Here is a 115,343-nt window from a genome sequence, read left to right on the forward strand (position 1 = left end):
TCAGCAAGTGCGACACCGAAATACTCTAGGAAGAAGCCATCACGTAGCGTCGATTCCACACAAACGTTGGTGGCAATCCCGACAAAGACCAGATTACGAATACCACGCACACGTAACATGCTGTCCAGCGCGGTATTAAAGAAACCGCTATAACGTGGCTTTTCGATCACCAGGTCTTGTGGCAGTGGCTTTAACTCATCAATCAGCTCAAAATCCCAACCGCCTTTAGCCAGCAATTTCCCCTGTAATTCAGGACGTTTACGCATGGTTTTTAAGGCATTGGATTTATGGAAATTCGGAGAATCCGTACCGCCCGCTTCCTTATATTCCGCATCCCAGCCATTTTTGAAATAAATCACCTGAATACCAGCTGCATGTGCAGCATCAACAGCCTTTTTAATATTTTCCACTACTGGCTTGGTCTTTGAGACATCAAAGCCCGCCAGATCCAGATAGCCGCCTTGCGAGGTATAAGCATTCTGCATATCAATCACAATCAAGGCTGTTTGCTCTGGTGCAAGACAGATCGCTTCAGGTTCAGCTTTAAGGGTTTTTCCTGTGCCGAGTTTTTCAGTAAAATCGGCTGTTACGACTGATTTACTCATGCGCTTTTCTCCAGAACTGATGCTGCATCTTCAATGACAATATGGTCACGGCATTTCATTAATGGCTGGATTTTCTGACCGAAATCTTCAACCCCTTGAATAAAATCATCAAAAGTCAGTAGCACACCTTCGGTACCCTTGATCTCGCCAATTTCATCCAACATTCGTGCCACATTTTCATAAGAACCCACCAGCGTACCCATATTGATATTCACTGGAGATACACTCGAAGCCATTTGACGGATATTGGTATCTGTACCAGAAGTCGTATCTTTACCGCCTTGATTCATCAGCCAGTTAATCGCTTCCATATCAGCACCATCGTTATAGTGCTGCCATTTTGCTTGCGCTTCTTCATCGGTTTCAGCAGCAATCACCATAAACAGCACATAAGTCTGTACATCACGGCCAGTCACATCTGTTTTTTCTTTTAGGCGGTCATTAATTTCTGCATAAGCTGTTGGAGTATTCAGGCCTTTACCAAATACGAAGTTGTAGTCGGCATATTGTGCAGAAAACTCTAAACCTGCATCAGACTGACCTGCACAGATAATTTTCATATCCGCTTGTGGACGTGGGCTCACACGGCAGTCTTCCATCTGGAAATGTTCGCCTTTAAAGTCTGATTTACCAGTCGCCCAAAGTTCACGAAGAATCTGTACATACTCAGACAGATATTCATAGCGTTTGCCAAAATAGTCATTACCTGGCCACATGCCCATTTGGGTATATTCAGGTGGCTGCCAGCCGGTCACGACATTCAGACCAAAACGGCCATTTGAAATCGAATCAATGGTTGATGCCATCCGCGCGACAATTGCAGGTGGCATTACCAGAGTTGCGGCAGTTGCGAAAATTTTAATTTTGCTGGTGACAGCTGCAAGACCTGCCATCAATGTAAACGTTTCCAGGTTATGTTCCCAAAATTCAGTCTTGCCACCAAAGCCACGCAGCTTGATCATGGAAAGTGCGAAATCGAAACCATAGTGCTCAGCGCGCTGTACGATTTGTTTGTTTAACTCAAAAGTCGGCATGTACTGCGGTGCATTTTCAGAGAGTAACCAGCCATTATTTCCGATTGGACAGAAGACACCTATTTTCATTTTACACCTCATTATTTTTAACACTTATTCAAAATTCTGATTCCACTTCGGGAATTTTATTTACAAGATAAACATTGCAAAGCGTGTGCCAACTATATTTAATTTATAATTATTAATTACTTAATATTTTATTTTTTGAATTTTTAGTAAAATATTCATTTTTACCTATGAGTCAATTTTGCACATACTGTTTCATTCAAGTGCACTCGTAGCAATTTGTGCATTTGCAGTTCATGCATCAATTCGAAGTAAAAACCATACTAACGCTACAAAATGATTGATTAGAAAAAATAAAAAACCAGACACGAGGTCTGGCTTTTTAAAAAACTGCAGACTAAGGGGAAATCAGGAAGGAAAGGATCAGTTGATTCACCTGATCTGTCTCGGTCACGGTGGAAGCATGTGCACCTGTATCAAGCAAACTGAGATGACTATGCGGCAAGCATTGTTGTAATTGCTGTGACCGTTGATAAGGCACCAGAAAATCATCCTGATTGGCAATCAGATGTATAGGAACATCTTTTAATGCTTGCTGATGCTCTTCGTTTAGTTTAAAAGCCTGCACGGCTTGTAGGCGTGCCAGAACATTTTGGATCGGTGGAAAGTCTAATAACTGCTTATTTTCTGCTTCGGTTAACTGATCAATATGGGTTGAGATCCAGTACGGCGGATAAAGAAATAAAGCCTGTGCTTTCACATAAGCCTCTGCCCCGCTATTCACCAATAAGGAAGTTCGTGCCTCGAAACATTTCTGAGTATGAGCATCCAGCTCTCCCCAAGCATTTAACATGGTTAGACTGAGCAGCTTAAACTTTCTTTCAGCTTGATAGGTCGCCAGTTGCATGCCGATATGTCCGCCCAATGCATGCCCGATAAAATGAAACTCTCGAATGCCATCATTGATCAATAAATCCAGAATCTGGCAGGCCATATGGTCGATCGAATAAGGCATGGGCAAGAGTTCAGAATCTGAATGACAGCCTTCCTGATCATAAGTGACTACATGAAAATGCTGCTGTAAAACTCTAATTTGAGGATTCCAGAAACTGGCATGCCCGCCCAGTCCGGGTGAAAGCACCACATAAGGTGCATCTGCCTGTGCTGCAAGATGAATAGATAAAGACATATCACTCTCATATTTTAACTATGAGTTGAATGCAGCAAGATATATGCCTGAATAGAAGTATTTTTGAACAATTAATAAAATTATAGCCAGTAGACATTAAAGCTATAATAAAATTCCTGTACCTCAAAACGCACGTTATAACCGAGCTCAGTCAGCTCTGCCGAAAGACCCCGAATTTCTTCCAAGGGTAAATGTTTGGGAAATACCGTTAGCACAGCGGTATTGCCTAGTCGGGCATTGTCTTCAATCAGTTGAGCCAAACGTGGCTTGTACATTTCAATATTTAAATTAGCCACGTTCGATAAAATTTTGGCCTGATCTGCAGTCATAAAACTCATTTTTCTTTACTCTTTTTGATTTTTATTCAATGAAGTTAAATGATTTAATTCACATAAAATATTTTCGTTTTGTATCTAATTAAATAAATCGTGCATAAAAAATCCCTCACATGGAGGGATTTTTCTTAGAAAAAATTACTGACCTGGTAAAGGAATATATTGTGAAGAACTGCTTTGCGTTTTACGTTCACTAATCACCACATCCAGTGTCATGGTTTTTCCAGCGCGTTCTACTTCAATCTGAACGGTACTGTTTGGTGCCTGTAAAGCGACAAAATTAATCAGATGTGAGGCAGAAGTAATCACTTCATTATTCACTTTGATAATTTTATCACCACGCTGGATGCCAGCTTTTGCTGCTGGTCCATTTTCCAGCACTTCAGCGACCACTACACCTGATTCTTTAGGTTGCAGTACATCATTACGTTCTGTCGGCAACAAACTAATACCCAGCCAGCCACGAACGACACGGCCATCTTTCAGGATCGCATTCATTACCTGTTGACAGATTTTAGCCGGAATCGCAAAACCAATCCCCAGTGAGCCACCTGTTTGCGAGAAGATTGCTGTATTGACCCCGATCAGGTTTCCGGCAACATCAATCAAGGCACCACCCGAGTTGCCCGGGTTAATTGCAGCATCTGTCTGAATAAAGTCTTCATAGGTATTGATGCCCAGATCAGAACGGCCTGTCGCAGAAATAATCCCCTGAGTCACGGTTTGACCGACACCGAACGGGTTACCAATTGCCAGAACGACATCACCGACTTCATTGCCACTGAGTTTGAATGGCAAAACTGGTAATTGTTCAAGTTCGATCTTGATTACAGCCAAATCCGTATCCGGGTCTGTACCCACGACCTTGGCTTCAGCACGACGTCCATCATGCAAGGCCACTACAATCTGGTCTGCCTGTGCAATCACGTGGTTATTGGTCAGGATATAACCATCAGGACGTACAATCACACCTGAACCTAAACTGTTTTCATTTGGACTTTGACCAAACTGGTCTGGTAACTGATCACCGAAAAATTCACGGAATACAGGATCTGTCAGTAAAGGATGCGCCTGCTGTTTTACTTTTTGTGTGGTAAAGATATTCACCACCGCAGGTGCTGCGACTTTCACTGCGGCACTATAGGAGACAACGCCTCCAGAACGCGAAGTATCAATCAACGGTTCTACTTTTTCAGCAGGCATTTTTACGCCATCCGGCGCAATCGGTGATTTAGGTTTCTGCAGCTGCTGCCACCCCAAAAAACCGATAATGACTAAAATCAGTAACACCCAAGGTAACCATGTAAAGGTGCGGCGCACTTTGCTATCCTCTAAAATATTTTAATTCGTTGATGACTAAGTAATTTGTATCCTATTGTAATGCCAAATACATAACTAAACACAAAAAAATCCACAGAGATTTGTGCTGCTTTAGTTACAATTGGACATATGAATAAGAATTGGCAAGTTCATCAACTGACAGGAATTTTATGGCGAATTTAAACGATATTATCCGCTGGTGCGATCAGACTTTGGCATCTTCCGAATTTAAGGACTATGCACCGAATGGCTTACAGATCGAAGGCCGCGCTGAAGTCAATAAAATTTTATGTGCCGTTACTGCCTCACAAACCGCGATCGAAGCTGCGATTAAACAGGGTGCTGATTTGTTACTGGTTCACCATGGTTATTTCTGGAAAGGCGAAGCCTACCCGATTACTGGGATGCGTGGTAAAAGAATTAAAAGCCTGATCCAAAATGATATTTCCCTTGTCGGTTATCATCTGCCTTTAGACAGCCATCCAACTCTGGGAAATAATGCTGCGATTGCAGACCTGCTGGAACTGGAAAACCTAGAACTGCTTGATCCGAGTGAGCGCCGTCCAATTGGGAATATTGGTTATTTAAAGCAGGCCATGACGCCAGAAGGATTCAAGGCCTATGTATCAGAAAGACTTGGCTATGATGCGCTGCATTTACCTGCTGAAAAAAGCCTGATTCAAAAAGTCGGTTTCTGTACTGGTGGTGCACAGGATTATATTCATAAAGCGGCGGCACAAGACTGTGATGCTTATATTTCTGGCGAAGTCAGTGAGCGTACTTTTTATGATGCTCAGGAACTGGATGTGCATTATTATGCCTGCGGCCACCACGCCACTGAAAAATATGGTGTACAACGTCTGGCTAAAGCTATTTCAGAACAATTTAATATTGAGTATAGTTATTTCGAATTAAACAATCCGATTTAATTACGATTGGCAAGTAGTTGAGTGGCTTTATCTTTAAATTTTCAGGCTTTATTCTGTATTGTTATTTATACACAGTGCCCATTTTTGCCTAAGAATCTATTACAATAACGCCACTTATTGTCAAAACCCAGCAAAATGCAAGGAATTGAAAACATGACAACCATTACTTTACCACCATTACCATACGACTACGACGCTCTTGCTCCACACATCAGCAAAGAAACTTTAGAATACCACCACGACAAACACCACAATACTTATGTGGTTAACCTGAACAACCTGATCGCTGGTACTGAGCTTGAAGGCAAAACTCTAGAAGAAATCATCAAAGCAACTGCTGGTGACTCATCTAAAGCAGGTGTATTTAACAACGCTGCGCAAGTATGGAACCACACATTCTACTGGAACTGCTTGACTAAAAACGGTGGCGGTAAAGCAACTGGCGCTTTGGCTGCAAAAATTGACGAAGCTTTTGGTTCTTACGAAAAATTCGCTGAAGAGTTCGCAACTGCTGCTGCAACTCAGTTCGGTTCAGGTTGGGCTTGGTTAGTTGCTGACGAAGTAAACGGTAACCTGTCTATCCTTAAAACTTCAAATGCCGACACTCCAATGGCGCACGGTAAAATTGCTGTGTTGACAATCGATGTTTGGGAACACGCTTACTACATCGACTACCGTAACGCTCGTCCTAAATACATCTCTACTTTCCTAGAAAGCTTGGTGAACTGGGATTACGCAAACGCGAAATATGCAGGTCAACCTGCTGGTGTTGAGAAATAATTTTTTATTTCCAGCTTTAAAAATCACCCTTTATGGGTGATTTTTTTATTTTTAGGCGTGAGGTGCATATTAAAAAAGCAAATGATTCATTTCTTTACAGGAATTGATTGACGGTCTTTGTTTTCCTGCCTAAAATGCGCATCAGATTCTCCAATAGCTCAGTCGGTAGAGCGACGGACTGTTAATCCGCAGGTCCCTGGTTCGAGCCCAGGTTGGAGAGCCAATCTATTCTCCCATAGCTCAGTCGGTAGAGCGACGGACTGTTAATCCGCAGGTCCCTGGTTCGAGCCCAGGTGGGAGAGCCAAGATTCTGAAAAACCCACTCATTGCGAAGTGGGTTTTTTTATGTCTGCATTTTGGATTAAATATCTATATGAGTCCTGTTTCCAGTTTTAGCGACTTGCAACCATGGCAGAGAATAATCACGAAACCCCTTTACCTTTAATCTGGGTTTACATAAACATAACATTTTGAACTACAATCATTTTTGATTATTTTTAAAACACTTGATTCAGTTTTTTTAGCTTTTTTATAAAAGTGCCTTGACCCCTTTTTAAATCTCTCTATAATCGCTTTCAGATTCTCCAATAGCTCAGTCGGTAGAGCGACGGACTGTTAATCCGCAGGTCCCTGGTTCGAGCCCAGGTTGGAGAGCCAATCTATTCTCCCATAGCTCAGTCGGTAGAGCGACGGACTGTTAATCCGCAGGTCCCTGGTTCGAGCCCAGGTGGGAGAGCCAAGATTCTGAAAAAACCCACTCATTATGAAGTGGGTTTTTTTATTCTTTTTTCTTTTATGATCCGTGTTTGATTTGAGTCAGTTTATATTCTTTGTGATTGGCTGTCTGGCAAGCTTTGCCTTAATTTGCCTGCTCTTCCCTCATCTGTTTACCCGCCAGAAGAAATTCTATCCCAAGCGTGTCATTACAGCTTTCGAAAGCAAGATGTTTACTCGCCTGAAAGATGCTTTTCCACACCATCACATTCTGGCACAGGTCGCATTTAGTGCTTTGATTACGCATGATAATATGAAAATGCGCAGTAAGTTTAACCGCAAAGTGACCGATTTTGTGGTGATGGACCGGGAATATAATGTGGTGGCGATTATAGAATTGGATGATCCAACCCATATTGGAAAGGAACAGGAAGATGCGGAACGCGATGCGATGCTGATTGCTGCCGGCTATACGGTCGTACGCTACACTGAAATCCCAACGATCCGGCAGCTACAAAGAGATTTAAGATAAATAGTTTAATGAGAGGAATTTGTTTCAGCTTCGGAAGCAGCTTGAGTTGCTTGAGCCTCCTGCTCTGCCTTTGATTTTTCAGCTGCTTCGCGTGCTTCAATCCGGGCAATCATATCCGCCTGTTGCTGTTTATATTTTTCCTGATTTTTTGCATCACTATTAACAGCCAAAAATGCCATCGTCACTAAAAAAATCGGAACACATAAAGCCAGGGTTCCAAAGATAAGCAGTTTTTTGATACTGCGGGGTTTTGTCTGTTCCGACATAACAAGCCTACACTGATAATCTATAATCTTAAGCCACTATAACAAACTTAAATGATTGCTCAAGGCCTAGCATCACAAGGAATAAAAAGGAGCCGAAGCTCCTTTTAGGATTAAGGATTGACAGAAATACCTGAAGGCATATAGGTATTAATAAAGGTCAGCAGCTGGGTTCTGCTTTCTACAATAGCCTCGGTATGTGAAGCATTCTCTACCTCTACAAAATTCACTGTGGTTCCCATATCTTTCAAGCCCTGTTGTAAAGTATTTGTTACTGGATACGGAACAGCCATATCTGCAGTACCTTGAATGATCATCACAGGAACATTAATTTTTTCAGTTGCAGGCTGATTATTCTGAAGGAACTTTTCAACCGACGAATTATTCTGGAAGTTTTCTACTAATCCCGGATAGTCCACGACTGTTTTTTCCGGATTATTCACCAGATAATCATCAATATCTTGCATATATTCAGTAATCAATGGCCCTAAACAAAGTCCATTTTCTCCAGTCGTGCCTTCCGCCTTTTCAGCTACAATCCCTGCACGGCTTGAAAATATATTGCGATAGTTAAAGCCTGGTTCATAAGCTTTAATCCCTACAGCCACATAAGCCGCATATGCCAGTAATTCTGCATAGACCGCTTTCGCAGCATTACCTTGTCCAGCCTCAACCAAAGCACTAAGCGCTTGCGGTGCTACTTCACTGATAATATAACCCAGACTTGAGGCCGGAGCTGCTGCCACTGCTGCCTTATAATTTGGATCTTCATCGGCAAACTGGGCTGTGGCAAGTGATGCGTGTCCTCCCTGGGATTGTCCCACTGAGACCCAAGCACCATTAAATCGATTTCCTTGTTGTTCTTTAAAGGCTCTTACTGCATAGATAGCCGATTGTGCCACACTTTTTAAATTTAAATAAGGATGAATTCCCCGAGTACCTAATCCTTCATAATCGGGGGCAACAATCACATATCCCTGTGCAAGTAAACTGCTGGCCAGTCCTCTAAAATTATTATTCAGCTGGTTATTACTTGGTGCACAAGAATCACCACTACCCACCGTGCCATGTTCCCAAACCACCACTCTCCATCCATCTTGAGGTTGAGGTGTATTTGGATAAAACACCATGGCTGTCGCTTCAGCCCGTTCACCATTTACGTTTGGCATGTTATAGCGTATGACTTGAATATCTGACGCTTCAGGCAAGGTATCCTCATCATAAGATTGTTGACTTAAAAATACCCTTTCCTGTGGTCGGAACGAATCATTATCATCGTCATTACACGCAGTCATGAACAATGACATGGAACATACCAGTGCCAGACAGGTTTTTTTGAAACCGTTTTTCACTACATTATTCATATTCTAATCCCTTATTGTTGTTTATGATTTTCATGAAGAATCTTGAATTAAGCATAAAAAAAGCACCCTTATAGGATGCTTTTGTTATGAATCGACAAGGTGCAGTTACAGAAGCGCGGCAAAGATTCCAAGGAAAATCATCAGTCCCACCCAACGGTTATGACGGAAGGCCCAGAAACAGCGTTGCGGGTCTTTATCTCGAGTTTTTGACCATTGATAAATAAAATCAATTGCGACGGCTAGAAGCCCCATCAGGCCAAATGGAACAAGCAAATCTTCAATCCATAATGCCGTGCCAATCAAGACCAGACTTAGAGCCTGTAAGGTACTAATGATCTGAATATCATGCTGACCAAATAAAATGGCTGTGGATTTTACCCCAATCTTCAAATCATACTCACGATCGGTAATCGCATATTGCGTGTCATAGGCTACAGTCCAGGCCAGATTGCCAAAATAGAGAAGCCAGCAGGTTAAGTCAGGTGTCTGCCCGACTGCGGTATAAGCCATCGGAATTGACCATGAAAATGCAGCTCCCAGAAATACTTGCGGCAAATGGGTATAACGCTTCATAAAAGGATAAATAAAGGCTAAAAATAGCGCCCCAAATGACCAATAGAACGTTTCAATGGGCAGAAAGAAAAGCAAGAAGGCACTGGCCATTACCAGCACCGAAAACACCGCTACCGCTTCTTTGGCACTAATCACCCCGGTAGCTAAAGGCCGGTCTTTGGTACGTTCAACATGTGCATCTACTTTACGGTCAGCAAAGTCATTAATGGCACAACCTGCCGCACGCATAAAGATCACACCAAGAATCATCAGCACCAGGATACTTAGATCAGGAATTCCTTTTCCGGCGACCCACAAGGCCCACATGGTCGGCCAAAATACCAGTTCTGTGCCAATCGGCTTATCAAAACGACAAAGATAATAATAGGCGCTGAGACGTTCACGCCAGGTAATTGCTTGTGCAGTTGCCATATCAAATTAAGCCTGTTGATTTTGTATAAAGTGTTCAAATGCTGGTAAAAATGTTTCTTGTACGATAAATTTACACCCACGCCAAGTATAGCAGCTCTGCCGCGTCCAGCCTTCTTCCAGATAAACTACACGACGTTCACAATGCGGATTGGTACGCTGAAATAACAGCCAGCCAATGGGTTTTGTACCGATATGCTGAAAGATTCGGGCACGCTTTTGTAAACTCAAAACTGGGAAAATACTTTTGGCTTTGACCCAAGGTTGCTCTTCACAGCCATATAAATTACTTTCCCGCACCCAAGAGGTATGTTGGTAAGGCATTTTCATCCAGTTCGCATCTACAAGGCTTAAACGCTGAAAATGTTCCTGTACTGGCTCCACCCGAAACTTTCCACCTGCCAGATCTGTTAACTGCTGGGTAAGCGATCCTGAAGCATAGAGCCATTTCCGAAGCGCGGCAGGCATCTGCTGTCCCTGCTTGTTTTTAACTGTCGAATTCAAACTCTTTTCCACTTTTTAATCAGGCATTATCTGTCTTGGCAATGACAGTATATTTTCCATTGGGTAATTTTTTTAAAATTAATCCATCGCTGCTGAGGTAAAAACTGGCGGGATAGTCATAATCCAAGGCTAATTCAGGGTTTTTCAGCGCAACAAATTCAGCCTGCTTATAGCCTTCAGGTGTACGCCCTACTTCGATGTAAGTCACTTCAGAAAAATTCAGCTTAAAGCCTTTGCTTTGATCTTGAGGATCAATCCAGGGAAAGAAACCGGTATGCTTTTTACGTGCTGCCATAAAATCTGATCTTTATTTAATATCTACATCATACAAAAAAACCCGCACGAAGGCGGGTCTTTTTTTACAGTGAAATTCTTATCAGAATTACAGGCTGTAGTACATGTCGAATTCAACTGGGTGAGTAGTCGTATTCAGACGACGTACTTCTTCAGTTTTCAGCTCGATATAAGCATTCAACATCTCTTCTGTGAACACGCCACCTTTTAACAGGTAGTCATGATCTTCTTTAAGAGCATCAAGTGCCATATCAAGGCTGTGCGCCACTGTAGGGATTTTAGCTTCTTCTTCAGGAGGAAGATCGTACAAGTTCTTGTCAGCAGCTTCGCCTGGATGAATCTTGTTTTGGATACCATCAAGACCAGCCATTAATAATGCCGCGAAACCGAGGTACGGGTTCATCATTGGATCTGGGAAACGTGCTTCGATACGTTTGCCTTTCGGGCTAGATACGTAAGGAATACGGATAGACGCTGAACGGTTACGCGCAGAGTAAGCCAGCATAATCGGCGCTTCAAAATGCGGAACCAGACGCTTGTAAGAGTTTGTAGAAGGGTTGGTTAATGCATTTAATGAACGCGCATGCTTGATGATACCGCCGATGAAATACAGTGCGGTTTCAGATAGGCCTGCATATTCATCACCAGCAAACAGGTTCTTGCCGTCTTTAGAGATCGACATGTGAACATGCATACCCGAACCGTTGTCACCTACCATTGGCTTAGGCATGAAGGTTGCAGTTTTCGCATATTGATGTGCCACATTCCAAACTGCGTATTTGAACTGTTGTACTTCATCTGCTTTACGAACCATGGTATTAAAGCTTACACCGATTTCAAGCTGACAAGATGCAACTTCGTGGTGATGTACTTCTACACGGCCAGGACCCATGATTTCTTCAATTTTTGCACACATGTCTGCACGCATATCATGTGAAGAGTCAACTGGAGGAACCGGGAAGTAACCGCCTTTAACACGTGGACGGTGACCTGAGTTACCAGCTTCATAGTCTTTACCTGTAGACCAGGCAGCTTCTTCAGCGATTAATGTATGGCGCGCGCCAGACATATCCACTTCCCATTTTACTTCGTCAAACACGAAGAATTCTGGTTCTGGACCGAAGAATGCAGTATCACCAATACCTGTAGATTTCAGGTATTCTTCTGCACGGCGAGCAATCGAACGTGGGTCACGTTCATAACCTTGACCAGTTGATGGTTCGATAACGTCACAAGTCACAACAACAGTTGGCTCTGCAAAGAACGGGTCGATGAAACCTGTTTCTGCATCTGGACGTAAGATCATGTCCGATGCTTCGATGCCTTTCCAACCTGCGATTGAAGAACCGTCAAACATTTTGCCGTCTTCAAACGTATCTTCATCAATACTGTCTGCTGGATAAGTAACGTGCTGTTCTTTACCCTTGGTATCAGTAAAGCGAAAATCGACCCATTTCGCGCCACTTTCTTGTATGAGTTGAAGGACCTTGTTCGCCATGCTCATTTTGCTCCGATGTTTTTTGTTGCACTCGCAAAGTGCGTGTTAGAAGTTGGTATCTATTAAGCAATTAGCGTACCAACTTTTAAAAGTATATCTAAAATCTTGAAATCTTTATAAGAAAACATAGGAAGATAAAAATACCTTGTCGCTATTATACTGTGACTTAAACTAAATGCACTATATTCAAGCATTCTTCCTGAGATTTGTTGCAGGTATTTTTTTAGCGCACCTAAATAGTGCGACGTTTTCATATTAGGTAAGAATAGGAGCACTTTTCAGTGAGGATTTGCGTTTTTATGCTAATTTAGTTTAAAAAATATTCAATTTCGTTTAATTCTGGTTAATTTTTATCAGTTACAAAGTGGTATCTGGAGGTTTGTGTATTTAAAAAGATCACTATTTTGAGTCACTTTTATTCAAATTGTCGATCTTATTGTTTGATTTATCCCATGCATTATTATTCAAATGATGTTTTTTTCAGCATAATGATTTTAATCATTTAAAACCTATTTATTTTTAATTTAAAAAAATAATAACTGCAATATTTATTTAAACTTACTTTTCGTCAGTCAATTACTTATACGCACATTTAAAATATTTAAAAGGCTGTGAGCTACTCACCCGGCTGAAAATTGAAAAATTATTGCGCCCGATGTGGCTATTTTTTGCTATGATGAGGCGTGCTTTATTTTCACACAATGAAATCAACGATTTAGTCGTGTATTCCCTAGACTTGCAATAAGTCCCGATAAAGCTCAATCTGGATCACTTTAGCACAGTTAAGTGCGATAATTTCAATAGGTTAAGCTCATGCTTCTAATGATCGACAACTATGACTCCTTTACTTATAACATCGTCCAGTATTTTGGCGAACTGAATCAAGAAGTAAAAGTAGTCCGCAATGATGCCGTGACATTGGAGGATATTGAGCGATGGCAACCCAAGTATCTGGTGATTGGTCCTGGTCCATGTTCGCCAAGTGAAGCTGGAATTTCGATTCCTGCCATTCAGCATTTTGGCGGCAAGATTCCCCTGCTCGGTGTTTGTCTGGGGCATCAAAGTATTGGTCAGGCTTTTGGCGGCGATATTATTCGTGCCAAACGCGTCATGCATGGTCGCTTGTCTGATATGTATCACAGCAATGAAGGCATTTTCAGCAATCTGCCAAATCCTTTCTCTGCGACGCGTTACCACTCGCTGGTGATTGATCAGGCCACTTTACCAGAATGCCTGGAAGTGACCTGCTGGACCAATGAAGAAGATGGTTCTATGGAAGAAATCATGGGGATTAAACATAAGACACTACCTATTGAAGGTGTGCAGTTCCATCCGGAATCAATCCTGAGCCAGCATGGTCATCAGATCTTTAAAAACTTTCTTGAAATTAACGCATAATGGGCAAAACGCAAGTCATGAATATTCAACAAGCTTTAAGCAATATTACTAAAAACATTCACCTGACTCAGGAACAAATGGAAGACGTGATGCGTACCATCATGTCTGGCGAAGCAACCGATGCCCAGATCGGTGCTCTGCTCATGGGTCTACGCCTCAAAGGCGAAAGTATTGACGAGATTACTGCTGCAGCACGTGTCATGCGTGAACTAGCAACCAAAATCGATGTCAGTGATGTCCCTCATCTGGTGGATATCGTCGGTACAGGCGGTGATGGACAAAACCTGTTTAACGTATCTACCGCTTCAGCCTTTGTAATTGCAGCAGCTGGTGCAACCATTGCCAAACATGGTAACCGTGGTGTTTCTACCAAATCAGGTTCTTCAGACTTACTGGAACAGGCAGGTATTAATCTTGATTTGAATATGCAGCAAACCGAACGCTGTATCCGTGATATTGGTGTGGGCTTCCTGTTCGCGCCAAACCATCACAAAGCCATGAAATATGCGATTGGTCCACGTAAAGAACTGGGTATTCGTAGTATTTTCAACCTGCTCGGCCCGCTTACGAATCCGGCCGGTGTAAAACGTTTAGTCATCGGGGTATTTTCCAATGAACTTTGCCGCCCGATTGCAGAAGTCATGAAACAGCTCGGTGCTGAACATGTGATGGTCGTACATTCACGTGATGGCTTAGATGAAATTAGTCTGGCTTCCTCTACCTATGTGGCTGAGCTGAAAAACGGTGAAATCACTGAATGGGAAATCATTCCTGAACAGGTCGATATTGAATCGCAAACCTTAACTGGTTTAATTATTGAAAGCTCAGCAGAAAGTCTGGCTTTGATTAAAGATGCCTTAGGCAAGAAGAAATCTGAGATCGGTCATAAGGCTGCCAATATGATTGCTCTAAATGCTGGTGCTGGAATTTATGTATCAGGCCTGACTTCAAGCTATAAACAAGGTGTGGCACTGGCACACGATATTATTTATGGTGGTCAGGCACTGGAAAAAATGAGCGTGCTGTCAGAATTCACCAAAACCATCAAACAATACGAAGCTTAATACGGTCAGGAATTTGAATCATGGTTGATATTGCAAATACAATTTTGGGTAAAATTGTTGATCGTAAGAAAGAAGAGTTCGCTCTTCGTCTTAAGCAGAAAAGCTATAAGGATATAGAAGAGTTAGCTCAAGGCGCGACACCTGTACGTGGTTTTGCTCAATCTTTAATGTCTAAACGCCCGGGTGTAATCGCTGAAATTAAAAAGGCTTCTCCGTCCAAAGGCGTGATTCGTGATAACTTCAATCCTGCAGAAATTGCGGCGCAATATCAGGATGCCGGCGCTGCCTGTTTATCTGTACTGACAGATGTGGATTTTTTCCAGGGTGCTGATGAAAATATTCAGATCGCCCGTTCGCACTGTGACTTGCCTGCGCTGCGTAAAGACTTCCTGATCGATCCTTATGGTGTGATTGAAGCACGTGCCTTAAATGCGGACTGTATTTTGCTGATCGTGGCCTGTCTGTCTGATCAGCAGTTAGAGGAAATGTCTAAAACCGCATTTGAGCATAATCTGGATGTACTGGTTGAAGTGCATGATGAAGAAGAATTAGGGCGTGCTTTAAAACTTTCTGATCGTTGTCTACTGGGTGTAAACAACCGTAATTTAAAAACTTTTGATGTCGACCTGAATACATCACTACGTCTGAAAAAATTACTGGATCCTTCACGCCTGCTGGTCACTGAAAGCGGTATTGCGACCCCTGCTGATGTTGCGATGATGCAGGAACATGATATTCATGCTTTCCTGGTCGGTGAAAGTTTCATGAAACAGCCACGCCCAGATCACGCTTTCCGTGATTTATTCGGTGAGCCTGAATCGGTTTAAAATATTAAGTATAAAAAAGCTCCATCTCAGCATGGGGCTTTTTTATTTCTAATAACGAAATTTAATACTGAGTTGAATGATCAAAATAAGAGATTAATTTTTCAAATTCTGGCAGTTCAGAATAGCACTCATCCGCCTTGATTTCATCTGCCCAATCTACTTTAGAGTTCAGACAAAAACTCAGTCTTTGCTGAATTTTGGGTGCTTGATCCAAAAGTCCCAAAGGAATCCAGGTCAATACAGTTGTACCTACCTGATTTGGTACAGGCGAGCCACAGTGTTGACAAAAATGAGAACGAAATCCGGTCTCTTTTTGATAACAGGAAATTGAAGCGTGTCCTGAGGTCCATTCAAAATATTGCTGATGAACTAAAGTTGCTGCATTCGCGGCCGTACCACTCTGTTTACGACATAAACTGCAGTGACAATGATACATGGTCTGAATATTCGTATTTACTTTGAACTGGACATTGCCACACAAACAACTGCCTGAATAACTCATTTTTAATTTTCCAGGTTTGATTGATTTATATTTAAAGAGAGATGTTCCATCGAGGCAACTGTTAAAATGATAAAAGGAGAAAATTCATGAATTATTTTCTATTTAAATTTCAACCAGCTCTTCAATAATAGAAAACCATCCAGAAATTAAAGCTAGGTTTGGGATATGTTGTATTTAGTGCAATTCATTTCTCCTTTCAGTGATTTAAGACTATAATTTACCAAATTCAGTATCTCCCCCGTTTCCAGATTATGAGCAAACACGATTCTTCGCTTTCTAAAGATCAGTATAATTTACTCAAAAATCTTAAAAAGCAAATTAGTCATCCTCAGCCTAAGGCCGAACCTGTTGCCCCTGTCGTGAAAACAGCGGAGCAGGAACAGGAGGAAGACCTCGATCTATTTCGCAAGCAGATGCAAGGCGTACAAAAAATTGATGCCGGCAATATTGCGAAAATTGAAAAATCTCCCAAGAAAAAAGTTGATGCACAAACCTTGGCCAAGCGTGCTGCTGCCGAAGGTCCCATGCATACCGATGAAACCGTTCTATCTGATACTCAAGCCATGCTCAATCCGGTTGGCAGTCAGGCTAGCTTAAGCTACCGCATTGCGACCTTGCAGCATAAGGTTTTTGAAGATTTAAAAGCAGGAAATCTGCGCTGGTTTGAAGCTGTCGACCTGCATGGTTGTACGGTCGAAGAAGCACGTCAGGCTGTGCTTCAGATTATCCAGATCGCCAAAGATGAAAACCAGAACGTGATCAAGATCGTACATGGCAAAGGGCCAGAAGCAATCTTAAAAACCTATGTCAACGGCTGGCTACGTCAGCACCGTGATGTTCTGGCCTTTGTCAGTGCGCCTGAAAAACAGGGTGGCACTGGTGCAGTTTTAGTTTTGCTAAAACGTGCAGAAAAAAATCCAAAGTTTAAACAGTAAGCGGATTTACCCTCAAAACAAGGCATTGTAAAAGATTTCTGCTACAATGCCGTCCTTGTTCATTCTCAGTTTAAGTGAATACGTCATATGACTATGCAGCAATCTTACGCAAACATTCTTACTGCCGTTGGTGAAGATCTCAATCGCCCTGGTCTCAAAGATACGCCCGTGCGTGCTGCGAAAGCGTTTTCGTATTTAACCTCAGGTTATAGCCAGACTCTGGAAGAAGTGACCAATAGTGCGGTTTTCCCATCAGATAACCGTGAAATGGTTTTAGTGAAAAATATCGAATTTTATTCCCTGTGCGAACACCATTTATTGCCATTTTATGGCCGTGTACATATTGCCTATTTACCTGAAGGCAAAGTATTGGGGCTGTCTAAATTTGCACGTATTACTGAAATGTTTGCCCGTCGTTTGCAGATTCAGGAAAATCTGACCCAGCAAATCGCAGAAGCAGTTGCTGAAGTCACCAATGCACGTGGTGTGGCTGTGATGATTGATTCAGCACATATGTGTATGATGATGCGTGGTGTTGGTAAACAGGAATCAACGACGCGTACGGTGTCATTTATCGGTGACTTTAAAACCGATAAAGAAGTCCGCCGTGAGTTTTTAGGTGCTGTACCTGAAAGTTATTAATATAGATTCATAAATGAAAGCCTCAATTGATATTGGGGCTTTTTTACACGATGAGGTTATGAAAATGTCATCTATTTGGATTGCGGGTCAAGGTTTAGGCCAGGCTGAAGAAAGTATCGATTATCCACGTCCAGACCGGCTGGTTAAAGGCAATCCTAAACGCCTGACCCAGAGTGCCTATCAACATCCCAATATGGATTGCGGAACCTGGCAATGTGAAGTGGGTGCCTGGAATATTGTATTCGCTGAAAATAAACAGGAATTCTTTCAGGTAATCGAAGGGATCGTCCGTTTACATGATGCTCAGGGACAATCCTTTGTTGAAATCAAGGCAGGTGAAGCCGGCATTATTCCACCCGGTTTTATTGGCACTTTTGAAGTGGTTGAAGCCGTTAAAAAATATTATGTCGTGGTAGAAAGTTAAAAGATAAGTACGAATTCAATATCTTCATCAGTTAAGGAATTTTGCAATCAATTCCTTAACTTTTCTACTTATTCATTCAATTTCTTAAAATTTTATCCCTACATTCTTTTCAAAAAGTTGTCTTAATTAACCTGCTCCCCTTCTTCCAAATAAACAAATTGATGCTGCATAATTAATTTTCTAACTACATTTCCTGCCATGTTTAAATACAGACCTTTTGTTTGGAAGGCTGCATGATCCAAGTGTATAAATTCTGGAAACAGCCATGAGTAGAAAGCAGCCTGATCCGCCTAAACGCCCTTCACGTATTCATTCAAATAGTTTTGACTATAGTCTAGATTTTAAGAAAATTGATTTCCGTAAACGTCCGGACTTATACCGGATCGGACGCGGTGAGCAAGGCGTGCTTTTAGTGGAACCTTATAAGTCAGAAATTTTGCCCCACTGGCGTTTTGCAGATGCGGAAAAAGCCCGAGCCAGTAGTTAAAAAATTTATGCCCTGTTTCTGGAATATTTAAAACAGGAAGATTTTGTCGGGGCCGATATGGCACGCAAGTTTTTACAAATGGGTTATACCCGCGCCCGGCGTTATGCCAATCATAAAGGTGGCAAAAAATACGATGGGCCAGTTCCAGATGATAAAAAGGGTTTAAGTGGTGCGCATGGGCGTGAAGAATTGCCGCGCAGTTCTGAAGATCCGGTTAAAGCTGCTGCAGCGAAAATATTTAAACAAAAATGGGATGAAGCCAAAGTCCATCCCGAATATGTGCGGCAAAAACAGCAATTTCAGGCTGCAATTCAGCAGCAAGCTTTAAATTAAACAGATGCTTTTTGTGCACCCTGAATTTGAGAAGGTTGCGCCAGATAGACCCGGTTACGCCCTGTATTTTTAGCCATATATAGTGCAGCATCTGCGGCATCCAGGAATCTTTGGTAATCTGGATGACCATCAAATAACGCACAGCCAATACTAACCGTGAGTCTGAATTGCTGCCCTTGAGCCGTATTGATCAAGCCATGCTCTACATATTTACGGATATTTTCAGCAATGTTCAGTGCACGTCTTTCATCGGAATCGACCAGCAGCAGCAGGAATTCTTCCCCACCGACACAGAATGCATAGTCACTACCCTGAATGTATTTCTGTAGAGCATCAGCAATAAATTTTAAGGCTAGATCACCAGCTGCATGACCATATTTATCATTAATGGCTTTGAAGAAATCGGCATCAATCGCTAGCAAGGATAATGGTGTCTGGTTATCACGAGAAAAGTTAATTTCACGTGAAATAATGGTATTTAAATAACGGCGATTCAATAACTGGGTTAACGAGTCATTTCCAGATTCGATGTAATCTGCAACCTGAAATAATTGATCGACCAAGTGCTGTATTTCACGGTTTAAGTCACGAATACTTTGAATCAGATTCAGCATCTGATCTTTTTCAGTACATTCCAGCACTGCCTGATTCAGCGTATCGATCTGATAAATTCGCTCGATAATTAAATCGACCTGATCAGAACCGGTAAAGGCATAAGACGCCTTATGAATAAACCATAAGCCAAATTCTGACTTGGACAGCATTTGATGTCTAATGCCTGTAGTGCCAGAAAAGACCTTGAACATCAGCTCATTTTCCCAATCCAGCAATGAACTGCGCTGTTTATCTTTTTGTACCGCAACATCCTGCATTGCAGAAAATACCCGGTAACTGTGCTTCATTTCCTGATTCTGGACTGATTTTGCCTCATAGGAACGACACATAATTTCTGTGGCAAATCCCATGATTTGCACAATATAACTACAGGTAGTGAGCATGTTTGGCTGCGGATTCAAACTCAGCAATTCAAACATTTTGCGCTGAATTTCCCGTACACCGCGCATAATCAGCCAGGATGGAATCCCGACCCGTGCATGCACATGTCCAACGATATTCTGTTTTTGCACGGCTTCTGCATAACGCTTATTCAGCGCTACACTAAAACTTTCTGAAAGCCACTGATGTAAAGTATCGCGTAAACGCTGCTGAATCAGCTCATCAGTAAAATATTGAGATGCTTCTTCTTCCAAGAGCATATTTTTATAGAATTCTTCTACCAGTACCAAAGAGTGGTCTTGAATAAACTGAAATGCGTGTAGCAAATCATCCGATGAATAATTTTGACAGATCTGCTCCCACTGCTCCGCCAGCATAGCCATACACTCATTATTCATATAACTTTTCCCGATACTTTGCGATTCGCAGTGATATTATGTGACAAATACAACAATATTCAGGCATTTTAACCCAATTACTGAATACAATCTTTGATAATATCGGTAGAAGTCTCCGAACATGAATTTATTTGAAACATTCAAATACAAGTCATTTGATCTATAAACTTCATTTACTCAATATTCGAGGTTATGTTAGCCAAATTAAAAATAATGGACTAAACCCAAACTCCATTTTTCCCAGTCTTTCGAGTCCTGTTGCTGATATTCCCAGCCCGCCCGAATGGCATTTTGTGTATTCCATGCATATTGCAACTGGCTTTTCAATTTCAGTTGCCACTGATGGGAGTCTTCCCAATACGGTAATTCCACCTGTACCAGACTATTGATCTGATCCGTCCAGATATTCTGGCAACCCACCGTTGGCCCCATACCGATACGCCATCCTTTGTCTAGCGCTTTTCCGGCCTGCACATGATTTTGTAGTTGCACATAGCAGAGATGTTCACGTGCTTCATTTGCCCAGCTATAGCCACCCTGAACCTGAAAATTGGCTACACCATGCTGCTGCTCGGTACTAAACTGGCCATGCTGATCCAGTGCTTCCTGTTTCCAGCCTAGATTAAAGCCCCAAGATAACGGCGCTTTAAATGCATTGATCGGGTTATAGGAATTCACTGTAAGTAGATCCAGGTGTTCCAGCTTCACGCGGTCATCACGATACTGCAATGCACCATCAAGGAATAATAATTGGGTTCCTGTACGCAGCCCGCCTTGCGGATCCATCAGGTCATGATAGGCCTGCCGGTGACCGATTTCGATGATTTTTTTGCCTTGAACTTCGCCGGTTTTAAGTGAGAAATTACGTGCTGCATGTCCTTGTACCGGATCAGTTTCTGGTGTCGAGACTTGCAGTCGCTGACGTTCAAAAGGCAGCTGGCTTCGCTGAATCAGAAGCTGACGTAATCTTGGCTGGGCAATTTTGGGATCAACTTTCTGACCGATAAACTGTAGGTACAGATCATCATAGGCCATCTCCAAAATTTTGGCCTGATCCTGTGTTGAATAAGATGCTAATAAACTTTGATCCTGATTCTGCGCTGCTAATGCTAATTCATGTGCTGTGCGGGCAAGTTTATGACCATGCTGTGCTGCCTGTGCATTCAGCTGGGTTTCCAGTGCCGGGCGATAGACTACATCTTTAATCAGTTTTTGTTGCTGAATCGCTTTAATGGTTTCCACGGGAATGGCAGCAACTTTAAATTTTTCCTGCAAGTTTGCTTCTGGCCGTACCAGATCAATCAAGCCTAATAAACGGTAAGCACAATTGTCCTGCACAAAATAGTAGGGAAACTGTACATGCTTCATTTCCCAGATATGCTGCACCAGAAATTGGGTTTCTTCTGGCGTTAAGGTGAGTTCATATTCCCACAGATCTCGACTTTCAAAATCACCATATTCTTTAACCTTACGATAATAAGGCATCAGGGAATATTCACCGGGATATTGCCCGGTTAAACCTTTCCAGGCATAGGACCAGCTCTGCTCTCCCTCAACCGTTGCAGCATAATTCACCGCATAAGAAACCAGTTTCAGTTCAGCCTGATCTTTGGGATCGAGTCGTAGCAAGGTATGCCCAAACATCGAGCTGGGATTACCCATAAAATCGGTGGCATAAATCAGGGTTGCTTTATACGGCTTGATCTCGGAAAGCCACTGATCCAGTTCTGAACATTCTGTTTTTGGCAATGCATCAGCAGGAATCTGCAGTTTCTGGATAAGAAATTGACTGCGTGCTGGGAAACGGCATTGAATAGACTGATCTGGTTCAGCCTCATGAAATAAAGCTTTAATATTCTCTGCAAGTTCTGCCTTTAAATTCTTTTGCCCTTCAGGATGATAAAAATAGCCGGCATAGCTAACTTCACTTTGCCCATTTTCACCTGCATACATTAAACGTTTCCAGGTGATGTCCTGATCAAGTCGCCGGTTTTCCGCCTGCTGGATATATTGTTCTGCAAGATTTGCATAAATAGTAGAACTAAAACAACTAATTAAAATGCTGGAACAGGTAAATACGCAGGACTTCATCTGAATCATGACTTTCTCATTTTTTGGACATAAAAAAACCCTGCCATCAGACAGGGTTTTCGGGCAGATTAAACGTAAGCTTTCAGCACGTCGTCATTTGCCATCACTTGTTGCAGAGATGCCAAAACGTCTAGAGAAGTTTCATTTTCTGCTGCATAGATTTGAGAGAAGTTATTTTTAGATACGCTAAAGAAACGTGCCTTATCTTCAGATTTGATATTCAGCAATTCAGCCAGTACATTCAGGCTTTCACCTTCACCGACTGCCATATCACGTGCCAGCGCTTCAGCATTTTCATTGGTAAAAGTTACCACTTTTGCAGTAATTGTACCAGTACCGCTACAGCCTAAAGTACCAAAGGTAATACCGAATAACTGGTTAGCGAAGATACCATTCGTTGTTGCTGCCAGGATTTTTGGCAATTTACCTGATTGGCCTGCCCATACCTGAGTACCAATACCACAACCTGTGTCACGGTCAGCAAAAGCAGCTGTTGAACCGACTGCCAATACTGCAGCCAAAGCAATTTTTTTTAACATTCATCATTCTCCAGAAAAATTTTTATAAAGCTTTCTTGTTAATGCATTTTTGTGTATTTGTGATTACACGCTGTTAGATTATCGAGAAGTTAGACATATGGCAAAACAAATTTGCTCATTTTTTCATCTTTAATATTCTGTGCATTCATCAGCGATTTTAGCTTTTCAGCTTCCAGTTTCCTTGCTGATCACGAATACCTAAAATCTTCATTACTAATACCAGACTTAACAATAACAGCAGATACCAGGAACCCAGTTTGGCCCAACCGACCATATGCCATTTCTCTACCTGACTTGGATAGAGCCAGATCTGATAGAAAGTACTAATGTTTTCCGCAATCCAGATAATAAAAGCCAGTAATGCTAATACAGGTAACATTGGTAATTGAAAGGTATGCTGATTCAACTGAAAACGGATACGGGTGTTCCAGAAAATTATCACACTCCATATAAAGAGAATGATGCGGTAATCCGGAATAAAAAACTTGCTCATGAAGTTGATATAAGACAACACTGCCAATGCCAGCATATGGCTAAAGCGCGGCAATTTTTCAAATGAAACTTGGTATAAGCGTAAGGAACGTGCAAAAAAACTGCCGACAGCCGAATACATAAAGCCGGCAAATAAAGGCACAGTCAGTATTTTAAAAATTGCAGGTTGCGGATATTGCCAGGATGCAATCGCCGGATGGGTCAGGAAAATTTCCATGACCATCGCCATGATATGGAACAAGGCAATTACTTTGGCTTCGGCCCAGGATTCCAGTTTGGTATAGAGTAATACCACCTGAATCAGTAAAGCAAAAAATAATAGATAATCATAGCGGTAGAAACCGTAAAATAGTTCACTACCCATCGATGCGGTTTGTGCAAAAGCAAGCAGGAGCAGAATCCCAAATAAGGCAGCCGAAGCTGCCTTATAGGTAAATTCAAACCCTGATTTAAAAAAGTCGATCAAGGTTTACATCCTAAAGATATTTAGCGCTGTACTCATGTACGGTATCAATAAATACTTTAGGATTGGCTGGATCCACCCATTGGGTAATGCCATGACCTAAGTTGGCTACATAACCGGTTTTTTCACCGTTGGCATAGGCATCATCCAGCATCAGCTTGGTCGCTTTAGCAATCGCGTCCGGAGTACCATATAAAGTTGCTGGATCAAGATTACCTTGTAGCGCAGCACGACCTGCAACAGTCTGACGCGCAACATTGAGCGGTGTGGTCCAGTCCAAACCAAAAGCATCTGCACCGGTCGCAACCATTGGCTCTAGCCATTGACCGCCACCTTTGGTAAACAGAATCACTGGAATCTTGCGGCCATCTTTTTCACGTTGCAAACCTGCCACGATTTTTTGCATATAATTGAGTGAAAATTCAACATATTCACGATGTGCAAGTGCCCCACCCCAGCTATCAAAGATCTGTACTGCCTGAGCACCGGCATCGATCTGGGCATTCAGATATTCAGTCACAGCATCTGCTAAACGTTCTAATAAAGCATGCAGAACTTCTGGCTGTGCGTACATCATGTTTTTAGTGAAACGGAAGTCTTTGCTCGAACCCCCTTCAACCATATACGTCGCTAAGGTCCACGGGCTGCCAGAGAAGCCGATCAATGGTACTTGCCCACCCAAAGCCGAACGAATGGTCGACACCGCATTCATTACATAATCAAGGTCAGACTTGGCATTAAATTTGGGTAAATTAGCCACATCCTGTTCAGTCCGCACAGTTTTGTGGAATTTCGGACCTTCACCTGCTTCAAAATACAGGCCCAGACCTAAAGCATCCGGAACAGTCAGAATATCCGAAAATAAAATGGCCGCATCCAGCTCATAACGGCGTAAAGGCTGTAAAGTCACTTCACAGGCAAATTCAGTATTTTTGCAAAGAGAAAGGAAATCCCCTGCTTTGGCACGTGTTTCTCGATATTCTGGTAAATAACGGCCTGCCTGACGCATCATCCATACAGGGGTAGTATCTACAGGTTCACGTAACAATGCGCGCAGAAAACGATCATTTTTTAAGGTCGTCATTCACTTTCCTATCTATCTTTGATATTGCCCACATCATAACAAAATGACTGCATTTTGAATAACTTCTCATGACTTTAAAAACCGATCATGTTAAGTGATCAAATGTGAGGAATTACACAAAAGAACTACTGCATCTCCACATTTTTTCTGTAATACTTATAGTGTTTTTTCACATAGTTAACGAAATATTTTTAAGGTTGAGTTACATGTTCGTTCGCACAATGCTCGCTGTGAGTCTAGGTTGCATTTTCGCAGGTACTGTTTTCGCTGCGTCTACTGCTGAACAACCATTAAACCCCCAAGTTGTCACTGATGTTGCGGTTCAGGATCCGATTGATCCTTTAGCGACTGAAGCTTCGGCAGCACAAGCAGAAACTCGAATTAGTGCTCAAGAACAACAAGATCTGAAGAAAGCTTCTGAAGCATTAGATGTATTACAAGATACTGAAGACCAGACTGCCAATATCGGTGCTGCTCCAACCACGACTAAAGCACCGACAAATTCTGCTGCTGCAAAAGCATCTTGGACTTTAGACGGCCTTAATAATGCAAGCTGGTATGAAGATATTGGTAAAGGCCAATTTCCGGTATATGCACGTGCGCATGTCATGTTGAATAATGCCCATGCTTCTCCAGGTGCGATTGACGGTACTAGCGGTAAAAATACCTTGAAAGCGATCGCATCTTTCCAGCAAATGAATGGTATTAAACCAACAGGTACGTTGACTCAGGAAACTTGGGATGCCCTATTGGCTAAACAGGGTTCTAAGCCTGCTTTTGTGGAATACACCATCACTGAAGAAGACCTAAAAGGTCCTTATACCGAGTCTATTCCTTCTGACTATGCCTTACAGGCAAAAATGAAAGGTTTGTATTACACTCGCGTAACTGAAATGCTGGGTGAAAAATTCCATATGGATGAAGACTTTTTGAAAAAGTTAAATCCAAAAGCTACCTTTAAGAAAGCTGGGGAAAAGCTGATTGTTGCCAATATCCGCAATGAAGTTCCTGAAGATATTCATTTGATTGTGGCGCATAAAGGTGCTAAGCAGCTTTATCTGTTCAATAGCCGCAACCAGATGATCGCTTCTTTCCCGGCAACGATTGGTAGTTCAAGTACTCCATCGCCAACAGGAACTTATAAGGTGACTGGCGTAGCGAAAAACCCATGGTATAGCTACTCGCCATCTAACTTCGTTCAAGGCAATAACAAGAAACCACTTTCTTTACCACCTGGTCCAAACGGTCCTGTAGGTAATATCTGGATCGGTTTAAGCAAAAAATCATTTGGTATTCACGGTACACCAAATCCATCTGCAATCTCTAAAACTGCGTCACATGGTTGTATCCGTCTGACCAACTGGGATGCGAATGATTTAGGCCGTAAAGTGAAATCAGGTGTAACTGTCCGTTTCCTTGAATAATCTTTATTTAAGTCCCTAAGCCCGCTTACGAGTGGGCTTTTTTATTCCTGCTTTCTTTTATATCGTTGCAAAAATGCAATGATCTGTCGCCTGTTTATGATTTTTTAAGAATTAAAACAACGGTATGATGATCTCAAGTTAAAAATTAAAGTGAGATAAATCCATGAAAGCTTTTCTACATCCAAGTGAAAATCGTGGTCATGTAAAAATGGGCTGGCTAGAGTCTAAACACAGCTTCTCATTTGGCAACTGGTACAATCCGAACTATATGGGCGTGAGTGCATTACGCGTTATTAATGATGATCTGATTGATGCACATCAGGGCTTTGGTACCCATCCGCATGACAATATGGAAATTCTGACCTGTGTATTGAAAGGTACGATTACTCATCAGGACAGTATGGGCAATCATGGCGGTATTGCAGCCGGTGAATGGCAATTGATGAGTGCCGGAACCGGTGTACGTCATAGTGAAATGAACCAGGGTGATGAACAGGTACATCTCCTGCAAATCTGGATCATTCCGAATGAACGTGATGCTCAGCCGAATTATCAGCAAATTCGTCTGGATGCCAAAGAACAACCGAATCAATGGCATTTAATCTGTGGACCGAATGACAATGCACCCATGCACATTCGTCAAAATGCAGAAGTCAAAACCGCAGTGATCCAGCAAGGTCAAAGTCTAGATATTAAGGCAACCCAGCATATCAATTATGTACATGTGATTTCTGGCTCAGTACAAATTGTAGAATATACCGTTGAAGCTGGTGGCGCGATTGCCTTTATAGATGACGCAGAGATTAAAGCAATTGAAGATGCACAAGTGATCTGGTTTGATTTACCAGAAACTGCTCATTAAAACTTCTATTTATATTCAGTCTATGCCGACTCATCATTTTGATCAGTCGGCATTTTATAGAAAACATATAAAAATAAAAGTGATTCATTCTTTATAAGGATTTGAACTTCAAAATACCACTATACAAATTAAACCAATTCACATCAGTTTTTTACCGAACAACAGTAAATTTTGGGCGAAGATTGAGCTGATGCATTTTGAATGGATCAATATAGCGAATGGCTGTTCTGGTCATTATCTTGTATAGATTAAACAGGTGTATGCACCTTTTCATTTATTCTGAATAAACCGAAGAGCACATCTAATGAACCAGATTTTAGAAATTCAAAATAGCCAGCAACAAGCTCTGCACTTTTTATTAAATTTTTTAAAACAGCAGCAATATCAGTTTACCGCCATTACGCCACTTTCCCATCAACGGATTCTGGATCGCAAAAGAAGCGAAAAAAATAAATATAAAACCCTACAGGATATCTTTGGCTGGAATCTGGAATTTACAATTACCGATCTTGATCCTGTTCTTTTTTCATTATTGTTAGAACATCAGCTTCTAGAAGTTCAGGATAATGCATATAAAAGTCTGATCAGAGTCGCTTCACTCGAAGACGAATTATTTATTCACTCAGCCTTTCCCACCACCCAACAGGACGCTGTTTTTTTTGGTCCTGATACTTACCGTTTTGCCTATCATTTAAAGCAGTATTTATCTTGCCAGGCTAATTCTTTTAAACGGGCGGCTGAAATATGCTGTGGCACTTCTGCTGCTGCAATTCATATGGCTAAACATTTTCCAGATCATAAGGAAATCTTTGTCGCAGATCTGAATCCGAAAGCCCTTCTCTATAGCCAGATTAATATCAACTTTTCAGGTTTTGGTACGATTCATCCTGTGCAGAGTAATTTATTTTCTGGTCTTGAAGGCCAGTTCGATCTGATTTTTGCCAATCCTCCTTATTTAATTGATCCAGATCAACGGCAATACCGTCATGGAGGCAATGAACTGGATGGTAATGAATTGTCTTTTAAGATTATTAAACAGGGTTTACAACGACTCAGTCCAAATGGACGTCTATTTTTATATACTGGCGTCACTATTTGTCAGGAAGGCAATCGCTTCTTACAGCATCTGGAAGATTTAATGAAACAGCATCAAAATATTGACTGGTCTTATGAGGAAATTGATCCGGATATTTTTGGTGAAGAATTAGAGCAACCTGCTTATCAACATGTAGAAAGAATTGCGCTGGCCCTACTCAAGTTCGAAGTCAAAACTGATAGAACATGAATTTTCAGCTGGGATTGAGGCAATTTTTAAACTGCGGCCTAATTAAAACAAATAAAAATTAACTCAACCCGCATCACATTAAATATTATTCTTAATAACTATTTATCATTATAAAACATATACTTAAATTAAATATTAGTTCTATTTTATTACCACTTACTTCTATAATTCTCATCTGATATTTACGACAACTTTAAAAATAATGTCGTCTTTTTGGTTATACCTTGGGGAAAATTGTGGAAAGAAATTATTTGAGGTTGAAAACAGCCTTACTGACCTTATCGTTATCGATGAGTCTGATTGCCTGTGGTGGAGGTGGTAGTGAAGAATCAACCTCAGCGCCTGGAGAAGTACCAGATAATAGTTCACCTGTAACACCTCTCCCACCTGTAACCAATCGGATTGATCAGGCATTGAGTACAGGTGACGCGATACCTTTAACTGAGCAGGATTCAACTGCACTACTAGACTGGGCCTTACAGCTCGCCAAGCAACAACAAACATGGCAAAAGGGTTTAATTACCTCACTTTATACCAGTTCAAATGGCAAAGTTTTGCAACCTCAACTGCAATTTACGCCAACTGCTTCAATTAATCTTTATCCTTATGATTTAAGTGCAGCTTTGCCAATCGCAGTTTCAGATCAAGCCTGCGGCTGGAATTTAAGTCAGCAGGCGAATAAAGGCTGTGGTCTGGGAGTCGCATCACAAATCGGTAAAGGCCGTGCGCTGGCTTTTGGCCAGAATATGCTTGGGGGGATCTCAGCGAATAGTCCTGACGTGGTAGATTTTGCACCCGTGCTCAACAATGGTTTTCGCTGGCTATTGACGGGGAAAACACAAGCACAGCCTAAACAAGAACTTAAACTTACCGTGAATGGCCTGGCACAAACCAACCTGAGCATGATAGAAAATTATTTTGCCCAGCATTTAGGGGTTAAAGTTACCTTTCTACAATGTAATGTACTGGATCAAACCAATACCTGCTGGAAAGATGCTGACCTGATGATTTTAGGCAGTAATATCGGCGCCAATAATTTTGAATCCAGCTTGATTCAGGAATATCTGGAGGCAGGTAAGCTAATATATTTCCAGGCAATGGGTTATAACGTCACTACACCGATGGAAAAAATCTTTTCGGCATTGAAGATTGAAACCAATAATAATTACTGGCGTGGCCAAGATACTTTACTCATGTCTTCAGGACGTTCCATCACAGATCAATGGAATAAAGTGAATGACATCGATAGTACGATCCAAATGCTGGAATATTTCAAGTCACTAAGTGCAGCACGTCTAGGTGATTTAAATGCCAATAATTCGTTGATTCAAACCATCAATAAAGCTTCTACCAATTTACAAAATTTAAATGCACAAGGCATTACTGCATTTAGCGCAAAAAATAATAATCAGATTCTAAAAGCTTTGGTGTTATTGGCAGATCTCTGGCGTCCAGGCGTGAATTACAGCGGACTGTCGAAAAATAGTGATGCTCTGACTTTTATGCGTACGTATGCCAGCGACTCCTGGACGGACTATAAACGCAAAACCACATTGGTAAATCCAAATGGTGCTGGCGATTATATGCCAGCATCTGCACAAAACATGGCTGTCAGTACTCAAGCTGAAACCATTACCGTGACCATTCCGCAAGGCAGCGGAATTACCGCAATTGGTCGTGCCAGCATTCCGGGCAAACCTGTCAGTATTGAGATTGTTGATGCTCAAGGTGCGCAGCTTTCAGTCCAGACCAGCTATTTACGTGCCTGGGGCAATCCCTTTGATGATAGCGGCTATAAACGTCCTCGCCGCCCCAATAGTTTCACCGTGAAATTAGACACCACTCAAAGCAATGACTTTATCAGTCCGTTCGGTGGACCATTGATGTTGAATTACAGCAATGCCAAAGCAGGCTCTGTGGTGACCTTAAAAATCAAAGGTGCAGCAAAATATGCGCATTATGATTTTACTCAAACGATCACTGAAGCGGATATTAGCGAGGCCACCAGCATCCTGCAAAGTAGAAACTTCGGCTGGAACACTTTTAAATTTGTTGGTGGTGAAATTCAACAGACCAATGACTATGCTTTAAAAGCCATTGGTGATCGATCGGCACGTACCTATGTGGATCAGATTAAGGGCGTTATCTTTGACAGTAACCACATTGCCAACGGTTATAACAACATGCCGCTGGATAGCAGTACGGCACAGCGTTGTAATGAATTAGGCTGGGATTGTACCGGCACAGTTCATCGTGCACCGAATGTTCAGCATTTTGTGGGCTGGATTGCGACCTGTGGCTTCCTGTGCTCAGGAAATCCATCAGATGGGTCAACTGGCATTGATACCGGTTGGGGCTGGGTACATGAACTGGGACATAATACTGTTCAGGATGTCTTAACCATGGTATTCCCTTCTACTGAAACCGGAATAACTATTGGTTGCGTAGTGGAATGTAATAACAACATTCTGGCAGGCCTAAGCATGATGCGTAAATATCATCTATATGCTCAGGACAGTAATGGCAGCAACTTCCGCCACCCAACCTTATATGCCAATATCAAGGATACACGGAGTCTTGGTCTATCAGGTGAGGTACAACGTGCCGCCATGGAAAAACGCTTATGGCAAGATGGCTATCATGTATCGATGCAGGCCTTCCATATCCAGATGGCCATGAACTATACCCGTTTACATCAAGGTAAATCGCGACCTGATCTTCAGGGTGTATTTGAGTTCATACGGCTACTGAATACGGCGCAACGTTTATATAATCAGATTGATTTAAGTAAAGCCTCTCAAGCAGATAAGAATAAACTGGGACTAGGCGCCTTTAATGCGAAAAACATGAGCCGCCCTGACCTGATTTATGTGCTCAGTTCAAAAATCATGGGCTATGACCTTAAAGATTTCTATGCACTTTATGGCTTACCTGTAACTGCAACCGCACATGCTTCAGTCGCTATGCTTAATCTGCCTACTCCACCTTTGTATTTCTATGCGCAACCAGATGGTGGTTCAAATCGCCTGGCAACAGGACAATGGCTCACCATTCCAACGCATGGCCCTGTCCCTAATTATCCTTACTAATTGACCAATTAAATATAAAAAATCCCAGCTTCGGCTGGGATTTTTTATAACAGAGCATTTTCATGATCAGTGTATGAGCGACTATCAAGAGCTAAATAAATAGCGATTTACTTATTTTTCTTGTCCCGACTGCCTTCAAGGATTTCAATTAAGCTCAGATTGATATTTCTCGCCAGTTTTTTTAATTTCTCTCTCGGTTTTCCTCTGCAAAGAAAGCGGAAACTATAAAGCTCATCTTTATAAGAAATCACATAGAAAAAAGTTCCTACTGGCTTTTCTTTGGTTTCTGTCCCGCCTCTTTTTAATAGTCCTGTACAGGCAATATAAATATCAGAATAAAACATTTTCTTGGCTTTTCTGACCATTTCCTGCGTGACTTCCATAGATTCCGGCGTATATTTTTTAATAAATTCAGGTTTGATTTTTAAAATATTTTCTTTAACACCCATGTCATAACAGACCAGTCCGCCATATAGAATATCGCCAGAATATTTATTTTGGGAAAATCGGTAAGCCAGGTAACCTGCTGATGCACTCTCTAGAAAAGTAATACTTAATTTTTTTTTGGCGAGTAATTTTATACATTTATTCATAGAGTAAACTCCTGACTTTATGATCATCTATTGAGTATTAAATATTCAAAAATAAAAGATTAAATACTTAGCTTCTGAATGTCCTAGCAAAACTAAAACTGAACTACCCTTGCTCACCACCTTAAACCCGCTGTATATCCTCAGTCATTTATATGACTTAAGTTCATACCGACGAAACTTATAATAACCTTGACTGGTTTTAACTCTGATTGGCTTTCTGATTTGATGTGTATTAGATTTTTTATAGGTTGATAATAGTTTTATGCCTAAAAGCATAAGTAGTAGAAGATATAAAATATATATCACTGAAATGATGGCTAAGTCGATTTAAGTGTGAACTAAAATATGCTTATTAATTCAGGGTTTATTTATAAGACGATGAATAGGTTTAATTAAGAAGTGAATAATTTCAAAGACAAAATCCTGGCAAGATACCAGGATTTTTTATATGCACTTTTGGTCATGTCATATGACCACTAAATAATTTTGAAAATTTTGCCGCTGATGGTGCTTTGAAAAAACATTTCAAAACTTGGGCGAATATTTTCACCTTCAACTGTAATATGTTTGACGTTAGAATCCGATTGTGTACGAACAAAATCAGGATCAACAGTAGCCTGAATCACGTATTGAACACCGAATTGATCTTTCACACTGATCTTTTGCTTAAGCATAAATAAACCTTTAATAATGATTATAAGAGAGATCGGCTAGAAAATGTTTAGCCAATATATAATTTAAATATTAAATAACTTTATGATTTAATTTAAATAATTGATTTAAAGATGTATAAAATGTACGACCGTCTAGATTCAGGTCAACTTCGATTCCTGATTGAAGCAGCACTCTTTTACCTACTTCAATTTCCTTAAAACCTTGACGTGTATTTTGCATTTTATTCAAGGGAATCAAAGAAACAATAATTTCTGTACCATTTTTAGATTTTGCAATTAATTCATTAATTTTTAACAACTTGTATCCTATTTTTATACTTCTTCCAATCTAGAAAAAGCTTTTTAACTTTTATTTAAAACAATAAAAAAGCACTGATGCGTGCTTTTTTATTCTAAAGACTTATAGCGCAGTAATATTTACAGCATTTGGGCCTTTTTGACCTTGAACTACGCTGAATTCAACTTGCTGGCCTTCCATTAAGGTTTTAAAACCTGAACTGGCAATTTCACTGAAATGAGCAAAAACATCTGGACCAGATTCTTGTTGAATAAAACCGAAACCTTTAGTTTCGTTGAACCACTTTACAGTACCTTTAACAATATTTGAGTTTGACATAATAAAACCTATTAATTTTTAATAATTTTTAGTCATCTGAATGACCAGTTGTAACTTTGAAAATAATAAAGAATGGAACTTAAAATCTGGATAAAACGAAGGATTATGAATAAAACGACGATACTTAAGGAAGATTTTTTGCAACAAGACTTTTTTCTAGTTAAGGCCAGTATACAGGAAGATTTAAAATAATCAAGTTTTCTTATATATATATTTAATTACTTTATAAATATTATTTTATTATTTACAGAATTTTCATTATATTTTATTTAATTTCAATGACTTGATAAAATAAATCCATATTGCTTCAGTGAGTTAAACTTTTACATTTTAGTGTACTTTCGTTTCCTGCAAACAAAGAAGCAGAGAAATAACAATGTCATCGCTCTGCTTTACTTAATTTTAGGCTGCCCTTTCCCTAATAATATTAAAAGGTCACACGCTTATATTCGCGATATTCTGGTATCCAGAAATTCGCATCTATGGCTTTCTGCAGCACATCAGAACCAACTTTTGGAGCGACGCCATCCTCAACCGCAGCTTGCGCAACCCTTAAGGCAATAATCTTGGAAATATGCTGAATCTGATCCAGATCTGGCAACAAATTGGCGGTTGGGTCTTGAAGTTTTGGAGAGCATTCTGCTAAGGCATTACTTGATGCCATCAGCATATTATCTGTGACTCGTGTAGCGCCTGAAGCAATTACGCCTAGTCCAATTCCCGGAAAAATATAAGAGTTATTACATTGAGAAATAGTATAAATCTGTTCCTGATAATTAACGGGTGCAAATGGGCTACCTGTAGCAATCAGGGCTTTTCCATTGGTCCATTGAATAATATCGGCTGGAACAGCTTCTACACGAGAAGTAGGATTCGATAAAGGGAAGATGATCGGATGTTCACAATTTTCAGCCATTGTCGTGATCACTTCTTTACTAAATAATCCCGGCTGTCCAGATACCCCAATCAGTACTGTTGGTTTTGCATACTTGATGACATCCAATAGAGAAATAATCTCTTCGGCATTTCCCCATTCAGCAATATTTTCTGGTTCTTGAGCCAGTTTTCTCTGGAAATTTAATAGATTCGGCTGATTCTGGGTAATAAGACCAAAGCGGTCCACCATAAAGACCCGCTTACGCGCTTCAGCATCAGTCAGGCCTTCTGCCACCATTTTTGCCACAATCTGTTCAGCGATCCCACAACCGGCTGAACCTGCTCCCAGAAAGGCAATGGTCTGATCTTTTAATTGTTTGTTTGACGCATAGGAAGCTGCAATCAGACTTCCTACTGCCACAGCTGCCGTACCCTGAATGTCGTCATTGAAGCAACATACTCGATCTCGATATTTTTCCAGTAAAGGCATGGCATTGTGCTGGGCAAAATCTTCAAATTGAATTAGTGCATCTGGCCATCTTTGCTGAATCGCCTGTATCACCATTTCGACAAATTCATAATACTCATCACCAGTGATACGAGGCTGACGCCATCCCATATAAATCGGATCATTCAACAGCTGCTCGTTGTTCGTGCCTACATCCAAAGTAATTGGCAAGGTATAGGCCGGACTAATGCCTCCGCAGGCCGTATATAAAGCCAGCTTTCCAATCGGAATGCCCATTCCACCAATGCCCTGATCGCCTAAACCGAGGATACGCTCACCATCCGTAATCACGATCACTTTGACATTTCTTCGATTCACGTTATGCAGGATGTGCTCAATATGATCCCGATCCGGATAGGAAATAAAAACCCCGCGATGACGGCGATAAATCTCGGAAAAATGCTGACATGCTTCTCCTACCGTTGGCGTATAGATGATCGGCATCATTTCGCTTAAGTGATTTTCAATCAAATGATAGAAAAGCGTCTCGTTGGTGTCCTGGATGTTACGTAGGTAAATATGCTTATTGATTGCATCATTGAATGAGCAGTATTGCTGATACGAACGCTGACTTTGTTCCTCAATCGATTCGATTACTTGGGGCAAAAGTCCATGTAAATTAAAATGAATACGTTCTTCTACAGAGAAAGCTGAGCCTTTATTCAGCAATGGGAGTTCAAGTAATGCAGTACCTGCGTAGGGAATATAAAGTGGACGTTTAGGGTTCAGAGGTTCAGTTGCCATTTTTAACTCGCACTTTAAAATTCGACATAAATGAAAGCCGAAAAGAACAAAAAATTATCCTACTATCCTAGTCGACTTTCAGCTGTTTCAGTCATTCAGCGAATTAATAATGAAAAATGTTCTATTTAATAAACTGATAACGGCAATGAAATAAGCTTTAAATTTTTATATCCTCTTGTCAGATAAAAATTTGGATCATACTTTTTGAATTTAGGCTTAAGCTAATTGCCTGAGATTAAATTTTAGAAATTAAAGCTATATGCATTCGTTTTTATTCATTTATTTTTTTAATAAGAAAATATTTAGGAAATTAGATCAATTAGCTTGTTATCTATCTGCTTTATCTAAAAAATCAGACAATTTCCCACTCAATAAAACTTAGGCAATAAAAAACCCCGATCAATGATCGGGGTTTTTCGTATCTGGCGGAAGCGGTGAGATTCGAACTCACGGAGGGGTATAAGCCCTCGTCGGTTTTCAAGACCGGTGCATTAAACCGCTCTGCCACGCTTCCATGTGCGCAATAATACGGAGCTTTTAGGCGACTGACAAGTGAAAATTACAGTGAATCTCATCAACTGCATATAGTTTCATCAAATCCTTACAATTTTGCTGCCAATTCTGCCCCTTCACGAATTGCACGCTTGGCATCTAGTTCAGCAGCCAGCTTTGCTCCACCAATAATATGGTAATTCGCTAAAGTCTTTTGGTCCTCTGAAGGCATGACATCTTTGACCGATTCCTGACCAGCACAAACGACGACCGTATCTACACGCAGCAATTGATCATGCCCATCCACTTCAATCCACAAACCTTCATCCGTGATCGATTTATAGTGCACACCGCGTAACATGCGCACGCCATGTTTTTTTAATTGGGCACGATGAACCCAGCCCGTGGTTTTACCTAAGCCTGCTCCTAAAGCAGTAGTTTTACGCTGTAATAGATAAATTTCACGTACAGGTGGCTCGACTTCTGCTGGCTGCAGTCCGCCTTCACTTACATAATTTGCATGCAGATCTACACCCCATTCCCGTTTCCATTCATCTACAGGTTGCGGTTGTGGCTGATGCGGTGGCTTTAATAAAAATTCTGATACATCAAAACCAATTCCTCCGGCACCAATGACAGCGACACGATCTCCCACTGGTGCGCCGCGCAATACTTCAGCATAAGACAGGACTTGAGGTGCATCACTACCGGTAATTTTCAATTCACGCGGAACAACGCCCGTAGCCACAATGACTTCATCAAAACCTTCGCGTTCCAGTTGCTCCCGATTCACTCGAGTATTTAAACGGACATCTACCCCGGTTTTTTCCAGCTGCACTTTGAAATAGCGAATGGTTTCATGGAATTCTTCTTTACCTGGAATTACTTTGGCCAGATTAAATTGCCCACCCACTTCATTAGTGGCTTCAAACAAAGTCACATCATGACCGCGGCTAGCTGCGACTGTAGCTGCGGATAAACCTGCCACTCCACCACCTACCACGGCGATGCCTTTGGGCTTTTTAGTTTTGACATAAACCAGTTCGGTTTCATAACCAGCACGTGGATTTACCAGACAGGTAGCACGTTTATTTTTAAAGGTATGATCCAGGCAGGCCTGATTACAGGCTATACAGGTATTAATTTCATCAACTCGATTGGTTGCTGTCTTATTTACCCAGAATGCATCTGCCAACAACGGGCGTGCCATTTGCACCATATCTGCCTGACCCGATGCCAAAATCGCTTCAGCCGTTTCTGGCATATTGATCCGGTTCGATGCAATGACTGGAACAGCGACATGTTTTTTGACTTCTGCGGTGTAATCTACGAATGCGGCACGAGGAACAGAAGTGACAATCGTCGGAATACGTGCTTCATGCCAGCCAATACCGGTATTGAGTAAAGTTATTCCAGCCTTCTCTAATGCTTTAGCGACGGTAATAACTTCCTGCATCGTATTGCCATCATGTACCAGATCTAGCAAGGACAAGCGGAAACAGATAATAAATTTTTCACCAATTTCAGCACGAATCGCTTTAACAATCTCCACCGCAAAACGCATGCGGTTTTCAATTTCTCCGCCCCAGCGATCAGTACGCTGATTGACGTGACGGCTTAAGAACTGGTTAATCAAATACCCTTCCGAGCCCATGATTTCCACGCCGTCATAGCCCGCTTTTTTAGCCAGTTTTGCAGTTTTAACATAGTCCTGAATCGTATCCAGAATCTGGTTTTCAGACATCTGACGTGGTTTAAAAGGTGAAATTGGCGATTTAATCGGACTAGCAGATACCACAAAAGGTTGATAACCATAACGTCCGGCATGCAAAATCTGCAACAGAATCTTGGCCCCATGTTTATGCACGGCATGCGTAACCAGTCGGTGCGGTGCGACATCGCCCAAGGTATTCATGGTTCCGCCAGCAGGCAATAACCAGCCTTGACGATTGGGTGAAATCCCGCCAGTAATCAGGAGACCCACACCACCTTTGGCACGTTCACCAAAATAAGCGGCCAGTTTAGGATAATTATAAAAACGATCTTCCAAGCCCGTATGCATTGATCCCATCACCACACGGTTTTTAATCGTGGTGAAACCCAGATGTAATGGTTTTAAAATATTTGCATAGCGCGTCGTTGTCATAAAATATCCCTGATTCTTATTTGGCTAAAAGCTTAAATCTTCTCAATGTACTTTAACTGATTTTCAGGGGCTTTTTATGACTATCAGGTCCGCTTTCTCAGGCACAAATACCAATTGTGGTATTCATGCTGTGCCTGAGTGATGGATTTATTGCTGCCATTGATTTTTGCTGGATTTCCATAAGGCAATTACTCCGAGTACTGTACCAATAGGAAAACTGAGCAGCATCAGGATCGCCATAATTCTGGACAAGGTGCGTCCTGAACCATTGCCCTGTTTGACCTTGAGACAGGCCTGAATATTCAAAACAATCAGCACAGCTAAAAGTAGTAACACAATACCCAGACTCAGCATGGAAATCGTCGACTGCTGATATTCCAGATATAAAAATGCAACCGTACTAAAAACCAGCAAACCAGCATAAATTCCATGCACAATTGACAGAGTTTCATTCTTGGCAGCAGGTTGCAGATGAGGTAAAGGAGGAATATTCGGACTCATGTGGGGTATCCTAAAGATGTTTCTTCTTAATGATGTTATTGAATCTTCCCAGATTTTCCTATTTTTTAAGCTTTTGTCAAAAATACGGTAATTTTATGATTATCTAAGCCTATTGAATCAAGATTTTGAAACGAGTTTTTCTTTTCTAAAGCAAACCTAAATAAAATAATGATACAATTGATGCAATATGTGTTTTTTCAGGCCACCACTTCTGGCGTGCCTATTTCATATCATTAGGATGAACAATGTCTGATAATGCAACTATCTTGCAGAATGTCCCAGTAGGCAAAAAAGTTGGTATTGCCTTTTCTGGCGGTCTAGATACTTCTGCAGCTCTTTTGTGGATGAAACAAAAAGGCGCTGAACCTTATGCTTATACAGCAAACTTGGGTCAGCCAGACGAAGACGATTACGATGCAATTCCAAAAAAAGCTGAAGCTTATGGCGCAGTAAAAGCACGTTTGATCGACTGCCGTTTACAGCTTGCATTAGAAGGTATTGCTGCAATTCAATGTGGCGCGTTCCACATTTCTACAGGTGGCGTTCCATACTTCAACACGACTCCTCTTGGCCGTGCAGTGACAGGTACCATGCTGGTAACTGCAATGAAAGAAGATGACGTGAACATCTGGGGTGACGGTTCTACTTATAAAGGTAACGACATCGAGCGTTTCTACCGCTACGGTCTATTGACCAACCCTAACCTGAAAATCTACAAACCTTGGTTAGACCAGACCTTCATTGACGAGCTAGGTGGCCGTGCAGAAATGTCACAGTTCCTGATCGACAATGGCTTTGACTACAAAATGTCAAAAGAGAAAGCTTACTCAACTGACTCAAACATGTTGGGTGCAACTCACGAAGCCAAAGATCTTGAATACCTGAATGCCGGTATCAAAATCGTTGATCCAATCATGGGCGTTGCATTCTGGAAAGAAGACGTTGAAATCAAACCTGAAGAAGTATCGATTACTTTTGAAGAAGGTTTCCCTGTTGCAATCAACGGTCAACGTATCGAAGATCCAGTTGAGTTCATTCTTGAAGCGAACCGTATTGGTGGCCGTCATGGTCTAGGTATGTCGGATCAGATCGAAAACCGTATCATCGAAGCGAAATCTCGTGGTATCTACGAAGCTCCGGGTATGGCCCTTCTTCACATCGCTTATGAACGTCTGGTCACTGGTATTCATAACGAAGATACGATCGAACAATACCGTATCAACGGTCTTCGTTTGGGTCGTCTTCTGTACCAAGGTCGCTGGTTCGATTCTCAAGCATTGATGCTTCGTGAAACTGCACAGCGTTGGGTAGCTAAAGCTATCACTGGTACTGTGACTTTAGAACTGCGTCGTGGTAATGACTACACCATCATGAACACTGAATCTCCTAACCTCACTTATGAAGCTGAGCGTTTAACTATGGAGAAAGGTGATTCTATGTTCTCTCCAGCGGATCGTATCGGTCAGTTGACTATGCGTAACCTGGATATCACAGATACACGTGCGAAACTGGGTATCTATACAGATTCTGGCCTGCTTGCAGTAGGTACAGGTTCTGCAGTACCTCAATTAAAAGACAAAAACAAATAAGTTTGTTTTAAAGTCAAAAAAACCGCTCGAATGAGCGGTTTTTTTATGGATTCAATTTAGGTATTCACACTGTTCGGATTTGCAGTGCGTATGGATTGGTAATAAATCTGGTTTCGACCCAACTGTTTGGCCCGATACAACGCCTGATCGGCAATTCCCAATAAGGCATCCTTATCAATAAAGTCCTCACCACGATAAACGGTGATGCCCAAACTAATGGTGATATGGTCAGCTACACCAGATTTCTCATGTGGAATTTCCAGACGCTCAATTGCATTAAAGATATTAGAAGCCACTGCATAGGCGCCATGCGCATCGGTTTCTGGAAGCAATACGACAAACTCTTCACCACCATAACGGGCCACGAAATCCATATGCCGGATCGCATTTTTAATAGTGAAGGCAATACTGGAAATGACATCGTCCCCTTTTTGATGTCCATAAAAATCGTTATAGTTTTTAAAGTGATCAACATCGATAAACAAAATCGCCAAAGCATGCTGATTACGGCGGGAACGTTCAAAGAAGATATCCAGTGTTTCATCGAAAGTTCGTCGATTAGAAATTTTGGTCAGCTCATCATGCTGGCTTAAATGCAACAATTCTGTGGTATGAATCCGCTGAATTTTCTCACTGATTCTGGCCCGCATGGTATAGAGAAAAATCATTCGCTCACGGGCAAAAAGCATATAACTAATCACACATCCTAATAGGCTACTGCCGATCAGAATCCGCCCCAAGACCAGCGCATTAAAGTCGATCGATAACATGGATAACAGCCAGACCGCACAAAGTGCAGCAAATAATCCAGTGATTAACATCTGCAAAGGTTTTACTCCGGTCAGAATATAACCCAGAATGTAGATAATCGTGATGATTGCCATCGACTGATGTTGCAAGCTTACTGTTTGAATAGACATGGTCAGATAGGAGGTCGAGACTATCATCCAGAACATCAGCAGCATGGAAGCTTGCGGAAAAAAGCGTTTGATTTTAGGCAGACAAGAGAAGAAATAAAAAGCGAGTAAAGCTAGACTACCATTGATCAGCCCCAGCATACAGCGCACAAAATCATGTACGAAATATTGTGAATCGATAATCCAGTAGTCGGTCGGAACCATAACCAGCAGAAAAATAAAATAGGTCAGTACACCTGCCCAGACATATTTTTCGACATGTTTACGTGCTCGCTCCAGGTTTTTGCTCCAGAACTCCTGTTCCAGATTCTGAGGGAAAACCGAGCCTACACGCTGACTTTGCCGTGTGATTAATTCTTCTATTTTTTCTTTTTCATCTTGCAATTTTGCTAGATTGTACTTGTATTCCATTGCCAAGTATTTATGTAATTTTTTTATTAATTTTAAAATATCATACTTTTATAAATTAATTTATAGATATCCCTTATTTTGTATATATTTCTCGTTACCATTTTGGGCATAGATGCATTATCATTTGTTTTATTTCTCCGATTGAATTCGCCTTGAATACGATTACCCTTCTCCAGCCAGACGACTGGCATGCCCACCTGCGTGATGGTCTCGCTCTGCAACGCACCGTTCCTGATCTAGCCAAACAGTTTTCCCGCGCAATCTGTATGCCGAACCTTGTTCCACCAGTTAAAACTGTGGACGAAGCATTAAGCTACCGTGAACGTATTATGGCGCATGTTCCTGAAGGTAGCGATTTTGATCCACGCATGGTGCTGTATTTCACAGATAATACCTCTCCAAGTGAAGTCAAAAAGATTAAAGATTCTGAGCATGTCAATGCTATTAAACTTTACCCTGCTGGCGCAACCACCAACTCGGATAGCGGTGTAAGCGACATTCGTAAAGTATATTCAGTCATTGAACAGCTTGAAGAGCATCAGGTGCCTTTATTGCTGCACGGTGAAGTGACGCATAATCATGTCGATATTTTTGACCGTGAAAAACGTTTCCTTGATGAAGTCTTAGCACCATTACTGAAACAATTCCCGAAACTGAAACTGGTTCTGGAACACATTACTACTAGCGAAGCAGCTAATTTCGTACTGGAACAGGATCGTAATGTGGCTGCGACCATTACTCCACAGCATTTACTGTTTAACCGTAATGATATGCTGGTTGGTGGGATCAAGCCGCACTTCTATTGCCTGCCAATTTTAAAACGTCAGACGCATCAGCAAACGCTGCTTGAAGTAGCGACCAGCGGTAATCCTAAATTTTTCTTAGGCACCGACAGTGCACCGCACTCAAAAAATGCCAAAGAAAATGCGTGTGGCTGCGCAGGATGCTATAGTGCTCCGACTGCAATTGAGTTATATGCTCAGGCCTTTGATCAAGTAGGTAAAATCGACCGTCTAGAAGGTTTTGCCAGCCACTTTGGTGCAGATTTCTACGGCCTCCCACGTAATACCACAACCATTACGCTGGTCAAAGAAGATCAAGTTATTCCTGAAAGTCTAGACTACTTGGATGGTGAACAAATCGTTCCGCTATATGCAGGAAAAACCATTCAATGGAGAAAAATGTGACAAATGAAACTCTTCCAGTCATTGGTCAGCGTTTCCGTGGATTTTTGCCTGTTGTTGTCGATGTTGAGACAGCAGGCTTTAATGCACAGACTGATGCCTTGTTAGAAATTGCGGCCATTCCAATTGTTTATAATGAAGATGGCCAGTTTGTGCCCGGTGAAGCTTACCATGCACATATCAATCCTTTCGAAGGTGCCAACCTGGATCGCCGCTCTTTGGAATTTATCGGTATCGACCCGTCAAATCCAATGCGGATCGCGATGGCTGAAGATGAAAAAACCGCGTTAAAACGTATTTTTAAATCGGTCAATGAAGTGCGTCGTCAGCAAAATTGTACGCATGCCGTTTTGGTCGGTCACAATGCGCATTTTGATTTGGGCTTTGTACAGGCAGCAATTGCCCGTACCGGAACCAAAAACCAGAACCCGTTCCACAGTTTTTCTGTGTTTGATACCGTGACTTTAAGTGCGGTGATGTTTGGTCAAACGGTTCTGGCTAAATCTTGTATTCAGGCCGGGATTGAGTTTGATGGCAAAGAAGCCCACTCTGCGTTATACGATACGCAAAAGACTGCGGAACTGTTTTGCTATATTTTAAACAAACTCGCACCTCACCTGCTTGACACTTTGGTGGCGGATCAATAAGATACCGCCATCTTCTAAACGTCCCTATCGTCTAGAGGCCTAGGACATCGCCCTTTCACGGCGGTAACCGGGGTTCGAATCCCCGTAGGGACGCCATCTTATTTATTCCCCTCTTCTTTCATTTTTTCCAAGAAAACTCTTTTTCTTATTATTGCTTTCAATACTATTGTTATAAATTCCGTATGACTGAGTTTGGTGCCCTTTCTCATCTGCTTAGGCTATAATCAAATTGATGTTAGGTTTTGATTAATTTTCCCATGCTAAAGAAAATCCTGCTTATTTTACTTATTCTGGCACCTTCAGCGCTTTATATTTATGTGATCAGTCGCGATGATAAAACTGCTGAGAACCAAGCAGAAACTACGCCTGCTGAAAAAACACCGACTGAGCAATACCAGACTCCAGATCACTAGTTTCTAAGGGAATTCTCAAATATTTATTTTTTAAATTAAAAGAAGAACTTTATGAGGAAATTCCAATTTATGTGATATTTCACATAATTAAAACTAAAATACTTTTTTTAAATCTCTCCTTTTAATTGAGCTATGCAATCTCCCTCTCCACCTTCACAGCATTCGTCTGTTGAGGGTCAAACTCCGTCGTTAAAACGTGCCATGGGCACACGTCATCTGATCATGCTCTCCCTTGGTGGTGCGATCGGTACTGGTCTGTTTATGGGTTCAGGTGAAGTGATTTCACAAGCTGGGCCTTTAGGCGCGGTACTGGCCTATATTATTGGCGGCTTGATCGCCTATATGGTCATGCTCTGCCTCGGTGAACTGGCCGTACATTTACCCGTGTCTGGTTCTTTTGGTGCCTTTGCAACCCATTATATTGGACCGGGTACAGGCTATATGGTGTCCTGGATGTACTGGCTGGGCTGGTCAGCCACCTTGGGTACCGAATTTACTGCCGCTGCGATTTTAATGCAGGAATGGTTCCCGCAAACTTCGATCTGGTTATGGACATTGATCTTTGCTGCAGGTGTACTGCTCTCCAATCTAAGCTCAACCCGAACCTTTGCCGAATCAGAATTCTGGCTATCGCTGGTGAAAGTCGCGACTGTACTGATTTTTATTATTCTGGGCTTTGCCTGTATCTTTGGCTTTATTCCATTCCAAGGTTATGAATCTGCGCCACTGTTCAGCAATCTGACTGAACATGGCTGGCTGCCAAATGGTTTAATTCCGTTATTCACCACATTACTAATCGTGAACTTTGCCTTTAATGGCACCGAGATGATCGGGATCGCTGCCGGTGAAACCGAAAATCCTGAGAAAAATGTGCCGAAAGCAATTCATGCAGCGGTATGGCGTCTAATAATTTTCTTTGTCGGTACCATCATCGTCATCAGCTCCTTGCTAACTTATACTGATGCCGGTTTACAGGTCGGTGGTCATGGGGGCTTAAGCAGCAGTCCGTTTGTATCTGTGTTTACCCAGATGGGTATTCCATATGCGGAAGACTTTATCCGTTTTGTGATTATTACGGCGCTGCTCTCTACTGCAAACTCTGGCCTTTATGCCGCTTCACGTATGATGTGGGCATTGTCTTCACAAAACCAGTTACCGCGACTGTTTGCCAAAGTCAGCAAATCCGGCGTGCCTTATGTAGCAGTTTGGGTCACCATGATTGGCGGCTTGCCTGGTCTGCTCTCTGAACAATTTGGTGCAGATGTCATCTTTAAAAACCTAATGGGCGTGGCCGCTTTTACCATGGTGATTGTCTGGATGAGCATCTGCTGGAGCCAGTTTAATTTCCGTCGCCAATGGCTGAAATCTGGTCATAGCGTCTCTGAACTAAAATTCCGTACCCCATGGTTCCCATTAGTTCCCATTCTAGGCTTTGTAACCTGTACTGCGACCGGCCTGAGTATGGCAGCTGACCCTGAAATGCTCTCTGGTTTTATTGGCTGTTTATTGTTTATGGCAGCATGTTATGCAAGTTATTACTGGCTTTATCATCAAAGAGCTTAAATTCTAAACTTTTGAACTGAAATAATTTCTTTAATAAACCCAATTCCGATTGGGTTTATTTTTTCATATCAGGTAAATCCGTTCAGAAAATAACATCTTAATAAAATAAAGTTTTTGTTTTGCCTAATGTTTAAACTGTTAAATACATTTTAGTAAAAACTCTTTTGACAAAGTCCGGCTTAGTCCTTAATATAGCCATCACCTCGCAACGTCCCTATCGTCTAGAGGCCTAGGACATCGCCCTTTCACGGCGGTAACCGGGGTTCGAATCCCCGTAGGGACGCCATTATCTGATCGCACACGATCAAGTCTTATACATTATCCATATTAATACGTTGCAGATTTGTAGTTTTTCACTACAATAACCCGCTTCATTCTCTTATTTTTTGACTCCTATGCACTCATCTCCGAATGATGCTACGCATCAGGGCAATTCTGCGCCTTTAAAACGCGCTATGAGTACTCGACATCTGGTCATGATTTCGCTTGGTGGCGCAATCGGAACAGGCTTATTTTTAGGGTCGGGTGAAGTCATTGCACAAACGGGGCCTGTAGGTGCCATTCTTGCTTATCTCCTTGGCGGGATCATCGCTTACATGGTTATGCTATGTCTGGGTGAACTTGCCGTTCATATGCCCGAATCGGGTTCATTTGGCGCCTATGCCAAACGCTATATTGGACCAGGGACTGGCTACACCATTACCTGGCTATACTGGCTGACCTGGTCAGTGACCTTGGGAACTGAATTTACCGCTGCAGCTTTATTAATGCAGGAATGGTTCCCTAATAGCTCTATGTGGATGTGGACACTGATTTTTGGTGCTTTCGTATTCGCACTGAATATGATTTCCACTCGCTGGTTTGCTGAATCCGAATTCTGGCTGGCACTGGTGAAAGTCGTTACTGTCGTAACCTTTATCCTGCTTGGCCTACTCGCTATCTTTGGTGTAGTAAGTTACCAAGGACAGGAAACTGCGCCTCTATTCAGCAACCTGACAGCTCAAGGCTGGTTCCCTGAAGGTTTATTTCCAATCTTCACAACCATGCTGATTGTGAACTTTGCTTTCTCTGGCACAGAACTGATTGGTGTGGCTGCAGGTGAAACTAAAGATCCAGCCAAAAATGTACCGAAAGCGATTAATACTGCAATTTTCCGCTTACTGATTTTCTTTGTAGGTACGATTATTGTGGTAACTTCCCTTCTTCCGCATCAGGAAGCAGGTCTGGCAGCTGAAGGTGTCAGTAGCAGTCCATTCGTGACAGTATTCCAGCATATCGGTATTCCTTATGCTGAAGATATTATCCGCTTTGTGATTATCACAGCATTGCTATCTGCTGCTAACTCAGGTCTATTCGCTGCATCCCGTATGATGTGGTCACTGTCTTACAGCAAACAGTTACCAGCGGTATTTTCCCGCTTAAATGCGCGTGGTGTACCTTATATTGCAGTCATTGTCACCATGATTGGCGGTATGCCTGGTTTGCTGTCTGAACAGTTCGCACCGGAAACCATCTTCACTAACTTGCTAGGTATCGCAGCATTTACCATGGTAGTGGTCTGGATGAGCATCTGTCTCAGCATGTTCAACTTCCGCCGTGAATGGTACAAACAGGGTAAAACAGCGAAGGATCTTGATTTTGCTGCGCCATTATTCCCGATCGTACCGATTCTGGGTTTTCTGTTCTGTCTGATTACCTGTATCAGTATGGTGTTTGATCCGAGCATGCGTATCAGTTTCTTTGGCTGTTTGCTATTTATTGCACTGTGCTATGCCAGCTACTACAAGTTCTATCACAAAAATGCTTAAACATTAAAATGACTAAAAGAGCAGCTTCGGCTGCTCTTTTTTATTTATACTGAAAATGTTCTAGGCATCCAGCGTGGTGTGTCGATGAAAATTATTTATATTCATGGCATGAACAAGCAGAAATTCAGCTCTGCTTCCCTGCGTCAACGCTGGCTCAGTCTGCTAAAACGCGGTCTGGAACAGTCACATCAACAGGCACGTTTTGCCTACCTCAAACGGCATATCCGTATCCCTTTTTATGGCGACTTGCTGTCCCGTCATCATTTACATAATGTGCTAAATGCCAGCACCTTGATGCCGCAAGACTGGCCTCGCTTTCCTTTCCAGTCTCCAGTTCAATCCCAGCCACCACCGCCTCATTTCAGTCAATATTCACCTGAAATATGTGAAATTCCCGAGTTAAAAGTTGAGGATGCCATGACTTTTAACCAGAAGCTGAAGTTTATTAGTACATTAAGCCGGAATACTCTGTTACGGGATTTTGTGATCTTACTGAATCATTTCCCTCGCCTGCATGATACGCTGATCAAAAAATTTCTGATTGAAACCTATTCTTATCTGGCCAATTCCACATTTATGCAGCAGGTACATCAGCGAATTGGCCAGCAACTGCATGGCGATAAACCCTGTATCCTGATGGCTCATTCTTTAGGAAGTGTGATTGCCTATCATTATCTGCTTCTGCATCCAGAACTGAATGTACAACGTTTTATCAGCATGGGCTCACCAATGGCTTTCCGGGTCATTCAGGAACATTTGCCACAGCCTGTTCATCGACCAGAAGCTATTAAAGGTGACTGGATTAATTTTTATTGCAGCGATGACTTTTTAACTGCCTTTCCATTATCAGAACCGCCTTTTCAGTTTCAGCCGGCAATTATCAATCGGGAGATTCGTACTTCAATTTATCATCCGCATGATATTGATGGCTATGTCCAGCATCCAGAAGTCATCGAAGCCCTGCTAGAATTACTCTAAAAAGCATCTTAATTTACAGATTTAATTTTAATATTTCCTTTGTACTATTTTTCTACTGAGTCAAATTCTTTATCCATACCTACTCATTTTCTGGATTATTTATGACTCTTTTATAAATATACATATGTCTGTTAATTATTGTTTTATCAAAGATAATTTACACATTAACACCACAAAAAGCGCTGCTTTTGCTACGTTAATTTTTTCTATACTGTAAATATAATTCTATCGAACTCAGTGGGGTGTCGATGAAAGTTATTTTTATTCATGGAATGAATCAGCAACATCATAGCGCTGCCTCCATCCGCCAGCGCTGGCTCCATATACTTCAAAAAGGGATGCGCAAACACCAACAAGATGCCAGATTTAGCTATTTAAAACGTCACATTCGTATTCCATTTTATGGCGATCTGCTTTCACGTTATAACGTCCGCAATATTCTAGAAGCCGGCACCCTGATGCCACAGGAATGGCCCAGCTTTCCTTTTCGCAAGCCGGCTCAACCTCAGCTTCCTGCCCCTGTTCCACGTCCTGGCTGGCGTAGGCCCACAATTACCGATTTGTCCCAGCCTGGTTCAAGTGACACCATGGATTTCAGACAGAAATTCAATTATTTTACCGCTCTCGGCAGGAATGTGGCGCTTCGGGATTTTGCCTTATTGCTCAATTATTTTCCCACTCTGCATCGCAATCTGTTGCAGAGATTTCTGATTGAAACTTATCTTTATCTCGATAATCCTGAGTTCATGAGGGAAGTACATGAAAGAATTGCCCGACAATTGAGTGGTCGCAAACCTTGTATTGTCATTGCTCATTCTTTAGGAAGTGTGATTGCCTATAATCATCTCATCCAGCACCCTGAACTGAATGTACAGCGTTTTATTACTTTAGGTTCACCATTAGCCTTTCAGGTGATTCAATCCAGCCTGGCACAGCCGGTGGTACGACCTAAAGCAATTAAAGGCGACTGGATCAATTTCTATTCAACGGATGATTATCTCACCGCCATCCCGCTTACCGAACCGCCATTCAAGTTTGAACCTGAAATCATCAATCATGGCATTCGTACCCATATTCACCGTCCACATGATATTACTGGCTATTTACTGCATCCTCAGGTCGTTGAAGCTATTCTGGAATTGCTTAAAAATCCGGCCTAAATCTTACATTTTTCAAGTATTCTATTAATATTGTTTTAAATTTACGCACTCAAAAGAAAAATTCCAAAAAACTCTGGAAAAGCGTTTGACACCCCCCTGTTTTCACCCTAATATACGCCCACCTCTGAAACGTCCCTATCGTCTAGAGGCCTAGGACATCGCCCTTTCACGGCGGTAACCGGGGTTCGAATCCCCGTAGGGACGCCAATTTCAGAAGTAATATTTTATTAAGTCCCTATCGTCTAGAGGCCTAGGACATCGCCCTTTCACGGCGGTAACCGGGGTTCGAATCCCCGTAGGGACGCCAATTTCAGAAGTAATATTTTATTAAGTCCCTATCGTCTAGAGGCCTAGGACATCGCCCTTTCACGGCGGTAACCGGGGTTCGAATCCCCGTAGGGACGCCATTACTTTAGATCAAAAGTTCTGGTTTAAAATATCACTTCTATACTGTCCCTATCGTCTAGAGGCCTAGGACATCGCCCTTTCACGGCGGTAACCGGGGTTCGAATCCCCGTAGGGACGCCATATTCGAGATGGTTAATTTAATTAACTTCTCATAAAAAAGCCCAAGCATGATGACTTGGGCTTTTTTATTGCTTGTTCCTTCATTCCTGTTTTTAACGTTTGATCAAATTTCTTTGATTGCAATTTTATTTGTTTATAAATTAATTCATTCAAAAATCTTATTCTTTTACATTTCTCTTCAACTCGTTATCCATTCATATTCATTTACAGCAATCGCACTATAAATCCGAACAAAAAATCAACACCGGTGGTATAAGCATGCCGTTAAGTTAGAAAGCATAATATATCTGCAAGGATCAGATTATGTTCGTCAGTACAAAGTTAAGTTCGCCTGAATCATCTATTAAAAATCATAATCATCAATTTAATAACTTTAAAGATTGGGTCAACTTCTTTCAAGATCAACAGATTTCGACGGCAATAAAGACCGAACAGGCTGAGAACTATTTAAGAGATTTAATCCAGCAAGTTGATGTGGCTGGATTAGAGTGGCTGGATCAACCCAGACATGTAGAGCAACATTTTCTGGAACAGCACCACCAAACCTGCGCAATTTTCCAGTCGTATGTAGAACGTCGTAAACAGCAGCAAGGACGTGAATACTTCCCGACTGTGTCACATGCATTTGAGTTCCTGGCCAAAGTCGCACCCGTGAAACTGGTAGACGGCTCATGGCTGTATTCAACTGTGCAAAACTGGAATCGTCCGGAAACCAAAGACCTGATTTATATCTATCTGGAAGAACTGGGCATGGGTCATACTCGTGCCAATCATGTCACCATGTATCAGGACTTGCTGAATCATTATGAGCTGAACAGCTATGCCGAGCAGCTGGATGCCAGCTATTATGAACAGGCAGCCGTACAGCTCGCACTGGCCTATGCACCACCCGAATATTTGCCGTTAGTAATTGGTTTCAATCTGGGTTATGAACAGCTGCCATTACATCTGTTAATTACCAATTATGAGCTGTCTGAACTCGGTATTGATCCACATTATTTCAATGTACACATTACCATTGATAATGCTCACAACGGTCATGCGCAAAAATCTCTGCAAGCGTATTTAGATCAGTATGCACTCGCTGAAGATCCTGCCCAGTATCTTGACCTGATTAAAAAAGGTTATGTGCTGAATGACATTGGCAAAAGTTCTACCCAGATCATCAAGCAACTGGATACTGAAAAACTGGCTTTGAAAGTGTTCCAGAACAAAGTGCTGATTGGACAATATATCCATAACCAGAAATGCCAGTTTAGTGGCAAGACTATTAATGAGTGGTTATCCGATCCGGCACAGATTGCGGGCTTCCTGAAAGTCATGATTGAAAAAGGCTGGATTGTAAAAGATGCACCTGTAGAACAAAGCCGTTTCTGGAAAATGATTGATGATCCAGATGGTAAAATGTTTGGTGTATTTAATGCCACTGAAAAACAGATTATTAAAGACTGGATTCAAGGTGAGACTTTTGCCGCTCGTCTGTCATCACGTAGCAGATCTCAAGTACATAACCAGATGGAACCAGTGCTGAACCGTATTGACCAGCAACAGATCCATCAGCTGAAAAGCCGTCTGAATCGCTGTGCTGCTGCCGAACAGAAGATTGATCTGCTGATTCCTTATGTAGCACCGCATATGCATCATCAGGAAGTAGGCTTGTGGGCAACACGTCAGCTTTCTCAGTTACTCTTCCCTTTTCAGACTCAAGCCATGACTTATTCTTAGAAAGATCATTCATAAAAAACAGGGCATTAAATATGCCCTGTTTTTGCTTCAATGCATTATGCAAATTAAGCCGATTTACGTGAATTGATCTGACCTTTAATCACAGCCTTCACATTGCCTTTTACATAATTTAAAAATACCTTTAAAGGTGACAGTTTTGGATTTGGTCGATTACCTTTGGCAATTTCTTTAAATTGCGCGGCATACCAGATGATTTCCATAATCGCCATCTTATCGATCATTGGAATACCAGTTTTAATTTTCTCAACTGCATAACGTACATCCTGTCCTGCAACCAGACGGTTACCCAGATCAGGCTCGACCGCAAATGGACGTGCAATACCGACAAAATCACATGCGCCGCTATCTAGAGCTGCATTCATACCCACTGCGGTACGGAAGCCACCCGTCACCATCAAATGACAATTAACTTCCTGACGGATCTTTTCGGCAAAGTCGAGGAAATAGGCTTCGCGGGCAACTGTTGATGCTTTACGTTTCTCTGCTTTTACCCCAGCCATTGCGGGTGCTTCATAGGTTCCGCCAGAAACTTCAATAATATCGATCCCGGCTGCATCCATCGCCTTAAAGACATAAATAACGTCTTCTTCACTAATGCCACCGCGCTGAAAGTCTGCCGAATTTAATTTCACTGAAATAACAAAATTTTCAGAAGTTGCTGCACGTACCGCTTTATAGGCTTCTAGCAAGAATCGGCTGCGGTTTTCAATACTACCACCCCACTGGTCTTGACGTTTATTGGTCAGCGGCGATAAAAACTGGCTAATCAGATAACCATGTGCACCATGTAGCTGCACGCCTTCAAATCCCGCCTTTTCACAAATGGCAGCTGAAGTCGCAAAGCGCTGGATAATATCTAAAATTTCATCTTCACGCAGTTCACGTGGCGTACCGAAACTCATCGCCAGTGCCGGACTAAAAGGCACAGCTGAAGGCGCTACGGTTTCTTTATTCAAGCCTTTCGGGCACTGACGTCCAGGATGAGACAACTGTACCAGTTGCACCATGCCATGACGTTTGCCGACATTCGCCCAAGCTTTTAACTTTTCCAGATCACGTTCAGTTTCTACTACCACTACACCAGGTTCATTCTTGGCACGAAAATCCACCATGACATTACCCGTAATCGCACAGCCTAAACCGCCTTTGGCCCACGCCTCATACAACTTTAAATGGGCCTGATTGGGTTGGCCTGCATCATTAGCCAATGCCTCACTCATGGCACCTTTGATGATACGGTTTTTAAACTGGGTATTACGGATCTGGATAGAATCGGCCAATTGTGTCATGTACTTTCCTGAAATGTTTATCTTATTTTATATGTGTTATAACCCAACTTGCCATAATTGACAATTCATATTGTCAAATGGATACAAATTTTATTTGTGGATATTAAGGCAGTCTTAAAAAATCATTTTAAATTTTAGGATCGAAAGCATCCCGGATGGCTTCACCGATATAGATGAGCAAAGACAAGACAATGGCCAAGGTTAGAAAACCGGATAAGGCCAACCACGGCGCATTGAGATTATTTTTACCCTGCAGCAATAATTCCCCCAAAGAAGCGGTTTCAGGAGGCAAACCATAACCTAAAAAGTCCAGTGCAGTCAGTGCGCTGATATTGGCAGTCAGCATAAAAGGCAGCTGTGACAGGCTGGAACCCATCACATTGGGTAAAATATGCCTGAACATGATTCGACCGTGCCCTGCTCCAATGCTTCTCGCTGCCCAGACATATTCCAGATTTCTGGCCCGTAAAAATTCGGCGCGCACCATCGACACCAGTGTGGTCCAGCCAAAAAATAGCATGATTACAAATAGCCAGTAAATATTTGGACTAAATACGCTGACCAGAATCATCACCATAAACAGCATCGGCAGGCTGCTCCAGACCTCAAGTGCACGTTGTCCGATCAGGTCAATCCAGCCACCATAATAGCCTTGAACTGCACCGACCAGCACACCTAATCCTGCCGACAGCAAAGTCAGTGCAAAGCCAAACAGCAAGGAAATACGCAGACCATATAAAATCCGTGCTAGCACATCACGTCCTTGATCATCGGTCCCCAGCCAATTTTGTTGGCTTGGTGCTGAAGGCACTGGAATATCGAGTGTCAAATTGGGTGTGTCATATGCAAAACGGATCACTGGCCAGATTGCCCAGCCTTTGGCATTAATCAGCTGCTGTACCGCAGGATCCTGATACTCGGCTTCAGTTTCAAAGACACCCCCAAAAGTCGTTTCAGGATATGACTTTATTACTGGCAGATAATAGGAATCCTCATACTTGATCAGTAAAGGCTTATCGTTAGCGATCAGCTCAGCACCAAGTGACAAGATAAAAATAATGATAAAGGCAATGCAGCAGGCAAATCCGGTTTTATTATTTTTAAAACGTTGCAAACTGGCGCGTAGCATTGGTGACATTATTTTGACCCTCGCGAATCAAAATGAATCCGGGGATCAATCACCCGATACAGCACATCACTGATCAAACGCAAAACTAAACCCAATAAAGTAAAAATAAACAAGGTTCCAAAAATGACCGGATAATCCCGCTGCAGAATCGCTTCAAATCCCAGCATGCCCAAACCATCCAGATTAAAGATGATTTCAATAAACAGGTTCCCGACAAACAAAATACCAAGCAAAGCTTCTGGCAATCCAGCGATCAACACCAGCACAGCATTGCGCAGTACATGCCGGTAGAGCACTGCCCTGTCCTGTAGCCCTTTCGCTCTTGCTGCCAGTACATAGTGTTTACTAAGTTCTTCCATAAAGGAAAATTTCACCAGATAAGTCAGCCGTGCAAAACCACCTAGTACCATAGCTAGCAATGGCAAAGCCATATGCCAGAAATAATCCTGAATTTTCTCAAAGAAGGATAATTCAGCAAAATTTTCCGAGCTTAATCCTTGTAAAGGAAACCATTGCAGATAGGAACCACCTGCAAAAAATACAATCAGCAAAATCGCAAAGATAAAGGCTGGAATGGCATAGCCCACAGCCAGCAGCAAAGACGTCGTTTGATCAAACAGGCTGCCATGCTTTTTGGCTTTCTGGATGCCAAGAGGAATAGAGACCAGATAAATGAGCAAGGTACTCCAGAAACCTAGAGACAGTGAAACTGGCAATTTCTCCCAGATCAGTTCAGTCACAGCTTGACCTTTAAAAAAGCTCTGGCCTAAATCAAACTGGGCATAGCTTTTCAACATTTCCCAGAACCGTAAATGAACCGGCTGATCAAATCCATACTGAATCTTGATCTGCTCCAGCATTTCGGGTGTCAGGCCTTGCTGCCCCTGATACTGCAAACCACCGATCGCCAAATTATTCGCATGCTGTGCCTGATAGATGGCCTGTTCCACAGGGCCACCCGGTGCAAGCTGAATCACCACAAAATTGATCAGTAAAACCATCAATAATGTCGGAATCATAAGAAGCAAACGTTTGACGATATAAGTGCTCATGGCACTCCCCGAAGCTGAAAACCTAACGATATTTTAAGTACGGTGCCACTTTTCTGGCTTTAGCGGTATCCACCCACCAGTAATCAATACCCACAGAAAGCTTGGGCTTGATTTTAGGCTGTTGATACATATTCCAGTAAGCATACCAGTATTCACCCGTACCATAGGTCGGAATATGATAATAACCGGCCCGCAATAAACGATCTAAGGCTCGGGTACTATAAATCAGCTGATCCCGGCTTTGTGCTTGAACCACCTGATCAATCACCCGATCAATCACCGGATTTTGAATACCCGCATAATTATAATTGCCTGGCTGACGTGCCGCCTGACTGCCCCAAAACTGTTTCTGTTCCTGCCCCGGTGTCAGTGATTGCGGCATGGTATCCACAATCATATCAAACTGATAATTTCTTAGTCGCTCATAGTACTGAGCCGTTTCCACCATCCGAATATGCGCCTGAATTCCTAAACGTTTCAAATGGCGTAGATAAGACATTAGATGACGCTGCTGTTCAGCCTGATGCAACAGAAATTCGATCTGTACAGGTTTACCTTGAGCAGTCACCAGGTTTCCCTGCTGATAACGGTAACCGGCATTCAATAAAATTTGTCGTGCCTGTAATAAATTTTTGCGGTTAAACCCTGAGGCATCTGATTGCGGATAATGCCAATCCTGTAATACCGCCTGACGTTGCACCGGATGCAATTTGGATAAATTTGGCTGTAATATTTTCAGCTCCTGAGCACTCGGCTTGCCTGTAGATGCCAGTTCACTATTACTAAAAAAGCTGTTCAGACGCTGATATTCTCCATGAAACAAGGCTTTATTTAGCCATTCAAAATCATAGGCCAGAGTTAAAGCTTGCCGGAAGCGGATATCGGCAAAGGGCTGACGCCGGGTATTAAAAATCAGGCTTTGGGTTGGAACCGGATTGTGATGGTGAAAACGATAGGTTTTGATCTGGCCTTGCTCTACCGCAGGAAAGCGATAATCACTTACCCAGCGGTTAACCTGTTTTTCCTCATGCAGTGTGAACTGGCCCGACTTAAAAGCTTCAAACTTGATTTCCGGACTACGGTAATAGCGATACTGTATGCGATCAAAATTATAACGTCCACGATTGACCAGCAGGTCTTTACCCCAATAATGTGGATTACGTTTATAGGAAATACTACGTCCTGCATCAATGCGATCAATCACATAAGGCCCAGAACCCAAGATTGGTTTCAGGTTAATGTCCTTGAAGTTACGCTTTTGCCATTCCTGCTGAGAATAGATCGGCATTTGCGTCACAATCATCGCCATTTCCGGATTATGGCGAGACCTAAAACTGATCTTAACTTTTAATGGTGACAGGACTTCGGTTTTTTTAATATCTGCCAGATACATCTGCAAGCCGAAATTGGACTGGGTCTGATACAGATCAAAACTGTATTTCACATCCTTGGCTGTCACTGGCTGGCCATTACTGAATCTGGCTTTAGAATTTAAATGGAAAATAATATAAGCAGTCTGCTTGGGATCGAAACTGACTTTCTCAGCCAGCAAAGGATAATAAACGCCAGGCTCATCCAGGGATTTTGACATAAGACTGTCAAAAATATAATTAACCCCTTCTGTGACATTGCCCTTACCATTCATGCTGTTCAGATTATCAAAACTGCCATCGGCTGCCTGAATAAGAATGCCGCCTTTGGGCGCTTGCGGATTGGCATAAGGCAGAGATTTAGCCTGTGCATATTTGGGTACACTATGCAGTGCAATATAAGGCGTCGTAATGACTGCTGCCCCGCTGGAACTGATGATCCAGGGGGCAGCAAGAATCCATAAGACATGGATGGGATTAAACAATTTCACGATCCAGAAATTAGTTTGGAACCTTAATCACATCACCAATACGCAATTGAGTATTGGGTTTCAGTTCATTCATTTCTGCCAACTCATTGGTTGCCATACCATAACGGGATGCCAGACCGATCAAGGTATCGCCACGCTTCACCTTGTATTCAGTGACCAGCTTTGGAAGCTGAAGCGTTTGGCCTACACGTAAACCGGCACGTGGACTAAGATTATTCAGGCTCGCCAGATCAGTAACGGGTACTCCTACGCGATTGGCAATCGCAATCAAAGACTCCCCAGATTTCACCGTATAGGATTCTGTCGCCTTAGAAGATGCAGATTTTGTTGCGACTTTCAATGCTGGCTCTTTTTTGGCGATCTGAATATCTTCATTAATTTTTAAACGCTGTCCAACCCGCACATTGCTAGTGGTGCTTAGGCCGTTCAGGTCTGCCAGATAACGTAATTGTAGATGATATTGGCGGGCAATCGAGCTTAAGGTTTCACCAGATTTCACGATGTGAGTATCGGATTTGACATTCTTTTCCTGAGTCTCGGTGACCACTTCCTGCACAGGTTCAGGACTACCAGATAATTTTAGATGCTGACCCACACGCAGATTGGCACTACGGGAAATATTGTTCAGGTTGGCAATCTGATCCATCGACAGATTATATTTTGCTGCAATCCCGGTCAGCGTATCACCCGATTGAACCGTATAACTGTCAGGAACCTGACTACCGGCCGGAATTTTGATGGTTTGACCAATGCGTAAGCCGCTGTTTGCAGACAGGCCATTTAATGCTGCCAGTTCAGATACCGTCAATTTACTTTGATTGGCAATGCTGTACAGGGTTTCACCACGTTTGACCTGATAGCTTTCTGTTGGAGTATGATCAACCTTAACATTCTCAAACTTCTGCTCTACTTTTTCGGTTTTCTTACTGCTCGCAGTCAGTTCTTCAACTTCATTAAGAGGAACATTAATTTTCTGTCCGACCATCAAACTGCTACCAGCAGTTAAACCCGGAGTTAGTGCAGCAAGCTCGGCGTTCGACAATGCATAACGGTCCGCGATCAGTTTCAGATATTCACCACGTTTAACAGTATAGGACTTGGTCTGAACTTTGGCAGTTTCGGCTTTTTTACTGTCTTCAGCTTTCGCTTTGCTGGCACTTTCTTTCAGGGAAAGCTTTTGCCCCACAAATAAACCACTGGTCGCACTCAGATCATTATAATCGGCCAACTGTTTGACGCTCAGGCCGAACTGACTGGCAACACTGGTCAATGAATCATTGGCTTGAACCACATAGCTTTCTGGTTTCTCTTTGGCTTTCGGTGCTTCCTGTACCGGCTTGGCATCATAGAGATAAATTGTGGTGCCTACATATAAGGTAGAGTTTGGATCAATCTGGTTCCATTTCGCGACATCACGCCAGTTCACGCCATTTTTGGCAGCAATCAATGCTAGATTATCACCCGGTAAGACCTTATAGGTACTGCGCTTACCTTTCGGTGCCACAACCACGACTTCTGAATCAGTTTTTACATAGTTTTTGCCTTGATTAAGTCGGGCTTCAACTGAATCTGCACTGGTGTTTACAGCGACTTCTTTCGGATATGAGAATCCTTTGGTCAGTTCCTTGCCCTGCTGCTCGGCAATAGACTGACTGGTCTGAATTGCAGTCAGTTTAATCTTGCCATCATAAGGGTCAACAATTTCTGTACCTGCAGGTGCCAGTGCTTTCAGCTCTTCAATGACCTGTGCCTGTTCAGCCGCAGTCGCTACAGGTTGTAAAAGCTCATCCACGGTTTTATTAATTTCTTCTGCTGACACCACTTTCTGGATTTGCTGACGTTCAGCTGCGGTAATTGGTGGCTCGACCTGGATAGGCTTCACTGAAGCAACTGGCGTCACAGCAACCGGAATACGTGGCGCGCTTGGAATAGGCAATTCACTTTTTGCCGCAAATTCAGCAAGTGCTTCGGAACCACGTGGTGTGCTGACCCGTTTGGTGGTTTGTGCAGTTAGATTAGGTGTCGTCGTGGTTGACACTGCTGCTGGTGCAGTCGTAGCTGGCTTTGGTGATGTGGTCGCAGTTGGAGCTTTAGTTGCTGTTGCAGTCTTAGCAGTCGTAGTGGCAAGCACCGGCGGAGTCTGCTTGGCAGGTACGATGGTGGTACTGGTTGATGCTGGTGCTACAGTTGGCTTTGGAGTTACTGTAGTGGTCGTTTTAGGCGAGTTACTGACAGTACCTGCCCATAAGCCGCTTGAACTAGACTGCAGTTTTTTCAGTTTTTCATCAATCGATGGACTTAAGTCAGCCGGAATCAAAATACGGCGCGGACTTTCCGGATCAATACGATCACCACGATGTCCCGGGTTAAGCTGATACAGTTCAGCACGGCTTAAACCCGTAATCGATGCAATCTCATTTAAATTGGCTGCACCCACAGTCACTTCACGAAAGTGAGGACGGTTGGCAATCGGTGGCAAACTCACGCCATAAGTACCCGGATTTTTCACAATCTGTGCAACTGCCAGGAAGCGCGGTACATAGTTCATGGTTTCCTGAGGCAGTTTCAAGGACCAGTAATCGGTAGGTAAACCTGCAGCCTTATTACGGTTAATCGCCTGCTGGATACGGCCTGGACCGGCATTATAAGAGGCCAAAGCCAATTCCCACGAACCAAACTGGTTATATAAGCTACCCAAGAATTCATAAGCCGCACGGGTCGACTCAACGACATCACGACGGCCATCGTAAAGTGAGGTTTGTTTCAGACCATAAATACGGCCAGTACTCGGAATAAACTGCCATAAGCCTGCCGCTGCTGCACTACTGGTCGCCGCCGGGTCATAAGAACTTTCAATAATCGGTAATAAAGCCAGTTCCGTAGGCATGCCACGACGCTCTGCTTCTTTCACCGTATAATATAAATAGCGTGATGCACGGGCACTCAGGCGGTCCAGATACGGCTGACGGGAAATAAACCAGCCACGCTGTGCATCAATACGCGGATTCCAGGTATTCAGATCCATCTTGAAACCCACGGTCATCCGTTTCCAGATATCACCATGCTTCAAAATCAGTAAGCGATCACCTTCAACCGCACGCATATCCGTTGCAGAAAGTAAATCTTCCAGCCCATCCAAACTGCTTGCATCTAGATATTGTGAGCCAACCTGCTTGCTTGACGCTTTCTGGGTCGCACTTTGTGTAGAAGAACAGCCCGTCAGTCCCAAGGAAGCGAGAGCCGTTCCAAGTACAGAAAATTTTAAAAATGCTGGTAATGCGGGCTGCCACAAAATTGCGGTTGGTTTATACATAAAGAAATCCAAACAATTCGTATATAAATTTATTTTTTAGATATGCCATTGTAGTGAAGCATGTCGTGGACACAAGGCATTAATTTACCCCGATTTCACGTTAAATGTTACAAGAAATTAAAAAAACTGGTGCATCTAGACGCATCAAGCGTATTTGCGTTATACAATATCCGCTTCAGCAAGTTCTTTTTTGATCGGATTTTAATTTATGTCTCACACTATCACGCTATATGTTGATGGCGCCTGTCGCGGCAACCCGGGTTTAGGCGGTTGGGGTGCGTACATAATTACCGAACAGCAGGAACACAAAATTTGCGGTGGCGAAGATCATACCACCAATAATCGCATGGAGCTGACCGCAGCGATCGAAGGCATTCAGTACTGTCCAAAAGATGCCAAGCTGGTCATTTATACCGATTCCAATTATGTCAAACAAGGCATTACCGAATGGATTCATGGCTGGAAAAAGAAAAACTGGAAAGATGTTAAAAATCCGGATCTATGGCAAAAGCTGGATGCCACCTGCCAAGGCCGCGATATTGAATGGCACTGGGTAAAAGGCCATGCCGGACATCCTGGCAATGAAATGGCCGATCAACTGGCCAATCAGGGTGCAGATGAAACCTTAAAAAAATCCAAATCAGTTACTGCAATAACTGAAAATAAAAAAAAATCTGAACCTGACTGGCTTCTAGACGACCCTTTCGGGCTGGATCTTGTCGATAGCGAAGAAGAAATCGAAGAGAGTATGGAAATGGCCGAAGAAGAAATGGAACAGACTGAAAATTTAGAAACAGCTGAAAATACCGATGAGTCCGCTTCAGATCCAACCGAGCTGCATCCGCAAATTGTGATTACACCGCCGACCTTAGAGCTGCATGGCCCTCGTCAATTGATTCTGGATACTGAAACCACAGGTTTCTATTATCAGGATGGTGACCGGATCATTGAGGTCGGTGCGATTGAGATGATTAATCGGAAACTCACCGGCAGCTCAATCCATATTTATATCAATCCGAAAAAACCGGTTGGTGATTCGGTGAATGTCCACGGTATCACCGACGAGTTCCTGCAAGATAAGCCGCTGTTTGAAGAAATCTCACAGGTACTGTTTGACTATCTGCAAGGCGCCGAAATTATTGCGCATAACGCGACCTTTGATATGAACTTCCTGGATATGGAGTTCAAGCGTGCAGGCTTTGTCGCGCTTTCTGAAGTTTGTGAAGTGACCGATACCCTGGCAATGGCCAAGTCCAAGCATCCGGGACAGAAAAACTCTCTGGACGCCCTCGTCCGTCGTTATGAAATTCCACAACGTGACCGTACCTTCCACGGTGCCTTGCTCGATGCGGAAATTCTATCCGATGTTTATCTGGCCATGACTGGTGGACAAGTCTCTTTTGATATGGATGCCCTGTCACATACCGAAGAACAAGGCGGCAGTTCAGGCACTGTGAAAATCGAAATTGAATTGCCTGTGATTCTTCCATCAGATGAAGAACTTGCCGAACATGAGAAATGGGTCAAACAATTTGAAGAAAAGCATGGAACGCCTTGCCTTTTTGCCAAATAAAATCTAAATTTCAAGCAGTAATTTCGCTTTTAAAATACAGTTCTTCAGTTATAGTAATTCCAAAGAGGCCCCGTCCGATAAAGCGGGGCTCATATATAGATAATACTCAAGGAAAGGTGCAGATCCATGTCTTACCAAACCTCTATACATTTTGATCCAACAGCTTTACTGATAATAAAAAATGAGGTTGATAACTCGATCAAGTTAGTCGAATCAGCAGTAAGCACCTTGGTAGAAGATCAAACTTTACCTTTTGGCATTGACGATGCATTAAATCAGTTCGAACAATGTGCACAGGTACTGGCACTGATTGATATGCCGAATCTGGCACAAATTGCACAATATTCAGCAGAACTGATGCGCAAGATTATGGGGAATCCGGCGCAGGTCAACACTCAGGATGTGATCGCATTGAGTGAAGGCACCACCATGCTGAAGCGCTATATCGAATTTATCTGCTTACGTGAAGTGAAAATTCCACAGTTCCTGCTCGATACCCTGAACCGTCTGGAACTTGCGCTTGGTAAACCATTAACCACTGAAGGTCAGCATATTGAACCTTTGCTTGACCTGATTACTCCAGACTTCCAGTTACCCCAAGTACCAGGTCTGGAAAAATCCAAATATGTGCAACGCCTGTATAAGCTGTCTCTTAACAAACTGCTAAAACAGGAAGAAAGCGAGATGGACCTGCAAGCGATCAAACTGGTCGGTACTTATCTGGCAGGTCTTTCAGCAAATCATCCAAGCAAGCAATACTGGCATCTGGTGCATGTTGCTTTTGATAATATTGATCACCTGCTCATCAATGAACCACGTTTACGTACTTTAATCAGTATTGAACGCAACATGGCACAGTACTTTAGTTCAGCCGACAGCTTCAAAGCCTCTCTGTCTGATCTGGCAAATGTATTAAGCTTATGTATCAGTCAGGAAGATGCAACTGCACAGCAAATCCGTAGCCAGCTGAATATTGGTGATGATCTACTGACAGATATGCAACTTCAGGTATTTAGCCGTCACCTATATGGTCCGGACTTTGAAACCATGCATACCATTAGCGAACTGGTAACTGCTGAAATGACCCAGATCCGCAATGATATCGAATACAACTATCAGCACATGACACCTGAAAAAACTCAGGAACTTCAGACTCAGCTGAATAGCTTGGCCAATATCTTCAAGGTTCTGAATCTGAATGAAGCCTATCATGACTTAAACCGTCAGGCAGCTTCACTCAGCCAGGCAGATATTCTGAAAGATGAGTCTTTTGCCCAACAATTAATGAATGTAATTCTATCCGCGATGAACTCGATTGGTGTATTGGAGCGCCATCATACTTCGAGCCGCTTGCAGCTACGTGTGAATAACATGAATATCTCGCTGGATCGTCTGGACGAAGCACACAACGCTTTGTTAAATGAAACCAAGGCGTTGATTGAATTGTCTAGCCAGATTCTGACTGATTATCTACAAGATCAAGATCTGACCAAACTTGAACCTGTACCCACCCAGTTCTGTGAAATTGGCGGTGCCATGCTGTTCCTGAATGCTGAACATGTGAAAGCTGCATTCAATACAACTGCCCTGTTTATCAAAAACCGTATTGAACAGTCGCTTGCATTAACACCAGCAGAAATTCATCATGCGCTGGATGCATTGGCTAGTGCCGACATGATGATCGACAACTTAAAGAACAAACAGCCTGTATTACAGTCCATGTTTAAGGTAGCATTAGACAGTAGTGAGAAACTGAAAATCGTTGCCTAATGTCTAAAAAATTATCACTTGCTTATATTTTCCAGCAGCAACAGTTGCTGGTCGATCAACACTTTCAACTGCCTCAAGTTGAAGCTCTGGCAAGTGATTTGCTGCTGAATCCGGGTGATCAGGTGGTTGCCCGTGATCTTCTTCCAGATGAGCCGATTCCTGAAAGCTTGCAGCTGGTTCCAATCCGTCAATTATTACAGTTTTGGAATGTTCAGCAATTTGAACAGGCCAGTCGTGCTGTGCAACTATTGGAATGGCGCCGGAATCACAAGTTCTGTAGCCACTGTGGTACCCCGACTGAAGCCCATGCTGTTGAATATGCCATGGTTTGTCCAGCTTGCCATTATCGTCAGTATCCACGAGTGCAACCTTGTGTGATTACCGTGATTACCCGTGGTGAAGATGAAATTTTGCTGGCTAAAAATGCACGTAATACCAAAAGCCAGATGTATGGCCTGATTGCCGGATTTGTCGAAGTTGGGGAAACACTTGAAGAAGCGGTACGTCGCGAGACGCTGGAAGAAGTCGGCTTGAGATTGAAAAATATCCAGTATCTGGCCAGTCAGCCGTGGCCCTTCCCAAGTAACCTGATGATTGCCTTCAAAGCAGAATATGCTGGCGGTGAGCTGCAATTGCAGGAAGAAGAAATTAGCGATGCGAAATTCTTCAAGTTTGATCAGCTGCCTGAAATTCCGTTTAAAGGCAGTATTGCCCATGCCATGATCATGCATGTGACCCAAGGCACGCCAGTCGCAGATGATACCTGTGAATGGCTCTAAGTTTTTAATTAAAAAAGCCCGGTTTTTATACCGGGCTTTTTTGTGGGAATTACCACGATCACAGATCTTCACTTAAAAGCATCTTCTAGCGCCCACATCACACGCGGCTTGGTTTCAAAGAACCGGCTAAACAAACTGGACAATGAACCAATCATTGTAATATGGCCCAGTTTCGGAATCGTAATCAGCTCACTATGATTGCCATGGTCTTTTAATACTCGATCCAGATCCTGACTGTTAAAATGACCGACAATATTGTCCCGCTCTGCCATGAACAGATAATGTTTGGTGGAGGTATTTTCCACAAAATAATATGGCATCACCTGCTGATACGGAATCGACTGGTCAAAAGCATCGGCACAGATTGGATCATCTTTATAGTTAAAATGATAAGGTCCTGCCAGACCAATAATGGCGCGGATTTGTTCCCGCTCAATCATGGCCTTTTGTGGATGGTATAGCGCTGACATGACATTAAATGCTCCGGCTGAATGTCCCATCAAGACCAGATTTTCCGTAGAAACATTTAACTGGCCTGCATGCTGCTGCAAATGATTTAGCAACAGATGCAGGTCATTAATATAGATCGGGAAAATGTGTTCAGGCGCTAGGTGATAGTTCATCACCACCACATCATAGCCTTCTTTGGCAAAGGCCTCGCCAATGAAATGGTAATCCTTTTTATCACCGTGCAGCCAGGCACCACCATGGACAAAGACAATCAGGGGGCGATGCGCTAAAGGCTGATGACTTAAAAACAGATCAAAACGTTGACGGGCTTTTAAGCCATAGGCTAACTGGGTTTCAACACTATAACCCTGTTTTGGGGTTAAACGGTTCAGCGCATAACTGCCAAAATCATAGATCCGGAAATCTTTATAACGTTGTTGGACTTCAAGGATCCGATCTGACAGCTGCGTTTTAAATTGACCGACCTTATGGAACATCAGTCGGTTCAACTGTATCAGGATCAATGGCGACTGGAGTCTGTTCAACACCCGACTGTGCATAAGATGCAGGCGCTGCAAAATTCTGGTTAGTATTATAACCAGAGCGCTGATCCACGTTGTCGATGAGCGTGACAATTTTCGTGATATTCCCCACTTGTTGCAGCACCTGATTCAGGTCATCGATTTCTGCACTGTTCAGACGTCCCATCACATACAGTACACCATCTTCAGTATGCACATGCACTTTGCTGTCAGATACTACTGGTGCTTTCATAATCAGGCCACGGGTATTCGCCGTCACGGCGGTATCCTGCATGATCGTAGTGTAGCTGCTCTGGTTACCCACAGTGATAAAGTTATGCACCGCTTTGACGTCACTCATAGATTTGACATTATCTTCTGCCAATTGCTTGAGATGCGCATCCGGCACCTGCCCGGTCAACAGGACATTGCCATGGAAGCTTTCAATATTGACCCTTGACTGTTTAAAACGTGAATCCAGTTTATAAAGATTAATTTTTGCAGTACGTACAATAGAAGAATCGATAAATACCTGTCCTAGCGTCCGAGCTCCATTTTCGGTACCTACAGGAGCCGTACCAGTACCGCTGGAAATAAAGCTGGCACAACCCGATAAACTTGCGACACACAGCATTGTTATTGCAATACGCTTAACCACTCAGCAAGACTCCTTAATTTTAATCAGTCTTATTTCAATATAATAATCTGTTTTTTCAAGGTCAGATATTCTTCATCATACTTGAACTTTCCCATGATGCTGCAAATTTTATCTACCGCATCAGATCTTATTTTATTCAAAGATTAATAAACTCTTGATCAAAAGTAAAAGCATTTTCAAACCAGTGCAGATCATAAGGGTATTGAGAAAAATCATGCTGTATGGTTTTTGCAAAATACCGATTAAAATCAAAACAAATCACATCAAAACGATAGTAATAATGTGCAAACTGTGGATTTTTTTGAATAAAACATACAGCCGTTTGTAGGACTTTTCGTTGCTTGGCAGAGGAAACAGATTCAAAAGCCAATGCATAACCCGTTTTAGCTCGTGCTTTTACTTCGACAAAGACCAGTTCCTGCTCACGCTGCATGACCAGATCAAGTTCACCATAGCGACTATGCCAGTTTCTGGCAATGAGCTGAAAGTCTTGTTGCTGCATCAGTTGCGCAGCCTGTTGTTCTGCCCATACACCTAATTGTTTCTGCATCGCTGACCTTTATAGTGCCTTGAGACCTTTGGCACTCTGCTGAAAACAGGATGGCGTACGTTGTATGCCCTGATCCGATACCCGAATCATTCCAGTACGACCCTGGAATTCAATATTGCGTATTTTTTTATTGTTTAAATAATACTGGGTGATTTGCCAGGCATCTCCACCAAAAGCAATCAAGCGCTGATAGGACATATTTACCGGTGCTTGATGATAAGCCTGCATCACATCAGGCCAGTTAGCAAAATAAAGTACCGGTACATCGCAGAACTTGATGCCTCGTGTCGGAACATGCTGTTCATTAATTGCATTTGCGACTGTATAAATCCGTTTATGTCCTAAACCATGTAAGGATGCCAGCCAGTCTGCATTGCCAAGCAATAGTATCCCCTGCTTGCTCTTCAGAAAAAATGGCGGCTTCTCGATCATTTCCAGTTGCAGCTCACTCTGGCTAAGTAGTGACATTAGCAATAGTTCATATTCTGACTCACTGCCCGGCTGACGCAGCACAAACAGTTGCTGAATCCCATCTAGCGCAATCTGCTTCTGTAATGCAGCTGCATCTTCTTTTTTCGACAGGCTAAATTGCCAGATATTTGGGGCCGTGAGGCTAGTTTCATTCAAACTGAGTGTACGAATCTTGGGTTTAGTCTGCACCAGTTGCTCTACATCCTGACGTGCCAAAGGACCAATCACCATTTGTGTCTTTTTACTGACATGCTGTTTGAGTAGCTGAGAGATTTTTTTCTGGTCTGAATTGACCCATTTCAATGGTACTTTCTGTCCGGACGCCGTATATGCACTGAGAAATCCTTGCTTGATACTCGAAGCGGCTCGCGCCAAGGGGCCGGTTTCAGGTAGAATAATCAGCACTTCCGCTTGTACGCTGCTGACGCAGGCCAGTAACCCCAAGCCCAGAATTTTATTTTGAATCTTCCATTTTTTATTATTCGATTTATTCCACATGGAGAAACCTATGAGTGCTCAGTTATTTGTTGTTGCGACTCCAATCGGGCACTTAGATGATATTAGTTATCGTGCAATTAATGTATTGAAATCGGTGAGTCTTATTGCAGCTGAGGATACACGAACTTCTGCACAATTACTTAAACACTTTAATATTCAAACACCTTTGACAGCCTGTCATGAACATAATGAAAGCAACAAGATTGATCAGTTGATTCAACGCCTGCTCAATGGTGAAGATATGGCATTGATCAGTGATGCAGGCACACCACTGATTAGCGATCCAGGATTCAAGTTTGTCCGTGCTGCGCAAGAACATAATATTCGTGTGGTTCCTGTGCCGGGTGCATGTGCTGCAATTGCCGCATTAAGCGCAGTAGGTTTACCGAGTGACCGTTTCAGCTTTGAAGGTTTTTTACCGTCTAAACAAAGTCAGCGACTTTTGACTTTGGAAAAACTGAAAGATGAAACCCAGACCTTAATTTTCTATGAAGCGCCACACCGCATTCTGGAATGTGTTAAAGATCTGGCAGCGGTATTCGGTGCAGAGCGTCCTGTCGGTTTTGCCCGTGAAATTACCAAGACCTTTGAAACCATCAAGAAAATGACACTGGGTGAACTGGTCGAATTTGTTGCCAATGACCATAATCAGCAAAAAGGTGAAATTGTACTGGTGATTGGTGGTTCTATCGAAGAGAAAGATTTGGATCAGGAAAAACTGGATAAATTGTTACTGCGTTTATTACAAGACCTGTCTGTCAAAGCAGCTTCCCAACTGGCTGCAGATTTGACCGGGATCAAGAAAAAAATTGCCTATCAACGTGCTTTGGAACTAACTTCTGCCAACGATTAATTTTTCTTTATCCATAAAAAAACACCACAATTAATGTGGTGTTTTTTATTCGCTAATAATATTGAGGGCAATTATTCTCTTGCAACGGATTCATCAGCTGGGACTTCAGTAATACGGCCACCGCTTGCCAGAAAAGCCGCAATTTCATCTTCAAGTGCCTGACGTTTTTTCTGCTTAGCAGTTACAGTCAAGGTTTCAGCTTCTAATACGTCTGTATCATTCACAACTTCTTCGCTACTTGCAGCACCTTTTTCTGCTGCTTTTGCTTCATCGTCGTCAATTACAGGATCTTCTACATCATCATAATCATTTACGTCTGTCATTTTGCTCTCCCCACAAATGGCTTCGCTTTTATCTATTGAACCAAGCTTTAAATTAACTGAAATTTAGCAATCTCTTTGGTCTTCGCCTAGCCCTAATTTTCAAAAAATCGTATCCTTTTTAAACAAAATAGTTACTCTTTATAGATGTTTGTTTAAAAAATTTACATTCGGCCGCTAGGCTGAATAACGTGTATCTTTGAGTAAACTTAAACCATTCGCCTGAGCCATAAATGCATCTTTCAGGACTGCCTGTTGCTCGACCTGTTTCAGCCCGAAATTACGTGCCCACACCACTGGGAAAAGCTCTGTAGTTTCCATCCAGCCAATCGCCGACATGCTATGCATCATGGCATCATTTTGACCTTTACGGCGATGCTCATAACGTTTCAAGGTCTGTTCATGAGCCCATACCCCACGCGCTTTGTCATGCAGCAACACGTCACAGAGTACAGCAGCATCCAGACAGCCGATATTGACCCCTTGTCCAGCGAGCGGATGAATCACATGCGCAGCGTCACCAATTAGTGCCAAGCCATCTTGTACATACTGCTGTGCAGCACGAGCTTTGAGTGGGAATTTAGCTCGTGCTGTCGCTTCCAGCACTTCACCCAGCATATGATAGCTTTCACGGGTCAATAGTTGAGTGAATTCAGCATCTGATAATGCTGCATATTCATCGGCATAATCATCAGGTAATGTCCAGACTATGGATTGCCAGTGCCCTTGCTCTTCTTCCTTAAGACTTGCCATTGGCAGATAAGCCAAAGGACCGGTTTCCAGAAAAATCTGACGGGCCACATGCTGATGCGGCTGGGCTGTTCTAATTGCACAGCTGATTCCGGCCTGTTTATAGTCCAGTACATCGATATCGATAAAGGCTTGTTCACGCACAAAGGAGTTCGCGCCATCTGCACCAATAACCAGCTTGGTTTTGAGCTGGGTACCATCTGCCAGATGAATAATCCAGACATCTACTCCACGTTCAACCCGGCTAACTTTGACCTGTGTGCGGTAATCTTGTACATCTTCAAGCATCTTTTGCTGAATACCCAGATTTAGGATACTCGGTTCCACCATCGAGCCTAGCGCCTGCTCTACAGAAGGTGTTCTTTCTGAAGAATGACCAAAGTTAATTTCACCGTAGCCATTTTTATTCCAGACCTGCATTCCAGTATATGGCTGCTGGCGTGCAAGTTTGTCCCACACACCCACAGTTTTTAATAAATGAATAGTCGCCTGACTTAGAGCCAAAACCCGCGGATTGGCTACGCTTAAAGTTTTGTCTGCATCCAGAATAGGCGCAGCATCCAGCACAGTTGCTTGCACACCACCTTGAGCGAGTAATAAAGCCGTTAGACCGCCTACCAGACCGCCACCAACAATCACGACATCTAATACATCAGAACTTGGATTCAGACTCATGCTTTTAACCCCATGGCATAGTTAGCGACCAGTGGCTTGATACCAGGAATAGTATCAAAAGCAATCAGTCCGGTATTGCGGATCAGTTTCAAGAATGGATTCTGATTACTAAAACCACGTACGACTGAATCACAGAACTTGATCACTCTTTGCTGATCATTCAAGCGGGATTTCTCATAGTCCTGTAATACCGCTGCATCACCTAAGTCTGCGCCTTGTGACTGCTGCTCTTTCAGGTAACGCACCAGTACATGCGCATCTCGCATACATAGGTTAAAACCCTGACCCGCTACTGGATGAATGGTATGTGCAGCATTTCCCATCAAGACCACACGGCCCACAGCCTGTTTCTCTGCTAATACTTGGGACAATGGAAAACTGAAGCGCTTACCTGTTTTCTGGAATTTACCGGCACGATCGCCATAGGTTTCTTGTAAGGCATTCAGGAAATGCTGGTCATTTTCTTCACCTAACCATTCTCCTTCCGTTCCTTTTTTCACAGGCCAGACCACAGAACGACGATATTCACCTGGAAGTGGTAATAAGGCTAATGGTCCTAGATGGCTAAAGCGTTCAAAGCCAACATGATTATGTGGTTTAGAAGTTTGAACGGTAGTGACAATGGCGACCTGATCATAGTCATGCTCTGAAGCCCCAATACCGAGCGCTTTACGACAGAAAGAATCACGCCCATCAGCAGCAATCACCACTTTAGATTGAAGTTTCAATAAAGCATCGCCACGTTGTGCTTCAAGATAAGCAAACTCAGCATCTTGAGTCAGAGAACTTACCTGAACCCCATCAATCAGTTCAATTAAAGGTTCTTTTTTGACTTGAGTTAGCAGTACACGACCTAGCCAGGCATTTTCAATGACCTGACCAAAACTTTCGACTTTTTCCTGTTCTGCAATTAAGCGCGCCTTACCAAAACTGCCCTGCTCAGTGATATTCACTTCAAGAATCGGCGTTGCATGTTCCTGTAAGGCATCCCAAAGCCCAAGTTCCTGATAAATCTGTACACTACGGCGTGACAAGGCACTATTACGCGCATCAAAACTGGAATGATAGGGTGCAAGATTTACATCATCATAATCTGGATATTTGATCGCTTCCAAAAGCTTGACTGCAATATTGGTTTTCGCCAACATCAGCGCGAGACTCAGGCCGACCATACCACCACCGACAATGATGACTTCTTGTTGCATGCTGTAATCCTTTCAATGGCGTACCTATATACATAGATACTTATAATCATGATGAATTTTATATTAGCCTAAAAAATTTCTTTTTTATAATAAATTAGGTAGCGGTTTCGAAGCGAAGTCTGCTTGTGGTTAATTTATAGCTCAACTGAACGTCCTACTTAAATTTTCAAAATACCGAAGTGTCGGCTACCTGATGAAAAGTAGAAGAATTTTGCACTGATTGTTAGGTTTAAAAGCTTGGCTTGGTATGAAATGATAAGGATGAGATCTGGATATATTTTTTTGAATTAACAATATTTATATTTTTGAATTTATAAAATATTTTTTATTTAACTTATTTAAAGTAAATACTCATTTTAAAAAATCATGCGATACAGGACTAAAGCTTATATCGCATGATGATGTAAGGATTAACTTGCTTTCAATGTATAGGCATGGTCATTCAAACTTGCCAATATCTGAATAAATTGAGGAATGGTCTCGGCATTCAAGGTATAAGGATTGAATTCATCCAAATTATGTTCGGCAAAGAATCCAAGAATATCCTGATGGATATTGGCATATTTCATATGCCAGTCTGAGAAGAGTCGATCATTTACATCTTCAAAATACAGAACTTCACAATTTTTATGTCGAGGATCTTTCAAGATTTTTTTATAGAACAGATCTTCAATCTTGTTCCTATCTCCTTCCAGACATTGAACAAAGTAACCATTTCCATAATACAGAGCCCCAAAAATCGCATTACGTGAATTGAAATTCAACGCTTCTGTCAGAATATTGAATAGATCATTCATTGGATCTTCGCAATCATACAACTTACTAACATATAAAAGTCTTGCGTCGCTCATTGTCTACCTCAATATTTTAGATCATGTACATTACTCAATATTTTTCCGTTGAATATATATAACTGATTTTATAAAAATTTTCTATGATTAGATACAAAATAATTTATCGAATAGTAAAATAGCTTGAAAAATAAAATGAATTTTTATATAAATTCAGCCACTTGCTTTGAACATGTATTTTTTAAATATTTCTATATTAAAAAATCTCAAAATTTTGCTATTTGAAATCTGCCATCAAGTATCAGTTTTTTTACTTTCTAAATACTCATGTAATTTGAGCACCAGTTATCTTTGCCAGAACATCAGCAAGCCAGCAAAGATGAAGGAAAGGATTAAATGAGTCGCGCTGTTCAATTTAGAAACGACAGTCTAAGTCGAGCTCCAGCAACTTATTAAGAGTATGTATATTCTTCCACCGCTCTTCTCATAATGTTTTTATAAGGGTAATTGTTTTTAATTTCTAAATAATACAAAAAAACATGCCTATTTAGTAATCAATTGTGTACTCTTTGACTTACAGCTATTCAAGTTCTTTACCCCTATTTTAGTTAAATGAATTTTCATATGATGATTACATCAGGAACAGGGAGTTCCATATAAGAATAACAATAGATAAGCACAAGGACAGTAAGGTACGACAGGAGTTATACCAAGCTAACCAATACGAAAAACCCCGGCAGGATGCCGGGGTTTTTTATTATTTAATGATTAAAAATTTGAATATAGTACCAAGATTTCTAAACAGAAATCTTAGCAATTACTGCTAAATATATCTTTCATTTATGTATAGAAAATTCCCAAGTTTTGGTATGAAGTAGATAATATATAGGTGATCTTTGAATTGATTCATCAATGGTTTCTAGAATTTCTTTTATTAAGCTGAGTACTTTTACTTTTTATTAAAATTTTGAAACATATTTTAAGCGGGTTAATAAATAATAATAATTAATAAAAAGTTCATTTTTTACCAGTTTCTAAAACTCTAGTGAATATTTGAGTTCCTGTAAAATAGGCTACTTTTATATAAAAATAACCGTAATAATTTTAGATTAAATAATCAGTAATATTCACGGTCTTTCACTAGGTATATTTGTTAGACAAACATTGAGTATGATAGTTTAAATTAAATACTTTAATAAAATAATAACTATGCTTTATTCAGTGCAATTTCTTAGGGGGATTGCTGCCTTAATGGTAGTTATAAGCCATACCTCCTTTAAAGGACAACAATACAATGTTGATACGCTTCAGTGGTATCACATAGGCGGTTCTGGTGTTGATTTATTTTTCATCATCTCTGGCTTTATTATGTGTTATACAACATATAATAAAAAAGTTAATTTTCTAAATTTCATGAGAAACCGATTCATCCGAATCATTCCTCTTTATTGGGTTCTCAGTTTTTTTGCTTTAATTGTATTTCTCATTTCTCCAAATCTTATAAATTCATCCGGTGGTGAAACAGGAATTTTCGAATCCTTCTTTTTAATTCCGAATGGCAGTAAATTTTTAATTAATAATGGATGGACTTTAAGCTACGAATTTTATTATTATTTTATATTTTCTTTTTTCCTAATCTTTTTATTAAAAGACTTATATAAATATCTTTTTATCATTCTATATTTTTCAGTTGTTGTGGCTATAGGTTTAATACTCCAACCAAAATCTGAATTTCTGATGTTTTTAACCCATAATCTTTTGCTTGAATTCGCTTTAGGCGTGCTGGCATTTATCATTATAAAAAATACTAGTCTTTCCCGATTAATGTCTACATTTATGATTCTTGTCGGTGCTTCCCTATTAGCCTATCAAAACTTTTATAAACTACCTGATTTCATCACCTTGAGATCATTAAAAATCGGGATCCCAATGTTTTTCATTTTTGTTGGATGCGTAGCTTTAGAAGACTTAATCACAGAAACTAAATCACTAATTTTAAGATTCTTTAATCATCTTGGAGATTCATCTTACTCTTTATATTTGATTCATCCTTTTACTTTAAGCCCAGTTGCTATGGTTTTAAACAAACTCAATATATTAAACCCTTACCTATTTAGCTCTATACTTATTACCTCTTCGATCTTGGCAGGCTCTATTACGTATCTAGTTTTAGAAAAAAGGTTAATTAAATTAGGCAAAGAACCATTTAACTTCTTTAGGTATTTTTATCCGGTCGATAGAAAAAACTTATAGATATTTTTTGATCTCTTTAGACATTATCAAAAATTTAAATACTAAAAACGGAGCTTAAGCTCCGTTTCTGTTAAATGTCCTTTATATCTTTTAGATTAACTAATCTGTTATAGAAATCAGTTAATTAAAAAATATCAATGACTTCAATTAACTTTTAGTCAGTTAACGTACTACTCGAGCTTGAGACTCATGATGTACATCACGTCGACCCAATTTTGTACCAGTATAGATCAGATACAAGGCAGACAAACCAACCAATACATAGATAATTCGAGATAGTGCACTCATTTCACCAAAGATGGCAGCGACTAAATCAAAGTTAAATGCACCAACCAGACCCCAGTTGATGCCACCAATAATCGCTAAAGCATAAGCAATCCAGTCAAGCGTATTTAGTCTCATCATTTTTCTCCTGCTCTTCTTTGAGTTTATTTAAGGAACAGGTCAAGTATGAGAACGAAATCGGAATTAAGATGTTGCTTTGATGCTAAAAACTCAATTGCTGTGTTGAATTCCTGTCATCTTATAATTCTCAATTTTAACAAAGTTAATTTTATTTGAATAAGTCGCGATTAACGTAAGTAAAAGTCTTGCATGTTTCTCGATAGTATCTTTGTTCTATCTAGCTATTGGATAACTTATTGCCTAAGAAATTAATCCATTTTTTCTTAAAATTTTATAAATATTCATTTTAATATCAATAAATTAAAAAATTACTATCATTCACGAATACATTTTTAACTTTCTACTATATAAAAAAGCCGGTGAGATCACCGGCTTTTTTATATCTTTCATTTAAGCAGCATGGGCTTTGGCCATTAAGGCTTCAATATCTTCCACGGTTTTCACAACTTTTGCAGTTAGCACTAGTGGGCCATTTTTGGTAGCAACCACATCATCTTCAATCCGGATTCCGATACCACGCCATTTAACATCTACAGTTTCATCATCTGGCGCAATATAAAGACCTGGCTCAACGGTCACGACCATACCTTCTTCATATGCACGCCATTCACCGTTAGCTTTATATGTACCTACATCATGTACATCCATACCGAGCCAATGCCCAGTACCGTGCATATAGAACTGGCGGAAACTTTCAGTCTGGATAATTTCGTCAATCTCCCCCTGCATAATCCCAAGATCAAGTAAACCTTGAACCAGAATGCGAACTGCCACATTATGCGGCTCTTTATAAGAATTCCCGATTTGAACTGCATTGATCGCAGCAATCTGTGCATCCAATACGACATTATATAAAGCTTTTTGTTCCGGGCTGAATTTACCATTCACCGGGAACGTACGGGTAATGTCCGAAGCATAAAACTGATATTCACAGGCAGCATCAATCAGAACCAGATCACCATCTTTCAGTTCTTTGTCATTTTCCACATAATGCAGAATACAGGCATTTTCACCGCCACCAACAATACTGTTGTAGGATGGTACACAGCCATTTTTACCAAAGACATAATTCAGTTCAGCTTCTAAAGCATATTCCATCATGCCTGGACGAACTTTCTGCATAGCCAGTGTATGCGCTTCTGCAGAAATATCTGATGCAAGCTGCATCAGTTCAATTTCATTTTCATCTTTATGCAGACGCATTTCATCAACGATACGATCCAGCTGCATGATCTGTGCCGGTGCAGAATTACCACGGCGGCTTTCACCACTGGCTGTTGCAATCCATTTAGCTACACGTGCATCAAATTCGGCATTTTGACCAATCCTGTAGAAAAGTTTATCTTTGTTCTGAAGTTTGGTGAGAATTTCCTCATCCAGTAGATCAATCGCATAAGCTTCGTCCGCTTCATAATCGTCAACGGCGCCATCCACTCCAGCACGGTAACCGTTCCAGATTTCCATTTCGCGATCACGTTCACGGCAGAACAGACTATAGGTATAACCTTCTTCTTCAGTATCAAACGTTTCAATGACTGCAACTGCTTCAGGCTCAGCAAATCCGGTCAGGTAAAAGAAACTGCTGTCCGCGCGGTATTTATAATCTGCATCACGGTTACGCAGGGCAACCGGGCTGGTGGCAATAATCGCGATACTACGTAATCCCATTTCCCCTGCGAGGATGTCACGACGTTCCTGAAAATCGGCTTGAGTCAGTTTCTTCATTACACCTTACTTCTTATCAATTGCTACTGTTATTTAAAATTTGGTCCTGAAAATAGGTTAGATTAATTTACTATCATCTTCATGAGAAGAGTCAGCAAAAAATATGCCGGTTTTCAGAACCGTTTTTTAATTTGTGTTTAGAACCGCTTGAACTTAACTCGGACGTTTCGGCGAGAAAATTTCAACTACAGATTGCGCTTCAGTCGCAGAAGCTGGAGCTGGTGCTTTTTGCGTGAATTTCTGCAATAAAGGTGTTTCTTCAACCTCTACTTTTTTACGACCGACGGACAGACTTACCGGAATCAGACGAACAAACTCATACAGCTCCTGATAGCTTTCTTCGCCTTCGGCATCGTCATCAGAATCTTCAAACTCGACTGCTGCAACATCTTGTAAATGTTCAATCAGTTCCATTTCATCATTACGGATATGACCTGAGGCCAAGCCAAAACCAAGCACTACGCCTGCACACCAGTCAGCCAATGCCTGAACGCGTTCAGCCAAGCTATGCTCATCATCTGGTAGTAATGGCAGATAATCCAGTTCATCTTCAGACAGCGCATGAAATATGTCTTCTGCCTCACCCGTTAACAATTCTAATGCTTCAGGATTCAGTTCAGGGACATCTAGCGTTTCTAGAATCTGTACCCATTCATCACTTGAAGGTGCCTGAGTGACACAGACAATTCCGGTAAGCAAACCATGCAGTTCGCTTGGGCTAGAAATTTCTTCAATTGAAGAAAAATTGCGGTACCATTCTGACCAACCTGAAATATCGTCTTGCATTCGTTTATCCAATCTCTATACTGCTTTATATATTACCTTTGTTTGCAACACTGTGCGACCTCGATATGTTAGAAGAATTACAGCGTCTACAAGTGCATATTGGCGTTTTAAAAACGCGACTTGCACAACTTGAAAGTGAGAATACCAGTTTACGTGAGAAGCAAGAGGCTTCGAGCGTGCAACATGAAACTCAAATTGAACAAAAAAATAGCTTTATTGCGCAAAAACAACAAGAAATCCAGAACCTCAATCAGCAACTGACAGAATCACGTAACCAGTTTCAGCATTTAAACCAGGATGCTACAGCACTGGCAGATCGTTATAGCCGTCTGGAAAAAAGTTGTACTGATCTAAAGAACCGTTTTCAGGAAATTCTGGCTGAACGCAATGAATTACGTGTGCTGAAAGAAAAGTTATTGCTGGAACAGCGTCATGCCCAGCAGGAAATTCAGCGCCTGAATCAGGAATCAGAACGTCTTACCCAGAAAAATGAAAATGCCAAAGCTAAAGTTGAAGCCATTATTCAACGTCTGGCAATTTTGGGAACAGCCCAGGATCAAAATGCACAGGAAATTCAGCAATTGGCCCATCCTACTGAAGTGACTGAGGAAGCTTCATCATGAGTGAACAAATCGCAATCGACTTAAAGGTATTGGGTCACAGTTTCCGTCTGGCCTCCACTGCGGATCAGCAGGATGAACTACAGCGTGCAGCGCAATTACTCAATGAAAAATACGATGAATTTCGCCGTAAAGCACCTCGTATGGAACCAAGTAAACTGATCATTATGGTGGCACTGGAACTGATGCAGGAAGTATTGACGATGAATAAATCCCTGCAACAATATGCGCACTGCGAACGTTTGTTACAAACTATTTTGGAAGAAGTTGAAGAACTAACTGAATAATCGAGTTTTTTGTTTAAACTTCGGTCGTTCGACTAAACTGTTTACAGTTCACGAACAGCATAGAGTTGCCACATCAGCATTATCGTTTATACTTAGTCTAACTCTGAGATGTTCGCCAGCGGGTCAGATTCCCCTGAGCCGATATTTAAATCTTAGGATTGAGTTCTGCATATTTAGAGTGTATGCCCATCCGGTATGGGAAACCCAGCAAGTATGCGTCTCGTCCACCTTGAACTTTAGGGTTCAAGGGTAATGACATGCAGCGGCATCCTCGGAGTGCTTCTATTTTTCTCAAAATATTTCATTATTTTTCTTCTTTTCTAAATCTCAAATTTATTGCATTTTTCCTGGTTTAGCGTCCTATACCCGTACCTTTTTTGTCTTTTAAAAAGTTGACTAGATCTAAACACAGATCGATTCATTCATCATAAATGTTTCATTATTTTTAAAATTTAATCAAAAATTCATACAGATGCCTATAATACTCGCTATATTGCTACCTTCTATTTAAGTTATGGCATTTTATTAATCTAATGCCCTAAAATCCTGAAGACCATATTTATGACGACGATGAATCTTTCCGAACTTCGCAAACAGCTACGTAAACAACGCCGTCAACTCTCTCAATTTACCCAAAAACAGACTCAACAACGTATCCTGAATATGATTCGGACTTTGCCAGAATTTCATGCAAGCAAATCTGTGGGGGTTTATCTGGATGCTTTCGGTGAGGTTCGGACTCAGGCGCTGATTGAATACTGCTTTAAGCATCATAAACGGGTTTATCTCCCCAATATTTGCAATATGAATCAGCAGCTCATGTGGGTAGAAATTAGTCAAAATCAGTATCGTTCCCAGCGTTTTGCTCATCATCGCTTGGGAATGCGTGAACCCATGGCTACACGTGGTCTGCATGTCTCAAAACTGGATCTTTTAGTTATGCCATTATTAGCCTGTGATCAATATGGCACCCGGATTGGTATGGGTGGTGGCTATTATGATCGTACGCTGGCAACTGCACCGCATCGTCCTTTTCGTCTTGGACTGGCGCATGACTTTCAGCTGATCCAACAGCCTTTAACTCGAGAAGCTTGGGATCAACCTTTAGATGCCCTGCTTACGCCTACACTTTTACAACGTTTTAAGCGTTAAATGATGTATTTCCAAATACATAAGTACTTTAAAATCACATAATTAGTCATTTTTTATACAATTTAGTCGCTATAGCCCTTGTAATTTTTAAATTACCCATCACTATTAAAAATATGGCAACACCGTTGTCACTCATTAGGAGTGCCCATGTCTGAAATTATTATGAATCAAGAAACCTTAGAGCCTCAGGTTCCAAGTGTATTACCACTTTTGGCGCTACGTGATGTGGTGGTGTACCCACACATGCAAATTGCGCTATTTGTCGGTCGTGAAAAATCGATCAATGCAGTTGATGTGGCTCGTAACAGTGACAATCTAGTATTTGTAGTTGCGCAAAAAGATTCGCTTACAGAAGAAATTGATCACGACAACTTATATCAATACGGTACTGTCGCGAAGATTGTGCAAGTTGTGAATCACGAAAATGATGAAAACTGTATTAAAGTCCTGATTGAAGGACTGTATCGTGCCAAGCTCAAAACCATCATTGATGAAAATGAGTATTTGACTGCTGAGCATGAACTTAGCCCAATGACTGTATCAGTCGATGAAACAACTCAAGCTACGCGCTTGCAGGAGCTGCGTGCCCTGTTCGCTCAGTATGCTGAAGCAAAACTTCGTAATGCTCGTGAGCTGATTGCAGCTGCGAATAAAATCGAAGACTTGCTGCAACTGTTATTCTTCGTAGCGACCCGTGTTCCTTTGAATATCGAAGTGAAACAGAAATTCCTGGAATACGACGAGTTCGATGCACATTTAACTGAGTTGATGACGTATTTATTGCAACAGTCTGAAGAACAGCAGATTGAACAGACTTTGCATGATTCTGTTAAACGCCAGATGGAAAAGAATCAGCGCGAATACTTCCTGAATGAAAAAATGAAAGTCATTCAGCGCGAGCTTTCCGATATGAATGGCGGTGCGGAAGATGACGTTGCGGAAATCGAAAAACGTCTGGCTGAAGCTGATCTGCCTGAGCATGTGCGTAAGAAAGCAGAATCTGAGTTCCGTAAGCTCAAAGCAATGCAACCGGCATCTAGCGAAGCTGCAGTAGTTCGTAACTATCTGGAAGTGATTCTGGATACCCCTTGGAACAAAGCCAGCAAAGTTAGCATTAACCTGAACAAAGCTCAGGAAATACTGGATGCCGATCACTATGGTCTGGACGACGTCAAAGACCGTATTGTGGAATACCTAGCGGTTCAGTCTCGCGTGAAAAAATTACGCGGTCCAATCCTGTGTTTGGTCGGTCCTCCGGGTGTAGGTAAAACTTCACTAGGTGAATCGATTGCCAAAGCGACTGGTCGTGAGTTTGTACGTATGGCCCTGGGTGGTGTACGTGATGAAGCTGAAATTCGTGGTCACCGTCGTACCTACATTGGTGCGATGCCAGGTAAGATCGTGCAATCATTGACCAAAGTTGGCGTGAAAAACCCGCTGTTCTTGCTCGATGAGATCGACAAGATGGCTCAAGATTACCGTGGTGATCCAGCTTCTGCGATGCTTGAAGTACTTGATCCATCACAGAACAACAAGTTCAACGATCACTATCTTGATCTGGATCTTGACCTGTCAGAAGTGATGTTCATCTGTACTGCCAACAGCATGAATATTCCTGAGGCCCTCTTGGACCGTATGGAAGTGATTCGTCTGCCTGGTTATACCGAAGAAGAGAAAGTTAACATTGCTGACCGTTACCTTGTTCCTAAAGCAATTAAGAACAATGGTTTACGTGCTAAAGAGTTGACTGTGCATGAAGAAGCGATTCGTGACATCGTGCGTCGTTATACTCGTGAAGCCGGTGTTCGTAACCTTGAACGTGAAGTGTCTAAAATTGCACGTAAGGTAGTGAAAGAAGCGGTTAGCAAGAAAGCTAAGAATCTTCAGGTTGAAGTGAATGCGGGTAATCTTCCAGATTACTTGGGTCCACATAAATTTGACTACGGTATGGCGGAAGAAGAAGCTCAAATCGGCCGTGTGAATGGCTTGGCTTGGACTTCAGTGGGTGGCGAGTTACTGACTATTGAAGTTGCAGCAGTACCTGGTAAAGGTAAATTCATTACCACTGGTTCACTTGGTGATGTAATGAAAGAATCGATTACCGCTGCCATGACTGTCGTTCGTACCCGTGCGGCTGAGTTAGGTATCGAAGCGTCTCGCTTTGAAGAAACTGATGTGCACGTGCATTTACCAGAAGGTGCGACTCCGAAAGATGGTCCATCTGCAGGTTTGGCACTAACGACTGCTCTAGTGTCTGCATTCACCGGTATTGCGATTCGTCCAGATATTGCGATGACAGGTGAAACCAGCTTAAGTGGCCGTGCAATGCGTATTGGTGGCCTGAAAGAGAAACTGCTTGCTGCGCACCGTGGTGGCATCAAACTGGTATTCATTCCACAGGAAAACGTTCGCGACCTTGCGGAAATTCCTGAGAATGTAAAAGAAGGCCTAGAAATCAAAGCTGTGAAATCGATTGATGAGATTTTACCTTTGGCTTTGATCGATATGCCGAAAGCACTGGTAAAACCACCGATTGTAAAAGCGAGCGAAGAAGCTAAAGCTGCACGTCATTAAGACCTAAAGACTTCGAAAAACACCCTGCTCTGGCAGGGTGTTTTTGTATCCAGGTGAAGACAATTAAAAGCGAATCACCATATCGACCAAACCATTCACGACCTGAGCCATCTTGGTCAGATCCAGTTTATCTAAGGTATCCTGCTCAGTATTGTAGTAAGGATTACGATAATGCGCTGTGTCTGTAATCAACATGGTTGAATAGTTAAACTTAGCATAATTCAGATAACCAGAAAAATTCATGTCCTGAGCAAATGCCGGACTAATAAAACGCTGACAGTCTAGCCGCTTGAAACGTTGCATGGACGTGCAGTAATCTCCTGTCAAACCGGCTGATGTCAAATATCCAATCGCAGCAATGAAGTTACCATGCCGTGGATAGATCCATTTCAATCCTGTCGGATAGGTCTGCACCAGATTTTCATCATAATAGCCAATAGAATCCAGAATAATGACACCTTTCACTTTTTGTTTCTGGGCCTTTAATGCTTTGGCATGCAAATAACTTCCCATATGTTCAGTCTTGAAATATGGTGGCTCCTCCAGTGTATAGAAAGCGAACTCGATATTATGTTTGAGTTTTGACTTCTGTAAGGCCAACAATCGGGCTGTTTCTAGTACCCCTGCCACACCGGAAGCATTGTTATCTGCTCCATACAGATCACTAAAGACATCATAATGCGCGCCAATAACCAGTTTGGTTTTGGCTTTGGCATTCAGTTGACACACCACATTTCTATAGCTTAGGCTATTTACAATATAGTTTTGAAATTGGCATGGAATACCCAGCAGACGCATCTGTTCTTTAAGCCAGGCTGAAACCCGGTTTAATTCACTGGTATTTTTAAAATTCCGGTATTCGTCCACACTGATAATCTGTTTGATAAACAGTTCCAGATGTTCTGGCTGAGCCTGTTTGGAGGAAAAATTTGCAGGCGCAGCAAAGCTCATGCCTAAACTGGTTAAACCGAGAATAATTAGTAGAAAAATACAATATCTTTTAATAATGAGACTGGTCCGCATTTCTTATTATCCATTCCTTTATTATCAAGCGGATACTTGAATCATGGATATTAAAGCAACATTAAATTCATGATTTCAATTTCAATTTGTTTCCCTAGCTCAACTTCGTGTTGTTTGATCGTTATAATGAAGTATCTAATTATTGATCCAGTTCTATGAAAATCCGTATCTTAACCATCGGCCAGAAAATGCCGGCTTGGGTGCTAACAGGCTTTGAAGACTATTTCAAACGTATCCAGCCTTTTGTACAGACTCAGGTGGTTGAATTGCCGATGGCGAAACGGGGCAAAAACGATTCTGAAGCCGATATTCTGAAATACCGGAATATTGAAGGTGACAGTATTTTAAATGCCTTAAAACAGAATGAATTCCTGATTGCACTAGAAGTCGGTGGCCGTGAGTTTAGTACGGAAAAACTGGCTGAAACCATGAAAGGCTGGATGCTGGAAGGTCATGATATTGCCTTGGCGATTGGTGGGCCAGATGGCCATTCTGAAGCAGTCCGAAAAGCAGCAGCCTGGCATTGGTCCCTGTCTAAACTCACCTTGCCACATCCGCTAGTCCGTGTAATGCTGATTGAACAACTGTATCGCGCCATGAGCATCAACCATAATCATCCTTATCACCGTGCAGGCTGATCTGTGGATGCGTTCTGATTATGCAACGTTTTGTTGAACAATCACCCCTGCCTTTGCTTCCCTTTTTATTGCATGATTAAAACATTGAATTAATGTGGTTTGACTTATGAACTTACAGACTTTGCCCGGCTTATTTATTTCTCATGGTTCTCCCATGCTCGCGCTCAATCCTGAGCAGGTTGGCCCGGCATTGCACCGTTTAAGCCTGAATCTGCCACGTCCAACTGCCATCATTGTTATGTCGGCACACTGGGAAAGTGAAGCTCTGGAAGTCAATACAGGTATTCGTCCTGAAACTTGGCATGACTTCCGTGGCTTTCCACCCGAGTTATATGAGTTACGCTACCCTGCTCCCGGCAATCCAGAGCTGGCTGAGCAAGTCTTGGGTCTATTGGTCAATGCCGGTTTCTCTGCACATGCCAACAGCACCCGTCCGCGTGATCATGGCGTCTGGATGCCGCTCTTACATATGTATCCAGAAGTAGATATCCCGGTGGTTGAAATTTCTTTACCAATGTCGATGAGTGCAGAAGAGATTTACAAGATTGGCCAGACGTTGGCGCCCCTTCGTGAGCAGCAGGTTTTCCTGATCGGGTCAGGGAGTATTACCCATAATTTGCGTGAATTGTCCTGGCAGGGAAATAGCGATGAAGTTCCGGAATGGGCATCGACCTTCCGTAACTATGTGGCCAATAAATTAACCCATAGCGATTTTGATGCCGTTCTGGACTGGCAGTCTATTCCTCAGTTAAAACGTAATCACCCAACGCTGGAACACTTTGCTCCACTGTTCTTTGCTATGGGTACCGGCAACCGTTTCAGTATTGTGCATAGCAGTTTTACGATGGGCGCTTTGGGAATGGATATCTACCGTTTTGACTAACCGATAGCTCCGCTTATTTAAAATCTGACTTTTTAATTTGGATACATTTTGTTAGCAAAAGCTACGATTTGTATCCATATTTTTTGTTAATCTCTTGATTATAATCACGTTGAAACTTTAGCACATAGAATATAAACCAATGAAATTCAGTATTTTTGCGCTTGCCCTGCTCCCTTTGGCTTTAACTGCATGTCAATCTTCTCATCTTCCTGCCACTTCAGGAGATCCGGCTATTTCTACTCTATCCACCACATTAAAAACGCCTACACAAATTTTACCCGCTTATACCTGGGAACTTGATCGTGGGCTGCAACGCCCGATTGTTCTGAGCTTTGACCAGCAAGGCAGACTGAGTGTAGCTTCTGGCTGTAATGGCCTTGGTACGAACTGGAATGTTAAAGATAATACCCTGAGTACGGGTGACATGATGGGTACCATGATGGCGTGTGATGCACCATTAATGGAACAGGAACGTTTTATCAGCCAGCTTCTGCAAAAGCGTGATATTCCGTTTAGCCTGGATCCAAGTGATGCCAATCAACCAAAACTGAGTATTACTGCAGCAGATGGTCAAAAATATGTCTTTACCGGAAAAATGACACCGGAAACCAAATACCAAGGTCAGGCAGAAACTATTTTCCTAGAAGTTTCACCACAGACTAAAGCCTGTACGGGTGTAGCTCAACAAACCTGCTTGCAAGTAAAAGAAATCAAATATGATGAAAAAGGCTTAAAGACTCAAGTCGATAAAGACTGGACTTTATTTTACGATCAGATTGAAGGTTTTCAGCATACACCGAATGAGCGTCAGATTATTCGGGTCAAACGTTATGAAATTAAAAATCCGGCAGCTGACCAGTCTAAATATGCCTATGTATTCGACATGGCTGTAGAGCGTGAAACAGTCAAAGGCACTCTTTAAAGATAAATACTGTACATAAAAAAACCGAGGCATTCACCTCGGTTTTTTTCAAGCTTAAACTAAGTCAGACTTAGAATACGCCTTGAGAAAGCATTGCATCAGCAACTTTTACGAAGCCAGCGATGTTTGCGCCGTCTACATAGTTTACAGTACCGTCTTCTTTAGTACCGTATTTCACACAGTTGCGGTGAATTTCTTTCATGATCGCATGCAGACGTTCGTCAACTTCTTCGAAAGTCCAGCCTAAACGCAATGCGTTTTGAGACATTTCAAGACCAGAAGTTGCTACACCACCGGCGTTAGATGCTTTACCTGGAGCATAAAGGATTTTCGCTTCAACGAATTTCTCAACTGCATCCAGTGTAGAAGGCATGTTCGCGCCTTCAGCAACACAAATTACGCCGTTTGCAAGAAGCGCTGCTGCATCATTCGCATCAAGTTCGTTTTGAGTCGCACATGGAAGCGCGATATCACATTTGATACCCCAAGGACGTTGACCTTCAAGGTATTCAAAACCGTGTTTAGATGCAAATTCAGAGATACGGCCACGTTTAATGTTTTTCAGTTCCATCACTTCAGCAAGAAGCTCTTCAGTGAAACCGTCTTTAACGTGAACAGTACCCGCAGAGTCAGATAGAGAAACAACTTTAGCACCCAAGAACATTGCTTTTTCAGCAGCGTACTGCGCAACGTTACCAGAACCAGAGATTGTTACCACTTTATCTTTGAAGCTTTCGCCACGAGTTTTCAGCATCTCTTCAGCGAAATACACTGTACCGTAACCAGTTGCTTCTGGACGAGCCAGAGAACCACCGAAAGTCAGGCCTTTACCAGTGAATACACATGAAGTGTCATTGCTGAGTTTTTTCATCATACCAGCCATGTAACCAACTTCACGGCCACCCACACCGATATCACCCGCTGGGATATCTGTATTAGAACCAAGATGACGATAAAGCTCGATGATTAACGCTTGGCAGAAACGCATGATTTCGCCTTCTGATTTGCCTTTAGGATCAAAATCAGAACCGCCTTTACCACCGCCCATAGGCAATGTAGTCAGGGCATTTTTGAAAGTTTGCTCGAAACCGAGGAATTTCAAAATAGAAAGGTTCACTGACGGGTGGAAACGCATACCACCTTTGAATGGACCAATCGCTGAGTTGTACTGTACGCGGAACGCACGGTTAACCTGTGTTTGACCTTGGTCATCTACCCAAGCAACACGGAACTGTATCGCACGCTCAGGTTCAACTAGACGTTCTAGTAAACCATGTGCTGCGTATTGTGGATTCTTTTCAATGAATGGCCACAAACTGGTCATCACTTCTTCTACAGCTTGAAGAAATTCGGGTTGATGTGCATCACGTGATTTTACGTAATCTAGGAACTCATTAAGTGTGTTGTATTTCAACGCTTAATCCTCAGCAGAAAATGGATCAAAATTGGTCAAATTTACAATCAATGTTAAATTTTGGCGCAAAATATTAAATATCTTTTGTAACTAATCTACAATACTTTTTTGAAAAATAGTTTAAATTTAATTTGATAACAATTATTTATATTGATTATGAATATTTTTTCTGTGTACTTAAATGCCAATTGAATCAATGCTTAATTGTTAATTTATGCCTAATAATAATGCACAAAGTGACCCTTAATCGTGCATAACTTAGTTCCTTAAAAACATGTTAAAATCATTAAATTGACATATTTTGTTTCATTCACTCTAAGGCTCAGCCCGAGCAGCCTAGGTTATTCATGAATTCGCAAATCTCTCTAGTCCAGTCTATTGATGCTTTATTGCCCCAAACCCAGTGCGGTTTATGTGGTCATCGTGATGGCTGCTTGCCCTATGCTCAGTCCATTGCTGAGGGCGAAGATGCCAATAAATGTGTACCGGGTGGACAGCCCGTCGCTGATGCTCTGGCAGCATTGTTAAATCGTTCTAAACTGCCCGCTGAAGAAAGTGTCTGGCCCATTCAGACGGATGGTCGTCCTCAGCGCATGAAAGCCATCATTCGTGAAGATGAATGCATTGGCTGTACCAAATGCATCAGTGCTTGCCCGGTCGATGCGATCATTGGCTCAGGCAAATTGATGCATACCGTCCTCACTGACCTGTGTACCGGTTGTGAACTGTGTATTCTGCCTTGCCCGGTAGACTGTATTGATCTAGTCGAAGATCTTCAGCCTTTGCCAACTGAAGCTCAACGTATTGCTGAACAGGATGACTTGCGCAAACGTTACTACGCGCATATTCAACGCGAAGAAAAACGTCGCATCGACCGTAAGGGACCTGTCGTTCGTGCCGAGATTAATACTGCCCTGTTTGCCCAGTTCTCTGCTCAGGTCGATCAGGTTCCTGTCATTGAAATCGTGAAAAAAACAACCGATGAAGTGGTTACACTTGATGCCAAAACCACGATTGAGCTTGCCAAATTACGCACACAAATCAAAAAGTTAGAAAAACAGCTTTCTGTTCGTGAGGATGCACGCAAACGTCTGCAACTTGAAGAACTGACGCAGCAATTACAGGCTTTACAGGGATAAGATCATGACAACAGTAACAGCTAAGCCTGTAAAAAACATGACTAAAAAACAGATTCAGACTTTCTTTGAGCGCCTGCGTGAACAGCGTCCGAATCCGAAAACTGAACTGAACTATTCCAGCCCATTTGAATTACTGGTTGCGGTGACCCTGTCTGCCCAGGCTACGGATGTAAGCGTGAATAAAGCCACCGATAAACTGTTTCCGGTCGCCAATACACCGGAAGCAATTTATGCACTTGGTGTGGATGGGCTGAAGGAATATATTAAAACGATTGGCCTGTATAATTCCAAAGCTGTGAACGTCATTAAAGCCTGTGAAATGTTAATCAAGAAGCATAACAGCGTGGTACCGGACAATCGTGCAGATCTGGAAGCCTTACCCGGTGTAGGACGCAAAACAGCGAATGTGGTGCTGAATACCGCCTTTGGCCAGCCCACCATGGCTGTGGATACGCATATTTTCCGTGTCGGTAATCGTACCGGTTTGGCGGTGGGTAAAAACGTGCTTGAGGTCGAGCATCGTCTGGTCAAAGTGATTCCAAAAGAATTTATTATTGATTCACATCACTGGTTGATTTTACATGGTCGCTATTGCTGCATCGCACGTAAACCGAAGTGTCATGAATGTGTGGTCGCTGATGTCTGTAACTGGCCCGACCGTTTTGAATTTGGCGCAGGTCGCGCAATACCGGTGAAAAATATTGAAGCTGAACTTTAGGTTCAGCTTTTTTAATTTAAGTATTCGAAAAGTTTTTTATTTTTTATTTTGCTCAGTTTGTTCTTGCTTACGCTTTTGTTCAAGCTCGGCCTGTAATTTAGGATGCAACTGACGCTCAGGCACCTTACCGACATTTTCGGCACGTTCTTCCTGACGTACTTTTTTCAGCATCTTGAAGCTGACATAGAACAGCGCAAACAGTACTGCCAGAAATACAATCATCAATCCCAATACAGCAAATTTCACAGCAGATCCTTTTGAACAATACAATAAAAAGAGCCCTAATATGACTTAGGGCTCTTTGAAAGTCAAAATGATCGGAAACCGATTATTTTGCTTGATCCAGAATCGCGAAAAGATCTTTTTGAACTTCTTCGATTGGACGTAGACCGTTTAACTTGTCATAAGTCGGTGCATTTTCGCCTGAAGCTGCACGGCCTTGATAGAAGCCAACCAGCTGTTCAGTTTCAGTATGGTATGAACCTAAACGGCGACGAATAGTTTCTTCCTGGTCATCTGGACGTTGTACCAGATCTTCACCAGTTTCATCATCTTTACCTTCCACTTTTGGCGGGTTGTAAACGATGTGATAAACGCGACCAGACGCCGGGTGTTGACGACGACCAGATAGACGTTGAACGATTTCTTCATCCGGCACATCAATTTCAATTACATGATCAATTGCAATGCCTTCTTTTTCCAGCGCTTCAGCTTGAGGAATCGTACGTGGGAAACCATCAAAGATGCAGCCATTTGCACAGTCAGGTTGTGCAATACGCTCTTTGACCAGACCAATGATCAATTCATCAGAAACCAAACCGCCATTGTCCATGACGCTTTTAGCTTGTAGACCTAATTCAGTTCCTTCACGAATTGCAGCACGGAGCATATCACCGGTTGAAATTTGTGGGATATTGTAGCGCTTACAGATCAACTGAGCTTGTGTACCTTTACCTGCTCCAGGTGGTCCGAGTAAGATAATGCGCATATATAAACATCCTCATTTTTTAACTATGTATAAGATACCCAGCTTCACACGACCAAAACGTGTGCTGCTCTTTGGCATCTAATTATAAGAAAGCCACAAACAAATGGATTAAACCCGCAACAAAACCGGTAACTCCCCCCAGGACAATCAAGATCCATTCATCTTCCTGAAAAGCAGGACGTAATAGATTCTGAAACTCGTTAGGCGTCAAATCACGTATGCGGTCTCTAAACATTTGGTAGATCTTCTGTGCACGGCTCGCATTAAACGCAGGGTCGCTTACAGGCACCATCGTAATTTCAATCGAGCGATCGATCAAGTCTGTCTTGAGTTTTGCATACTCTTTTGGTCCTAAAGACAACTGTAAAGAGGTCCGAACCAGCGGTGTTTCCATAATTTCGTTAATATGACGTTTGACAATACGGCGGGTTTTATCTTTTTTACCACCATACATCATTTCTGTCATGATCGATTTTAGCGTAATCAGATCTTCTGTGACTACACTGGCAAATACGTCAGAGACTTCCTCCTGACGTTTCATAAATGCGCCTTGTATGTTATAGGTGCCAATTCGAGGAATCACCGGCTTGATCCAAGGGAATCTATGATCGACTGTACGCTTAAAGAATTGCGGGTATTTGATATAGTGCGGTTCTACCGGATTAAACACCATCCAGATCGCAATCCAGTTAGTCAGGAAGCCCCAAATAGCAGCCCAGAACGGTACGGTCCAGTGCCATGGCACCACAAACCAGACCACCATCTGGAACAGGCCAAAGAACATCCCGATCAGGGCACTGATATGCCAGATAAAGTTGATTTCTTTCTGCCCGACTTTCAGGAACATGCGCACCATTAAACGGCGATCACCTTCCATTTGACTGACCACCATGTCGCGCATATCGACCAGTGACTCGACGTTCATGGTCAGTTCAGTCACTAATTCTTTTAATACCTGTGGCAGCTGTTTATGGGCTTGTGCATAAATACGGCGCTTGATTGAATAAGGCAAGTTTTCCCACAGAACTGCATTTCGGTCCATCATGACTTCATCAATCAGATGTTCTAGTTCAAAACCGACCTGTTCCCCGATAATACGTGCCATATCATCCGGGTCCATTGCCTGCAAGAACTCTTGGATAGACCCGAGTTTAGACAAGGTATTATCCGTGATAATTCCAGAGATTCTTCCAGCTTTACGCGGCACAATACCTTGCCAGCCAACAGGAACAGGCCCGACATGAAAACCCCAAAAATTAATTGGATAAAACACCATTTTTAGCGCCATCCACACGTGAGCCCATGTTACGAATGCGGTCACCGGGATAATGCTGAGCACTGCCCAAAAATCTGGGCGATTCAAGAAGGCTTGCCACAATTCATTGACGTACTCAAGCATGCATAAATTCCATATTTAATTTTTTGTTCACAGAATACAGGTATTAATAAAGTTGAATATTTTGTCTATAAACCGATACTTAAAGTATAGGAGAATTGTAGTCTGGGTTCAGTTTCGGCTACAACGCGACCATTACTGTCCTGTAATTTCTCCCCCGCCCCAATACCGATACTAAAACTGCTGATCCGTTCTGAACTAAGCAAAACATACGCCAGATCAATACCCCCACCTAAACGGCTTTCGTATTTGCCATCCACCTGTTTGCTATCGATATGACCGGCATAAGCCCCTACATAATAACCATTTTTGTCCTTGCCGGTGAGGTGAGCTGGATAACGAAAGCCGACTTGTGCTCCAACTGTACGATCATCGTTGAGAAAAGCACCACCTTTCACATAAGCAATCCCATAAGGATTCACCCATTCAGTGTTTAGATGGATAAGTTTCTGGGTAAATCCGACCCCAACATTAAAAGCTTTAGGCTCACGATCCTCAGTTCTGTTTGCCGTATTATTCACTTGATCATGTGCATATACCCCATTTGCAAAGAATGCAAATGCCAACAAAGGGTAAACTTTGTTCATTCCTTCACCATCTTCCTTAATTATAGTTTTTGGTAGAGTCCTATTTTTATTTAATTTTGACTTTATCAGAATTATTAAAACTCTTGTATACAGCACTTTACAATTTTCATGTCTGCAAAGTCAAAGTTTAAACACAGGAATTGCTACAGCCAGTTTTTCATTATCAAATCCCGTACAGTTGCGCTAGAATACTCCACTTTGATTCCTTTCCCTCTGGTCTTAAGTCGATCGCGTATGAAGCAGCACTTTCCTTTAAAAAATGCACAACAAGAAAAGCGCATCTATAGCAGTCGGGTCTGGATCTCTGTCGGTATTGTGATTTTCTTTATGCTGCTGCTGGTCAGCCGCTATGCCTATTTGCAAATTTTTAATTTTGAAACCTTCTCTACGGCTTCTGACCAGAACCGTATTCGCCTGCAGCCCTTAGCGCCCGCACGCGGCTATATTTACGATCGTAACGGTATTTTACTTGCTGATAATTACCCGGTTTTTACAGCGACTTTAAGCCGCGCTGATGTTCAGGATATTGATGATACGCTGAAACGTCTTACACCGATTCTGGAATTAACCGAAGAAGATATTGAACGTTTTCAGGCACGAATCAAAACGGCGCGTAAAACTGAGCGGGTATCGATCAAGCTGAATCTGAATGAAAATGATATTGCCCGTTTTAGTGAAGTAAAATATCTATTTCCGGGCGTTAATATTGAAACCCAGATGACGCGTTACTATCCGCATGGTGAACTCTTCGCGCATGTGATTGGTTATGTCGGCCGTATTAATGACAAAGAACTCAAAGAAATTGATAAGGATCTCTATGCCGGATCTAACCTGATTGGGAAAATCGGGGTAGAAAAATACTATGAAGATCTCTTACATGGTGTGCCGGGTAATGAATCTGTTGAGGCTGATGCTTTCGGTAATGTTCTGCGTCACTTAGGCCGTAAAGAGCCGGTACGCGGTAATGATCTGTATTTATCACTGGATTATGGTCTACAAACCATTGCCACTGAACAACTGGCCGGTCGTCGTGGTGCTATTGTCGCGATTGACCCACGTACAGGTGAAATTCTGGCGCTGGTTTCCAGTCCAAGTTTTAACCCTAATTTATTTGTCACCGGGATTAGTAGCAAAGACTATTCAGGCCTTCGTGACAGTTTAGATCAACCACTTTATAACCGTGCTGTTCAAGGGGCTTATCCTCCAGGTTCAACGATCAAACCGATGTTTGGTATGGGCGGTCTGCATTATGGACTGGTCGACTGGAGTACAGCGATTTCTGACCCGGGGTACTTTACCTTACCGGGCGATAGTCACCGCTTCCGTGACCATAAAAAAACCGGTCATGGCGCTGTGAATCTGCATAAGGCGCAAGTGGTGTCCTGCGATACCTATTTCTATGTCATGTCCTACCGCATGGGCATTGAAAAAATGAATAGCTGGATGCGCCAGTTCGGCTTTGGCGAAAAAACCGGTGTGGATTTACCAAGTGAAAGTTCAGGTCTTTACCCAAGTCCTGAATGGAAAATGCGTACCCGTAAATCCAAATGGTCACGTGGTGAAACCATTTCAGTGAGTATTGGTCAGGGTGCATTTACCGCCACACCATTACAGCTCGCTATGGCAACTGCTATTACGGCGAATCAAGGCTCACATGTTACGCCTCACGTACTGCGTGAAAGCAAAGGTGCCAAACCTTTCACCGTACATAATGCTACCAATGGTAAAATCGACTTTAACGGTCAACCAGACGACTGGATCAAAATGCGTGATGCGATGATCGATGTGGTTCAGTCAGGTACAGGTCGCAGAATCCGCACACCGATGTATCAAATCGCAGGTAAAACCGGTACGGCACAGGTGAAAAGTATTGCGCAAGGTAAGCGCTATAATGAAGCCCTGCTGACTGAACGCCAACTGGATCATGGTCTATTTGTGGGTTTTGCACCTGCTGAAGCCCCTGAAATTGCAGTAGTCGTTGTCTGGGAAAATGGTCGACATGGTGGTTCTGCTGCACAACTGGCTAAACCGTTATTTGATTACTGGTTACTGTCTCGCGATAAAAATCCAATTCACCCTGCCGGCCATCAAATTAGTGGCGGTCTCATGACAGCAGGTATTAAACCGGGTGAATTGCCAAGTGGACCGAATCTGTTAAGTGCTGATCCGAATGCGACCCCAACACAAGAAGGCAGTCAGGCGACCCACGCACAGCCAAACAATCCGCAACCTGCAACTTCTCGCTCTGCTCCTGCAGCCAATGACGATCAGGAATAATTCATGAAAAACCAACTTAGAATTATTGGCGGTGACTGGAAACGCCGTCAATTGGCTTTTGCCAGTATCGAAGGATTACGCCCCACACCTGACCGTGTGCGTGAAACTTTATTTAACTGGCTGATGTGGGATGTCCAGAATGCCTGTGTCTTGGATCTGTGTACCGGTTCAGGTGCTTTATCTTTTGAAGCATTATCACGTGGTGCAGCTTCAGTGGTGATGATTGAACCTGATCGTACTCAGGCGCAATTCCTCACCCAAAATCTGGAATTACTCAAAGTCACCAAAGCACGTGCGCAACTTAAAATTGCGACAGCACAACAAGCATTAACCAGCCTGAAACAGCAGTTTGATCTGGTCTTTCTAGACCCGCCTTATAGTCTGGATCTATGGGAAACTCTGGCTGCTCAAGCTGATCCACTGATCAAAGAAGATGGTTTTATCTATGTAGAAGCCGATCGTGAACTCAGCACATTGAAGCTGCCAAGTTCATGGCGTTTAGTTAAAAATACCAAAGCCGGTACAGTACGCGCAGGGCTGTATCAGAAAAAAGCGGCTTAAAACCTACTTATATTAAACACTCAAATAAAAAAGGATTCCTTAAAGAAATCCTTTTTATAAATGGAAGGTAATAGTTAACGATTACGACGCCAGTCCCGATCACCTCTGTCACGTTTCCAGTCACGATGATCTTTATGTTTTTTCCAATCCTTATCACCACGATCCCGATCATAATGTCCATTACGATCATGATGACCGCGATAACCTTCATCCCAAGGATCAACCACACAGCCTGTTAGCGCTACTGCCAATACAGATGACAGTAATATCATTTTTTTCATGTTCATCACCTCTATACCGCACTCAATTAGTATCAAGTGATTTCATGAAGAGTACGCGGAGCCATTGTTGCACTCTTGTATGATTTTGTTCATTTTCCATACTTAATTAAAGGGTTTGTCTCGGATTTAATAAAAAAACCATTTATGCATATTTACACTTAGATTCGCATAAATACAGCTAAGGATTTACTTGGTTTTTCTGGCCATATTTTGAATACTACAAACTTTTCCAATGCCCTGATTTTTATGACCTGGCTACTCTTTATTCTTGGTGCAATTATCGCAGGATTTGTACAGGGACTTACCGGTTTTGCTTTTGCATTAATTGCCATGTCATTCTGGGTATGGGGATTGAGTCCTCAACTTGCTGCGCCCTTAGTGGTTTTTGCCTCGGTGTGGAGTCACCTCATTTCATTATCCAATGAACCTAGACTTCCTCATCTGCACCGAACCTTATATCTACCTTATTTAATTGCTGGTCTGATCGGTGTCCCACTCGGCACCTGGTTACTGAATATCGTTGAAGCGGGTACTTTTCGTATTTTGCTGGGTATATTTCTCGTGATCTGGTGTCCACTGATGTTGCTTAATCCACAGATTAAATTGATTCAGCATTCAGGTAAAACTGCGGATGCAGGGATTGGTTTGGCTGGTGGCATTTTAGGAGGTTTAGGGGGATTCTGTGGTTCTGTACCCTCTGCCTGGTTAATGCTGAAACAGCTGCCGAAAGAACAGCAGCGCTATATATTGCGTCATTTTAATTTTGCCATACAGGTGTTTACCTTAGCCGCCTATTTACTGCAAGGCACCTTAAATCAGACTCACCTCCCCTATATAGCGGTACTCATTCTGGCTGTAAGTATTCCCGCTATTTTAGGCGCACGTCTGTTTCATCAAATTTCAGAATTACGTTTTAAACAGATTGTCTTAGGCTTGCTCTTCAGCTCGGGCTGCTTTCTCCTGATCAAAGAAGGCATTGACTCATTTGCGCGATAGAGCAGCTCTAGAGCCTTACATCACTTTGCTTTCAGCCCTATTGCTGTTATGTTAGCCCGGATGATTCTCTAGGCGGATATAAGCGATGCAAATTCGTGATCAAATTGTACTTGTGACTGGTGGTGCCCGTGGATTGGGACTAGCCATTACCCAGCTTCTGATTCAGGAAGGTGCACGTGTAGTGGTGAATTACCATAGCAGCAAAACCCAAGCTGAAGCTTTGCAAAATCAGTATCCTGATCAGGTCTTTGCCTATCAGGCAGATGTAACACAAGCTGATCAGGTACAAGCTTTATTCGCTGCCAGCAAGGCCCATTTTGGAGAAGCCATCCATTCCGTTATTAATAATGCGCTGGTGCAATTTGAGTTTAATGGTGATGAGCGACCTAAAGTTGAAGATCTGACCTGGGAAAGCATGTCCCGTCAGTTTAGTGGAGCAGTTCAGGCTTGTTTAAATACAACACAAGCTGCATTAGAAGATATGAAACAGGCACATTTTGGTCGTATCGTGAATATTGGGACTAACCTGGTTCAAAACCCCGTCGTTCCTTATCATGATTATACGACTGCGAAAGCGGCTCTATTGGCCTTTACCCGAACTACTGCGCAAGACCTGGGTCAGTATGGGATTAATGTGAACATGCTTTCAGGCGGATTACTGCAAACCACAGATGCAAGTAAAGCAACGCCTGACTTTGTCTTTGACCTGATTGCTCAGTCCACTCCTCTGCGCCGCGTGATTACGCCTGAAGAATTTGCATCCGCTATTTTAATGTTCCTGTCACCTTATTCACGCGCAGTGACAGGTCAAAACCTGATTGTCGATGGCGGACTGGTTAAAGGTTAAAGATCGCAAAAGAAGAATGAGATTCTAAATTTCATTCTTCTATTTTTTGACCAGTTGTTGAATAAAACTACTTTTGCATAGCGCATTTACTTCTACAATAGTGCGCTCCCCATCAAAGTTCATCTTTTTCTATGAAACTCCTAACGGCATTGCTCAGTAGCATGTTACTGGCAGGTTGTATGTCCAATGATCTTAAAAAGTCAGAACAGCTTCTGCAAAACTTCAATTGTGCCAAGATTGATACAGCGCAAATGCCACACAGTAGTATGACGGATTATTATCAACACATGCTGTACAGCAGCAAAACCAAGGTCGAGTCTTATATTGAGCAATATCATCAAGGTGAAGAGCTTTTTGACCTGCCTTTATATGAAGTGGTAGAACAGCAATACAATCTTTATAAAGATGCCTGCCAGAATCTGGGGGGAATTTTATCTGAAGAGAATCAAAATTAAATTCGGTATTTATATATCGTACAGAAAAGCAGAGTCCATCCCTCTGCTTTTATTTTTCCTGAAATTAAAAATAGCGTTGATCAATACTGAATTTTTCAGGAAATTTAGGTTCAATATTGGCATAGAACGCCATGATCTCAGCCATATCCTGTTCATAATTTCCTGTTGGATAAATGATTTTACCTACACCCGCTTCTTTTTTCGCATAATCCATATAAGCCAGCGCAATCGGCACACCCGCATTGATCGCCACATGATAAAAACCGGTTTTCCATTGTTCCTGACGGGCGCGTGTACCTTCTGGTGTAACCAGCATCACCAGTTTAGGATGCTCTTTAAATAAATCTGTCATAACCTGAACCATGCTTAGACGAGGCTCACCCGGTTGTTTGGGACGACGGTCAATACCAATTCCACCCATTGCACGTACAAAAGGCCCAAATGGAAATTTCATATAGCTGTCTTTAATGGTCAGACGCACATTCACTTTTAATGCCTTTAAGGCCAAACGTGCATATAGCGCGTCCCAGTTACTGGTATGTGGTGCTGCAATCATCACACATTGATCAAGGTCTTCAGGCCATTGGTCATCGGTTTTCCAGCCCATTAAATTTAAAGTTTTCTCAGCTAAATTTTCAAACACAGCTACATCACAATCATTGTCAAAATTTCGCCACAGTCTAACAATGCAGCAGAATATAGATAGTGCATCCTGATCAATAAATCACCAATTAATATATATTTGTATTTTTAAACTTTGGGAAGAATTTTCAATTTATTGTTATTTGAATATTTCTTCTTTCACTTCCTATTGCAAGCTCACTCTTTTAAACAAATAGTGAGTTCAATTTATTTTACTGATTTATATATTTTTCCATCCTAATTTTAGGATATGTCGATTTTAGCTTTCTTTCTATACTTCGCTGACATAATAAATTCCAGGAAGATTTTCATGAAAAAGACTTTAATTTGTCTTGCCTTAGCGGGGTTACTTACAGCATGTGGCGGTTCAGATAATGATCGTACAGAGGGTTCATCACCTGTTCCACCTACAGCTCCGGTCGGGACCGAAACTGGTGTACTGACAGATGGAATTATCTCAGGGGTAACATATATCACCAGCAGTGGTGCTGAAGGGGTTACTAATGAAAAAGGCGAATTTAAATTTAATGATGGAGAAAAGGTTAAATTCCTGATTGGTGACATACAACTGGGTCAAGAAATTGAAGCTAAAGAACGTGTTACGCCTTTAGATTTAGCACAAACTGAATATGCACGTACCAACCTGATGGTGCTTTTACAGTCTTTAGATACAGATAGTAATCATGACAATGGGATTAGCATCAGTACCGAAACTGCTAATGCCCTTCTTAATAAGAGTTTAGATTTTTCTAAGGCCCCTACAGCTTTTGCTACAGACATAGTATCAACAGGCGTAGTTACCACAGAAAAATTGATTACACCTGAAAAAGCTGCAGAGAACTTCCAGTCAACTTTCTATAAAGACATCGCCGGTACTTGGGAAATTGGCCGTAATGCAAACAGCGCTGTACTGATCCATATTTTAGAAGATGGCCGTTATGCCTTAGGTCAAGCAGAAGCTGCTGACGGTGATGGAACACCTGGCATTGAAACTGGAGAGTTAAACTGGAACGCAACTACAAGCGTGATTTCACCGCGCATTATTCAAGACAGTAATGGTGAATGGGGACTCTCAAATCCTGCAGAAGGCAAACCTTATACCTTAAACTATGATGGAACGACCTTAATTCTGACAGAACCTGGGATCAATACCGAATACCGTTTAAGCCGCGTCAAACAGTCTGCTAATGGTCTGGTAGGTGCTTGGAGATTTAGTGACACCCATTTATTTGCCTTCTTTGACACAAACTATTATTTCTTCCTGGACACTGAAGGCGGAGATGATTGTGGCTGGCCTGGTATTGAATATGGCAAATTTACCCTCTCAGGTAATACACTTACGACCACTGAAGTTTTATTCGATACCAATGAATGTGGCGGATTACAAGACAGTTCCGATGGCAGCAAGACCATTGCAAACATCAATGTATCGGCTGAAACTCTGATATTGCATCCACAAGGTGAAGGTCCTGTAACATTACAGCGCGTTAGATAATGAGCACAGCCTACCTAAAGAATTATCTTTAGGTAGGTTTAATTAATATGTTCAAAATGAATCGTACATCCCATCAATAAGTGCATTAGCTCAATTTGTGAAGTGCAATCAGTTTTCTCATAAATATTCTTAAAATAAGTTCGTACTGAACTTAAAGTGATCCCACACTTTGTCGCAATTTCTTCTAATTTGTAGCCATTGATTAAAAGCTCACACAAATCAAATTCACGTTTCGACAGTTGATATGCTTGCTGCAAATAAGCTCTAGATAATGAATAATGCCGGTTTTTGTCTGTCATAAATACAGCAATCTGATGCTGAGCTTCAGAAAATTGCTGCATCTTTTTTAATCTTTTAAAAGGCACAACAGTGAGCATCAATTGCTGTCCTTTAGAATCCTGCACAGCCAAGACTCCGCCTATTTCACTCGACATACTGGTATCTTCCAGCAAAGCACTGGATAGCAATCTTTCCAGACGTTCCTGATCACCTACCGGAGTTTTCAGGCGGTTATGCATATCCATTTCCAGACATGTTGAAGCTTCAATCATGCTTTGTGCGAGTGGATTTGAATAAGACAACTTGAGATCCTGATCCAGCAAAATAATACCGATTTTTAAACAGTCCAATACGGTATATAAGCTGATATTGTCTTGTTGTACTAAACTGATTTGCCGATGAATCTGTAAAGAGCGACGCAAATGTATACCGATCCGTTTGAGAAAATTCAGTTCAGTCGCTTCAAAACCTTGAGTATGCGGAGCACGATGTAGTCCCATGACTGCCCAGCGATAATTTCCTCTGTCCAGTAATACTCCCGCCATATACCCTATCCCTGTAGGCTTAAGGCATTTTTCATAAAAGATATACTGTTCTGTTCCAGGTTGATCTGCATAATGACGGCAGTCCTGATTAAGTGCCTTCCCCATATCAATTTCATTCCATAAAGGCATATGCAGCTTCATGTCAATGACCCGAATTCGTTCATCCTGATAAGCAGCCAGACTTTCTTCCGGAATATTGTAAGTATAAACAAAGTCATAGGCAGGATTGAATTGATCAAGACCGGTAAAAATAGCACTATGACTCTGGGTATATTGCACAATATCCTGGATGACCTCCAGCCATAAAGCAGGCAATAAAGCAGCATCATAAATTTTCGCGATGATATTATTTTCCTGTTCTGCTTTCATGACCGCTCTTTTTAATAATTATTTCTATCAAATCATAACCTTAAGGTTTATAAAATAAAACTAAAGAAAACCAATCGCTTATTTTGTATTTTAATTATCTTAGTTTCTCATCTACATATATTTAATCCGTTTCACTTAACGAATCAATTTTTAACAAGATCTCTCTGTATATTGATAGCTCATACTTCTAATGTAAACTCTAGAACAGAAGAACAAGAGGATGATCTTCAATGAAAAAAATACTATGGCCTGCTTTATTGGTAGTAACGGTTACTAGTTTAAGTGCATGTTCTAAACAGAATGACCGCGATATGGCCAGTGCAGATACTCAATCTAATACCACAAATGCTCCTGTTACTACAGAGACTACAAATAGTCAAAGCAACATGAGTACTGAGATGACCAGTAATGCTACTGTTAACTCAAACTGGGTAGGTGAATATGAAGGTGTTTTCCCGTGTGCTGACTGCGAAGGGATTAAAGTTGAACTAGATCTTAATCCTGACAAAACTTATGAATTAAGTGAGGAATATTTAGGTAAAACTGGAAATAATGAAACTGAAACCAAAGGTAGCTTCACTTTCGATCCTCAACAACCTTCTATTATCGTCCTAGATGGAAAAGCTGAAAACCGGAAGTTTTATGTAGGTGATAATTTCGTTGAAGCTCGTGATATAGAAACAGGTAAGGAAATACAGAGTAATCTGAATTATAAATTAGTTAAAAAATCCCCTTAATCATTTTGTAACTTAATAAAAAATCCCCGCAATTGCGGGGATTTTTTACATCATATGATCGAACGATGAATTACATCATACCGCCCATACCACCCATGCCGCCCATATCAGGCATAGCTGGTTTTTCTTCTGGAATTTCAGTAATCATACATTCTGTTGTTAACATCAAGCCAGCAACAGAAGCTGCATGCTCAAGTGCAGAACGAGTTACTTTCGCAGGATCTAGGATACCCATTTCCAGCATGTCACCGTATTCGCCTGTCGCAGCGTTATAGCCATAGTTACCTTCACCGTTCTTCACAGCATTGATCACTACAGATGGCTCATCACCAGCATTGGCTACGATTTGACGAAGAGGAGCTTCGATTGCACGACGAAGAATGTTGATACCTACGTTTTGGTCATCGTTAGCACCAGTCAAACCATCAAGTGCAGATGCAGCACGTACCAGTGCAACACCACCACCTGCAACAACACCTTCTTCAACTGCAGCACGAGTTGCATGAAGTGCGTCGTCTACACGGTCTTTCTTTTCTTTCATTTCAACTTCAGTTGCAGCACCGATTTTGATGACTGCTACACCGCCTGCCAATTTAGCAACGCGTTCTTGAAGTTTTTCTTTGTCGTATTCAGAAGTAGATTCTTCGATTTGCGCACGGATTTGCTGTACACGTTCAGAAATCTGATTTGCATCACCAGCACCATCAACAATCACTGTATTTTCTTTAGATACAGTTACTTTGTGTGCAGTACCTAAGTGTTCAAGTGAAGTTTGATCTAACTGCATACCGATTTCTTCAGAAATCACAGTACCGCCAGTCAGGATCGCGATATCTTGAAGCATTGCTTTACGACGGTCACCGAAGCCAGGTGCTTTAACCGCACATACTTTGATAATGCCGCGCATGTTATTTACTACAAGTGTAGCCAACGCTTCGCCTTCAACATCTTCAGCGATGATAAGAAGAGGCTTACCAGTTTTCGCAACAGCTTCCAGAACAGTGATCAATTCACGGATGTTGCTAATTTTCTTGTCAACCAACAGGATGTATGGGTTTTCAAGTTCAGCAGTCAACGTGTCTTGTTTGTTTGCAAAGTATGGAGAGATATAACCACGGTCAAACTGCATACCTTCTACAACATCAAGCGAATCTTCAAAGCCTGAACCTTCTTCAACAGTGATTACGCCTTCTTTGCCCACTTTTTCCATTGCTTGTGCAATCAGAGAACCAACAGTGGTGTCAGAGTTTGCAGAGATCGAACCGACTTGTTCAATCGCTTTAGAATCAGAAGCTGGTTTTGCAGTTTGTTTAATATTTTCAACAACAGTTTTCACTGCAAGGTCGATACCGCGTTTCAGATCCATTGGGTTCATACCCGCAGTTACTGACTTGATCCCTTCGTTTAGGATTGCTTGAGCCAATACAGTTGCAGTTGTTGTACCGTCACCTGCGATATCATTGGTTTTTGAAGAAACTTCACGAACCAGTTGCGCACCCATGTTTTCGAATTTGTCTTTCAGGGTGATTTCTTTCGCAACAGATACACCATCTTTAGTGATGTGCGGTGCACCGAAAGAACGGTCGATTACAACGTTACGGCCTTTAGGACCTAAAGTCACTTTCACCGCATCTGCAAGGATGTTTACACCAGCGATCATTTTTGAACGAGCTGAATCACCAAATTTTACGTCTTTAGCTGACATATTTGACTCCGAATATTGTTGTATCTTTACAAAATCTGAATTGGAATGAGTAAAACGATCTGGCGCAGATTAAGCTTCTAATACTGCCAGAATGTCAGACTCTTTCATGATTAAAAGTTCTTCGCCGTTTACTTTTACAGTTGTACCTGCATAAGTGCCGAACAATACTTTGTCGCCAACTTTTACGTCTAACGCGCGTACGCCATTGTCAGTGATTTGACCATTACCAACTGCAATGATTTCACCTTGTGCAGGTTTTTCAGCAGCAGAACCTGGAAGTAAGATGCCCCCAGCTGTTTTTGTTTCTTCTTCAACACGACGAATAACAACGCGGTCATGTAATGGACGAATGTTGCTCATAAATAACTCCATCAGACTAAGTCTTTTTTAGATCACCGATGACGACTTATTTATTCCATTGGTCATCATCAAAATTTTTTGATGTCCTTTTTATGGAGATGGAATAAAACGCTTCAAGGGCAAAAATGAAAAAAAATTGGTTTTTTTTTAATTTTTTGATGGATTGCGTATTTTTTGTCTATTTATTTATGGGATCAGGCTGTGGAACAAAGGTTTTTAACTGTTCATCAAAACAATATTGAATAATTTTTCCTGTTTCATCAATTGCATTAAAGCTATTCGGCTGATTCTTATGGAGTCGATGCGACGCAGAAGTCCCGGCATGGACGTCATAAACCGGATGATCTCCTCCCAATTCGAATATACGGTTCAAATCATAGACTGCGGTACGATGCAAATGCCCATGCAATACAGCAAACAGACCATGTTGCGACCAAGACTCCAATGCAATTTTGGCCATCAGGGGAATATCCTTAAAACCCCGCCTATTCTGAAATGGCACATAAAAAGGTTGATGACTGACAATAATCTTAATTTTGGAAGCAGGCGCCTGCTGTAGTTTCAGGTCAATCCTTTGAATCTGCTCAAGTGATAGATGACCTTTAGTATGATATCGACGTCTAATCGAATTTACTCCGATCAGATAAAAATGTTCGGTTTCTAAAACAGGCTCTAGTTCACCAAAAAATAATTGATAACGGGTAAATGGAGTAAATAACCGATTCCATAAATGATAAAGTGGAATGTCATGATTCCCTGGGATCACAAGATAAGGCGTATTCAACTGATCCAGAAACCGTTTACAGGCAAAAAACTGCCCCAAACGTGCTCGCTGGGTGAGATCGCCGCTGACTACCACCGCTTCCAATGGATGATCCCGACAAAATTGCTGGATGGCTTCCAAACATTCAGGTCTTTCTGTACCAAAATGCAGATCAGAGAGATGCAGAATCATGCGGCACCATTACACTTAAACTATTTTTTAAAACTGAAATATTTAAAGGTGGTGTCATTTCTACCGTTTCTCCATCTATAGCTACCATTAATTTCTTACGTTTAGACTCAATTCGCACCTGATCTGCAGCAAAACTATAAACATCTGAGGCTTGATCAATCTTGCCCCGAATTAACTGATATACCAGCTTGAATAACGTCAGCTTGTCACTTTTGGAAACTACAACCCCAGCTACCTTCCCTTGCTCAGCAGCTTGGGCAATCCGCATTTTCATGTCTGCCAGTTGAAGTGGATTATTGCCAAAGAAAATCAGTGGAGTTTTGACCGGATATTTCTTCTGATCTACCCAGATTTCCAGTTTTAATTCTTTACGGTCACGAATCAAAACATCGAGTGCTGAGGTATAGGCATGTAAAGGGAGACGGCCAAATATGCGATTATAGTCTTCACGTTTTTTAATAAATAAGGGATATAAGCCCAGACTAGCATTGTTCAGGTAGATTTCCTGATTAATGCGCGCTACATGGATACGTTTGGTTTGACCTGTTGCAATGACTTGTGCAGCTTCGACCAAATCTAAGGGAATATCCAGTAATCTTGCCGCATAATTAAAAGTACCTAAAGGCAATATTCCGACTGGAATATCAGTTTCAAGCAGGTGTTTGGCGATTGAATTGAGCGTTCCATCTCCTCCTGCTGCCACGACTACACCATGATCTGGCGATTGTTGATGCCGTTGTAGCACTTCAGCAATGACTTTTTTGAACTGTTCTGGATCATTGATTTCAAAGGCTTTAGTCTCAAAATCATGCGCTGCAAAAATATCTAGTAATTGCTCATATTTTTCTTGTTGGTCGAATAGACGGAAACCAGAATTATGATTATAAATAATGGATAAGGGTTTAGATTGATTAGACATTTTTTACACAGATTGATGCACACCTATTGGCATTTTGTTCAATTCATAAACAATTAATAGTTGCTTTATGTAAAATTCGAATGGCGACCATTTATTTAATCAATAACAAATATAACTGAACAATTTTATTTAAAGGTTTGATTTAAATAAAAATAATTAAAATAAATACCACACATAAAGCTAATAAATACATATTTAAGATTTTGAATTTATTTATATCTTATTGTTTTATATAAATTTAAACAGAAAATAGCATAATATTCCAAATAAAATCCAGCACTTCTTTAGTCTTATTTTTTTGATGATTTTATGCTTTAATACAGCCACTTTTTTTCATATTTCATCTGGCCAGTATTTTATTGACCAGATTGTACTTTGTACAAAATTTTGTACACATTTGAGATAGGCCTCACCATGACCCAAGTGAACGCACCAGAATTCGTTCGTCACCCTAAGCTTATTGCATGGGTGGAAGAAATTGCTAAATTAACAAAACCAGCAAAAATTGAATGGTGTGACGGTAGCGCAGAAGAATATCAACGTTATATCGACTTGATGATCGCTAACGGCACAATGCAAGCGCTTAACCAAGAGAAACATCCTGGTTCTTATCTTGCAAATTCTGATCCTTCTGACGTTGCTCGTGTTGAAGACCGTACTTTTATCTGTTCTGCAAATAAAGAAGATGCTGGCGCGACCAATAACTGGGAAGATCCAGCAGTTATGCGCGAAAAATTGAATGGTCTGTTTGACGGTTCAATGAAAGGTCGCACCCTGTATGTGGTTCCATTCTCTATGGGTCCTTTGGGTTCACACATTGCGCACATCGGTATCGAATTAACTGACTCTCCTTATGTAGCAGTTAGCATGTCTAAAATGGCTCGTATGGGTAAAGCTGTTTATGACGTTCTAGGTACAGATGGCGAATTTGTTCCTTGCGTACACACTGTGGGTGCACCACTTGAAGAAGGTCAACAAGATGTTGCTTGGCCTTGCAACAAAGAAAAATACATCGTGCACTACCCAGAAACTCGTGAAATCTGGTCATTTGGTTCTGGTTACGGCGGTAACGCATTGTTAGGTAAAAAATGCCTGGCTTTACGTATTGCATCTTATATGGGTCGTCAACAAGGCTGGTTAGCTGAACACATGCTGATTCTTGGCGTGACTAGCCCTAAAGGCGAAAAACACTACATCGCAGCTGCATTCCCATCTGCTTGTGGTAAAACAAACTTCGCGATGCTGATTCCACCAGCAGGTTATGAAGGCTGGAAAATTGAAACTGTAGGTGACGATATTGCCTGGATCAAACCAGGTGAAGATGGCCGCTTATATGCAATTAACCCTGAAGCTGGTTTCTTCGGTGTAGCGCCTGGTACAAATACAAAAACGAATCCGAACTGTATGGCAACGCTTCATAAAGACGTGATCTATACAAACGTTGCTGTAACTGACAACGGTGAAGTTTGGTGGGAAGGTCTGACTAAAGAAGCACCTGCGAATCTGACTAACTGGAAAGGTCAACCACATACTGGCGAAGAAAAAGCGGCTCATCCGAATGCTCGTTTCACAGTTTCTGCTGGTCAATGCCCTTCTATCGATGCTGATTGGGAAAATCCAGCGGGTGTTCCAATTTCAGCGTTCATCTTCGGTGGTCGCCGTGCAGACACAGTGCCTCTAATTTCAGAAGCATTTGACTGGGTTGATGGTGTTTATAAAGCTGCAACCATGGGTTCTGAAACGACTGCTGCTGCTGTTGGTCAACAAGGTATCGTTCGTCGCGACCCATTTGCGATGCTTCCATTTGCTGGCTACAACATGGCTGACTACTTCACTCACTGGTTAGAAATGGGTGAGAAAGTTGGCGAAAAAGCTGCTGCTGCTGGTAACAAACTTCCTGGTATCTACAACGTGAACTGGTTCCGTCGTGATGCTGAAGGTAACTTCGTATGGCCTGGTTTCGGTCAAAACATGCGTGTTCTTGAGTGGATCATCGATCGTTGTGAAGGTCGTGCTGATGCTGTTGAAACTCCAATCGGCCGTGTACCTACTTACGAACAGCTCAACTGGACTGGTTCTGATTTCACTAAAGAACAGTTTGACCTGGTAACTTCTCAAGACAAAGATCAATGGATCAAAGAACTTGAAAGCCACACTGAATTGTTCAACAAATTGGGTGATCGTCTGCCAGAAGCGTTGAAAAAACGCCAAGCTGAACTTCTTGAAGCGGTCAAATCTGCTTAATTGCTGATTTAATTTTAAAAAGGTCGCGTAAGCGGCCTTTTTTTATTATTTTAAGGCAAGGTTAAAGCCAATCTTTTAATCTGTTTTACATCTAAATAAAAACCACATTCACTGTTCATTAATCTCCTCAAAGAACATCATTTAACCAGTTAATCCAATATAAAAATCAAGCAATTACTCTAAACAAATGGTAAATTTATGTTTTATAAAAATATTTGAAAATTACATTATTTATTAAGACTAAAGTCCTATAAAAAGAGAAAACTTGGAGGCGTATAAGTATATGAAATCTCCTCACTTTCTCTCTCACTAAAACATAACTTTTTAGATTTTATAGCAATGAAAATTTAAAAAAGATGTGTTTTACAGCATTCCTTTGGAGCAATGTTGTGAATCAGCCACTTCCTGAAGCTGCTACACCGCAGCTTGACCGTAAAACACGGGTTAAATCTATTCTCGGAGGTTCTGCAGGTAACCTGGTCGAATGGTACGACTGGTATGTTTATGCAGCCTTTACCTTATATTTCGCTTCACAGTTCTTCCCTGATGGTGACAATACCGTCAAGCTCCTTCAGGCTGCTGCTGTATTCGCACTTGGTTTCTTGATGCGTCCGATTGGCGCATGGATTATGGGGATTTACGCTGACCGTAAGGGTCGTAAAGCCGGTTTAACACTTTCTGTATCTTTGATGTGTGTCGGTTCCCTGATTATTGCCTGTGCACCCACCTATGATTCAGTGGGTATGCTGGCCCCTGCGCTGCTGTTATTTGCACGGTTGTTACAAGGTTTGAGTGTGGGCGGTGAATACGGTTCAAGTGCCACTTACTTGACTGAAATGGCAGGTAAAAATCACCGTGGTTTTTACTCAAGCTTCCAGTATGTGACCCTGATTTCAGGTCAGCTATTAGCACTCTGTGTATTGATTTTCCTACAACGTACTTTGACTGAAGCACAACTCACTGAATGGGGCTGGCGTATTCCCTTCCTGATTGGTGCATTCTTAGCAATTGTAGTGTTCTGGATCCGTCGCGGTCTGGTAGAAACACAATCTTCAAAACAGGCTGTTGAACAGGCGAAAAAAGGTGGTCCTAAATCCGGTGCCTTAGCATTATTCACCAAATACCCTAAACAGGCGTTTACCGTGATCATGCTAACTGCAGGTGGTACTTTAGCTTTCAACACATTCACTACCTATTTGCAGAAATATCTGGTGAACACTTCAGGTTTTGAAAAGACTACAGCGACTGAAATTACCACCCTTGCGATCTTTGTATTCATGTTATTGCAACCAGTTGTGGGTGCACTTTCTGACAAAATTGGCCGCAAGCCAATCATGATTGCTTTTGGTGTGCTTGGTGTACTATTTACCATTCCCATCTTTAATGGCTTAGGCTCAACTACTAACCCAACCACTGCTTTCATGTTATGTATGAGTGGTATGGTGATTGTGACTGGCTATACAGCAATTAACGCAGTGGTAAAAGCTGAACTATTCCCTGCACACATTCGTGCCTTAGGCGTAGCTTTGCCTTATGCAATTGCTAACACCCTGTTTGGTGGTACAGCAGAACTGGTGGCTTTAAGCTTTAAAAATGCCGGCCATGAAAATTACTTCTTCTATTACATTACTTTCATGATTGGCCTGTCACTGCTGACTTATGTCTTTATGAAAGACACTAAAAAGCACAGCATGATTACTGATGACTAAGTAACTGTATTGCTTTAGGAGCTTTCCGGATGGAAACATTCGGAAAGCTTTTTTATTGGAATTTTATGTTTACTGCCATTCCGCTCTTTCATTGCTATGGCATACTTGTCTGATAAAAATACGGGAAATCATCATGATGAAAAAAACAGTTTTTTTACTCGGTTTAACTATCGGCACTTTGGGCCTGACAGCATGTCAGACGGCACCTCAACAGTTTAACGGTCAGACCGGTTATGAAATTCTGGAACGTTCAGAAAATTCTGCAACCTTAAGCTATACATTAGCTGGACGACCAAGTCAGGATGAGAACAGATTACAGGCTGCTTGCAGACAAGTCCTTGGAACCACTAAAAGCTATAATATCCAGATTATCAACAGTCAGGAAATAGTTAACCCAACTCCAGAACAGGTTCAGTATGGCCGTCAACTCGGGGATAGTCGTACCCAGATCAGCTTGAGTAATACACCTGATTTATATAACAGTGAAAATCCGGGTGCCCGAGAGGCATTAGAAGCCCGCCCTACCACTGTACGTGTGATTCGCTATACCTGCTCATAAAAACAGAGCATAAAAAAAGGGCTTGATGCCCTTTTTTCTTTTTCAATTCTTGGATGTTATTTAGTTCGATAGAAGCTGACATTGCGGAATTCTGGTGATTCATCCAGATCTGGCCAAGTAGTCGCACTACGTTCATCCAGTTTGAAATATTGTGGATGACTAAAGTTTTTAACCCGGCTATCTGCCACCCAGACTTCTGGTGCAAATTTCAGGAATTCATCTAGGAAGAAGCGATTACACTGATCATAAAGTACGTCAGCCGCTAGCAGTATATCCACCTGTTCTGTTTTATAGAGATCATCCAGATATTCCAGCTCAACATCATTTAGCTCAGCATTGGCACGACAGGCATCCAGACTGACCTGATCGATATCACAACAGATCACACGTTTGGCTCCTGCCATTTTCGCTGCAATCGCAACAACACCGGAACCAGCACCAAAATCCAGTACGACTTTGTCTTTGACATGATGCGGTTCAGCCAGCAACCACTGTGCCATTGCCAGTCCTGATGCCCAGCAGAAGATCCAGTACGGCGTATCATTCCAGATCCGGCGAATCACTTCATCGTCAAGTTTGTCTGTCGGAAAAACTGGTGGAATCAGCCAGAGTGAAATCGGTGTTTCCGGCAGTTGTTGTGCCGTTAGTTCACAATTAGGAATGACTTGATGTAAGGCTTGGAGTAAATGCTTAGGGGCTTTAGGAAATTGAAAAGTACAGCTCATTGGTTTTTATTTTTAACTATTCAGAATTTTAGTTTCAAACTCGAAACTAAAATTGATAAAGAAAGTTCCCTCTCCTTTATTAAAGGAGAGGGAGACAGCATTAACCCAAAGCTTTCTCAGCAGCTTCTACAGTTTGGCGAATCAGAGTCGTAATTGTCATAGGGCCTACACCACCCGGAACTGGGGTATAAGCAGAAGCAACTTCTTCGATACCGACTAATTGAATATCGCCTACACCGCCGCCATCACGTGGGTGGAAACCAGCATCTACAACCACTGCACCTGGTTTGATCCAGCCTTTCTGGATCAGTTCAGCTTTACCCACCGCACCCACAATGATGTCAGCCTGTTTTACAAATTCAGGCAGGTTTTGAGTACGTGAATGGCAAATAGTCACTGTAGCATTCGCTTCAAGCAACATTGCTGCCATTGGTTTACCCAAAATCGCAGAACGACCAACAACCACCGCATGTTTACCTGCGATTTCGATGTTGTTTTCTTTTAGGATGGTCATGATACCTGCTGGAGTAGCAGAACCATAAGCCGCTTCACCCATCGCCATACGACCGTAGCCAAGACAAGTCACACCATCAACGTCTTTTTCAAGCGAGATTGCATCGAAACAAGCACGTTCATCAATTTGTGCAGGAACCGGATGTTGTAACAGAATACCGTGAACATCTGGATTTGCATTCAATTTTTCAATTTCAGCAAGCAATTCTTCAGTAGTCGTTTCTTTTGGAAGCTCAACTTTTAATGAATCCATACCAACACGACGGCAAGCATTACCTTTCATACGTACATAAGTTGCAGATGCGCCATCGTCACCCACCAAAATAGTCGCAAGAATTGGAGTACGACCTGATTTTGCTTTTAGCGCTTCTACGCGAGTTAACAAGTCAGCTTCAATTTGCTTCGCCAATGCACGACCGTCTAGAACTAATGCCACGGCACTTCTCCCAAGTGTTGATATGAATCAATTTTGCACATTCTACATGATAATTCTGAATATTTTCCGTCATATGCTGTTTTTATGCGCATACAAATGAATATCCTATTGTTTTTTTTTCAGAGCTTGATAATATACGCATCAACAAGACGCGGCGGGGTGGCAGAGTGGTCATGCAGCGGACTGCAACTCCGTGGACGCCGGTTCGATTCCGACCTCCGCCTCCAATCTTGTTAAAGCCCGAGTGGTGAAATCGGTAGACACAGGGGATTTAAAATCCCCCGCCCACAAAGCGTGCCAGTTCGAGTCTGGCCTCGGGCACCATTCTTCTACTACTGAAGATGGTGTAAATAAAGAACCCAGCGAAAGCTGGTTTTTTTATGCCTGTAATTTGCTAAATCTAGTTCTCAATAGAATTTTATTAGCATTCGCCAACCTACTCTGCTTTCAAAATATCATCCAGCAGAGCGTAAATAACCTTCTAGATCCTGTTCCAGTTTTTCCTGAAAATGAATCAGCTCAATGATCTTTACATGTGGTAGCCAGTAACGTACCAGTGGCAGCAACTGCATTTCATGACGAATCTGACAACTAATCAACAATTCTCCAGACTCTGATTCCTGTTCGATCTGCTGTTCCGGAAATAAACGGCGCTCTTTAAAAAATACCGTGACTTCAGGTTGCACCTTCATCAAAACCTGCTGTTTTTGCTGGCCAAACCAGATGCTGTCTTCATCTGCCAGCATTTTCAGAACTTCAGGATCATGCTCAAAGCTTTCATTTTCAAAAACTAGTTTGACTTCCTGCAATTGACTTAAACGATAGGTTTTGAGTTCAGCTTCAGTGACACCGGCCAGATACCAGATGCCATGATGATGAATCAGTCGATATGGCTGGATGATCCGTGTTTGATCGGAATATTGCAGCTCAATCTGCTGCCGTTTATAGATCGCCCCTGCAAGCGACTTAAAATGCTCGGCAAACTGTTTGGCATCTTCAAAATAATAGCCTTTTGCCGAAAACACCTGATTTGCCCGCTCATCCAGCAATTCACGAATAAAAGACATATCCAGTGCCGGATACAAGTCACTGATTCCAGACAATTGTGCAAAATTCTGGATATCCTGTAACTTGAAACGCCCTAAATATGAAGGCTCAAGATAGTAGCGTTTGGTATTTTCATCCTGTATGAGCGGTAAATACGCATTTAGACGAACAAAATCACGCTCAATGGTACGGGTGCTGACCTGAAATTCTCGTGCCAGCTCCTGTACACTCAACTGATGCCCTATATTAAGTTTGGTTAAAATATTTGCCAAACGGTCTGCGAGGCGCTCATGCGTTGACGCATTGCCCTTCATAAATACCCTCTTCGTGCCGCTTGTGCAGCACAATGAATCATCTGCTTAGAATTTTTAAATTATGGGAAAATTATACAGCCAAATAAAAAGGAGATTAGAGTTATTCACTTCAACTTAAGGCTAATAGGCAAGGTGTTTTTTAAGCTTTTTTACGACGTTTGTAGTGAGGTTTCGGTGCTGAGTGGCTCAGCCGTTCCATATAGCGTTCCAGATGCAACATGGCTTGATACAGCTTGTGTAAATCGGAACGAAGTAACTGATTACGGATAATCGCTTTATGCAAACGCTTCAATGCACGAAAGCCTTGTTCATGCGTATAAGGGGTCGACACTATCTTCATAATATACTTCCTTTTAATACGTGACATTTCATCTAATACCAAACAATTTAGTCAGATTATATTTAAGCGCTAATTTACTCCTCAGTTTTGACAGGTTGTGTCGAATAATCGACACTTTTTACCGTTTTTTAAAATTTATATCCCTATTTCAATCAATTAATTTAAATTAGTTATCGTTTTTTATGCAAAATAAAAGCCAACAAAAGTTGGCTTTTATTATTTCTATTACAAGAATAATTAGATGATTTCCACCACAATCTTACCGATATGTTCACCTGTATCCATCGCTGCATGCGCATCCTGAATCTGGTCAAACTTGAAGGTTTGATAGATCATCGGTAAACATTCGCCTTTTGCCCAGAGTGGTGCCACATGCTCTTTCAGGCCTTGGGCAATTTCAGCTTTCTCAGCCGTATTGCGTGCACGCATGGTGGAACCAGTAACGGTCAAACGTTTCATCATGATTTGACCCAGTTTAACCTCCTTAGCCTTAGCACCGCCCAGGAATGCGATATACACCAGACGGCCATCACGACGCAGCAGATTCAGGTTTTTCTCCAGGTATGGCGCACCCACCATATCCAGAATCACATCTACACCGGCATTATCCGTAGCTTCATTGATGACCTGCTCAAAGTCTTGGGTCTTGTAATTGATTCCTGTGGTCAGATGTGAAATCGCCTGGATTTTTTCATCACTACCTGCTGTCGCAAAGGTTTTGATTCCTAATGATTTGCACAGCATTAAGGCCGTGGTCCCAATCCCGCTGGTACCACCATGAATCAGCACCGTTTCCCCTGCCTTAGCCTTACCCATCTGGAACACATTTGCCCATACAGTAAAGAAGGTTTCTGGAATCGCCGCAGCCTGTACAAAGCTCACACCTTCAGGAATGTTTAAAGTCTGACTCTCTGGCACAACGCAATATTCTGCATAACCACCACCATTGGTCAGGCCACAAACCTTATCACCCACTTTAAACTGACTTACTTCACTTCCGACTGCAACCACTTCACCGGCAACTTCCAGACCCGGTACCGGAGTCACACCCTTAGGCATTGGATACAAACCCTGACGCTGCAAGATATCCGGACGGTTAATCCCAAAAGCATGAACCTTAACCAGCACTTCGTCTGCTTTTGCTTCTGGAATGGCAACGGTTTCATAAGCGAGTTTCTCTACACCACCCGGTTCTGTAATGATGACTTGTTGCATGCTGTGTTGCGTCATGGATTCTTTCCCTAATATTCACGTTTCGTATTTTTCGAACTTATTTGAACATAGAAATGCTATGGATTGAAGCAGCATGGACTTATGTATAATCAGCTGCCTATTTAGTAAATTGATATAAGACCATTGATGACAATAATTACAAAAGCGAAAACAGAGGATATCGACGCTATTCTTGAGATCTGGTTCAAGGCTTCTGTAAGGGCGCATGATTTTATTCCTGCTAGTTATTGGGAAAATCAGCTGCTTCCAATGCGAGATGTATATTTGCCCTTAGCAGAAAACTATGTCCTTAAAGAAAATCATACGGTGCTTGGCTTTGTTTCATTATTAAAATCGGAAAATATATTAGCTGCACTTTTCATTGATCCTGAGCAGCAAGGTGCTGGCTATGGCCGCCGTTTAGTTAATTTCTTAAAACAGCAATGTAATCAGCTGCATTTAAATGTCTATGCTGCAAATACATCAGCAGTTCATTTTTACCAAAAGCAGGGTTTTAAGGTGATCAATCAAGGAATCGATGAGAATACCGGTCAAGCTGAACTCACTATGAGCTGGTCCAAGCATTCATCTTAAAAATATGAGGGCTAATTCTATGTCAGCAGTTATCGCCTACAATGAAGATAATTACAGTAACTTCGAATGGTTTGAAGGCCTTGCTGTGATCCGGTTCTATGCTGACTGGTGCAAGCCTTGTGTACAGAATTTTCCGGTTTTTGAGGAACTGGCAGCACAATATGCTGGGCATAACCCAGAAATTAAGTTCGGTAAAATCAATGTCGATCAATCACCGATTCTGACCTTACGCTATAACGTTTATGGCCTACCTTCTACTCTTATCTTTAAAAATGGGCAGATCATTCAACGCATTGCTGGTGTGAAAAGCCTAACTGAAATGAAATCTATTTTATCTCAAGTTCTAAATGAATCATCCGGTTTCGACTGATTCAAGCGGATCAATCTTTTATTTAGCAGATTGATCTGGCATCTGCACAAACTGCATCAGGA

108 protein-coding genes, 13 tRNA genes, 1 other RNA gene and 1 pseudogene (2 of these 123 running past the window's edge) are annotated in these 115,343 nt (G+C 41.9%); 62 read left to right on the forward strand and 61 right to left on the reverse strand.

Annotation, left to right across the window (positions count from 1 at the left end):
- The 5 genes from rutB to AC4MCC_RS09880 form a co-directional block, all read right to left on the reverse strand.
- Positions 1-605, reverse strand: the 5' portion of a protein-coding gene (gene rutB, locus AC4MCC_RS09860) for a pyrimidine utilization protein B (RefSeq protein ID WP_491875974.1). It extends 157 nt beyond the left edge of the window; 605 of the gene's 762 nt are visible here — the first part of the coding sequence; its start codon is at positions 603-605; its stop codon lies beyond the left edge, outside the window.
- Complete coding sequence (rutA, locus tag AC4MCC_RS09865; protein ID WP_334134664.1) at positions 602-1,708, reverse strand: pyrimidine utilization protein A; 1,107 nt, start codon at positions 1,706-1,708, stop codon at positions 602-604. The genes rutB and rutA overlap by 4 nt, the downstream gene beginning before the upstream one ends.
- Positions 1,709-2,042: 334 nt before the next feature.
- Positions 2,043-2,834 carry a pyrimidine utilization protein D gene (rutD, locus tag AC4MCC_RS09870; RefSeq protein ID WP_419363443.1) on the reverse strand — a complete coding sequence of 264 codons (792 nt, stop codon included), beginning with the start codon at positions 2,832-2,834 and terminating at the stop codon, positions 2,043-2,045.
- A gap of 80 nt (positions 2,835-2,914) precedes the next feature.
- Positions 2,915-3,172 carry a hypothetical protein gene (locus tag AC4MCC_RS09875; protein WP_004782755.1) on the reverse strand — a complete coding sequence of 86 codons (258 nt, stop codon included), beginning with the start codon at positions 3,170-3,172 and terminating at the stop codon, positions 2,915-2,917.
- Positions 3,173-3,307: 135 nt separating this feature from the next.
- Positions 3,308-4,489 (reverse strand): S1C family serine protease, encoded by a 1,182-nt coding sequence (locus AC4MCC_RS09880; protein ID WP_004782756.1) that lies wholly within the window; start codon positions 4,487-4,489, stop codon positions 3,308-3,310.
- A 170-nt stretch (positions 4,490-4,659) separates the two neighbouring features.
- Here AC4MCC_RS09880 and AC4MCC_RS09885 point away from each other — a divergent pair, with 170 nt between their 5' ends.
- The 7 genes from AC4MCC_RS09885 (at position 4,660) to AC4MCC_RS09915 (ending at position 7,444) form a co-directional block, all read left to right on the forward strand.
- A complete protein-coding gene (locus tag AC4MCC_RS09885) occupies positions 4,660-5,418 on the forward strand; it encodes a Nif3-like dinuclear metal center hexameric protein (RefSeq protein WP_491885215.1) in 759 nt (252 codons plus the stop codon).
- A gap of 153 nt (positions 5,419-5,571) precedes the next feature.
- Positions 5,572-6,198 carry a superoxide dismutase SodB gene (sodB, locus tag AC4MCC_RS09890; RefSeq protein ID WP_004782758.1) on the forward strand — a complete coding sequence of 209 codons (627 nt, stop codon included), beginning with the start codon at positions 5,572-5,574 and terminating at the stop codon, positions 6,196-6,198.
- Between the two features lie 147 nt (positions 6,199-6,345).
- A tRNA-Asn gene (locus AC4MCC_RS09895) sits at positions 6,346-6,421 on the forward strand.
- A 6-nt stretch (positions 6,422-6,427) separates the two neighbouring features.
- Positions 6,428-6,503 (forward strand) — tRNA-Asn (locus tag AC4MCC_RS09900).
- A gap of 276 nt (positions 6,504-6,779) precedes the next feature.
- Positions 6,780-6,855: transfer RNA gene (locus tag AC4MCC_RS09905), tRNA-Asn, on the forward strand.
- Between the two features lie 6 nt (positions 6,856-6,861).
- Positions 6,862-6,937, forward strand: a tRNA-Asn gene (locus AC4MCC_RS09910).
- 63 nt (positions 6,938-7,000) lie between these two features.
- The gene (locus AC4MCC_RS09915) at positions 7,001-7,444 is read left to right on the forward strand and encodes a DUF2726 domain-containing protein (RefSeq protein ID WP_004782760.1); all 444 of its coding nucleotides are present in this window, start codon (positions 7,001-7,003) and stop codon (positions 7,442-7,444) included.
- Between the two features lie 5 nt (positions 7,445-7,449).
- Here AC4MCC_RS09915 and AC4MCC_RS09920 read toward each other — a convergent pair whose 3' ends face one another.
- From AC4MCC_RS09920 to glnA, 6 genes are all read right to left on the reverse strand, one after another.
- A complete protein-coding gene (locus AC4MCC_RS09920) occupies positions 7,450-7,710 on the reverse strand; it encodes a hypothetical protein (protein WP_004782761.1) in 261 nt (86 codons plus the stop codon).
- A 110-nt stretch (positions 7,711-7,820) separates the two neighbouring features.
- Complete coding sequence (locus AC4MCC_RS09925; RefSeq protein WP_491885216.1) at positions 7,821-9,071, reverse strand: alpha/beta hydrolase family protein; 1,251 nt, start codon at positions 9,069-9,071, stop codon at positions 7,821-7,823.
- 105 nt (positions 9,072-9,176) lie between these two features.
- Positions 9,177-10,055, reverse strand: coding sequence for a 4-hydroxybenzoate octaprenyltransferase (gene ubiA, locus AC4MCC_RS09930; protein WP_491875979.1), 879 nt, complete (start codon positions 10,053-10,055; stop codon positions 9,177-9,179).
- 6 nt (positions 10,056-10,061) lie between these two features.
- Entirely contained in the window at positions 10,062-10,520 is a 459-nt protein-coding gene (locus tag AC4MCC_RS09935; protein ID WP_419363534.1) for a chorismate--pyruvate lyase family protein, read from the reverse strand.
- Between the two features lie 55 nt (positions 10,521-10,575).
- The gene (locus tag AC4MCC_RS09940; RefSeq protein ID WP_419363433.1) at positions 10,576-10,851 is read right to left on the reverse strand and encodes a hypothetical protein; all 276 of its coding nucleotides are present in this window, start codon (positions 10,849-10,851) and stop codon (positions 10,576-10,578) included.
- Positions 10,852-10,938: 87 nt separating this feature from the next.
- Positions 10,939-12,354, reverse strand: coding sequence for a type I glutamate--ammonia ligase (gene glnA, locus AC4MCC_RS09945; RefSeq protein ID WP_419374422.1), 1,416 nt, complete (start codon positions 12,352-12,354; stop codon positions 10,939-10,941).
- Between the two features lie 807 nt (positions 12,355-13,161).
- On the opposite strand from glnA, the gene AC4MCC_RS09950 reads away from it, so the two are divergent.
- Genes AC4MCC_RS09950 through trpC form a run of 3 tightly spaced genes read left to right on the forward strand, consistent with a single transcriptional unit; the run spans position 13,162 to position 15,637 of the window.
- Positions 13,162-13,746, forward strand: coding sequence for an anthranilate synthase component II (locus AC4MCC_RS09950; RefSeq protein ID WP_491885217.1), 585 nt, complete (start codon positions 13,162-13,164; stop codon positions 13,744-13,746).
- Positions 13,747-13,763: 17 nt separating this feature from the next.
- Positions 13,764-14,810: an anthranilate phosphoribosyltransferase gene (gene trpD, locus AC4MCC_RS09955; protein ID WP_491885218.1), complete on the forward strand. Its 1,047-nt coding sequence runs from the start codon at positions 13,764-13,766 to the stop codon at positions 14,808-14,810.
- A gap of 20 nt (positions 14,811-14,830) precedes the next feature.
- A complete protein-coding gene (trpC, locus tag AC4MCC_RS09960; RefSeq protein WP_491875982.1) occupies positions 14,831-15,637 on the forward strand; it encodes an indole-3-glycerol phosphate synthase TrpC in 807 nt (268 codons plus the stop codon).
- A 61-nt stretch (positions 15,638-15,698) separates the two neighbouring features.
- On the opposite strand, the gene AC4MCC_RS09965 is transcribed toward trpC, so the two are convergent.
- A complete protein-coding gene (locus tag AC4MCC_RS09965; protein ID WP_491880747.1) occupies positions 15,699-16,139 on the reverse strand; it encodes a GFA family protein in 441 nt (146 codons plus the stop codon).
- Between the two features lie 251 nt (positions 16,140-16,390).
- Here AC4MCC_RS09965 and AC4MCC_RS09970 point away from each other — a divergent pair, with 251 nt between their 5' ends.
- From AC4MCC_RS09970 to AC4MCC_RS09985, 4 genes and pseudogenes are all read left to right on the forward strand, one after another.
- The gene (locus AC4MCC_RS09970; RefSeq protein WP_491880746.1) at positions 16,391-17,074 is read left to right on the forward strand and encodes a Smr/MutS family protein; all 684 of its coding nucleotides are present in this window, start codon (positions 16,391-16,393) and stop codon (positions 17,072-17,074) included.
- A 93-nt stretch (positions 17,075-17,167) separates the two neighbouring features.
- Positions 17,168-17,716: a GTP cyclohydrolase I FolE gene (gene folE / locus AC4MCC_RS09975; protein WP_171064799.1), complete on the forward strand. Its 549-nt coding sequence runs from the start codon at positions 17,168-17,170 to the stop codon at positions 17,714-17,716.
- 64 nt (positions 17,717-17,780) lie between these two features.
- On the forward strand, positions 17,781-18,140 hold the full coding sequence (locus tag AC4MCC_RS09980; protein ID WP_419363424.1) for a cupin domain-containing protein: 360 nt from the start codon (positions 17,781-17,783) through the stop codon (positions 18,138-18,140).
- A gap of 265 nt (positions 18,141-18,405) precedes the next feature.
- A pseudogene (locus tag AC4MCC_RS09985) lies at positions 18,406-18,960 on the forward strand (DUF4385 domain-containing protein).
- Here the strand turns inward: AC4MCC_RS09985 and AC4MCC_RS09990 are convergent.
- From AC4MCC_RS09990 to hemE, 5 genes are all read right to left on the reverse strand, one after another.
- Positions 18,957-20,354, reverse strand: a complete 1,398-nt coding sequence (locus AC4MCC_RS09990; RefSeq protein WP_491885219.1) for a diguanylate cyclase — start codon at positions 20,352-20,354, stop codon at positions 18,957-18,959. The pseudogene AC4MCC_RS09985 and the gene AC4MCC_RS09990 overlap by 4 nt on opposite strands.
- Positions 20,355-20,558: 204 nt before the next feature.
- On the reverse strand, positions 20,559-22,445 hold the full coding sequence (locus tag AC4MCC_RS09995; RefSeq protein WP_491885851.1) for an Lnb N-terminal periplasmic domain-containing protein: 1,887 nt from the start codon (positions 22,443-22,445) through the stop codon (positions 20,559-20,561).
- A gap of 68 nt (positions 22,446-22,513) precedes the next feature.
- Entirely contained in the window at positions 22,514-22,984 is a 471-nt protein-coding gene (locus AC4MCC_RS10000) for a DUF3015 family protein (RefSeq protein WP_347454358.1), read from the reverse strand.
- Between the two features lie 157 nt (positions 22,985-23,141).
- Positions 23,142-23,942, reverse strand: coding sequence for a DUF817 family protein (locus AC4MCC_RS10005; protein ID WP_491885220.1), 801 nt, complete (start codon positions 23,940-23,942; stop codon positions 23,142-23,144).
- A gap of 10 nt (positions 23,943-23,952) precedes the next feature.
- Positions 23,953-25,023 carry a uroporphyrinogen decarboxylase gene (hemE, locus tag AC4MCC_RS10010; RefSeq protein ID WP_419374416.1) on the reverse strand — a complete coding sequence of 357 codons (1,071 nt, stop codon included), beginning with the start codon at positions 25,021-25,023 and terminating at the stop codon, positions 23,953-23,955.
- A gap of 206 nt (positions 25,024-25,229) precedes the next feature.
- Here hemE and AC4MCC_RS10015 point away from each other — a divergent pair, with 206 nt between their 5' ends.
- The 4 genes from AC4MCC_RS10015 (at position 25,230) to AC4MCC_RS10030 (ending at position 31,683) form a co-directional block, all read left to right on the forward strand.
- Entirely contained in the window at positions 25,230-26,447 is a 1,218-nt protein-coding gene (locus tag AC4MCC_RS10015) for a L,D-transpeptidase family protein (protein ID WP_491885221.1), read from the forward strand.
- Between the two features lie 163 nt (positions 26,448-26,610).
- On the forward strand, positions 26,611-27,309 hold the full coding sequence (locus tag AC4MCC_RS10020) for a pirin family protein (protein ID WP_419374415.1): 699 nt from the start codon (positions 26,611-26,613) through the stop codon (positions 27,307-27,309).
- 304 nt (positions 27,310-27,613) lie between these two features.
- Positions 27,614-28,594 (forward strand): methyltransferase, encoded by a 981-nt coding sequence (locus tag AC4MCC_RS10025; protein WP_491885222.1) that lies wholly within the window; start codon positions 27,614-27,616, stop codon positions 28,592-28,594.
- Positions 28,595-28,851: 257 nt separating this feature from the next.
- Positions 28,852-31,683, forward strand: a complete 2,832-nt coding sequence (locus AC4MCC_RS10030; protein WP_491885223.1) for an ImpA family metalloprotease — start codon at positions 28,852-28,854, stop codon at positions 31,681-31,683.
- Positions 31,684-31,790: 107 nt separating this feature from the next.
- Here the strand turns inward: AC4MCC_RS10030 and AC4MCC_RS10035 are convergent, their stop codons facing one another.
- The 8 genes from AC4MCC_RS10035 to AC4MCC_RS10070 all read right to left on the reverse strand — a co-directional run bounded on the left by AC4MCC_RS10035 (position 31,791) and on the right by AC4MCC_RS10070 (position 38,833).
- Positions 31,791-32,276: a CinA family protein gene (locus AC4MCC_RS10035; RefSeq protein ID WP_034706081.1), complete on the reverse strand. Its 486-nt coding sequence runs from the start codon at positions 32,274-32,276 to the stop codon at positions 31,791-31,793.
- Positions 32,277-32,752: 476 nt separating this feature from the next.
- The gene (locus AC4MCC_RS10040; RefSeq protein ID WP_419363401.1) at positions 32,753-32,950 is read right to left on the reverse strand and encodes a hypothetical protein; all 198 of its coding nucleotides are present in this window, start codon (positions 32,948-32,950) and stop codon (positions 32,753-32,755) included.
- Between the two features lie 70 nt (positions 32,951-33,020).
- Positions 33,021-33,248, reverse strand: coding sequence for a hypothetical protein (locus tag AC4MCC_RS10045; RefSeq protein ID WP_004782813.1), 228 nt, complete (start codon positions 33,246-33,248; stop codon positions 33,021-33,023).
- A 102-nt stretch (positions 33,249-33,350) separates the two neighbouring features.
- On the reverse strand, positions 33,351-33,566 hold the full coding sequence (locus AC4MCC_RS10050) for a cold-shock protein (protein ID WP_004782814.1): 216 nt from the start codon (positions 33,564-33,566) through the stop codon (positions 33,351-33,353).
- Positions 33,567-33,993: 427 nt separating this feature from the next.
- Positions 33,994-35,694, reverse strand: coding sequence for an NAD-dependent malic enzyme (locus AC4MCC_RS10055; RefSeq protein ID WP_419374412.1), 1,701 nt, complete (start codon positions 35,692-35,694; stop codon positions 33,994-33,996).
- A 423-nt stretch (positions 35,695-36,117) separates the two neighbouring features.
- Positions 36,118-36,208, reverse strand: a tRNA-Ser gene (locus AC4MCC_RS10060).
- A gap of 87 nt (positions 36,209-36,295) precedes the next feature.
- A complete protein-coding gene (locus AC4MCC_RS10065; RefSeq protein ID WP_419363396.1) occupies positions 36,296-38,332 on the reverse strand; it encodes an oxidoreductase in 2,037 nt (678 codons plus the stop codon).
- 147 nt (positions 38,333-38,479) lie between these two features.
- On the reverse strand, positions 38,480-38,833 hold the full coding sequence (locus tag AC4MCC_RS10070) for a hypothetical protein (RefSeq protein ID WP_395526457.1): 354 nt from the start codon (positions 38,831-38,833) through the stop codon (positions 38,480-38,482).
- 245 nt (positions 38,834-39,078) lie between these two features.
- Here AC4MCC_RS10070 and argG point away from each other — a divergent pair, with 245 nt between their 5' ends.
- The gene (argG, locus tag AC4MCC_RS10075) at positions 39,079-40,422 is read left to right on the forward strand and encodes an argininosuccinate synthase (RefSeq protein WP_180130400.1); all 1,344 of its coding nucleotides are present in this window, start codon (positions 39,079-39,081) and stop codon (positions 40,420-40,422) included.
- Positions 40,423-40,478: 56 nt separating this feature from the next.
- On the opposite strand, the gene AC4MCC_RS10080 is transcribed toward argG, so the two are convergent.
- The gene (locus AC4MCC_RS10080) at positions 40,479-41,750 is read right to left on the reverse strand and encodes a GGDEF domain-containing protein (RefSeq protein WP_491885224.1); all 1,272 of its coding nucleotides are present in this window, start codon (positions 41,748-41,750) and stop codon (positions 40,479-40,481) included.
- Positions 41,751-41,902: 152 nt separating this feature from the next.
- On the opposite strand from AC4MCC_RS10080, the gene pyrC reads away from it, so the two are divergent.
- The 14 genes from pyrC (at position 41,903) to AC4MCC_RS10150 (ending at position 51,756) form a co-directional block, all read left to right on the forward strand.
- Positions 41,903-42,937, forward strand: coding sequence for a dihydroorotase (pyrC, locus tag AC4MCC_RS10085; protein WP_419363389.1), 1,035 nt, complete (start codon positions 41,903-41,905; stop codon positions 42,935-42,937).
- Entirely contained in the window at positions 42,922-43,581 is a 660-nt protein-coding gene (gene rnt / locus AC4MCC_RS10090; RefSeq protein WP_034704922.1) for a ribonuclease T, read from the forward strand. The genes pyrC and rnt overlap by 16 nt, the downstream gene beginning before the upstream one ends.
- Before the next feature lie 20 nt (positions 43,582-43,601).
- Positions 43,602-43,677, forward strand: a tRNA-Glu gene (locus AC4MCC_RS10095).
- A 161-nt stretch (positions 43,678-43,838) separates the two neighbouring features.
- Complete coding sequence (locus tag AC4MCC_RS10100) at positions 43,839-43,994, forward strand: hypothetical protein (protein ID WP_419363387.1); 156 nt, start codon at positions 43,839-43,841, stop codon at positions 43,992-43,994.
- A 132-nt stretch (positions 43,995-44,126) separates the two neighbouring features.
- Positions 44,127-45,557, forward strand: a complete 1,431-nt coding sequence (locus AC4MCC_RS10105; RefSeq protein ID WP_419363385.1) for an amino acid permease — start codon at positions 44,127-44,129, stop codon at positions 45,555-45,557.
- 210 nt (positions 45,558-45,767) lie between these two features.
- Positions 45,768-45,843, forward strand: a tRNA-Glu gene (locus tag AC4MCC_RS10110).
- Positions 45,844-45,952: 109 nt separating this feature from the next.
- The gene (locus tag AC4MCC_RS10115; RefSeq protein ID WP_125278932.1) at positions 45,953-47,365 is read left to right on the forward strand and encodes an amino acid permease; all 1,413 of its coding nucleotides are present in this window, start codon (positions 45,953-45,955) and stop codon (positions 47,363-47,365) included.
- 84 nt (positions 47,366-47,449) lie between these two features.
- Positions 47,450-48,343 carry an alpha/beta fold hydrolase gene (locus AC4MCC_RS10120; protein ID WP_491885225.1) on the forward strand — a complete coding sequence of 298 codons (894 nt, stop codon included), beginning with the start codon at positions 47,450-47,452 and terminating at the stop codon, positions 48,341-48,343.
- Between the two features lie 248 nt (positions 48,344-48,591).
- Complete coding sequence (locus tag AC4MCC_RS10125; RefSeq protein ID WP_491885226.1) at positions 48,592-49,503, forward strand: alpha/beta fold hydrolase; 912 nt, start codon at positions 48,592-48,594, stop codon at positions 49,501-49,503.
- Positions 49,504-49,634: 131 nt separating this feature from the next.
- A tRNA-Glu gene (locus tag AC4MCC_RS10130) sits at positions 49,635-49,710 on the forward strand.
- Positions 49,711-49,734: 24 nt separating this feature from the next.
- Positions 49,735-49,810, forward strand: a tRNA-Glu gene (locus AC4MCC_RS10135).
- A gap of 24 nt (positions 49,811-49,834) precedes the next feature.
- Positions 49,835-49,910 (forward strand) — tRNA-Glu (locus tag AC4MCC_RS10140).
- A 45-nt stretch (positions 49,911-49,955) separates the two neighbouring features.
- Positions 49,956-50,031, forward strand: a tRNA-Glu gene (locus AC4MCC_RS10145).
- Between the two features lie 303 nt (positions 50,032-50,334).
- Complete coding sequence (locus AC4MCC_RS10150) at positions 50,335-51,756, forward strand: iron-containing redox enzyme family protein (protein ID WP_491880737.1); 1,422 nt, start codon at positions 50,335-50,337, stop codon at positions 51,754-51,756.
- Positions 51,757-51,821: 65 nt separating this feature from the next.
- Here AC4MCC_RS10150 and AC4MCC_RS10155 read toward each other — a convergent pair whose 3' ends face one another.
- The 5 genes from AC4MCC_RS10155 to AC4MCC_RS10175 all read right to left on the reverse strand — a co-directional run bounded on the left by AC4MCC_RS10155 (position 51,822) and on the right by AC4MCC_RS10175 (position 60,421).
- On the reverse strand, positions 51,822-53,066 hold the full coding sequence (locus AC4MCC_RS10155; protein ID WP_419374404.1) for an NADH:flavin oxidoreductase/NADH oxidase family protein: 1,245 nt from the start codon (positions 53,064-53,066) through the stop codon (positions 51,822-51,824).
- Positions 53,067-53,193: 127 nt separating this feature from the next.
- Entirely contained in the window at positions 53,194-54,204 is a 1,011-nt protein-coding gene (locus AC4MCC_RS10160; RefSeq protein ID WP_419363375.1) for an ABC transporter permease, read from the reverse strand.
- Positions 54,204-55,247 (reverse strand): ABC transporter permease subunit, encoded by a 1,044-nt coding sequence (locus tag AC4MCC_RS10165; protein ID WP_419374403.1) that lies wholly within the window; start codon positions 55,245-55,247, stop codon positions 54,204-54,206. Before AC4MCC_RS10165 ends, AC4MCC_RS10160 begins: the two co-directional genes overlap by 1 nt.
- Before the next feature lie 22 nt (positions 55,248-55,269).
- On the reverse strand, positions 55,270-57,102 hold the full coding sequence (locus tag AC4MCC_RS10170) for an extracellular solute-binding protein (RefSeq protein ID WP_491885227.1): 1,833 nt from the start codon (positions 57,100-57,102) through the stop codon (positions 55,270-55,272).
- A gap of 16 nt (positions 57,103-57,118) precedes the next feature.
- Positions 57,119-60,421, reverse strand: coding sequence for a lytic transglycosylase (locus AC4MCC_RS10175; RefSeq protein ID WP_491885228.1), 3,303 nt, complete (start codon positions 60,419-60,421; stop codon positions 57,119-57,121).
- Between the two features lie 208 nt (positions 60,422-60,629).
- Here AC4MCC_RS10175 and dnaQ point away from each other — a divergent pair, with 208 nt between their 5' ends.
- The 3 genes from dnaQ to nudC all read left to right on the forward strand — a co-directional run bounded on the left by dnaQ (position 60,630) and on the right by nudC (position 64,543).
- Positions 60,630-61,994: a DNA polymerase III subunit epsilon gene (dnaQ, locus tag AC4MCC_RS10180; RefSeq protein ID WP_491885229.1), complete on the forward strand. Its 1,365-nt coding sequence runs from the start codon at positions 60,630-60,632 to the stop codon at positions 61,992-61,994.
- A gap of 126 nt (positions 61,995-62,120) precedes the next feature.
- Positions 62,121-63,764 carry a chemotaxis protein gene (locus AC4MCC_RS10185; RefSeq protein ID WP_419363365.1) on the forward strand — a complete coding sequence of 548 codons (1,644 nt, stop codon included), beginning with the start codon at positions 62,121-62,123 and terminating at the stop codon, positions 63,762-63,764.
- Positions 63,764-64,543 carry an NAD(+) diphosphatase gene (gene nudC / locus AC4MCC_RS10190; protein WP_419374400.1) on the forward strand — a complete coding sequence of 260 codons (780 nt, stop codon included), beginning with the start codon at positions 63,764-63,766 and terminating at the stop codon, positions 64,541-64,543. Before AC4MCC_RS10185 ends, nudC begins: the two co-directional genes overlap by 1 nt.
- 68 nt (positions 64,544-64,611) lie before the next feature.
- On the opposite strand, the gene AC4MCC_RS10195 is transcribed toward nudC, so the two are convergent.
- The 4 genes from AC4MCC_RS10195 to AC4MCC_RS10210 all read right to left on the reverse strand — a co-directional run bounded on the left by AC4MCC_RS10195 (position 64,612) and on the right by AC4MCC_RS10210 (position 67,691).
- The gene (locus tag AC4MCC_RS10195; protein WP_419374399.1) at positions 64,612-65,490 is read right to left on the reverse strand and encodes an alpha/beta hydrolase; all 879 of its coding nucleotides are present in this window, start codon (positions 65,488-65,490) and stop codon (positions 64,612-64,614) included.
- Positions 65,480-66,172 carry a BON domain-containing protein gene (locus AC4MCC_RS10200; protein WP_004782863.1) on the reverse strand — a complete coding sequence of 231 codons (693 nt, stop codon included), beginning with the start codon at positions 66,170-66,172 and terminating at the stop codon, positions 65,480-65,482. Before AC4MCC_RS10200 ends, AC4MCC_RS10195 begins: the two co-directional genes overlap by 11 nt.
- A gap of 136 nt (positions 66,173-66,308) precedes the next feature.
- Positions 66,309-66,722, reverse strand: coding sequence for a YraN family protein (locus AC4MCC_RS10205; protein WP_313659146.1), 414 nt, complete (start codon positions 66,720-66,722; stop codon positions 66,309-66,311).
- Positions 66,723-66,731: 9 nt separating this feature from the next.
- On the reverse strand, positions 66,732-67,691 hold the full coding sequence (locus AC4MCC_RS10210) for a penicillin-binding protein activator (protein ID WP_419374398.1): 960 nt from the start codon (positions 67,689-67,691) through the stop codon (positions 66,732-66,734).
- 10 nt (positions 67,692-67,701) lie between these two features.
- Here AC4MCC_RS10210 and rsmI point away from each other — a divergent pair, with 10 nt between their 5' ends.
- Positions 67,702-68,544: a 16S rRNA (cytidine(1402)-2'-O)-methyltransferase gene (rsmI, locus tag AC4MCC_RS10215; RefSeq protein WP_125278947.1), complete on the forward strand. Its 843-nt coding sequence runs from the start codon at positions 67,702-67,704 to the stop codon at positions 68,542-68,544.
- A 71-nt stretch (positions 68,545-68,615) separates the two neighbouring features.
- Here the strand turns inward: rsmI and AC4MCC_RS10220 are convergent, their stop codons facing one another.
- The 4 genes from AC4MCC_RS10220 to AC4MCC_RS10235 all read right to left on the reverse strand — a co-directional run bounded on the left by AC4MCC_RS10220 (position 68,616) and on the right by AC4MCC_RS10235 (position 72,345).
- The gene (locus AC4MCC_RS10220) at positions 68,616-68,867 is read right to left on the reverse strand and encodes a hypothetical protein (RefSeq protein ID WP_004782870.1); all 252 of its coding nucleotides are present in this window, start codon (positions 68,865-68,867) and stop codon (positions 68,616-68,618) included.
- 174 nt (positions 68,868-69,041) lie between these two features.
- The gene (locus tag AC4MCC_RS10225) at positions 69,042-70,289 is read right to left on the reverse strand and encodes an FAD-dependent monooxygenase (RefSeq protein ID WP_491885230.1); all 1,248 of its coding nucleotides are present in this window, start codon (positions 70,287-70,289) and stop codon (positions 69,042-69,044) included.
- The gene (gene ubiH / locus AC4MCC_RS10230) at positions 70,286-71,494 is read right to left on the reverse strand and encodes a 2-octaprenyl-6-methoxyphenyl hydroxylase (protein WP_034703738.1); all 1,209 of its coding nucleotides are present in this window, start codon (positions 71,492-71,494) and stop codon (positions 70,286-70,288) included. The genes AC4MCC_RS10225 and ubiH overlap by 4 nt, the downstream gene beginning before the upstream one ends.
- 410 nt (positions 71,495-71,904) lie before the next feature.
- Positions 71,905-72,345, reverse strand: a complete 441-nt coding sequence (locus AC4MCC_RS10235) for a BLUF domain-containing protein (RefSeq protein WP_004782875.1) — start codon at positions 72,343-72,345, stop codon at positions 71,905-71,907.
- A gap of 1,191 nt (positions 72,346-73,536) precedes the next feature.
- On the opposite strand from AC4MCC_RS10235, the gene AC4MCC_RS10240 reads away from it, so the two are divergent.
- The gene (locus tag AC4MCC_RS10240) at positions 73,537-74,538 is read left to right on the forward strand and encodes an acyltransferase family protein (RefSeq protein WP_491876018.1); all 1,002 of its coding nucleotides are present in this window, start codon (positions 73,537-73,539) and stop codon (positions 74,536-74,538) included.
- 162 nt (positions 74,539-74,700) lie between these two features.
- Here the strand turns inward: AC4MCC_RS10240 and AC4MCC_RS10245 are convergent, their stop codons facing one another.
- From AC4MCC_RS10245 to AC4MCC_RS10255, 3 genes are all read right to left on the reverse strand, one after another.
- Positions 74,701-74,940 (reverse strand): DUF378 domain-containing protein, encoded by a 240-nt coding sequence (locus AC4MCC_RS10245; RefSeq protein WP_034703714.1) that lies wholly within the window; start codon positions 74,938-74,940, stop codon positions 74,701-74,703.
- A gap of 393 nt (positions 74,941-75,333) precedes the next feature.
- Positions 75,334-76,668, reverse strand: coding sequence for a Xaa-Pro aminopeptidase (gene pepP / locus AC4MCC_RS10250; RefSeq protein ID WP_491885231.1), 1,335 nt, complete (start codon positions 76,666-76,668; stop codon positions 75,334-75,336).
- Positions 76,669-76,821: 153 nt separating this feature from the next.
- Entirely contained in the window at positions 76,822-77,454 is a 633-nt protein-coding gene (locus tag AC4MCC_RS10255) for a UPF0149 family protein (protein ID WP_034170482.1), read from the reverse strand.
- Between the two features lie 65 nt (positions 77,455-77,519).
- Here AC4MCC_RS10255 and AC4MCC_RS10260 point away from each other — a divergent pair, with 65 nt between their 5' ends.
- The 5 genes from AC4MCC_RS10260 to lon all read left to right on the forward strand — a co-directional run bounded on the left by AC4MCC_RS10260 (position 77,520) and on the right by lon (position 82,087).
- The gene (locus AC4MCC_RS10260; protein WP_004782884.1) at positions 77,520-78,077 is read left to right on the forward strand and encodes a hypothetical protein; all 558 of its coding nucleotides are present in this window, start codon (positions 77,520-77,522) and stop codon (positions 78,075-78,077) included.
- Positions 78,074-78,361, forward strand: coding sequence for a cell division protein ZapA (locus tag AC4MCC_RS10265; RefSeq protein ID WP_005234746.1), 288 nt, complete (start codon positions 78,074-78,076; stop codon positions 78,359-78,361). Before AC4MCC_RS10260 ends, AC4MCC_RS10265 begins: the two co-directional genes overlap by 4 nt.
- Before the next feature lie 97 nt (positions 78,362-78,458).
- A non-coding RNA gene (ssrS, locus tag AC4MCC_RS10270) (6S RNA) lies at positions 78,459-78,643 on the forward strand.
- 288 nt (positions 78,644-78,931) lie between these two features.
- Positions 78,932-79,513, forward strand: coding sequence for a 5-formyltetrahydrofolate cyclo-ligase (locus AC4MCC_RS10275; RefSeq protein WP_491885852.1), 582 nt, complete (start codon positions 78,932-78,934; stop codon positions 79,511-79,513).
- A 147-nt stretch (positions 79,514-79,660) separates the two neighbouring features.
- Positions 79,661-82,087 carry an endopeptidase La gene (gene lon, locus AC4MCC_RS10280; RefSeq protein ID WP_034703702.1) on the forward strand — a complete coding sequence of 809 codons (2,427 nt, stop codon included), beginning with the start codon at positions 79,661-79,663 and terminating at the stop codon, positions 82,085-82,087.
- A 63-nt stretch (positions 82,088-82,150) separates the two neighbouring features.
- Here lon and AC4MCC_RS10285 read toward each other — a convergent pair whose 3' ends face one another.
- Positions 82,151-83,110, reverse strand: a complete 960-nt coding sequence (locus tag AC4MCC_RS10285; protein ID WP_419374392.1) for a M28 family peptidase — start codon at positions 83,108-83,110, stop codon at positions 82,151-82,153.
- A gap of 155 nt (positions 83,111-83,265) precedes the next feature.
- Here AC4MCC_RS10285 and rlmH point away from each other — a divergent pair, with 155 nt between their 5' ends.
- From rlmH to AC4MCC_RS10300, 3 genes are all read left to right on the forward strand, one after another.
- Positions 83,266-83,748 (forward strand): 23S rRNA (pseudouridine(1915)-N(3))-methyltransferase RlmH, encoded by a 483-nt coding sequence (gene rlmH / locus AC4MCC_RS10290; protein ID WP_419374391.1) that lies wholly within the window; start codon positions 83,266-83,268, stop codon positions 83,746-83,748.
- Positions 83,749-83,854: 106 nt separating this feature from the next.
- The gene (locus tag AC4MCC_RS10295) at positions 83,855-84,631 is read left to right on the forward strand and encodes a DODA-type extradiol aromatic ring-opening family dioxygenase (protein ID WP_419363340.1); all 777 of its coding nucleotides are present in this window, start codon (positions 83,855-83,857) and stop codon (positions 84,629-84,631) included.
- 139 nt (positions 84,632-84,770) lie between these two features.
- Positions 84,771-85,553 carry a DUF4377 domain-containing protein gene (locus tag AC4MCC_RS10300; protein ID WP_491885232.1) on the forward strand — a complete coding sequence of 261 codons (783 nt, stop codon included), beginning with the start codon at positions 84,771-84,773 and terminating at the stop codon, positions 85,551-85,553.
- 70 nt (positions 85,554-85,623) lie between these two features.
- Here AC4MCC_RS10300 and gdhA read toward each other — a convergent pair whose 3' ends face one another.
- Entirely contained in the window at positions 85,624-86,967 is a 1,344-nt protein-coding gene (gdhA, locus tag AC4MCC_RS10305; protein ID WP_419363336.1) for an NADP-specific glutamate dehydrogenase, read from the reverse strand.
- 347 nt (positions 86,968-87,314) lie between these two features.
- Here gdhA and AC4MCC_RS10310 point away from each other — a divergent pair, with 347 nt between their 5' ends.
- Together AC4MCC_RS10310 and nth are read left to right on the forward strand one after the other, a co-directional pair.
- The gene (locus tag AC4MCC_RS10310) at positions 87,315-88,106 is read left to right on the forward strand and encodes an RnfABCDGE type electron transport complex subunit B (protein ID WP_491885233.1); all 792 of its coding nucleotides are present in this window, start codon (positions 87,315-87,317) and stop codon (positions 88,104-88,106) included.
- Positions 88,107-88,110: 4 nt separating this feature from the next.
- Positions 88,111-88,824, forward strand: a complete 714-nt coding sequence (nth, locus tag AC4MCC_RS10315) for an endonuclease III (RefSeq protein ID WP_419363332.1) — start codon at positions 88,111-88,113, stop codon at positions 88,822-88,824.
- Between the two features lie 36 nt (positions 88,825-88,860).
- Here nth and AC4MCC_RS10320 read toward each other — a convergent pair whose 3' ends face one another.
- From AC4MCC_RS10320 to AC4MCC_RS10335, 4 genes are all read right to left on the reverse strand, one after another.
- The gene (locus AC4MCC_RS10320; protein WP_419363330.1) at positions 88,861-89,070 is read right to left on the reverse strand and encodes a hypothetical protein; all 210 of its coding nucleotides are present in this window, start codon (positions 89,068-89,070) and stop codon (positions 88,861-88,863) included.
- A gap of 82 nt (positions 89,071-89,152) precedes the next feature.
- Positions 89,153-89,812: an adenylate kinase gene (gene adk / locus AC4MCC_RS10325; protein WP_004782907.1), complete on the reverse strand. Its 660-nt coding sequence runs from the start codon at positions 89,810-89,812 to the stop codon at positions 89,153-89,155.
- A gap of 82 nt (positions 89,813-89,894) precedes the next feature.
- Complete coding sequence (locus AC4MCC_RS10330) at positions 89,895-91,211, reverse strand: DUF445 domain-containing protein (RefSeq protein WP_419363328.1); 1,317 nt, start codon at positions 91,209-91,211, stop codon at positions 89,895-89,897.
- A 65-nt stretch (positions 91,212-91,276) separates the two neighbouring features.
- Positions 91,277-91,795, reverse strand: coding sequence for a hypothetical protein (locus AC4MCC_RS10335; RefSeq protein WP_419363326.1), 519 nt, complete (start codon positions 91,793-91,795; stop codon positions 91,277-91,279).
- 234 nt (positions 91,796-92,029) lie between these two features.
- Between AC4MCC_RS10335 and mrdA the strand changes: the two genes are divergently transcribed.
- Together mrdA and rsmD are read left to right on the forward strand one after the other, a co-directional pair.
- Positions 92,030-94,072 carry a penicillin-binding protein 2 gene (gene mrdA, locus AC4MCC_RS10340; protein WP_491885234.1) on the forward strand — a complete coding sequence of 681 codons (2,043 nt, stop codon included), beginning with the start codon at positions 92,030-92,032 and terminating at the stop codon, positions 94,070-94,072.
- Positions 94,073-94,075: 3 nt separating this feature from the next.
- Positions 94,076-94,633, forward strand: a complete 558-nt coding sequence (gene rsmD / locus AC4MCC_RS10345) for a 16S rRNA (guanine(966)-N(2))-methyltransferase RsmD (protein WP_125278716.1) — start codon at positions 94,076-94,078, stop codon at positions 94,631-94,633.
- 74 nt (positions 94,634-94,707) lie between these two features.
- On the opposite strand, the gene AC4MCC_RS10350 is transcribed toward rsmD, so the two are convergent.
- Complete coding sequence (locus AC4MCC_RS10350) at positions 94,708-94,914, reverse strand: hypothetical protein (RefSeq protein WP_004782913.1); 207 nt, start codon at positions 94,912-94,914, stop codon at positions 94,708-94,710.
- 246 nt (positions 94,915-95,160) lie between these two features.
- Between AC4MCC_RS10350 and AC4MCC_RS10355 the strand changes: the two genes are divergently transcribed.
- The 3 genes from AC4MCC_RS10355 to AC4MCC_RS10365 all read left to right on the forward strand — a co-directional run bounded on the left by AC4MCC_RS10355 (position 95,161) and on the right by AC4MCC_RS10365 (position 97,212).
- Positions 95,161-95,910: a sulfite exporter TauE/SafE family protein gene (locus tag AC4MCC_RS10355; RefSeq protein WP_491876857.1), complete on the forward strand. Its 750-nt coding sequence runs from the start codon at positions 95,161-95,163 to the stop codon at positions 95,908-95,910.
- An 85-nt stretch (positions 95,911-95,995) separates the two neighbouring features.
- A complete protein-coding gene (locus AC4MCC_RS10360) occupies positions 95,996-96,757 on the forward strand; it encodes a 3-oxoacyl-ACP reductase (RefSeq protein ID WP_419363320.1) in 762 nt (253 codons plus the stop codon).
- Between the two features lie 131 nt (positions 96,758-96,888).
- A complete protein-coding gene (locus AC4MCC_RS10365) occupies positions 96,889-97,212 on the forward strand; it encodes a hypothetical protein (RefSeq protein WP_034170495.1) in 324 nt (107 codons plus the stop codon).
- Positions 97,213-97,276: 64 nt separating this feature from the next.
- Here the strand turns inward: AC4MCC_RS10365 and AC4MCC_RS10370 are convergent, their stop codons facing one another.
- On the reverse strand, positions 97,277-97,855 hold the full coding sequence (locus AC4MCC_RS10370) for a 1-acyl-sn-glycerol-3-phosphate acyltransferase (protein WP_419363317.1): 579 nt from the start codon (positions 97,853-97,855) through the stop codon (positions 97,277-97,279).
- A gap of 309 nt (positions 97,856-98,164) precedes the next feature.
- Between AC4MCC_RS10370 and AC4MCC_RS10375 the strand changes: the two genes are divergently transcribed.
- A complete protein-coding gene (locus AC4MCC_RS10375; protein WP_419374384.1) occupies positions 98,165-99,349 on the forward strand; it encodes a putative periplasmic lipoprotein in 1,185 nt (394 codons plus the stop codon).
- A gap of 38 nt (positions 99,350-99,387) precedes the next feature.
- On the opposite strand, the gene AC4MCC_RS10380 is transcribed toward AC4MCC_RS10375, so the two are convergent.
- Complete coding sequence (locus AC4MCC_RS10380) at positions 99,388-100,542, reverse strand: helix-turn-helix transcriptional regulator (RefSeq protein WP_491885235.1); 1,155 nt, start codon at positions 100,540-100,542, stop codon at positions 99,388-99,390.
- A gap of 230 nt (positions 100,543-100,772) precedes the next feature.
- Here AC4MCC_RS10380 and AC4MCC_RS10385 point away from each other — a divergent pair, with 230 nt between their 5' ends.
- A complete protein-coding gene (locus AC4MCC_RS10385) occupies positions 100,773-101,279 on the forward strand; it encodes a copper resistance protein NlpE (RefSeq protein ID WP_491876031.1) in 507 nt (168 codons plus the stop codon).
- Between the two features lie 70 nt (positions 101,280-101,349).
- On the opposite strand, the gene groL is transcribed toward AC4MCC_RS10385, so the two are convergent.
- From groL to AC4MCC_RS10405, 4 genes are all read right to left on the reverse strand, one after another.
- A complete protein-coding gene (gene groL, locus AC4MCC_RS10390) occupies positions 101,350-102,984 on the reverse strand; it encodes a chaperonin GroEL (protein WP_005234685.1) in 1,635 nt (544 codons plus the stop codon).
- Positions 102,985-103,053: 69 nt separating this feature from the next.
- On the reverse strand, positions 103,054-103,344 hold the full coding sequence (locus AC4MCC_RS10395; RefSeq protein ID WP_004646315.1) for a co-chaperone GroES: 291 nt from the start codon (positions 103,342-103,344) through the stop codon (positions 103,054-103,056).
- A 178-nt stretch (positions 103,345-103,522) separates the two neighbouring features.
- Positions 103,523-104,299, reverse strand: coding sequence for a metallophosphoesterase family protein (locus AC4MCC_RS10400; protein WP_419363309.1), 777 nt, complete (start codon positions 104,297-104,299; stop codon positions 103,523-103,525).
- Positions 104,280-105,218 (reverse strand): diacylglycerol/lipid kinase family protein, encoded by a 939-nt coding sequence (locus tag AC4MCC_RS10405; protein WP_419374381.1) that lies wholly within the window; start codon positions 105,216-105,218, stop codon positions 104,280-104,282. The genes AC4MCC_RS10400 and AC4MCC_RS10405 overlap by 20 nt, the downstream gene beginning before the upstream one ends.
- A 414-nt stretch (positions 105,219-105,632) precedes the next feature.
- On the opposite strand from AC4MCC_RS10405, the gene AC4MCC_RS10410 reads away from it, so the two are divergent.
- From AC4MCC_RS10410 to AC4MCC_RS10420, 3 genes are all read left to right on the forward strand, one after another.
- On the forward strand, positions 105,633-107,462 hold the full coding sequence (locus AC4MCC_RS10410) for a phosphoenolpyruvate carboxykinase (GTP) (protein WP_491885236.1): 1,830 nt from the start codon (positions 105,633-105,635) through the stop codon (positions 107,460-107,462).
- A gap of 356 nt (positions 107,463-107,818) precedes the next feature.
- Positions 107,819-109,171 (forward strand): MFS transporter, encoded by a 1,353-nt coding sequence (locus AC4MCC_RS10415; RefSeq protein ID WP_218945520.1) that lies wholly within the window; start codon positions 107,819-107,821, stop codon positions 109,169-109,171.
- Positions 109,172-109,307: 136 nt separating this feature from the next.
- A complete protein-coding gene (locus AC4MCC_RS10420; protein ID WP_171431238.1) occupies positions 109,308-109,730 on the forward strand; it encodes a hypothetical protein in 423 nt (140 codons plus the stop codon).
- A gap of 56 nt (positions 109,731-109,786) precedes the next feature.
- Here the strand turns inward: AC4MCC_RS10420 and AC4MCC_RS10425 are convergent, their stop codons facing one another.
- Both AC4MCC_RS10425 and folD read right to left on the reverse strand, forming a co-directional pair.
- Positions 109,787-110,455: a class I SAM-dependent methyltransferase gene (locus AC4MCC_RS10425; RefSeq protein ID WP_419363301.1), complete on the reverse strand. Its 669-nt coding sequence runs from the start codon at positions 110,453-110,455 to the stop codon at positions 109,787-109,789.
- 100 nt (positions 110,456-110,555) lie between these two features.
- Positions 110,556-111,404 (reverse strand): bifunctional methylenetetrahydrofolate dehydrogenase/methenyltetrahydrofolate cyclohydrolase FolD, encoded by an 849-nt coding sequence (gene folD / locus AC4MCC_RS10430; RefSeq protein WP_419374379.1) that lies wholly within the window; start codon positions 111,402-111,404, stop codon positions 110,556-110,558.
- Between the two features lie 153 nt (positions 111,405-111,557).
- On the opposite strand from folD, the gene AC4MCC_RS10435 reads away from it, so the two are divergent.
- A tRNA-Cys gene (locus tag AC4MCC_RS10435) sits at positions 111,558-111,631 on the forward strand.
- Positions 111,632-111,642: 11 nt separating this feature from the next.
- Positions 111,643-111,728 (forward strand) — tRNA-Leu (locus AC4MCC_RS10440).
- Positions 111,729-111,859: 131 nt separating this feature from the next.
- Here AC4MCC_RS10440 and AC4MCC_RS10445 read toward each other — a convergent pair.
- The 3 genes from AC4MCC_RS10445 to AC4MCC_RS10455 all read right to left on the reverse strand — a co-directional run bounded on the left by AC4MCC_RS10445 (position 111,860) and on the right by AC4MCC_RS10455 (position 114,335).
- Positions 111,860-112,765, reverse strand: a complete 906-nt coding sequence (locus AC4MCC_RS10445) for a helix-turn-helix transcriptional regulator (protein WP_491885237.1) — start codon at positions 112,763-112,765, stop codon at positions 111,860-111,862.
- Between the two features lie 139 nt (positions 112,766-112,904).
- On the reverse strand, positions 112,905-113,105 hold the full coding sequence (locus AC4MCC_RS10450; RefSeq protein ID WP_419374378.1) for a hypothetical protein: 201 nt from the start codon (positions 113,103-113,105) through the stop codon (positions 112,905-112,907).
- A gap of 237 nt (positions 113,106-113,342) precedes the next feature.
- Complete coding sequence (locus AC4MCC_RS10455; protein ID WP_419363293.1) at positions 113,343-114,335, reverse strand: NAD(P)H-quinone oxidoreductase; 993 nt, start codon at positions 114,333-114,335, stop codon at positions 113,343-113,345.
- 129 nt (positions 114,336-114,464) lie between these two features.
- On the opposite strand from AC4MCC_RS10455, the gene AC4MCC_RS10460 reads away from it, so the two are divergent.
- Both AC4MCC_RS10460 and AC4MCC_RS10465 read left to right on the forward strand, forming a co-directional pair.
- Positions 114,465-114,911 (forward strand): N-acetyltransferase, encoded by a 447-nt coding sequence (locus tag AC4MCC_RS10460; protein WP_419363291.1) that lies wholly within the window; start codon positions 114,465-114,467, stop codon positions 114,909-114,911.
- A 19-nt stretch (positions 114,912-114,930) separates the two neighbouring features.
- Positions 114,931-115,281: a thioredoxin family protein gene (locus tag AC4MCC_RS10465; protein ID WP_419363289.1), complete on the forward strand. Its 351-nt coding sequence runs from the start codon at positions 114,931-114,933 to the stop codon at positions 115,279-115,281.
- 18 nt (positions 115,282-115,299) lie between these two features.
- On the opposite strand, the gene AC4MCC_RS10470 is transcribed toward AC4MCC_RS10465, so the two are convergent.
- Positions 115,300-115,343, reverse strand: partial view of a DUF2798 domain-containing protein gene (locus AC4MCC_RS10470; protein ID WP_419363287.1) — the 3' portion only. 217 nt of this gene lie beyond the right edge of the window; only the last 44 of its 261 coding nucleotides appear in the window; its start codon lies off the right edge, out of view; it ends in the stop codon at positions 115,300-115,302.

This window comes from Acinetobacter sp. CAU_H_56 (assembly GCF_058599425.1).

What these genes read in the sequence shown, in the direction of transcription:
- AC4MCC_RS10080 (WP_491885224.1), bottom strand. Translation starts at nt 41,750, where the DNA reads ATGGAATACAAGTACAATCTAGCAAAATTGCAAGATGAAAAAGAAAAA.
- AC4MCC_RS10395 (WP_004646315.1), bottom strand. Translation starts at nt 103,344, where the DNA reads ATGAGCAACATTCGTCCATTACATGACCGCGTTGTTATTCGTCGTGTT.
- AC4MCC_RS10350 (WP_004782913.1), bottom strand. Translation starts at nt 94,914, where the DNA reads ATGAAAAAAATGATATTACTGTCATCTGTATTGGCAGTAGCGCTAACA.
- lon (WP_034703702.1), top strand. Translation starts at nt 79,661, where the DNA reads ATGTCTGAAATTATTATGAATCAAGAAACCTTAGAGCCTCAGGTTCCA.
- AC4MCC_RS10285 (WP_419374392.1), bottom strand. Translation starts at nt 83,110, where the DNA reads ATGCGGACCAGTCTCATTATTAAAAGATATTGTATTTTTCTACTAATT.
- rsmD (WP_125278716.1), top strand. Translation starts at nt 94,076, where the DNA reads ATGAAAAACCAACTTAGAATTATTGGCGGTGACTGGAAACGCCGTCAA.
- AC4MCC_RS10265 (WP_005234746.1), top strand. Translation starts at nt 78,074, where the DNA reads ATGAGTGAACAAATCGCAATCGACTTAAAGGTATTGGGTCACAGTTTC.
- ubiH (WP_034703738.1), bottom strand. Translation starts at nt 71,494, where the DNA reads ATGCAACAAGAAGTCATCATTGTCGGTGGTGGTATGGTCGGCCTGAGT.
- AC4MCC_RS10405 (WP_419374381.1), bottom strand. Translation starts at nt 105,218, where the DNA reads ATGTCTAATCAATCTAAACCCTTATCCATTATTTATAATCATAATTCT.
- rlmH (WP_419374391.1), top strand. Translation starts at nt 83,266, where the DNA reads ATGAAAATCCGTATCTTAACCATCGGCCAGAAAATGCCGGCTTGGGTG.
- AC4MCC_RS10455 (WP_419363293.1), bottom strand. Translation starts at nt 114,335, where the DNA reads ATGACGCAACACAGCATGCAACAAGTCATCATTACAGAACCGGGTGGT.
- rsmI (WP_125278947.1), top strand. Translation starts at nt 67,702, where the DNA reads ATGAGTGCTCAGTTATTTGTTGTTGCGACTCCAATCGGGCACTTAGAT.
- sodB (WP_004782758.1), top strand. Translation starts at nt 5,572, where the DNA reads ATGACAACCATTACTTTACCACCATTACCATACGACTACGACGCTCTT.
- glnA (WP_419374422.1), bottom strand. Translation starts at nt 12,354, where the DNA reads ATGAGCATGGCGAACAAGGTCCTTCAACTCATACAAGAAAGTGGCGCG.
- AC4MCC_RS10335 (WP_419363326.1), bottom strand. Translation starts at nt 91,795, where the DNA reads ATGAACAAAGTTTACCCTTTGTTGGCATTTGCATTCTTTGCAAATGGG.
- AC4MCC_RS10360 (WP_419363320.1), top strand. Translation starts at nt 95,996, where the DNA reads ATGCAAATTCGTGATCAAATTGTACTTGTGACTGGTGGTGCCCGTGGA.
- AC4MCC_RS10380 (WP_491885235.1), bottom strand. Translation starts at nt 100,542, where the DNA reads ATGAAAGCAGAACAGGAAAATAATATCATCGCGAAAATTTATGATGCT.
- AC4MCC_RS10375 (WP_419374384.1), top strand. Translation starts at nt 98,165, where the DNA reads ATGAAAAAGACTTTAATTTGTCTTGCCTTAGCGGGGTTACTTACAGCA.
- nudC (WP_419374400.1), top strand. Translation starts at nt 63,764, where the DNA reads ATGTCTAAAAAATTATCACTTGCTTATATTTTCCAGCAGCAACAGTTG.
- AC4MCC_RS10100 (WP_419363387.1), top strand. Translation starts at nt 43,839, where the DNA reads ATGCTAAAGAAAATCCTGCTTATTTTACTTATTCTGGCACCTTCAGCG.
- AC4MCC_RS10300 (WP_491885232.1), top strand. Translation starts at nt 84,771, where the DNA reads ATGAAATTCAGTATTTTTGCGCTTGCCCTGCTCCCTTTGGCTTTAACT.
- AC4MCC_RS10235 (WP_004782875.1), bottom strand. Translation starts at nt 72,345, where the DNA reads ATGAGCGACGCAAGACTTTTATATGTTAGTAAGTTGTATGATTGCGAA.
- AC4MCC_RS10260 (WP_004782884.1), top strand. Translation starts at nt 77,520, where the DNA reads ATGTTAGAAGAATTACAGCGTCTACAAGTGCATATTGGCGTTTTAAAA.
- AC4MCC_RS10125 (WP_491885226.1), top strand. Translation starts at nt 48,592, where the DNA reads ATGAAAGTTATTTTTATTCATGGAATGAATCAGCAACATCATAGCGCT.
- AC4MCC_RS10050 (WP_004782814.1), bottom strand. Translation starts at nt 33,566, where the DNA reads ATGTCAAACTCAAATATTGTTAAAGGTACTGTAAAGTGGTTCAACGAA.
- folE (WP_171064799.1), top strand. Translation starts at nt 17,168, where the DNA reads ATGCAGCAATCTTACGCAAACATTCTTACTGCCGTTGGTGAAGATCTC.
- AC4MCC_RS10330 (WP_419363328.1), bottom strand. Translation starts at nt 91,211, where the DNA reads ATGCTTGAGTACGTCAATGAATTGTGGCAAGCCTTCTTGAATCGCCCA.
- AC4MCC_RS10160 (WP_419363375.1), bottom strand. Translation starts at nt 54,204, where the DNA reads ATGTCACCAATGCTACGCGCCAGTTTGCAACGTTTTAAAAATAATAAA.
- AC4MCC_RS10255 (WP_034170482.1), bottom strand. Translation starts at nt 77,454, where the DNA reads ATGCAAGACGATATTTCAGGTTGGTCAGAATGGTACCGCAATTTTTCT.
- AC4MCC_RS10210 (WP_419374398.1), bottom strand. Translation starts at nt 67,691, where the DNA reads ATGTGGAATAAATCGAATAATAAAAAATGGAAGATTCAAAATAAAATT.
- AC4MCC_RS10155 (WP_419374404.1), bottom strand. Translation starts at nt 53,066, where the DNA reads ATGACACAATTGGCCGATTCTATCCAGATCCGTAATACCCAGTTTAAA.
- argG (WP_180130400.1), top strand. Translation starts at nt 39,079, where the DNA reads ATGTCTGATAATGCAACTATCTTGCAGAATGTCCCAGTAGGCAAAAAA.
- AC4MCC_RS10400 (WP_419363309.1), bottom strand. Translation starts at nt 104,299, where the DNA reads ATGATTCTGCATCTCTCTGATCTGCATTTTGGTACAGAAAGACCTGAA.
- AC4MCC_RS09920 (WP_004782761.1), bottom strand. Translation starts at nt 7,710, where the DNA reads ATGTCGGAACAGACAAAACCCCGCAGTATCAAAAAACTGCTTATCTTT.
- nth (WP_419363332.1), top strand. Translation starts at nt 88,111, where the DNA reads ATGACAACAGTAACAGCTAAGCCTGTAAAAAACATGACTAAAAAACAG.
- AC4MCC_RS10065 (WP_419363396.1), bottom strand. Translation starts at nt 38,332, where the DNA reads ATGACAACGACGCGCTATGCAAATATTTTAAAACCATTACATCTGGGT.
- AC4MCC_RS10070 (WP_395526457.1), bottom strand. Translation starts at nt 38,833, where the DNA reads ATGAGTCCGAATATTCCTCCTTTACCTCATCTGCAACCTGCTGCCAAG.
- AC4MCC_RS09875 (WP_004782755.1), bottom strand. Translation starts at nt 3,172, where the DNA reads ATGAGTTTTATGACTGCAGATCAGGCCAAAATTTTATCGAACGTGGCT.
- AC4MCC_RS10415 (WP_218945520.1), top strand. Translation starts at nt 107,819, where the DNA reads ATGTGTTTTACAGCATTCCTTTGGAGCAATGTTGTGAATCAGCCACTT.
- AC4MCC_RS10220 (WP_004782870.1), bottom strand. Translation starts at nt 68,867, where the DNA reads ATGACAGACGTAAATGATTATGATGATGTAGAAGATCCTGTAATTGAC.
- AC4MCC_RS09950 (WP_491885217.1), top strand. Translation starts at nt 13,162, where the DNA reads ATGCTTCTAATGATCGACAACTATGACTCCTTTACTTATAACATCGTC.
- AC4MCC_RS09970 (WP_491880746.1), top strand. Translation starts at nt 16,391, where the DNA reads ATGAGCAAACACGATTCTTCGCTTTCTAAAGATCAGTATAATTTACTC.
- AC4MCC_RS10450 (WP_419374378.1), bottom strand. Translation starts at nt 113,105, where the DNA reads ATGAAGATAGTGTCGACCCCTTATACGCATGAACAAGGCTTTCGTGCA.
- AC4MCC_RS10000 (WP_347454358.1), bottom strand. Translation starts at nt 22,984, where the DNA reads ATGTTAAAAAAAATTGCTTTGGCTGCAGTATTGGCAGTCGGTTCAACA.
- AC4MCC_RS09925 (WP_491885216.1), bottom strand. Translation starts at nt 9,071, where the DNA reads ATGAATAATGTAGTGAAAAACGGTTTCAAAAAAACCTGTCTGGCACTG.
- AC4MCC_RS09980 (WP_419363424.1), top strand. Translation starts at nt 17,781, where the DNA reads ATGTCATCTATTTGGATTGCGGGTCAAGGTTTAGGCCAGGCTGAAGAA.
- AC4MCC_RS10105 (WP_419363385.1), top strand. Translation starts at nt 44,127, where the DNA reads ATGCAATCTCCCTCTCCACCTTCACAGCATTCGTCTGTTGAGGGTCAA.
- rutD (WP_419363443.1), bottom strand. Translation starts at nt 2,834, where the DNA reads ATGTCTTTATCTATTCATCTTGCAGCACAGGCAGATGCACCTTATGTG.
- rnt (WP_034704922.1), top strand. Translation starts at nt 42,922, where the DNA reads ATGGAGAAAAATGTGACAAATGAAACTCTTCCAGTCATTGGTCAGCGT.
- AC4MCC_RS10040 (WP_419363401.1), bottom strand. Translation starts at nt 32,950, where the DNA reads ATGCTTAAGCAAAAGATCAGTGTGAAAGATCAATTCGGTGTTCAATAC.
- AC4MCC_RS10195 (WP_419374399.1), bottom strand. Translation starts at nt 65,490, where the DNA reads ATGTTCCATAAGGTCGGTCAATTTAAAACGCAGCTGTCAGATCGGATC.
- pepP (WP_491885231.1), bottom strand. Translation starts at nt 76,668, where the DNA reads ATGAAGAAACTGACTCAAGCCGATTTTCAGGAACGTCGTGACATCCTC.
- AC4MCC_RS10175 (WP_491885228.1), bottom strand. Translation starts at nt 60,421, where the DNA reads ATGTATAAACCAACCGCAATTTTGTGGCAGCCCGCATTACCAGCATTT.
- AC4MCC_RS09940 (WP_419363433.1), bottom strand. Translation starts at nt 10,851, where the DNA reads ATGGCAGCACGTAAAAAGCATACCGGTTTCTTTCCCTGGATTGATCCT.
- AC4MCC_RS10165 (WP_419374403.1), bottom strand. Translation starts at nt 55,247, where the DNA reads ATGAGCACTTATATCGTCAAACGTTTGCTTCTTATGATTCCGACATTA.
- AC4MCC_RS09965 (WP_491880747.1), bottom strand. Translation starts at nt 16,139, where the DNA reads ATGAGTTATTCAGGCAGTTGTTTGTGTGGCAATGTCCAGTTCAAAGTA.
- AC4MCC_RS10225 (WP_491885230.1), bottom strand. Translation starts at nt 70,289, where the DNA reads ATGAGTCTGAATCCAAGTTCTGATGTATTAGATGTCGTGATTGTTGGT.
- AC4MCC_RS10385 (WP_491876031.1), top strand. Translation starts at nt 100,773, where the DNA reads ATGAAAAAAATACTATGGCCTGCTTTATTGGTAGTAACGGTTACTAGT.
- mrdA (WP_491885234.1), top strand. Translation starts at nt 92,030, where the DNA reads ATGAAGCAGCACTTTCCTTTAAAAAATGCACAACAAGAAAAGCGCATC.
- hemE (WP_419374416.1), bottom strand. Translation starts at nt 25,023, where the DNA reads ATGACGACCTTAAAAAATGATCGTTTTCTGCGCGCATTGTTACGTGAA.
- groL (WP_005234685.1), bottom strand. Translation starts at nt 102,984, where the DNA reads ATGTCAGCTAAAGACGTAAAATTTGGTGATTCAGCTCGTTCAAAAATG.
- ubiA (WP_491875979.1), bottom strand. Translation starts at nt 10,055, where the DNA reads ATGGCAACTGCACAAGCAATTACCTGGCGTGAACGTCTCAGCGCCTAT.
- AC4MCC_RS09990 (WP_491885219.1), bottom strand. Translation starts at nt 20,354, where the DNA reads ATGAATAATGAGTGTATGGCTATGCTGGCGGAGCAGTGGGAGCAGATC.
- AC4MCC_RS10295 (WP_419363340.1), top strand. Translation starts at nt 83,855, where the DNA reads ATGAACTTACAGACTTTGCCCGGCTTATTTATTTCTCATGGTTCTCCC.
- AC4MCC_RS10150 (WP_491880737.1), top strand. Translation starts at nt 50,335, where the DNA reads ATGTTCGTCAGTACAAAGTTAAGTTCGCCTGAATCATCTATTAAAAAT.
- AC4MCC_RS10015 (WP_491885221.1), top strand. Translation starts at nt 25,230, where the DNA reads ATGTTCGTTCGCACAATGCTCGCTGTGAGTCTAGGTTGCATTTTCGCA.
- adk (WP_004782907.1), bottom strand. Translation starts at nt 89,812, where the DNA reads ATGCGCATTATCTTACTCGGACCACCTGGAGCAGGTAAAGGTACACAA.
- AC4MCC_RS10240 (WP_491876018.1), top strand. Translation starts at nt 73,537, where the DNA reads ATGGTAGTTATAAGCCATACCTCCTTTAAAGGACAACAATACAATGTT.
- AC4MCC_RS10460 (WP_419363291.1), top strand. Translation starts at nt 114,465, where the DNA reads ATGACAATAATTACAAAAGCGAAAACAGAGGATATCGACGCTATTCTT.
- AC4MCC_RS10465 (WP_419363289.1), top strand. Translation starts at nt 114,931, where the DNA reads ATGTCAGCAGTTATCGCCTACAATGAAGATAATTACAGTAACTTCGAA.
- AC4MCC_RS10410 (WP_491885236.1), top strand. Translation starts at nt 105,633, where the DNA reads ATGACCCAAGTGAACGCACCAGAATTCGTTCGTCACCCTAAGCTTATT.
- AC4MCC_RS10245 (WP_034703714.1), bottom strand. Translation starts at nt 74,940, where the DNA reads ATGAGACTAAATACGCTTGACTGGATTGCTTATGCTTTAGCGATTATT.
- AC4MCC_RS10185 (WP_419363365.1), top strand. Translation starts at nt 62,121, where the DNA reads ATGTCTTACCAAACCTCTATACATTTTGATCCAACAGCTTTACTGATA.
- rutA (WP_334134664.1), bottom strand. Translation starts at nt 1,708, where the DNA reads ATGAAAATAGGTGTCTTCTGTCCAATCGGAAATAATGGCTGGTTACTC.
- AC4MCC_RS10120 (WP_491885225.1), top strand. Translation starts at nt 47,450, where the DNA reads ATGAAAATTATTTATATTCATGGCATGAACAAGCAGAAATTCAGCTCT.
- AC4MCC_RS10310 (WP_491885233.1), top strand. Translation starts at nt 87,315, where the DNA reads ATGAATTCGCAAATCTCTCTAGTCCAGTCTATTGATGCTTTATTGCCC.
- AC4MCC_RS09935 (WP_419363534.1), bottom strand. Translation starts at nt 10,520, where the DNA reads ATGCCTGCCGCGCTTCGGAAATGGCTCTATGCTTCAGGATCGCTTACC.
- AC4MCC_RS09995 (WP_491885851.1), bottom strand. Translation starts at nt 22,445, where the DNA reads ATGAAGTCCTGCGTATTTACCTGTTCCAGCATTTTAATTAGTTGTTTT.
- AC4MCC_RS10420 (WP_171431238.1), top strand. Translation starts at nt 109,308, where the DNA reads ATGAAAAAAACAGTTTTTTTACTCGGTTTAACTATCGGCACTTTGGGC.
- AC4MCC_RS10025 (WP_491885222.1), top strand. Translation starts at nt 27,614, where the DNA reads ATGAACCAGATTTTAGAAATTCAAAATAGCCAGCAACAAGCTCTGCAC.
- trpC (WP_491875982.1), top strand. Translation starts at nt 14,831, where the DNA reads ATGGTTGATATTGCAAATACAATTTTGGGTAAAATTGTTGATCGTAAG.
- AC4MCC_RS10205 (WP_313659146.1), bottom strand. Translation starts at nt 66,722, where the DNA reads ATGCAGAAACAATTAGGTGTATGGGCAGAACAACAGGCTGCGCAACTG.
- AC4MCC_RS09885 (WP_491885215.1), top strand. Translation starts at nt 4,660, where the DNA reads ATGGCGAATTTAAACGATATTATCCGCTGGTGCGATCAGACTTTGGCA.
- AC4MCC_RS10425 (WP_419363301.1), bottom strand. Translation starts at nt 110,455, where the DNA reads ATGAGCTGTACTTTTCAATTTCCTAAAGCCCCTAAGCATTTACTCCAA.
- AC4MCC_RS10355 (WP_491876857.1), top strand. Translation starts at nt 95,161, where the DNA reads ATGACCTGGCTACTCTTTATTCTTGGTGCAATTATCGCAGGATTTGTA.
- AC4MCC_RS10035 (WP_034706081.1), bottom strand. Translation starts at nt 32,276, where the DNA reads ATGAATAAATGTATAAAATTACTCGCCAAAAAAAAATTAAGTATTACT.
- AC4MCC_RS10115 (WP_125278932.1), top strand. Translation starts at nt 45,953, where the DNA reads ATGCACTCATCTCCGAATGATGCTACGCATCAGGGCAATTCTGCGCCT.
- AC4MCC_RS10445 (WP_491885237.1), bottom strand. Translation starts at nt 112,765, where the DNA reads ATGAAGGGCAATGCGTCAACGCATGAGCGCCTCGCAGACCGTTTGGCA.
- AC4MCC_RS10275 (WP_491885852.1), top strand. Translation starts at nt 78,932, where the DNA reads ATGAATCTTTCCGAACTTCGCAAACAGCTACGTAAACAACGCCGTCAA.
- trpD (WP_491885218.1), top strand. Translation starts at nt 13,764, where the DNA reads ATGAATATTCAACAAGCTTTAAGCAATATTACTAAAAACATTCACCTG.
- AC4MCC_RS10365 (WP_034170495.1), top strand. Translation starts at nt 96,889, where the DNA reads ATGAAACTCCTAACGGCATTGCTCAGTAGCATGTTACTGGCAGGTTGT.
- AC4MCC_RS10055 (WP_419374412.1), bottom strand. Translation starts at nt 35,694, where the DNA reads ATGGCAACTGAACCTCTGAACCCTAAACGTCCACTTTATATTCCCTAC.
- AC4MCC_RS10020 (WP_419374415.1), top strand. Translation starts at nt 26,611, where the DNA reads ATGAAAGCTTTTCTACATCCAAGTGAAAATCGTGGTCATGTAAAAATG.
- dnaQ (WP_491885229.1), top strand. Translation starts at nt 60,630, where the DNA reads ATGTCTCACACTATCACGCTATATGTTGATGGCGCCTGTCGCGGCAAC.